At 64.4% G+C, this 115,343-nt stretch carries 98 protein-coding genes (1 of these 98 running past the window's edge); 47 read left to right on the forward strand and 51 right to left on the reverse strand.

The window, feature by feature from the left end:
• Positions 1-204 precede the first annotated feature (204 nt).
• The 6 genes from AC07SZ_RS31885 to AC07SZ_RS31910 all read left to right on the forward strand — a co-directional run bounded on the left by AC07SZ_RS31885 (position 205) and on the right by AC07SZ_RS31910 (position 5,985).
• Complete coding sequence (locus AC07SZ_RS31885; RefSeq protein WP_172372599.1) at positions 205-1,371, forward strand: CaiB/BaiF CoA transferase family protein; 1,167 nt, start codon at positions 205-207, stop codon at positions 1,369-1,371.
• Positions 1,368-2,702 carry an MmgE/PrpD family protein gene (locus AC07SZ_RS31890; protein ID WP_056570774.1) on the forward strand — a complete coding sequence of 445 codons (1,335 nt, stop codon included), beginning with the start codon at positions 1,368-1,370 and terminating at the stop codon, positions 2,700-2,702. The genes AC07SZ_RS31885 and AC07SZ_RS31890 overlap by 4 nt, the downstream gene beginning before the upstream one ends.
• The gene (locus tag AC07SZ_RS31895; RefSeq protein ID WP_056570776.1) at positions 2,702-3,859 is read left to right on the forward strand and encodes an acyl-CoA dehydrogenase family protein; all 1,158 of its coding nucleotides are present in this window, start codon (positions 2,702-2,704) and stop codon (positions 3,857-3,859) included. Before AC07SZ_RS31890 ends, AC07SZ_RS31895 begins: the two co-directional genes overlap by 1 nt.
• 11 nt (positions 3,860-3,870) lie before the next feature.
• Positions 3,871-4,734: an HTD2 family dehydratase gene (locus AC07SZ_RS31900; protein WP_494917452.1), complete on the forward strand. Its 864-nt coding sequence runs from the start codon at positions 3,871-3,873 to the stop codon at positions 4,732-4,734.
• 32 nt (positions 4,735-4,766) lie between these two features.
• Positions 4,767-5,555 (forward strand): HpcH/HpaI aldolase/citrate lyase family protein, encoded by a 789-nt coding sequence (locus AC07SZ_RS31905; RefSeq protein WP_494917551.1) that lies wholly within the window; start codon positions 4,767-4,769, stop codon positions 5,553-5,555.
• Between the two features lie 145 nt (positions 5,556-5,700).
• Positions 5,701-5,985 carry a hypothetical protein gene (locus AC07SZ_RS31910; RefSeq protein WP_494917453.1) on the forward strand — a complete coding sequence of 95 codons (285 nt, stop codon included), beginning with the start codon at positions 5,701-5,703 and terminating at the stop codon, positions 5,983-5,985.
• 107 nt (positions 5,986-6,092) lie between these two features.
• On the opposite strand, the gene AC07SZ_RS31915 is transcribed toward AC07SZ_RS31910, so the two are convergent.
• Positions 6,093-6,986: a LysR family transcriptional regulator gene (locus AC07SZ_RS31915; RefSeq protein ID WP_162258919.1), complete on the reverse strand. Its 894-nt coding sequence runs from the start codon at positions 6,984-6,986 to the stop codon at positions 6,093-6,095.
• Between the two features lie 128 nt (positions 6,987-7,114).
• Between AC07SZ_RS31915 and AC07SZ_RS31920 the strand changes: the two genes are divergently transcribed.
• The 4 genes from AC07SZ_RS31920 to AC07SZ_RS31935 are packed head-to-tail and all read left to right on the forward strand — an operon-like array spanning position 7,115 to position 12,179.
• Positions 7,115-8,356, forward strand: coding sequence for an FAD-dependent oxidoreductase (locus AC07SZ_RS31920; protein WP_056570783.1), 1,242 nt, complete (start codon positions 7,115-7,117; stop codon positions 8,354-8,356).
• Between the two features lie 11 nt (positions 8,357-8,367).
• Positions 8,368-8,619, forward strand: a complete 252-nt coding sequence (locus AC07SZ_RS31925; RefSeq protein WP_056570785.1) for a sarcosine oxidase subunit delta — start codon at positions 8,368-8,370, stop codon at positions 8,617-8,619.
• A 1-nt stretch (position 8,620) separates the two neighbouring features.
• Complete coding sequence (locus AC07SZ_RS31930) at positions 8,621-11,512, forward strand: 2Fe-2S iron-sulfur cluster-binding protein (protein WP_494917454.1); 2,892 nt, start codon at positions 8,621-8,623, stop codon at positions 11,510-11,512.
• Between the two features lies 1 nt (position 11,513).
• Entirely contained in the window at positions 11,514-12,179 is a 666-nt protein-coding gene (locus AC07SZ_RS31935; RefSeq protein ID WP_494917455.1) for a hypothetical protein, read from the forward strand.
• Positions 12,180-12,228: 49 nt separating this feature from the next.
• Here AC07SZ_RS31935 and AC07SZ_RS31940 read toward each other — a convergent pair whose 3' ends face one another.
• Positions 12,229-13,443, reverse strand: coding sequence for a pyridoxal phosphate-dependent aminotransferase (locus AC07SZ_RS31940; RefSeq protein ID WP_494917456.1), 1,215 nt, complete (start codon positions 13,441-13,443; stop codon positions 12,229-12,231).
• 275 nt (positions 13,444-13,718) lie between these two features.
• On the opposite strand from AC07SZ_RS31940, the gene AC07SZ_RS31945 reads away from it, so the two are divergent.
• The 7 genes from AC07SZ_RS31945 to AC07SZ_RS31975 all read left to right on the forward strand — a co-directional run bounded on the left by AC07SZ_RS31945 (position 13,719) and on the right by AC07SZ_RS31975 (position 21,939).
• Positions 13,719-15,728 carry a CocE/NonD family hydrolase gene (locus tag AC07SZ_RS31945; RefSeq protein ID WP_494917457.1) on the forward strand — a complete coding sequence of 670 codons (2,010 nt, stop codon included), beginning with the start codon at positions 13,719-13,721 and terminating at the stop codon, positions 15,726-15,728.
• A gap of 15 nt (positions 15,729-15,743) precedes the next feature.
• A complete protein-coding gene (locus AC07SZ_RS31950; protein ID WP_056570795.1) occupies positions 15,744-16,694 on the forward strand; it encodes an ABC transporter permease in 951 nt (316 codons plus the stop codon).
• Positions 16,678-17,565, forward strand: coding sequence for an ABC transporter permease (locus tag AC07SZ_RS31955; protein ID WP_494917458.1), 888 nt, complete (start codon positions 16,678-16,680; stop codon positions 17,563-17,565). The genes AC07SZ_RS31950 and AC07SZ_RS31955 overlap by 17 nt, the downstream gene beginning before the upstream one ends.
• Entirely contained in the window at positions 17,562-18,527 is a 966-nt protein-coding gene (locus AC07SZ_RS31960) for an ABC transporter ATP-binding protein (protein ID WP_056570797.1), read from the forward strand. Before AC07SZ_RS31955 ends, AC07SZ_RS31960 begins: the two co-directional genes overlap by 4 nt.
• Positions 18,524-19,552, forward strand: a complete 1,029-nt coding sequence (locus tag AC07SZ_RS31965) for an oligopeptide/dipeptide ABC transporter ATP-binding protein (RefSeq protein WP_494917459.1) — start codon at positions 18,524-18,526, stop codon at positions 19,550-19,552. The genes AC07SZ_RS31960 and AC07SZ_RS31965 overlap by 4 nt, the downstream gene beginning before the upstream one ends.
• 16 nt (positions 19,553-19,568) lie before the next feature.
• Positions 19,569-21,116 (forward strand): ABC transporter substrate-binding protein, encoded by a 1,548-nt coding sequence (locus tag AC07SZ_RS31970; RefSeq protein ID WP_494917461.1) that lies wholly within the window; start codon positions 19,569-19,571, stop codon positions 21,114-21,116.
• Between the two features lie 142 nt (positions 21,117-21,258).
• The gene (locus tag AC07SZ_RS31975) at positions 21,259-21,939 is read left to right on the forward strand and encodes a TetR/AcrR family transcriptional regulator (protein WP_172372610.1); all 681 of its coding nucleotides are present in this window, start codon (positions 21,259-21,261) and stop codon (positions 21,937-21,939) included.
• On the opposite strand, the gene AC07SZ_RS31980 is transcribed toward AC07SZ_RS31975, so the two are convergent.
• Positions 21,936-23,474, reverse strand: coding sequence for a trimethylamine methyltransferase family protein (locus AC07SZ_RS31980; RefSeq protein WP_056570801.1), 1,539 nt, complete (start codon positions 23,472-23,474; stop codon positions 21,936-21,938). The genes AC07SZ_RS31975 and AC07SZ_RS31980 overlap by 4 nt on opposite strands.
• Positions 23,475-23,542: 68 nt before the next feature.
• Positions 23,543-25,645 (reverse strand): oxidoreductase, encoded by a 2,103-nt coding sequence (locus AC07SZ_RS31985; protein ID WP_494917464.1) that lies wholly within the window; start codon positions 25,643-25,645, stop codon positions 23,543-23,545.
• 317 nt (positions 25,646-25,962) lie between these two features.
• Between AC07SZ_RS31985 and AC07SZ_RS31990 the strand changes: the two genes are divergently transcribed.
• The 4 genes from AC07SZ_RS31990 (at position 25,963) to AC07SZ_RS32005 (ending at position 30,078) form a co-directional block, all read left to right on the forward strand.
• Entirely contained in the window at positions 25,963-26,265 is a 303-nt protein-coding gene (locus AC07SZ_RS31990; protein WP_196772379.1) for a YciI family protein, read from the forward strand.
• Positions 26,266-26,280: 15 nt separating this feature from the next.
• Positions 26,281-27,342 (forward strand): maleylacetate reductase, encoded by a 1,062-nt coding sequence (locus tag AC07SZ_RS31995; RefSeq protein ID WP_494917467.1) that lies wholly within the window; start codon positions 26,281-26,283, stop codon positions 27,340-27,342.
• 30 nt (positions 27,343-27,372) lie between these two features.
• Positions 27,373-28,290 (forward strand): intradiol ring-cleavage dioxygenase, encoded by a 918-nt coding sequence (locus AC07SZ_RS32000; RefSeq protein WP_494917469.1) that lies wholly within the window; start codon positions 27,373-27,375, stop codon positions 28,288-28,290.
• 90 nt (positions 28,291-28,380) lie between these two features.
• A complete protein-coding gene (locus AC07SZ_RS32005; RefSeq protein ID WP_494917471.1) occupies positions 28,381-30,078 on the forward strand; it encodes an extracellular solute-binding protein in 1,698 nt (565 codons plus the stop codon).
• A 3-nt stretch (positions 30,079-30,081) separates the two neighbouring features.
• On the opposite strand, the gene AC07SZ_RS32010 is transcribed toward AC07SZ_RS32005, so the two are convergent.
• The 11 genes from AC07SZ_RS32010 to AC07SZ_RS32060 all read right to left on the reverse strand — a co-directional run bounded on the left by AC07SZ_RS32010 (position 30,082) and on the right by AC07SZ_RS32060 (position 41,445).
• On the reverse strand, positions 30,082-30,888 hold the full coding sequence (locus AC07SZ_RS32010; RefSeq protein ID WP_494917473.1) for an SDR family NAD(P)-dependent oxidoreductase: 807 nt from the start codon (positions 30,886-30,888) through the stop codon (positions 30,082-30,084).
• Positions 30,889-30,899: 11 nt separating this feature from the next.
• A complete protein-coding gene (locus tag AC07SZ_RS32015; RefSeq protein WP_494917475.1) occupies positions 30,900-31,757 on the reverse strand; it encodes a sugar phosphate isomerase/epimerase family protein in 858 nt (285 codons plus the stop codon).
• 11 nt (positions 31,758-31,768) lie between these two features.
• Entirely contained in the window at positions 31,769-32,566 is a 798-nt protein-coding gene (locus tag AC07SZ_RS32020; RefSeq protein ID WP_172372624.1) for an SDR family NAD(P)-dependent oxidoreductase, read from the reverse strand.
• Between the two features lie 66 nt (positions 32,567-32,632).
• A complete protein-coding gene (locus AC07SZ_RS32025; protein ID WP_494917477.1) occupies positions 32,633-33,610 on the reverse strand; it encodes a sugar ABC transporter substrate-binding protein in 978 nt (325 codons plus the stop codon).
• 204 nt (positions 33,611-33,814) lie between these two features.
• Positions 33,815-34,771, reverse strand: coding sequence for an ABC transporter permease (locus AC07SZ_RS32030; protein ID WP_494917479.1), 957 nt, complete (start codon positions 34,769-34,771; stop codon positions 33,815-33,817).
• Between the two features lie 29 nt (positions 34,772-34,800).
• On the reverse strand, positions 34,801-35,805 hold the full coding sequence (locus AC07SZ_RS32035) for an ABC transporter permease (RefSeq protein WP_494917480.1): 1,005 nt from the start codon (positions 35,803-35,805) through the stop codon (positions 34,801-34,803).
• The gene (locus AC07SZ_RS32040; protein ID WP_494917481.1) at positions 35,802-37,313 is read right to left on the reverse strand and encodes a sugar ABC transporter ATP-binding protein; all 1,512 of its coding nucleotides are present in this window, start codon (positions 37,311-37,313) and stop codon (positions 35,802-35,804) included. Before AC07SZ_RS32040 ends, AC07SZ_RS32035 begins: the two co-directional genes overlap by 4 nt.
• Positions 37,314-37,496: 183 nt before the next feature.
• Entirely contained in the window at positions 37,497-38,636 is a 1,140-nt protein-coding gene (locus tag AC07SZ_RS32045) for an alpha-hydroxy acid oxidase (RefSeq protein WP_494917482.1), read from the reverse strand.
• 1 nt (position 38,637) lies between these two features.
• Positions 38,638-39,483 (reverse strand): Rossmann-like and DUF2520 domain-containing protein, encoded by an 846-nt coding sequence (locus AC07SZ_RS32050; protein ID WP_494917483.1) that lies wholly within the window; start codon positions 39,481-39,483, stop codon positions 38,638-38,640.
• A gap of 93 nt (positions 39,484-39,576) precedes the next feature.
• The gene (locus tag AC07SZ_RS32055; protein WP_494917484.1) at positions 39,577-40,674 is read right to left on the reverse strand and encodes an isocitrate/isopropylmalate dehydrogenase family protein; all 1,098 of its coding nucleotides are present in this window, start codon (positions 40,672-40,674) and stop codon (positions 39,577-39,579) included.
• A 27-nt stretch (positions 40,675-40,701) separates the two neighbouring features.
• Complete coding sequence (locus AC07SZ_RS32060) at positions 40,702-41,445, reverse strand: glucose 1-dehydrogenase (RefSeq protein WP_056570816.1); 744 nt, start codon at positions 41,443-41,445, stop codon at positions 40,702-40,704.
• Between the two features lie 142 nt (positions 41,446-41,587).
• Here AC07SZ_RS32060 and AC07SZ_RS32065 point away from each other — a divergent pair, with 142 nt between their 5' ends.
• Positions 41,588-43,084 carry an aldehyde dehydrogenase family protein gene (locus AC07SZ_RS32065; RefSeq protein ID WP_056570817.1) on the forward strand — a complete coding sequence of 499 codons (1,497 nt, stop codon included), beginning with the start codon at positions 41,588-41,590 and terminating at the stop codon, positions 43,082-43,084.
• Between the two features lie 171 nt (positions 43,085-43,255).
• Here AC07SZ_RS32065 and AC07SZ_RS32070 read toward each other — a convergent pair whose 3' ends face one another.
• The 6 genes from AC07SZ_RS32070 to AC07SZ_RS32095 all read right to left on the reverse strand — a co-directional run bounded on the left by AC07SZ_RS32070 (position 43,256) and on the right by AC07SZ_RS32095 (position 51,054).
• Entirely contained in the window at positions 43,256-44,152 is an 897-nt protein-coding gene (locus tag AC07SZ_RS32070; RefSeq protein ID WP_056570818.1) for a LysR family transcriptional regulator, read from the reverse strand.
• A gap of 123 nt (positions 44,153-44,275) precedes the next feature.
• Complete coding sequence (locus tag AC07SZ_RS32075) at positions 44,276-45,772, reverse strand: sugar ABC transporter ATP-binding protein (RefSeq protein WP_056570819.1); 1,497 nt, start codon at positions 45,770-45,772, stop codon at positions 44,276-44,278.
• A 3-nt stretch (positions 45,773-45,775) separates the two neighbouring features.
• Entirely contained in the window at positions 45,776-46,870 is a 1,095-nt protein-coding gene (locus tag AC07SZ_RS32080) for an NHL repeat-containing protein (protein WP_494917485.1), read from the reverse strand.
• Positions 46,867-48,984, reverse strand: a complete 2,118-nt coding sequence (locus tag AC07SZ_RS32085; protein ID WP_494917486.1) for an ABC transporter permease — start codon at positions 48,982-48,984, stop codon at positions 46,867-46,869. The genes AC07SZ_RS32080 and AC07SZ_RS32085 overlap by 4 nt, the downstream gene beginning before the upstream one ends.
• A 12-nt stretch (positions 48,985-48,996) precedes the next feature.
• Positions 48,997-50,013 (reverse strand): sugar ABC transporter substrate-binding protein, encoded by a 1,017-nt coding sequence (locus tag AC07SZ_RS32090; RefSeq protein ID WP_056570822.1) that lies wholly within the window; start codon positions 50,011-50,013, stop codon positions 48,997-48,999.
• A gap of 36 nt (positions 50,014-50,049) precedes the next feature.
• Positions 50,050-51,054 carry an ABC transporter permease gene (locus tag AC07SZ_RS32095; protein WP_056572036.1) on the reverse strand — a complete coding sequence of 335 codons (1,005 nt, stop codon included), beginning with the start codon at positions 51,052-51,054 and terminating at the stop codon, positions 50,050-50,052.
• Positions 51,055-51,317: 263 nt separating this feature from the next.
• Between AC07SZ_RS32095 and AC07SZ_RS32100 the strand changes: the two genes are divergently transcribed.
• Entirely contained in the window at positions 51,318-51,617 is a 300-nt protein-coding gene (locus AC07SZ_RS32100) for a hypothetical protein (protein WP_494917487.1), read from the forward strand.
• A gap of 188 nt (positions 51,618-51,805) precedes the next feature.
• Here the strand turns inward: AC07SZ_RS32100 and AC07SZ_RS32105 are convergent, their stop codons facing one another.
• The gene (locus AC07SZ_RS32105; protein ID WP_056570823.1) at positions 51,806-52,306 is read right to left on the reverse strand and encodes a peptide deformylase; all 501 of its coding nucleotides are present in this window, start codon (positions 52,304-52,306) and stop codon (positions 51,806-51,808) included.
• Between the two features lie 190 nt (positions 52,307-52,496).
• On the opposite strand from AC07SZ_RS32105, the gene AC07SZ_RS32110 reads away from it, so the two are divergent.
• The 3 genes from AC07SZ_RS32110 to AC07SZ_RS32120 all read left to right on the forward strand — a co-directional run bounded on the left by AC07SZ_RS32110 (position 52,497) and on the right by AC07SZ_RS32120 (position 54,721).
• Positions 52,497-53,519, forward strand: a complete 1,023-nt coding sequence (locus tag AC07SZ_RS32110; protein WP_056570824.1) for an LLM class flavin-dependent oxidoreductase — start codon at positions 52,497-52,499, stop codon at positions 53,517-53,519.
• 53 nt (positions 53,520-53,572) lie between these two features.
• Entirely contained in the window at positions 53,573-54,220 is a 648-nt protein-coding gene (locus tag AC07SZ_RS32115; protein WP_056570825.1) for a ThuA domain-containing protein, read from the forward strand.
• A 90-nt stretch (positions 54,221-54,310) separates the two neighbouring features.
• Positions 54,311-54,721 carry a hypothetical protein gene (locus tag AC07SZ_RS32120; protein ID WP_494917488.1) on the forward strand — a complete coding sequence of 137 codons (411 nt, stop codon included), beginning with the start codon at positions 54,311-54,313 and terminating at the stop codon, positions 54,719-54,721.
• Positions 54,722-54,731: 10 nt separating this feature from the next.
• Here the strand turns inward: AC07SZ_RS32120 and AC07SZ_RS32125 are convergent, their stop codons facing one another.
• Entirely contained in the window at positions 54,732-56,750 is a 2,019-nt protein-coding gene (locus tag AC07SZ_RS32125) for an amidase (protein WP_494917489.1), read from the reverse strand.
• A 277-nt stretch (positions 56,751-57,027) separates the two neighbouring features.
• On the opposite strand from AC07SZ_RS32125, the gene AC07SZ_RS32130 reads away from it, so the two are divergent.
• Positions 57,028-57,282, forward strand: coding sequence for a hypothetical protein (locus tag AC07SZ_RS32130; protein WP_056570826.1), 255 nt, complete (start codon positions 57,028-57,030; stop codon positions 57,280-57,282).
• A 77-nt stretch (positions 57,283-57,359) separates the two neighbouring features.
• Complete coding sequence (locus tag AC07SZ_RS32135) at positions 57,360-57,560, forward strand: hypothetical protein (protein ID WP_056570827.1); 201 nt, start codon at positions 57,360-57,362, stop codon at positions 57,558-57,560.
• Positions 57,561-57,594: 34 nt separating this feature from the next.
• On the opposite strand, the gene AC07SZ_RS32140 is transcribed toward AC07SZ_RS32135, so the two are convergent.
• Positions 57,595-58,809 carry an alpha-D-ribose 1-methylphosphonate 5-triphosphate diphosphatase gene (locus AC07SZ_RS32140; RefSeq protein WP_494917490.1) on the reverse strand — a complete coding sequence of 405 codons (1,215 nt, stop codon included), beginning with the start codon at positions 58,807-58,809 and terminating at the stop codon, positions 57,595-57,597.
• Positions 58,810-59,229: 420 nt separating this feature from the next.
• Here AC07SZ_RS32140 and AC07SZ_RS32145 point away from each other — a divergent pair, with 420 nt between their 5' ends.
• Together AC07SZ_RS32145 and AC07SZ_RS32150 are read left to right on the forward strand one after the other, a co-directional pair.
• Positions 59,230-59,988, forward strand: coding sequence for an SDR family NAD(P)-dependent oxidoreductase (locus tag AC07SZ_RS32145; RefSeq protein WP_056572041.1), 759 nt, complete (start codon positions 59,230-59,232; stop codon positions 59,986-59,988).
• On the forward strand, positions 59,985-60,917 hold the full coding sequence (locus tag AC07SZ_RS32150; RefSeq protein WP_494917491.1) for a sigma-70 family RNA polymerase sigma factor: 933 nt from the start codon (positions 59,985-59,987) through the stop codon (positions 60,915-60,917). Before AC07SZ_RS32145 ends, AC07SZ_RS32150 begins: the two co-directional genes overlap by 4 nt.
• A 105-nt stretch (positions 60,918-61,022) precedes the next feature.
• On the opposite strand, the gene AC07SZ_RS32155 is transcribed toward AC07SZ_RS32150, so the two are convergent.
• Positions 61,023-62,057 (reverse strand): class I SAM-dependent methyltransferase, encoded by a 1,035-nt coding sequence (locus tag AC07SZ_RS32155; protein ID WP_056570830.1) that lies wholly within the window; start codon positions 62,055-62,057, stop codon positions 61,023-61,025.
• 282 nt (positions 62,058-62,339) lie between these two features.
• Here AC07SZ_RS32155 and AC07SZ_RS32160 point away from each other — a divergent pair, with 282 nt between their 5' ends.
• Positions 62,340-64,340 carry a putative bifunctional diguanylate cyclase/phosphodiesterase gene (locus AC07SZ_RS32160; RefSeq protein WP_081294845.1) on the forward strand — a complete coding sequence of 667 codons (2,001 nt, stop codon included), beginning with the start codon at positions 62,340-62,342 and terminating at the stop codon, positions 64,338-64,340.
• Between the two features lie 57 nt (positions 64,341-64,397).
• On the opposite strand, the gene AC07SZ_RS32165 is transcribed toward AC07SZ_RS32160, so the two are convergent.
• The 3 genes from AC07SZ_RS32165 to AC07SZ_RS32175 form a co-directional block, all read right to left on the reverse strand.
• On the reverse strand, positions 64,398-65,546 hold the full coding sequence (locus tag AC07SZ_RS32165; protein WP_056570835.1) for an amidohydrolase: 1,149 nt from the start codon (positions 65,544-65,546) through the stop codon (positions 64,398-64,400).
• 48 nt (positions 65,547-65,594) lie between these two features.
• Positions 65,595-66,050 carry a hypothetical protein gene (locus AC07SZ_RS32170; RefSeq protein WP_494917492.1) on the reverse strand — a complete coding sequence of 152 codons (456 nt, stop codon included), beginning with the start codon at positions 66,048-66,050 and terminating at the stop codon, positions 65,595-65,597.
• 138 nt (positions 66,051-66,188) lie between these two features.
• Positions 66,189-66,632, reverse strand: a complete 444-nt coding sequence (locus tag AC07SZ_RS32175; RefSeq protein ID WP_202326514.1) for an SRPBCC family protein — start codon at positions 66,630-66,632, stop codon at positions 66,189-66,191.
• A 251-nt stretch (positions 66,633-66,883) separates the two neighbouring features.
• Here AC07SZ_RS32175 and AC07SZ_RS32180 point away from each other — a divergent pair, with 251 nt between their 5' ends.
• From AC07SZ_RS32180 to AC07SZ_RS32195, 4 genes are read left to right on the forward strand one after another with little or no spacing between them, the layout of a single operon-like run.
• On the forward strand, positions 66,884-67,744 hold the full coding sequence (locus AC07SZ_RS32180; RefSeq protein WP_494917493.1) for an FAD binding domain-containing protein: 861 nt from the start codon (positions 66,884-66,886) through the stop codon (positions 67,742-67,744).
• Complete coding sequence (locus tag AC07SZ_RS32185; protein WP_056570844.1) at positions 67,744-68,220, forward strand: (2Fe-2S)-binding protein; 477 nt, start codon at positions 67,744-67,746, stop codon at positions 68,218-68,220. The genes AC07SZ_RS32180 and AC07SZ_RS32185 overlap by 1 nt, the downstream gene beginning before the upstream one ends.
• 2 nt (positions 68,221-68,222) lie before the next feature.
• Positions 68,223-70,484, forward strand: a complete 2,262-nt coding sequence (locus tag AC07SZ_RS32190) for a xanthine dehydrogenase family protein molybdopterin-binding subunit (RefSeq protein WP_494917494.1) — start codon at positions 68,223-68,225, stop codon at positions 70,482-70,484.
• Between the two features lie 20 nt (positions 70,485-70,504).
• Positions 70,505-70,750, forward strand: coding sequence for a MoaD/ThiS family protein (locus tag AC07SZ_RS32195; protein ID WP_494917495.1), 246 nt, complete (start codon positions 70,505-70,507; stop codon positions 70,748-70,750).
• Between the two features lie 55 nt (positions 70,751-70,805).
• On the opposite strand, the gene AC07SZ_RS32200 is transcribed toward AC07SZ_RS32195, so the two are convergent.
• The 6 genes from AC07SZ_RS32200 to AC07SZ_RS32225 form a co-directional block, all read right to left on the reverse strand.
• The gene (locus tag AC07SZ_RS32200; protein WP_494917496.1) at positions 70,806-71,744 is read right to left on the reverse strand and encodes a hypothetical protein; all 939 of its coding nucleotides are present in this window, start codon (positions 71,742-71,744) and stop codon (positions 70,806-70,808) included.
• A gap of 14 nt (positions 71,745-71,758) precedes the next feature.
• Positions 71,759-73,627 carry an ORC-CDC6 family AAA ATPase gene (locus tag AC07SZ_RS32205; RefSeq protein WP_494917497.1) on the reverse strand — a complete coding sequence of 623 codons (1,869 nt, stop codon included), beginning with the start codon at positions 73,625-73,627 and terminating at the stop codon, positions 71,759-71,761.
• Positions 73,628-74,866 carry a metallophosphoesterase family protein gene (locus tag AC07SZ_RS32210; protein WP_494917498.1) on the reverse strand — a complete coding sequence of 413 codons (1,239 nt, stop codon included), beginning with the start codon at positions 74,864-74,866 and terminating at the stop codon, positions 73,628-73,630.
• A complete protein-coding gene (locus AC07SZ_RS32215; protein ID WP_494917499.1) occupies positions 74,847-75,671 on the reverse strand; it encodes a DNA adenine methylase in 825 nt (274 codons plus the stop codon). Before AC07SZ_RS32215 ends, AC07SZ_RS32210 begins: the two co-directional genes overlap by 20 nt.
• 461 nt (positions 75,672-76,132) lie before the next feature.
• Positions 76,133-77,104 (reverse strand): ornithine cyclodeaminase family protein, encoded by a 972-nt coding sequence (locus tag AC07SZ_RS32220; protein ID WP_494917500.1) that lies wholly within the window; start codon positions 77,102-77,104, stop codon positions 76,133-76,135.
• Between the two features lie 84 nt (positions 77,105-77,188).
• Positions 77,189-79,060: a putative bifunctional diguanylate cyclase/phosphodiesterase gene (locus AC07SZ_RS32225; RefSeq protein WP_494917501.1), complete on the reverse strand. Its 1,872-nt coding sequence runs from the start codon at positions 79,058-79,060 to the stop codon at positions 77,189-77,191.
• Positions 79,061-79,423: 363 nt separating this feature from the next.
• On the opposite strand from AC07SZ_RS32225, the gene AC07SZ_RS32230 reads away from it, so the two are divergent.
• Positions 79,424-80,116 (forward strand): N5-glutamine methyltransferase family protein, encoded by a 693-nt coding sequence (locus AC07SZ_RS32230; RefSeq protein WP_494917502.1) that lies wholly within the window; start codon positions 79,424-79,426, stop codon positions 80,114-80,116.
• A gap of 300 nt (positions 80,117-80,416) precedes the next feature.
• Here AC07SZ_RS32230 and AC07SZ_RS32235 read toward each other — a convergent pair whose 3' ends face one another.
• The 5 genes from AC07SZ_RS32235 to AC07SZ_RS32255 all read right to left on the reverse strand — a co-directional run bounded on the left by AC07SZ_RS32235 (position 80,417) and on the right by AC07SZ_RS32255 (position 88,155).
• Positions 80,417-80,683: an acyl carrier protein gene (locus tag AC07SZ_RS32235; RefSeq protein ID WP_172372672.1), complete on the reverse strand. Its 267-nt coding sequence runs from the start codon at positions 80,681-80,683 to the stop codon at positions 80,417-80,419.
• A 161-nt stretch (positions 80,684-80,844) separates the two neighbouring features.
• Positions 80,845-82,401 carry a class I adenylate-forming enzyme family protein gene (locus tag AC07SZ_RS32240; RefSeq protein WP_494917503.1) on the reverse strand — a complete coding sequence of 519 codons (1,557 nt, stop codon included), beginning with the start codon at positions 82,399-82,401 and terminating at the stop codon, positions 80,845-80,847.
• Positions 82,391-84,418: an asparagine synthase (glutamine-hydrolyzing) gene (gene asnB / locus AC07SZ_RS32245; RefSeq protein WP_494917504.1), complete on the reverse strand. Its 2,028-nt coding sequence runs from the start codon at positions 84,416-84,418 to the stop codon at positions 82,391-82,393. Before asnB ends, AC07SZ_RS32240 begins: the two co-directional genes overlap by 11 nt.
• A 6-nt stretch (positions 84,419-84,424) precedes the next feature.
• Positions 84,425-85,408 (reverse strand): NAD(+) synthase, encoded by a 984-nt coding sequence (gene nadE, locus AC07SZ_RS32250; protein ID WP_494917505.1) that lies wholly within the window; start codon positions 85,406-85,408, stop codon positions 84,425-84,427.
• Positions 85,405-88,155: an AMP-binding protein gene (locus AC07SZ_RS32255; protein ID WP_494917506.1), complete on the reverse strand. Its 2,751-nt coding sequence runs from the start codon at positions 88,153-88,155 to the stop codon at positions 85,405-85,407. The genes nadE and AC07SZ_RS32255 overlap by 4 nt, the downstream gene beginning before the upstream one ends.
• A gap of 350 nt (positions 88,156-88,505) precedes the next feature.
• On the opposite strand from AC07SZ_RS32255, the gene AC07SZ_RS32260 reads away from it, so the two are divergent.
• On the forward strand, positions 88,506-89,237 hold the full coding sequence (locus AC07SZ_RS32260) for an AAA family ATPase (protein WP_172372682.1): 732 nt from the start codon (positions 88,506-88,508) through the stop codon (positions 89,235-89,237).
• Between the two features lie 318 nt (positions 89,238-89,555).
• Entirely contained in the window at positions 89,556-89,969 is a 414-nt protein-coding gene (locus AC07SZ_RS32265) for a DOPA 4,5-dioxygenase family protein (protein ID WP_056572047.1), read from the forward strand.
• 248 nt (positions 89,970-90,217) lie between these two features.
• On the opposite strand, the gene AC07SZ_RS32270 is transcribed toward AC07SZ_RS32265, so the two are convergent.
• Positions 90,218-92,029, reverse strand: coding sequence for a dipeptide ABC transporter ATP-binding protein (locus tag AC07SZ_RS32270; RefSeq protein WP_494917507.1), 1,812 nt, complete (start codon positions 92,027-92,029; stop codon positions 90,218-90,220).
• Positions 92,030-92,245: 216 nt separating this feature from the next.
• On the opposite strand from AC07SZ_RS32270, the gene AC07SZ_RS32275 reads away from it, so the two are divergent.
• From AC07SZ_RS32275 to AC07SZ_RS32295, 5 genes are read left to right on the forward strand one after another with little or no spacing between them, the layout of a single operon-like run.
• Positions 92,246-93,598, forward strand: a complete 1,353-nt coding sequence (locus tag AC07SZ_RS32275; protein WP_172372686.1) for an LLM class flavin-dependent oxidoreductase — start codon at positions 92,246-92,248, stop codon at positions 93,596-93,598.
• An 11-nt stretch (positions 93,599-93,609) separates the two neighbouring features.
• Positions 93,610-94,383, forward strand: coding sequence for a DUF427 domain-containing protein (locus AC07SZ_RS32280; protein WP_494917508.1), 774 nt, complete (start codon positions 93,610-93,612; stop codon positions 94,381-94,383).
• A 53-nt stretch (positions 94,384-94,436) separates the two neighbouring features.
• Complete coding sequence (locus AC07SZ_RS32285) at positions 94,437-96,092, forward strand: ABC transporter substrate-binding protein (protein WP_494917509.1); 1,656 nt, start codon at positions 94,437-94,439, stop codon at positions 96,090-96,092.
• A gap of 20 nt (positions 96,093-96,112) precedes the next feature.
• Positions 96,113-97,066 (forward strand): ABC transporter permease, encoded by a 954-nt coding sequence (locus AC07SZ_RS32290; RefSeq protein WP_494917552.1) that lies wholly within the window; start codon positions 96,113-96,115, stop codon positions 97,064-97,066.
• The gene (locus AC07SZ_RS32295; protein ID WP_494917510.1) at positions 97,063-97,944 is read left to right on the forward strand and encodes an ABC transporter permease; all 882 of its coding nucleotides are present in this window, start codon (positions 97,063-97,065) and stop codon (positions 97,942-97,944) included. The genes AC07SZ_RS32290 and AC07SZ_RS32295 overlap by 4 nt, the downstream gene beginning before the upstream one ends.
• A gap of 10 nt (positions 97,945-97,954) precedes the next feature.
• Here AC07SZ_RS32295 and AC07SZ_RS32300 read toward each other — a convergent pair whose 3' ends face one another.
• Positions 97,955-98,323 carry a response regulator transcription factor gene (locus tag AC07SZ_RS32300; protein ID WP_494917511.1) on the reverse strand — a complete coding sequence of 123 codons (369 nt, stop codon included), beginning with the start codon at positions 98,321-98,323 and terminating at the stop codon, positions 97,955-97,957.
• A gap of 16 nt (positions 98,324-98,339) precedes the next feature.
• Entirely contained in the window at positions 98,340-100,607 is a 2,268-nt protein-coding gene (locus AC07SZ_RS32305) for a PAS domain S-box protein (protein WP_056570881.1), read from the reverse strand.
• A 400-nt stretch (positions 100,608-101,007) separates the two neighbouring features.
• On the opposite strand from AC07SZ_RS32305, the gene AC07SZ_RS32310 reads away from it, so the two are divergent.
• The gene (locus tag AC07SZ_RS32310) at positions 101,008-101,151 is read left to right on the forward strand and encodes a hypothetical protein (RefSeq protein ID WP_081294848.1); all 144 of its coding nucleotides are present in this window, start codon (positions 101,008-101,010) and stop codon (positions 101,149-101,151) included.
• A 24-nt stretch (positions 101,152-101,175) separates the two neighbouring features.
• Here AC07SZ_RS32310 and AC07SZ_RS32315 read toward each other — a convergent pair whose 3' ends face one another.
• Positions 101,176-103,509, reverse strand: coding sequence for a cation:proton antiporter domain-containing protein (locus tag AC07SZ_RS32315; protein WP_494917512.1), 2,334 nt, complete (start codon positions 103,507-103,509; stop codon positions 101,176-101,178).
• Between the two features lie 107 nt (positions 103,510-103,616).
• The gene (locus AC07SZ_RS32320) at positions 103,617-104,309 is read right to left on the reverse strand and encodes a DUF2270 domain-containing protein (RefSeq protein ID WP_494917513.1); all 693 of its coding nucleotides are present in this window, start codon (positions 104,307-104,309) and stop codon (positions 103,617-103,619) included.
• Between the two features lie 641 nt (positions 104,310-104,950).
• On the opposite strand from AC07SZ_RS32320, the gene AC07SZ_RS32325 reads away from it, so the two are divergent.
• Positions 104,951-107,578, forward strand: a complete 2,628-nt coding sequence (locus tag AC07SZ_RS32325; protein WP_494917514.1) for a T6SS phospholipase effector Tle1-like catalytic domain-containing protein — start codon at positions 104,951-104,953, stop codon at positions 107,576-107,578.
• A gap of 12 nt (positions 107,579-107,590) precedes the next feature.
• Here AC07SZ_RS32325 and AC07SZ_RS32330 read toward each other — a convergent pair whose 3' ends face one another.
• A complete protein-coding gene (locus tag AC07SZ_RS32330; RefSeq protein WP_494917515.1) occupies positions 107,591-108,814 on the reverse strand; it encodes an MFS transporter in 1,224 nt (407 codons plus the stop codon).
• A 98-nt stretch (positions 108,815-108,912) separates the two neighbouring features.
• On the opposite strand from AC07SZ_RS32330, the gene AC07SZ_RS32335 reads away from it, so the two are divergent.
• On the forward strand, positions 108,913-109,821 hold the full coding sequence (locus AC07SZ_RS32335) for a LysR family transcriptional regulator (protein WP_065005256.1): 909 nt from the start codon (positions 108,913-108,915) through the stop codon (positions 109,819-109,821).
• Between the two features lie 83 nt (positions 109,822-109,904).
• Here AC07SZ_RS32335 and AC07SZ_RS32340 read toward each other — a convergent pair whose 3' ends face one another.
• The 6 genes from AC07SZ_RS32340 to AC07SZ_RS32365 form a co-directional block, all read right to left on the reverse strand.
• Entirely contained in the window at positions 109,905-110,849 is a 945-nt protein-coding gene (locus AC07SZ_RS32340) for a threonine ammonia-lyase (RefSeq protein ID WP_494917516.1), read from the reverse strand.
• Positions 110,846-111,862 (reverse strand): succinylglutamate desuccinylase/aspartoacylase family protein, encoded by a 1,017-nt coding sequence (locus AC07SZ_RS32345; RefSeq protein WP_065005258.1) that lies wholly within the window; start codon positions 111,860-111,862, stop codon positions 110,846-110,848. Before AC07SZ_RS32345 ends, AC07SZ_RS32340 begins: the two co-directional genes overlap by 4 nt.
• A 78-nt stretch (positions 111,863-111,940) precedes the next feature.
• The gene (locus tag AC07SZ_RS32350; protein ID WP_056570895.1) at positions 111,941-112,729 is read right to left on the reverse strand and encodes a transporter substrate-binding domain-containing protein; all 789 of its coding nucleotides are present in this window, start codon (positions 112,727-112,729) and stop codon (positions 111,941-111,943) included.
• Positions 112,730-112,764: 35 nt separating this feature from the next.
• Positions 112,765-113,496 carry an amino acid ABC transporter ATP-binding protein gene (locus tag AC07SZ_RS32355; protein WP_056570897.1) on the reverse strand — a complete coding sequence of 244 codons (732 nt, stop codon included), beginning with the start codon at positions 113,494-113,496 and terminating at the stop codon, positions 112,765-112,767.
• A complete protein-coding gene (locus AC07SZ_RS32360; protein ID WP_065005261.1) occupies positions 113,483-114,133 on the reverse strand; it encodes an amino acid ABC transporter permease in 651 nt (216 codons plus the stop codon). Before AC07SZ_RS32360 ends, AC07SZ_RS32355 begins: the two co-directional genes overlap by 14 nt.
• A complete protein-coding gene (locus AC07SZ_RS32365; protein WP_140774189.1) occupies positions 114,130-114,801 on the reverse strand; it encodes an amino acid ABC transporter permease in 672 nt (223 codons plus the stop codon). The genes AC07SZ_RS32360 and AC07SZ_RS32365 overlap by 4 nt, the downstream gene beginning before the upstream one ends.
• Before the next feature lie 122 nt (positions 114,802-114,923).
• Here AC07SZ_RS32365 and AC07SZ_RS32370 point away from each other — a divergent pair, with 122 nt between their 5' ends.
• On the forward strand, positions 114,924-115,343 hold the 5' portion of the coding sequence (locus tag AC07SZ_RS32370; protein WP_172349324.1) for an IclR family transcriptional regulator. It continues 342 nt past the right edge of the window; 420 of the gene's 762 nt are visible here — the first part of the coding sequence; the start codon lies at positions 114,924-114,926; its stop codon lies beyond the right edge, outside the window.

Here is a 115,343-nt window from a genome sequence, read left to right on the forward strand (position 1 = left end):
GTGTGAAACGGTTTTCCGTCCGGAGTTGCGTTAAAACAATGAGTTAGAGCAGTTTGCCGTTTCCGTGAAACGGTGAATTACTCTAGCCTGTTCGGGCGGGCGCACGCTGTACCGTTTCGCTATACCTCCCATTACAAAACGCTATTTGACGCAGTGGCCCCTTCCGGTGCGATGGTGTCGGAAAAGCAGGACAGGGAGCATGCCATGCCCGGCGCGCTGGAGGGAACGACCGTCATTTCGCTGGAGCAAGCCGTGGCCGCGCCCCTGGCGACGTCGCGGTTGGCTGACGCGGGCGCACGCGTCATCAAGCTCGAACGCCCCGAGGGTGACTTCGCGCGAGGCTATGACGACTACGTTGACGGCCTCTCCAGCTATTTCATCTGGAACAACCGCGGCAAGCAATCCTGCACCGTCGACCTGAAGCGGCCCGACGATCTCGCACTGGTCGAGTCCATGCTCGCTTCCGCCGATGTGTTCGTGCAGAACCTTGCGCCTGCCGCGACCGACAGGCTGGGCATCGGCAGCGCTGATCTCAGGAGGCGGTTTCCCAGGTTGATCGTCTGTGACATTGGCGGCTATGCGCCCGGAACACCCGACCATGATCGCAAAGCCTACGATCTGCTGATCCAGGCTGAAGCGGGTTTGGCGGGCGTGACGGGATCCGCTTCGTCGGGCCCGACCCGCGTCGGCATATCGATATCCGACATCGCCACGGGGCAGGGGGCCTACGCCGCGATCCTCGAAGCGCTGATCGTGCGCGCTCGAACCGGGGAAGGGGCTCACCTGCAGGTTTCGCTGTTCGACACGCTCGCCGAATACATGAACGTGCCCTATCTGGCGCGGCGCTACGGCGGCAAGGAGCCGCGACGGCTCGGCCTCGCCCACCCCTCGATCGCGCCCTATGGGCTGTTCAGGGTGAGCGACGGCGAAATCCTGATCGCCGTCCAGAATGAGCGCGAATGGGCCGTGTTCTGCGACAGTGTCCTGCGCCAGTCGTCGATCGCAACGGACCCAAGGTTCGAACGCAACGTCCTGCGCATCAAGAACCGCGAGCCGCTGGACGCATGCGTGCAGGCGCTGCTGGCGAGCTATACCATGGCTACACTATGCGAACTGCTGGACCGGGTGCGCATTGCATATGGGCGTGTCTCAACCATGGCGGATCTGGCGGTGCACCGCAGCGCGACCAAAGTCCCGGTCGAGACATCGGTGGGGCCGGTCGAGCTCTTTGCCCCACCTGTCACGGTCAACGGCCGGCGGCCGGTGCTTGGCAGGGTGCCAACGCTTGGCGAACACGACCTGGCCTTGCGGCGGGAGTTCGGCACTGCCGGCAGGGTGGATGCCAAACGGATAGGAAATACAGCGCCATGAGCTTGACCCGTAACCTGACCCGCCTGATCCGCGAAAAGCCGGTAACCGAACGCGACCTCGAATGGGCGTCGCTGTTCGTCCTTGATACGCTTGCCTGTGCCCTTGGCGCGCTGCCGACCGAGCCGGCCCGCATGCTCAGGACGGTCGCGCCGCCGACACAAGCGGACACCGCCCGCAAGGCGTTTTATCTGGGTGGTCTGTCCCATATCCTGGAGATGGACGATCTGCATCGGGATTCGGTGACCCATCCGGGCAGCGTCGTCATTCCCGCGGCCTGGGCGGTGGCTCATGACCTCGATCTTGGCGGCGAAGCTTTTCTCAAGGCAGTTCTCGCGGGATATGAGGCCTGTTGCCGAATAGGCATGTCCGTCGGCAAGAAGCATTACCGGGTCTGGCACAACACCTCGACCTGCGGTCCCTTTGGCGCCGCGTTTGCCGCGGCTGAACTTATTGGCCTCGACGATACCAAGACCGTGTGGGCGCTTGGCAATGCCGGCACGCAGTCGTCAGGGCTCTGGGAATTCCTGGCCGAAGGCGCCATGAGCAAGCATCTCCACACCGCCAGAGCCGCGGAATCAGGCCTTCTCGCCTCACTCCTGGCGAAGGAGGGATTCACCGGCGCGGAGAATATCCTCGAAGGTGAAAAGGGGTTTTACGCCGGCCTCTGTCCGGACCCGATCCCGGAGGCCGTGACAAGCGGCCCGGGGCGCCCGTGGCAGCTGATCAACACCTCGATCAAGCCTTGGCCTTGCTGCCGGCATACCCACCCCGCGATCGACGGCGCAATCGCCCTGCATCACGAGATCGCCGGCGAGGCCATCGCACGGGTTCAAGTCGGAACGTATCGTGCCGCCCTCGACGTGTGCGACCGCCCGAGCCCGGAAGATCCATACAGCGCCAAATTCTCGCTGCAGCACACGGTCGCGATAGCCTTGGCGGACGGCCGCGTCGACCAGGCCAGCTTTAATGCGGATGCACGGCAACGGATGGTCGGCGAACGCGGCAAGGTCAAGGTCGAACTCGCGCCCGGGATTGAAGCGGCTTATCCCAGGTCATGGGGAGCCGAGATCGTGGTGGAGACCGCTTCCGGGAGGCGCCTTTCGGCCACGCGCCACGACGCCAAGGGCGATCCCGACAATCCGGTGACGAGCGCCGAACTGTCTCGGAAGGCCCGCGCGCAGCTTGTCGAAGGCGGCTGCTCGGAAGGCCGTGCCGACGACCTGATCAGGGCCATCCTTGGCCTGCCCGATAACCGTCCCGTGCGCTCGCTGGGATTGGTTGAAATAGCTGGCGATGCGCGTGCCCCAGTCCGTGCCGCACGGAGCGCCTGATGTTCAAGGACTTTGACAACGAAGACATCCGCGAAGCCGTGCGTCGGCTCTGCGAGCAATTTCCGGGCGAATACTGGCGCAAGCTCGACGCGGACCGCGCCTACCCGGTGGATTTCGTCAACGCGCTGACGGAGGCTGGTTATCTCGCGACCTTGATCCCCGAGGAATATGGCGGGTCCGGCTTGACGCTGTCGGCCGCGGCCGCGGTGCTCGAGGAGATCCAGCGAGCCGGGTGCAACGGCGCCGCATGCCATGCGCAGATGTACGTCATGGGCACAGTCCTGCGGCATGGCAATGCGTCTCAAAAGGAGCGTTATCTTCCAAAGATCGCCTCCGGCGAATTGAGGCTGCAGGCGTTCGGCGTCACCGAGCCGACCAGCGGCACGGACACGACTTCGATCCGGACCTTCGCCCGCAAGGAGGGCGATCATTACGTCGTCAACGGCCAGAAGATCTGGACAAGCCGGGCGGAATATTCCGACCTCATGCTCCTGCTCGCGCGGACCACTCCCAAGGACCAGGTGGCCAAACGGACCGACGGTCTTTCAGTGTTCATCCTGGACATGCGGGACGCGCTTCAAGAGGGGCTGTCGATCCGGCCGATCCGCACGATGATGAACCACTCCACGACCGAGGTCTTTTTCGACAATGTCAAAGTCCCCGCCGAAAACCTGGTCGGAGAAGAGGGCAAGGGTTTCCGTTACATTCTGTCTGGGATGAATGCCGAGCGGATCCTGATCGCCGCCGAGTGCGTTGGCGACGCCAAGTGGCTGATCAACAAGGCTTCCACTTACGCCTGCGACCGCAACATCTTCGGCCGGGCCATCGGCGCCAACCAGGGCATCCAGTTTCCCATCGCCAAGGCCTATGCCAACATGCGCGCGGCCGAACTCATGGTCCGCGAGGCGACGCGGCTCTACGAAGCCGGCCTCGACTGTGGTGCCGAGGCCAACATGGCCAAGATGCTCGCCGCCGATGCTTCGAATGAAGCCGCCAACGCATGTGTCCAGACCCATGGCGGCTTCGGCTTCGCCGAAGAGTATGATGTCGAGCGCAAGTTCCGCGAAACCCGGCTTTACCAGGTCGCGCCGATCTCGACGAACCTTATCCTGTCCTACCTTTCCGAGCACGTGCTCGGAATGCCACGTTCCTATTGACGAGCGGTCGGGTGGACGCGACCGAACAGAAGCCATTCGCGGAATGGATTGGCCGGCAGAGCGAGAGCTTCGATGTCGTTTCGGAACGCCTCGTGCGGAGTTTCAAGGCAGTTTTCGAACCCAATCTCGCACCTTCGGCCGCAGGCCAGGCGCCGCTTGGCATCCACTGGTGCCTGTCGCCGGCGATAGCCGGCATGGACCAGCTGGGTGCCGATGGCCATCCGGCCAAGAACCTGTCGCTGCCGCCCGTCCCGCAGCCGCGCCGCATGTGGGCGGGCGGTGAACTCCGGGTGCTTGATGCTTTCCAAGTTGGTGATGAGGTTCGCCGGGTCTCCACCATCCGCGACATCGTCCGCAAGCAAGGCCGGTCTGGTGAGCTGTGGTTTGTCGCTGTGGGCCACGACTATCACTCAGATCGTGGCCTGGTTCTGAGTGAACGGCAGGATATCGTTTACCGGGAGGCGGCCATGCCGGGGGACGGTGCTCGTTCCAACAATGCACCCGTGGCGCCGACGATGATCCAGCCCGCTGGAAAGGTATGGTCTCTCGTTCCGTCGCCCACGCTGCTCTTTCGCTATTCGGCCATCACTTTCAACGGTCACCGCATCCATTATGACCTGCCTTACGCGACGAAGGCGGAGGGATATGAAGGGCTGGTGGTCCACGGCCCCCTCCAGGCGACGCTGCTCCTGAATCTCGCGGCGTCCCAAGGCGCGGATTTACCCTTGACGTTTCGCTACCGGGGCGTTGCCCCGGCAATCGCGGACCGTGAACTGACCTTCAGGGCCGGCATGGATGGGCAGCGGTTCTGGGCGCAAGGCGGGAATGGCGCCGTGCACATGGAAGCCGATATCGACCAGGGACCGGCCCGATGATCGCGCACAGTACGCCTGTCGCGCCCTTGTTTGTGCCGGCCGACCGTCCCGAGCGTTTTGAAAAGGCGGACCGGTCTGGAGCCGACGCGGTCATTGTCGATCTCGAGGACGCTGTTGCGCCCGCCGCCAAGGATGGCGCCCGCTCGAACCTTCACCATGCCCTGAGATTGCAGAACCCCACCTTCGTGCGGGTGAACAGTCAAGACAGCGGCTGGTACCATGCCGACCTTGCCGCCGTCAGGGCATTAGGGCTTCGACGTATCTGCCTGCCAAAGGCGGAGTCGGTGGCAACGCTCGACGCGATCGTCGAGATCCTTGGTGAGGACGTCGAGATCATGGCGTTGATCGAGACCGCCAGGGGCCTGGAGGCGGCGGCGGCCCTGGCCGCCCACCCTCATGTCGCAAGATTGGCGTTTGGCCCCGCCGACTTCGCCCTGGACCTGGGTGCGGCAGCTTCCGACGCGATCAAAGCGCATGCCTTGATGCGGCTGGCCGTGGCAAGCAGAGCCGCCGGGAAGGCCCTGCCGTTGGACGGCCCGTCCTTCGAAGTCGCGGATACCACCAGGTTGGCCTGCGAATGCCGGCAAGCCTTGAATCATGGGGCCGGCGGGAAGCTTTGCATACACCCCGCCCAAACATCGGATGTCATCGCGGCCTTTCGGCCGAGCGCCGAGCAACTGGGCTGGGCGCAGCGTGTCGTCGACGCGGCCCAGGATGGCGCGGCGCGCCTTGTCGACGGCAAAATGATCGACGCTCCCATTATCGCCCAGGCCCGGGCGCTGCTCCTGCGGGGCCGTTCGCAATCCGGTGACGCTGTCTAAACACGGCCGTATCCGCGACATTTCTCGGCAAGATCAAAGACAAGGATCCACGGCCCGATACGCTGCCGCTGGCCCAGGGCGTCTCATTCGAAATCGATCGAGACCGCCGGGGGGTATTCGGCGATTTCGCCATAGTCGCACGACGTTGCGATGCGGAAATGTTGGGCGGGACCGAACCGGTGCTGGAACTGCCCGAGGCGAAATAGTCGCCTGGCCCAGGGATCCGGCCGATGCCGCCGCGCTGCCGGACGGCCTGACCGGGCTGAACCCGAATCTGGCCTCGAGCCTGCCGGCCGCGATCCGCGATGTGGTGCTCGCCGACTATTCGAGTGGATTCAACGTGATGTTCCTCTGGGTGGCGGCGCTCTACTTCGTCGCCATGGCCCTGACGCTTCCGCTCGAGGACATCCAGATCCCGAAGCGGGGTTGAGTCCGAGCATGCCGAACTGAACCTGGCAGGTGGTTCGCGGCGCGCGGTGGATATCGATCGGTTCGATCAGAATTGCGCGCGTCTGTTTTCGGGCGCCGGCGCTGTATCTAGATCTCGCCGTGGAGCGGGATCTCCCCTGACAGCCATTGCACGAACAGCGTCGCCGATCGCGAGAGGCGGCGGTGCTGATTGGGAACCACGTGCAAGGCAACCGGCAGGATTTCCCCCGCGCCGAATGGCGCCACCAGCCGCCCCGAGGCCAGATAGGCCGCCGCATAGGTCGACATGACCGCGGTGATGCCGCCCGCGCATGCCGCAACCTCCAATGCCGCCGCCGCATTGTCGGCCTTGATCGGCGCCTTGTGCGGCGCGATGACGATGTTCTCCTTCTTCGCCCAGAGATCCAGCAGCTGCATCCTGCCTTGCACGTGGATGAGCCGGGCGGCGTTGAACCAATCGGCACTGGGCCTCGCTTCAGCCCGGCGGCCGGTCTCGGGGTCGCAGAGAAGCACCAGCCGCTCTCGCCCCAGCCGCACGGCGCCCGATGCCGGCTGCAGCGGATCGAGCGCAAGAATGCTCAGATCCGCCAGCTCCACGTTGGGGTCGGTCCAGATCGTGCTGTTCAGCCGGACCTCGATCCTCGGATGGGCGGCGGAAAAGCCAACCAGATGCCGTGCGAGCCACAGCGTGACGAAGCTGAGCGGGGCCGAAACCGTCACGCTGGTCTGCGCCTGCGCGCCGAGCAATCCCTCGGTCGCCGCTTCGGCCCGATCCAGCGCCTCGGCTATTCCCGGCAGATAGGCGGTGCCGACCTCGGTCAGTTCCAAGCCGTTGCTGCGCCGATGGAAGAGCGGCCTGGCGAAGAACTGCTCCAGCGCCCGGACCCGTTGGCTGATTGCGCCCTGGGTGCAATTCAATTCCTCGGCGGCCTTGGTGAAGCTCAGATGCCGGGCCGCCGCTTCGAAGGCCTCGAGATAGGTTAGATGCGGGAGATTGCGCATGCCGAGACCTCCTTTCGGTTCTTGATCCATTACGAAAACGAGGTCACTGGGTAAAGAACGATTTCTTGCACCAGGCCGATCCGGCGGGTTCTCTAAGGCCAATCCCAGCCGCCGAGCCGCAGGACACCATGCCTTTCTCTCTGCTGAAATACGGCCTGCGCGCCAGGCACGTGTCCTTTCGCGACATCCCTCCGACACCCGACCTGAAACGATCCTACGATGTGGTGATCATCGGCGGAGGTGGTCACGGCCTCGCGGCGGCTTACTACCTGTCCAATCTGCATGGCATCCGCAACGTCGCCGTGCTGGAAAAGGGCTATCTCGCCGGTGGCAATACGGCGCGCAACACCACCACGATCCGCTCGAACTACATGACCGAGGAATCGGTCCGCTTCTACAAGGAAGGTGTCGAACTGTTCGAGACGATGTCGCGGGATCTAGGCTTCAACGTCATGTTTTCGCAGCGCGGGCAACTGACGCTCGCGCATTCCGAGGCGACGCTGCGCAGCTTCCATCTGCGTGCCGAAATGGGCAAGCACATGGGCACAAGGATCGAAGTGGTCGATGTCCGGACGGTGAAGGAGCTTTGCCCGCATCTCAACCTCGATCTCGGCGGTCAGCACGAGGTGATGGGCGGGCTCTGGCATGCCGACGGCGGCACGGCCCGCCATGACGCCGTGGCATGGGGCTATGCCAGGCATGCCGGCGCGCGCGGCGTGGAGATCCACCAGCGCACCGAGGTGACCGGCATCGAGCACGCGGGCGACCGGGTCACCCACATCAGGACGAACCGTGGAACGATCGCCGCGGGCCAGGTGCTGCAGGCCGTCGGCGGGCTCAACGGCCAGGTCGCCGCCATGGCGGGCATCCGGCTGCCGATACGCTGCTTCCCGCTGCAGGCGATGGTGACGCAGCCGCTGAAGCCATTCCTGGACATCCTCGTCTCGTCGGCCAATCTGCACACCTATCTGGTGCAGTCCTCGCGTGGCGAGGTCGTCATCGGTGGCGGCTCCGATCCCTACCAGCTGGCCTCGACGCGCTCGACGCTGGACCAGAAGGAACATCTCGCCGAAGGCGCGCTGCACCTCTTCCCCTTCCTGCACAAGGTCAAGCTCTTGCGGCAGTGGGCCGGGATCACCGACATGACGCCCGACTACAGCCCGATCATGGGCGCCTCGCCATTGCGGAACTATTGGCTCGACTGCGGCTGGGGCACCTGGGGCTTCAAGGCGACGCCCGTGGCCGGCAAACGCATGGCCGAGACCATCGCCACCGGGCGCGTGCCCGATATCCTCAAACCATTCGACCTCAGCCGGTTCGACAGCTTCGCGCTGCTGAACGAAATGGGCGCCACGGCCGCCAGCCACTGACGAGTATTCCGATGAAGCTCTTGACCTGCCCGGTGAACGGCCCGCGCAACATCACCGAATTTCAGTATCTCGGACCGGTCCGCGAGGCCAGCGCCGACCAGCCCGAGCAACTGATCGAAGCCCTGTTCCATGCCGAGAACCCGCTCGGCGTGATGCGGGAGTGGTGGCGGCACACCCCGTCCAACACCGTGCTGATCGCGGAACGCCACACCGTCAGCGACCAGATCCTCGCCACCTATCTTCCCAATCGAAAGCCTGCCTGACATGACCGAACGGCTGCCGCTTCCCTGGGGATCGCGCCTCGACCGCACCCAAAAAATCCGTTTCGCCTTCGACGGCCGACCGCTCGAAGGTTTCGCCGGCGACTGCATTGCCTCCGCCATGGCCGGCAGCGGCCGCTGGATCCTGTCGCGCTCCTTCAAGTATCACCGTACGCGCGGCATCCTCACCATGGCCGGGCAGGACGCCAATACGCTGGTGCAACTGCCTGACGAGCCGAATGTGCGGGCTGATCTGCGTCCGATCGCCGAAGGGCTGGAGGTCACTGCCCAGAACGTCTACGGCACCGCCGAACGCGACTGTGGCGCGGTGCTCGACAGGTTGGGCCGCTTCATGCCCGTCGGGTTCTATTACCGCGGCTTCTTTGGCCCCGGCGCGAAAAGCTGGCTCAAATTCTGGGAGCCGATGATCCGCAGATCGGCCGGACTCGGCAAGGTCGACCTCACCGCCGGTCATGGCCATTACATCAGGGAAAACCTGCACACCGATGTGCTGGTCGTCGGCGCTGGCCCGGCAGGGCTTTCGGCGGCCGTCAAGGCAGCCGAAGCGGGTGCGCGGGTGCTGCTGGTCGACTTGAACCCGGAAATCGGCGGCGCCTTGACCTATGCGCGCTTCGGCCTCGATACGGCGGAGGCCGATGCGACCTTGCGGGCGCTGCGCGACGCTGCCGAGAAGCTCGGCAATCTGCGGGTGCTGACCGGCGCCACCTGCAATGGCTGGTTCGCCGACAACTGGCTTCCGGTGCTGCAGGGCGAGACGCTCTATCGCGTTCGCGCCAAGCAGGTCGTGGTGGCCGCGGGATCGCATGAACAACCCCTGGTGTTTCGCAACAACGACCTGCCGGGCATCCTCCTGTCGTCCGCGGCGCAGCGGCTGATGCGCCACTACGCGGTTCGCCCTGGCCGGCGCGCCGTGGTCTTTGCTGGCAACGGGGACGGATATCTCGCCGCTCACGACCTTCTCGATGCAGGCGTGTCCCTGGCCGCTGTTCTCGACCCGGCCGATGCGTCCGACAGCACCCTCGCGCGACACCTCGTCGAGCGCGGTGTCCGGATCATCCAGAATGTCACCGTCACGGAAGCGCTGGGGACCGCAGGCAATCGCCATGTAAGAGCCATCCGCTTCAGCACGCCCGAACATGGCGCGGAACTGCTGGAGTGCGATCACCTGGTGGTGGCGGCGGGCTACACGCCGTCCTACCAGCTGCCGCTGCATGCCGGCGCGAAGCTCGGATTTGACGAGACCAGCCGGCAATTCGTGCTGAGCAATCTGCCGGAGGCGTTTCATGTCGCCGGCTCGGCGGCAGGCTGTTTCGAGCTGAACTCGGTGCTGCGCAGCGGCGAGATCGCGGGCGCGGCGGCGGCGCGGGGGGCGGGGCATGATGCCGACCTGCCGGCGATCATCCCGGATGCCAGCGCGGCGGCGATGAACCATTTTCAATCGCTGTCCGCGCACGCCAAGGGGCGTGACTTCGTGGACTTCGACGAGGACCTGCAGGTCAAGGATATCAGGAACGCCGTCAGCGACGGCTATAGCGAGCTTGAACTGGTGAAGCGCTATTCCACCGTCGGCATGGGGCCGTCGCAGGGCCGGCATTCGGCTTTGATGACGGCCAGGATCGTCGCGGCAGAGACGGGCCGCACGGTGGGCGAGGTGGGCATCACCACGTCGCGGCCGCCATTCGGCCCGGAAAAATTGGGACTTCTGGCCGGCCCTAACCATGTGCCCTACAGGCATACGGCGATCCACGCCGAACATGTCGCAAGCGGCGCGAAGCTGACACCCGCCGGTGCGTGGTGGCGACCGCTGCACTACGGTGGAGATGGCGATGTCCGCAAGACGATCTCCGACGAGGTCAGGCTGGTGCGTGACAAGGTCGGCATGCTTGACGTTTCGACCCTGGGCAAGCTGGCGATACGAGGGCCGGATGCCAGTGCTTTCCTCGACCGCATCTATACGATGGCGCATGCCAGGCAGCCGGTGGGGCGCGTGCGCTATTGCCTGATGCTGAACGACATGGGATCGGTCATCGACGACGGGGTGGCTTACCGCCTGTCCGAGACCGAATTCTACGTGACCGCCACCACCGGCGCCGTCGCCCGCGTCTTCACCGACATGCTGTTCGCGAACACGCAATGGGGCATGCGGGTCGATATCCAGAACGTCACCGCCGCCTTCGCGGCGATCAATGTCACCGGCCCTTCGGCACGCAAGGTTCTCGAGGCGCTCGGCGGGGACATCGATCTCTCCCCGGAGGGCTTCCCGTATCTCAATGGCCGCGGCGGCGTGATCGGTGGATGCCCGGTCCGGGTCATGCGCATCGGCTTCACCGGCGAACTGAGCTATGAGCTTCATGTGCCGCAATCCTTCGGCGCGGCGCTCTGGCGAAAGCTGCTGGAGGCGGGCGCCCCCCACGGGCTGCAACCCTATGGGCTGGAAGCCTCGCGAATCCTGCGTCTGGAAAAGGGGCACATCATCATCGGCCAGGATACCGACGCGCTCTCGACTCCCGATGAACTGGGCATCGGTTGGGCGCTGTCGAAGACCAAGACGCGCTATGTCGGCAAGACCGCCATCGAGGCGCGCGCCAGGCTGGGCCTGAAGCGCAAGCTTTGCGGCTTCGAACTGCTCGAGGGGCACGGCGTCCGGCTGGCGGAATCCTGCCTTGTGCTGCGCGACGGACGTCCTGTGGGTTTCGTCACCTCGACCTGCTTCTCGCCGACGCTGGGCAAATGGATCGGACTGGCCTACGCCGACCCGCGTGACGCGGCGCCGGGATCCAGCCTGCGCATACGCGGCCTGTGCGGCAAGGAACTGCAGGCCAAGGTGGTGCCGACGCCGTTCCATGACCCCGAAAACCAGCGGCAGGAGATGTAGGATGCCCCCGAGCAGCCATTCCGCATCGGTCGGTCAGGGTATTGATTCCAGTCTGCGCCACCACGCCCTGGCGCGGCGCCTCGCACGCAGGGATGGACCGCCCGGAGCGCAGGAGAACGTCGTGCTCGATTGCACGCTGATCGAGCGGTTCGGGCTGCGCGGTTCCGGCGCGATGGACTGGCTCGGTGAAGCAGGTCTATCGACGCCGGAAACGGTGAATACCGCCATTGTATTGCCTTGCGGCACGTCGGTGCTGCGACTTGGCCAGCAGGAGGTGCTGCTGGCGGCGCCTCCCGGCGGCAGCGGTGCGCGGTTGCGCGACCTGCGCAAGGCCTGGCACGACAGTGCACTCCCCTCCAAGGGATATGACGCCTATCGCGACGAAGGCTGGGCGTGGTTCGTGATATCGGGTCCGGCGGCGCCCGCGCTGATGCGGCGGATCTCGATGGCCGATCTGAGGCCGGAAAGCCTCAAGGCCGGCGAGATCTCCCAGACCCGCGCCTTGCATCTGGACGCGGTCGTTGCCCGCTTCGACCGTTTCGGCGCGATATCCTATGACATTTTCTTCGACATCGCCTCGGCGGCGTTTGCACTGGATGTCCTGGCCGAGACGGCCGCGGGAACGAATGCCGGCTTTCAACTGGCGGCTCTCCACCCCGCGGGATAGTTCGGTCCTCGCCGGATTCCCGCTCGGGTCTGATCCGGACTGTTGCCGCTCACGCGCGATAGCGGTCGACGAGGGTCACCAGACGCTCGCAGGCCGCAACGGCGGCGGCGTGGTCCTGCGAAAAGTTCAGGCGGACGCTGTTTTCGGAAAACGGACTGAATTCCGTTCCGGGTGTCACGATGACGCCCGCCTGCAGGCGCAGGATGCGGACAAAATCGCCACCCGCCACGGCCAGGCGGGGCAGAGCCGGAAAGATGTAGCTGCCAGCCTCGGTCGTGCGGACCTGGATTCCGGAAGTGGCGCGGAAAACCTTCAACAAATCATCGCGGATCGCCTGGTGCTCGCGGATGCGCTGGTCCATCCAGCCAGCCGGTTCGTCGAACCAGCTGCGCAAAACGGCCTGGCTGTAGCCGCCAGCGCGCAAGGAGACGATGGCTTGCAGCTTCTCCATCCGGGCAATGATTTCTCGCGATCCGAAGGCCACCCCCAGCCGATAACCGCTGAGCGATTCCGTCTTCGATGGCCCCATGATGGTCACGACGTTTTCCGCGTCCAGCTTCTGCGCGCGCAAGTGAGTGTAGTCCACGCCGGCATACAGCAGGCGCGAGTAAAGCTGGTCGACGATGACGGTCGCGCCGTATTGGCTTGCCAGCGCGGCGATCGCCTCGATCTCCGCTCGGGAGTAGACCACGCCGGCCGGATTGTTTGGGTTCGAGAACAGGAAGATTTTTGCGCCCGACCTGAATGCGTCTTCCAACTGGCTGAGATCGAGGCCCGAACGGCCTTCCGCCGTTGCGTAGTCCATCCGGACGGGCATCATTTCGCCCTCGCAGAATTCCACCAGTTTGCGGTTGGCGAAATAATCGGGCTGGACGATCGCCACCTTGTCGCCCCGCGACACGGTGGAGGCGACGGCCAGGAACAGCGCGCCCTGCGTGCCGGGGGTGATGATCAGGCCGTCGCGCGCATCGACAGGGGCTCCGGTGAAGCCTGCCAGCCGCGTGGCCAGTTCTTCGCGGATGCCGAGATCGCCGCGATATTCCGTGTAGGCCTGCCTGCCGCCGGCTTCGACGCCGGCCGAGAAGACTTCGAACGAGCCGGGTGTCGGGGTGAACGCGTCCACGTCGCCATGCGAAAAATCCACCGGCCGGCCGGTGATCGCGTCGCCGAGCAATACGGCGTCGATCCCGCCGGACAACTGGCGGCTCTCCTGTCCGGGCGCCGCGTCGGTGCCGAGGCCGCTGAATTTGCTCTGGATCGTCATCGGAAATTCCTGAGTGAAGGCACTGCCGCTCCCGCGATGCCATAGCGGCACATATCAAGCAACGAAATTTGGAAGATGGAACCCGCCGATTTCCGGACAGCTTTCTGACCCTCGCGGATGCGGTTCGATCGCGAAGGCATATCGGCTGTGTTTCAACATCGTGATGACAGACACCGGCCAGAAAGCGCATTCGGCATCAAAAAAGCGAAGCGGGATTGCGCCGCAAATGCTCTTGTTGTACGAACGTTCAACAAGAGCATTTGCGGGTACCTGCCGTGGTACGAACCGAGTTTCCCTTTGCCGTCGAAACCGTCGATCCGCTGTGGATCACGCTGGCCGACGGCACCCGCATTGCCGCCACGCTGTGGCGTCCGCGCACCGAAGGCAAGGTGCCGGTCGTCGTCGAGATGGTGCCTTATCGCCGCCGCGACGGCACCGTGGCGCGCGACATCGACATCCACCCCTGGCTGGCTGGGCACGGCGTCGCCTGCGCCCGCATCGATATCAGGGGCTCGGGCGATTCCGACGGCGATCTCGCCGACGAATATCTGCCACGCGAACAGGAAGACGCCTGCGAGATCATCGCCCATCTCGCCGCCCAGCCTTGGTGCAACGGCAATGTCGGCATGACCGGCATTTCCTGGGGCGGCTTCAACGCGCTGCAGGTGGCGGCGCGCCGGCCGCCGGCCCTGAAGGCGATCATCACCAACTGCGCCACCGACGACCGCTACGCCGACGACATCCACTATATGGGCGGCGCGCTGCTGACCGAGCAGGAGATGTGGTCGAACTTCATGCTGGTGAAGAAGGCCATGGCGCCCGACCCGCAGATCGTCGGCGATGCCTGGCGCGCCATGTGGGAAAGCCGGCTCGCGGCGACAAGCTCGCTGTCGGAAGTGTGGCTCGCGCATCAGCGTCGCGACGACTACTGGCGGCAGGGTTCGGTCTGCGAAGACCATTCCGCCATCGAATGCGCCGTCATGGCCGTCTGCGGCTGGGAGGACAGCTATTCGAACTTCGTGCCGCGCCTGCTCGAGCATCTGAACGGGCCGAAGCTCGGCATTGTCGGACCATGGTCGCATGCCTATCCCTGCCGTGGTGCGCCTGGACCGCTGATCGGCTACCTGCAGGAGGCGCTGCGCTGGTGGCGCCATTGGCTCTGCGGCGAAGACACCGGCATCATGGATGAGCCGCTCTACCGCGTCTGGGTGACGGGGGAGGAGCGCCCGCAACCTTTCTATCTGCCCGATCATGCCGGCAGATGGGCCGCCGAGGATCAGTGGCCGTCGCCCCGCATCGAGCGCCGCACGCTGCACCTGAATGCTGCTGGATTGGGCAATGAGCCGGCACCGGGCGCCACGCTTTCAGTCCGCTCGCCGGCGACCGCCGGGCGTGACTGCGGCCGCTGGGGCGGCTATGGCGGCTCCTGTCCGGACATGCCCATCGACCAGCGCCGCGAGGACGGCATGGCGCTGTGCTTCGACACGCCGCCGCTCGACGATGACCTGACATTGCTCGGCGCGCCGGAACTCGACCTGCTCGTTACGGTCGACCAGCCGCATGTCAATCTCGCGGCCCGGCTCTGCGACGTCTATCCCGACGGCACCTCGGCGCTGATGACTTACGGCGTGCTCAATCTCAGCCATCGCGACAGCCATGAGCATCCGACACCGTGTCCGGTCGGAAAGTCCTTCCGCGTGCGGCTGAAGCTCAATGATTTCGCCCGCACCGTACCCAAGGGCCATCGCATCCGGCTGGCGCTGGCCAACCAGCATTGGCCGATCCTGTGGCCGCAGCCGAAACTGTCGACGCTGGCGGTCGTAACGGGCGACGGCACCATCATGCTTCCGGTGCGCCCGCCGTCGGAACGCGACCGCGACGTCCGCTTCGAGCCGGCCGAAACCGCGCCGCCGGTCCCCACCACGGCGCTGGACGACGGCTTCGACCGCCGCATTGTCACCGACAATGTCGGCTCGGGCGTGCAGACCATCGCGCTGACCTCCGATCACGGGCGCCGGCGCTATGACGACCGCGCCATCACCGTCTCCTCGGCCAACAGCGACACGATGAGCATCAGCAGTGACGATCCGCTGTCGGCAAAACTTGTCACCGAATATCGCTGGGCGATTGCCAGCGGCAATGCCGATACCGAAGCGATCGCCGTGACCGAACTGACATCGGACGAAACCCATTTCAACCTGAGTTGGCGGCTCGAGGCGCGAGAACGGGGCACGCTCGTCCACAGCGCCTCGGCAAGCCGGCGCATCAGGCGCGATTTTGCCTGAAGAAGGGAGGAGGCCATGCTCGCATATGCAGTGAAGCGCATTGGTCTTGGCCTCCTGATCCTCGTTCTCGTCATGGTCGCGATGTACGCGGCCGTCTTCCTGGTGCCGGGGGATCCGGCAACCGTGGCGCTCGGTCCGCGCGCCACGCCGGAATTGAAGCGGCTGCTGATCGAGCGCATGGGGCTCGACCAGCCGGTCTGGTGGCAGATCATCGAATTCTTCCGAAACGCGCTGACCGGCAATCTCGGCTACGACGTCTGGTCGAACCGGCCCGTTTCCACGCTGGTGCTGGAAGCGTTGCCGAACACGCTGATCCTCGGCCTGACGGCGCTGGCCGTCGCGCTCCTGATCGGCGTTCCACTCGGCTGCCTGTCGGTGATGCGGCGCGGCACGGCGGCCGATGCCGTCATCGGCGTGCTCTCGGTCGGCGTCATCGCGGTGCCGTCCTTCGTCGTCGCCATCTATTCGCTGCTGGTCTTTGCCGTCACGCTACGCTGGCTGCCGGCCATCGGCGCCGGCGAGGCCGGCGACTTCATCAGCCAGGCCAAGGCGCTGGTCATGCCGGCGGCGGCGATCGCGCTCGGCTGGATCGGTTACATCGCCCGCATGGTGCGTGCCTCGATGATGGAAGTGATGGGCGAGCCGCATATCCGCACCGCGCGCTCGTTTGGTTTGCCCGAGTGGAAGATCGTCTCCAAATACGCGCTGCGCATCGCCATCATCCCGACCATCTCGCTGGTCGCCGTCGGCCTCGGCAGCATCCTGTCCAGCGCGGTCTTCGTCGAGGCGGTGTTCGCCCGGCCAGGCATCGGCAAGCTGATCACCGACGCCGTCAACACCCGCAACTATCCGGTCGTCATGGGCACCGTGCTGATCATGACCGCCATCTATGTCTCCATCACCATTGCCGCCGATCTGTTGATCGCGCGGCTCGATCCGAGGGTGCGCGATGTCTTCCGTGGCTGATGCCTCGTTGTCCGTTCCGGGCCGACAACGGTTTCCGCTGCTGCGCGCCTTGCTTGCCGATCCGTTCACCTGCGTGGCGCTGATCCTGGTCACCGGCTTTCTTGTCACCGCGATCTTCGCGCCATGGCTGGCGCCTTATTCGCCGGTCAGGATCGACGTGCTGCACAAGCTGCAGCCGCCATCGGTCGAGCATTGGTTCGGTACCGATCATCTCGGCCGCGATCTCCTGTCGCGCGTCATCCATGGCGCGCGTACCGCGCTGACCATCGCCATGGTGTCGGTGGCCATCGCCGGCGCCATCGGCCTGATGCTTGGCCTGATCGCCGGCTACGGGCCGCGCTGGCTCGACGCCATCCTGGTGCTGAGCTTCGACAGCCTGAACTCGCTGCCGATGATCATGTTCGCGCTCGCCATCATCACCGTGCTTGGCGCCGGCACCGGCACGCTGATCATCGTCATCGCGGCGACCTCTTTCCCGAGCTACGCCAGGCTGATCCGGGCGCAGACGCTGGCGCTGAAGAACAGCGACTACATCCTCGCCGAGCGCCTGATCGACGCCAGTGCGGCGCGCATCATCTTCGTCCATCTGCTGCCCAATGTCGTCGGGCCGCTGATCATCCTTCTGTCGATGGATATTCCGGTCGTCATCATGGTCGAGGCCGGCTTGAGTTTCCTTGGCCTTGGTGTGCGTCCGCCGACACCATCCTGGGGCTCGATCCTCTATGACGGCTACACCAGCATCCGCTCGGCACCCTTCATGGTCATCTTCGGCGGCCTGCCGCTGGTGCTGGCCACGCTTGGCTTCACCTTCCTCGGCGAAGGCCTGCGCGACTATCTCGATCCGCGCCTGCAATTGCGGAGGCCGGCATGACCGGCTCGCTCGCCGCCAGCGATCTCAGCGTCCGCTACGAGACGCCGCATGGCGCCGTGCACGCGTTGCGCCATGTCGACATCGAGGCGCATCCTGGGGAAGTGATCGGCATTGTCGGCGAGAGCGGCTGCGGCAAGTCCACGCTGGTCACTGCCCTGGCCAATCTCCTCCCGGCCAATGCCCGCATCGACGGCTCGATCTCCTACAATGGCGTCGATCTGGCGAAGCTCGACGCGTACCACCAGCGCCTGCTGCGCGGCGACGAGATCGCGCTGGTCAGCCAGGATCCGATGACGGCGTTCAACCCGGTGCTCACCATCGGCGACCAACTCGTCGACTTCCAGCACCACCGCAAGGACCTTGGCCGGGCACAGAAGCGGGCGCGCATCGCCGCCATGCTCGGCCGCGTCGGCATTGCGGACGCCGAACGGCGCATGCAGAGCTATCCGCATGAACTGTCCGGCGGCATGCGCCAGCGCGTCGCCATCGCCGCCGCGCTGCTGACCGATCCCGGCCTGCTCATCGCCGACGAGCCGACGACGGCGCTCGACGTCACCATGGAAGCGCAGATCATCCATCTGCTGCGGGAGCTGAGGCGCGACTATAACGGCATCATCATCGTCGTCTCGCACCATCTCGGCGTCATCGCCGAGCTCTGCGACCGCGTCTATGTCATGTATGCCGGCGAGGTGGTCGAAGGCGGCGAGGTCGACGCGATCTTCCACGACGCCAGGCATCCCTATACGCAAGCGCTGCTCGCCTGCGACCCCGCCCGCTTCCATGAGCGGCTGGACAGGCTGCCGACTATTCCGGGCTCGCTGCCCAACCTCACCCAGCCCCCGTCCGGATGCGTCTACGCACCGCGCTGCGACCGTGCCTTCGCGCCGTGCACGACCGTCGCGCCACCGCTGGCGAAACTCGCCGCCGCCCATGTCGCACGCTGCCATGCGGTGACGCCATGAGCCCGCTGCTTGCCGTCGAAGACCTCTCCGTGAGCTTCGTGCGCGGCGGCTTGCTCAACCGCCTGATCAATCCGTTCCCGCTGCCGGGCTTCAACGTCATCGACGGCGTGACGCTGTCGCTGATGCCGGGCGAGACGCTCGGGCTGGTTGGCGAATCCGGTTCCGGCAAGACGACGCTGGCCCGCACCATTCTCGGGCTCATCCGGGCAGCCGCCGGCCGCATCGTCTTCGAGGGCAGGGAGGTGGGGACGGCGGCCGATTTCCGGGCCATGCGCCGGCGCTCGGCGATGATGTTCCAGGACCCTGTCGCCTCGCTCAGCCCGCGCCTGCGCATCGGCACGCTGCTCACCGAACCGCAGATCATCCAGGGGTTGCCGATGCCGGACCGCCGCGCCGCCGCCAAGGCGCTGCTGGCGCTTGTCGGTTTGCCGGCCTCCTTTGTCGACCGCTTTCCGCATGAGCTGTCGGGCGGGCAGGCGCGCCGAGTCGGCGTTGCGCGCGCCCTGGCGATGAAGCCGCATCTGCTGCTCGCCGACGAGCCGACAGCCGGCCTGGATGTCTCGGTGCAGGGCGATGTGTTGAACCTGATCGGTGAACTCAAGCGCGAGCTCGGTTTCGCCGCCATGATCGTCACCCACAACCTGGCCATGATCCGCCATGTCAGCGACCGGTTGGCCATCATGTATCTCGGCCGGCTGGTCGAGACCGGACCGACGCAAGCCGTGTTTTCCGCGCCGCTGCATCCCTATACCGCGACGCTGATCCAGTCCGAGCCGATACCCGATCCGCGCCGGCGCAGCCACACCCCCGCCGTCACGGGCGAGATACCGAGCGTGTTCCGGCGACCTTCGGGCTGCGAGTTCCACACGCGTTGCCCGATCGCACGCGAGCGCTGCAGGGCCGAGGCGCCGGTCTACCGGCCGATGGGCGCGGATCGCATGGTGCGCTGCCATTTCCCGCTGCAGACAGGCGGGCAAGAACGGGAAGCCTTCTCACGCGCTTCCATCAACCAAAGGGGAAACTGAGATGTCAGAATGGACCATGGACAGACGTGCATTCCTGAAGGCGGCCGGCGTACTGGGCGCCGGCCTCGCGATGAAGCCGGGCTTTGCCTGGTCGGCGTCCGGCGACACGTTGCGCATCCGCATGGAAGGCGATCTGCAGTGCCTCGATCCAGCCTTCATGAATGGCGGCATCGAGGATGTCATGATGCGCGGCATCTATGTCTCGCTCAACCATTTCGGCGACATCAGGAAAGGCTCGCCCTGGTCGCTGTGGGGCGCGGAAAAGCTCGAGCAGAAAGACCCCAAGACCATTGCCTTCACCCTGATCGACGGACTGAAATGGTCTGGTGGTTTCGGCGCGGTGACAGCCGACGACGTGAAGTTCTCGTTCGAGCGTATCGCGGACAAGGCGCTGGCATCGCCCTGGGCCTATCAGTTCGAGAAGCTCGACCGTGTCGAAGTCGCCGATGCCAGGTCCGGCATCATCCACCTGAAGGAGCCTTACCAGCCGATCTTCGTTACCAGCCTGCCTTACTATGGTGGCCACATCATCAGCCGCGCCGGTACCGAGAAGGCGGGTGGCAAGTTCACCACGCAGCCGCCGGCGACATGCGGGCCCTATCTCTTCTCCGACTGGCAGCAGAAGCAGAAGGTTACGCTGACCGCCAACCCGGACTGGCCGGGCCCGAAGCCGGACTTTTCGAAGGTCGAGATCTATGTGGTGTCGGACGATCAGGCGGCACAACTCGCCTATGAGGCCGATGCCTTCGACTACACCAAGATCGCCATTTCGGCGACCAAGGCCGTCAAGGAGAAGCCGCCGGCGGACACAAACCTGATCGAGGCGCAGTCGACCCGTTATGTCTGGCTGACCATCAACATGCTTAGCCCGCGGCTCAAGGATCCGAAGGTCCGCCAGGCGGTGCAATATGGCGTCGATGTCGGCCAGATACTCACCGGCGTCTATGACGATTTGACCAAGCGCTCCACCGGTGTCGTCCAGCCCGGTACCAAGTTCGCGCGCGCCTCGAATCTGATCGCGGCGCCCGACTATGAGAAGTCCGCCGCACTCCTCAAGGAGGCTGGCGTCGGCGACCTGTCGCTGACCCTGACGGTGATGAACGATTCCATCCGCACCGCGACCGCGCAGATCATCCAGGCCAGCCTCGAACAGGCCGGCATCAAGGTCGAGATCCAGCCCTATGACGAAGCCGCCTTCTGGGGCGTCGGCGACAAGACGCAGGGCGAAGGCTACAAGAACATCGACCTGGCGCTGATGGATTTCGCCGGCGGCATCGATCCGTCGGAAAACCTGGTTTGGTTCCGCCCCGACCAGATCGGCGCCTACAACTGGTCTGGCTTCGACAGTCCCGAATTCGAGACCAGCTACCAGCAGTTGGTGGCCGAAAGCGACGAGGCCAAGCGCATCGCCTTGTCGAACCGCATGGAGGATTTGATGGAACAGTCCGGCGGCTTCGTCTTCATCTGCCACCAGCCGCTGGTCGCCATCCACAAGACGGCGTTCGACCCGGTCATCTATCCCGACGGTCACCCCAATCCGGTGCTGTTCAAGAGGAAGGCGTGAACCGAACCATGATCCCGAAAAGTGGGAACCGGTTTTCGGATAAGATCATGGTCAAACAAGGAGATAGAGCCCCATCCCGATGTCATCGGGATGGAACAGGCTCTAAGTGGACAGGAAGGGCATTATCTATTAGCTGGAGTCCATGACGGAAGCCCAACCAGAAGATGCAAAAAGGAAGCGCGGCGCGAAAAAGGCTCCGCCGCGCTTCAGCCGCGAACAGGCTGACGTGCGCCGCTCCATGCTGATCGAAGCAGCGACGCGATGCCTGTCGGTCGGCGGCATCGGCGCCTTCACCATCGATCGCATCTGCAGGCAGGCTGGTGTTTCGCGCGGCCTCATCAACCATCATTTCGAAAGCCTCGACGGGTTGCTGGTCGAGGTCTACAAATCCTCGCTCTACGCTAGCGTCAACAACCAGATCGCCGAGGCCAAGCGCCGCCGCGCCGAGACATCAGACTGGTCGCCGCAGGCCGCGCTTGCCGCCCTGGTGCACTCCAATTTCTCGCCCGAATATTTCAGCCGCGAGAACCTTCTGATCTGGCTGTCGCTGTGGGGCGAGATCGCCGTCAACCCGCGGCTCAAGGCGGCGCATCGCGAACTCTACGATGCCTATCGCGCGGAACTCGCGGAGGACATCGCCGCTGTCGCCATACCGCGCGGCCGGCAAGTCGACGCTCCGTCTCTGGCGCGCAATTTCATCGCCCTGGTGGACGGGCTCTGGCTCGAATGGTGCCTCGATGAAAGTGTGGTGACGCCGCAGGCGGCGGAGGCGGCTGGGTTCGAAATGCTCGAAGCGCAGGTGGGGCCCTTGCGGGGCGTTTAGTTCAGCGGTGAACCACCTTCGCGTTTCCGCCGCTCCATATAGTCGCGTAGCGCCTCGTCGATGCCGGGATCGATCGGCGGTTGTTCGTATTCGGCGACCATGCGCTTCCACACGACGTTGGCCCTTTCGCGCGCCGTGACCTGGCCGCGCTCGACCCAGGTGTCGTAGTTGTCCCAGTTGGACACCAGCGGCGAATAGAAGGCGCGTTCGTAGCGTTGCATGGTGTGCGCGGCGCCGAAGAAATGCCCGGCCGGGCCGACCTCGCGCACCGCTTCCAGCGCCAGCGTGTCGATGTCGACCGCGGGCGGATCGAAATAGGCCGACATCATCTGCAGCATCTCGGCATCGATGACCAGTTTCTCGAACGATGCGGTCAGCCCGCCGCCGAGCCAGCCGGCGGCATGCAGCACCAGGTTGGCGCCGCCCATCAGGCAGCCCCACAGCGACATCGCGCTCTCATAGGCGGCCTGCGCGTCGACCGAGTTGGCGGCGGTGACATTGCTGGAGCGGAACGGCACGCCGATCAGCCGGCAGAGCTGTCCGGTGATCTGCGCGGCCTGTGTGTATTCGGGCGTCCCGAAGGCCGGCGCGCCGGTCTTCATGTCGACATTGGAAGTGAAGCCGCCATACATGACCGGCACGCCCGGACGCACGATCTGGGTTAGCACGATGCCGGCCATCGCCTCGGCATGCTGCTGAGACAATGCGCCGGCCAGTGTCACCGGGCTCATCGCGCCGGCCAGCGTGAACGGCGTGATGACATTGACCTGGCCATGCTCGGCCAATGCGATCAGCCCTTCGGCCATCGGCTCGTCAAGCTGCAGCGGCGAGTTGGTGTTGATGATGCCGGTAAAGACAGGCATTTCCCGCGCGAGGTTCTCGCGCGTCGTGCCGAGCGAAATCGCCACCATTTCCAGCGCGTCGATGGCGCGACCCTGACCAAGGGTTTGCGGTTGCCAGTTCTTGTCGAGCAAGGTGATCTCGGCATAGTAGAGGTCGAGATGGCGCGTGTTCTGGTGCAGGTCGAGCGGCTCGAACGGGCCGCCGCCTTCCTGGTGCAGGACATTGAACGACTGGATGAGTTTCAGATAGTCGCACATCTCGGCATAGGTGCCGGGACGGCGGCCACGATCATTGTCCATGACATAGGCCGGACCGCCGACCGACGACAGGATGCAGTGCCGCCCGCCGACCTTGACGTTCCTGGCGGGATTGCGGGCGCGCAGCTCGAACGATGATGGCGCCATGGCGACGCGCTCCATGACCATGGCGCGGTCGAAGCGCACCCGCATGGCGCCTTCGTCTACATCGCAGCCGGCGGCGCGATAGAACTGCCGCGCCCGCGGCTGCAGCACGCGCATGCCGATCTCTTCCAGGATGGTCAGGCCCATTTCGTGGATCGTCTGGACCTGATCGGCCGACAGGATCTCGATCGGCGCGTAGGGCCGCGTCAGCTGCTTCCACGGACGCTGCTCGATGCCGCCGACCTCGCGCTGCGGACGGCCGGGCCTGCGACGTGCGGCGGTGCGTTCCATGCGTCCTCACTCCTTGTTTGACGCAATTCCGGGCGGAAAACCGCTTCACACTTTTCCTGGAATTGCTGCTATTCGGCTGCCGTGCGCATATCGAAATCCGCCACCGCATCGACGATCGGCGTGTCGCGGCGGTAGGGCTGCCAGCGGACCTTTGCGCCGATCTCTCGAGCCAGCTTGTGACCGCTGTGAACGGCGTGGGCGATGGCGCCCGGCGCCAGCGTGTCGCCGATACGATCGACGCTGCGAATGCCGACGGCCGCAAGCGCGTCCGCCCGTTCCGTCAGCGCCTCGAACAATTCGTTGCGCGGCAAGCGCAGCCCGACGATCAGCACCGAGCGGCAGGCAATACGGCTCTCCTCGCCGGTGAACAGATGCGCCAGCGTCGCGGTCTCGCCATCGAAGGATTTCAACAGATGCAACGTCGTCACCGGCACGTTGCGGTACGCCAGCGCACGATGCACCAGCGGCAGCTCGTTGGTCATGATCGTCCAGGCGGACGCCTGGCCGGCCGGTGTGACATAGCTGACCGGAACGCCCTGTGCGGCCAGATGCTCGGTCAGCACGCCGCCCATGTAGTAATTGTCGAAATCGAAGACCAGCGTCGGCCCCCGCGGGAGCCGGCCGGCGGCAATGTCATCGGGCGTGAACACTTCCGCGTGGTCGAGCCGGCCGACCGGTATCTCCAGCGAGGAATAGAGCATGTTGGTCCAGCGTGCGCCGGTCGCGAGCACGACCCGGTCCGGCGCGAGGTCGATCATCTCGTCCACGCCCAAGACACTTTCGGGATAGAGCGAGACATTGCTCATCTCGCCGAGCCGCCCGAGCCGGTAATCGACGACGCGGTTCCAGGCCGACAGGCCGGGCAGGGTCTTCTCGAAGGTCAGCCGGCCGCCGAAGCCGCGGCTGGCGTCGGCGAGCGTCACCTCATGGCCACGCCGGCCAAGCGTCAGCGCGCATTCGAGCCCGGCCGGTCCGCCGCCGACAATCAGGATGCGCTCCGGTGTGTCGGCACGCTCGACGCGTTCGGGGTGCCAGCCGCGCCGCCATTCCTCGCCGGCGGTCGGGTTCTGCGTGCAGCGCACCGGCACGCCGTCATGCCAGCTGGAAATGCAGATGTTGCAGCCGATGCATTCGCGGATTTCGGCCTCGCGGCCCTCGCGGATCTTGGCCGGCAGGAAGGGGTCGGCGATCGAGGGCCTCGCGCCGCCGATGAAGTCGAGCACACCGCGCCTGATCTGCGACACCATGGTGTCGGGCGAGGTGAAGCGCCCGACGCCGACAACGGGCTTCTTCGTCAGCGACTTGACGAAATCGATCACCGGCTCATGGCTGCCTTCGCCGGTGAAACGCGATGCGGAACAGTCGGTCGGGCTGGAATCCATCTTGACGTCGAACAGGTCGGGCAGGTCGGCCAAAAGTTCGATCAGCTCATGCGCCTCGGAGGGCTGGTTGCGGCCGGGCCTGCCGCGCAGTTCCTCGAGGCTGACGCGCAGAGCGACGCCGCAGTCCTTGCCCACGGCATCCCTGGTGACCTCGATCATCTCGCGCACGAAGCGTACGCGGTTCTCGATCGGTCCGCCGTACTCGTCGGTGCGATGGTTGTACTCCGGCAGCAGGAATTCGTAGCCGAGATAGCCCATGCCGGCATAGACATAGACCACGTCGAAGCCGGCGGTGCGCGCCTTGCGCGCCGCCTCGGCCTGGCACCGCAGCACCTCTTTCATGTCGGCCTTGTCCATGGTCTTCGGCCGCAGATTGCCCATGAAGCCGACATGGGTGGCCATCCAGGGAATTCCCGATGGCGACAGCGGCGGCAGCCGGCTCGTTCTGTTCATGACGGACGCGCCGCCATGCCAGAGTTCCACGCCGGCAAGCGAGCCATGGCGGTGCACGGCTTCCGTCATCAGCGCATGGGCGCGGATATCATTGTCGTCCCACAAGGTGGCGAAAGGCAGCGGCGTGTCGTCCGAGCTCGGATCGATCGAACAGGCTCCGGTGCAGATCACGCCCCATCCGCCCTCGGCCTTGGCTTCGCGAAAGGCCGCACGCACCCTTGGAAGGGCGTTGGTCATGCCGCTGGCATGCGGCACCTGGTAGAAGCGGTTCGGCGCGGTGACCGGCCCGATCCGCATCGGCTCGAACAGGATCTCGTAGCGGGGATTGCAGGTCATCGGAGCTCGGCGAATATGCTTGTTGAACGATCGTACAACAAGCATATTCGCCGGCATTGCAGAACGCAATGGCCCAAAGCGATGGCGCTGGGGATCGGTTCGAGGGCAGGGCCCATGCGACGGTGTTGGGACGGGTGGGTTCACAACAGCATCGCATTTGTCCAAATTGGACAGATCTTGAAGCCGGTCAGCCCTGTTTCGGGCTAACGTCTGTCGGCCCGTCTTTGGTCGCCAGCCTCGAAGGTCACTCGACCGTTTTTGGGTCGTTTCGTTACAATCGCTGGCAACGGCCTGCCGGGCCTTTTGGGAGGAATGTCGTGACACTGTTTGCCGTCCACTGCCTGGACCATGCCGATGCCTTGCCGAGGCGCCTGGCCAATTATGACGCGCACAAGGCGCATCTTGCCCAGGGGCGTGTGAAGACCGTCATCTCGGGTCCGCTGGTGGCAGAGGACGGGGAGACGATGATCGGCTCGCTCTTTGTGTTTTCCGCCGAAAAGATCGAGGATGTCAGGGCATTCAATGCCGCCGATCCCTTCAACGCGGCCAATGTCTGGCGGTCGGTCAGCATCAACCCGTTCCTGATGCGCGTCGACAACCGGAGCCTGGAATTGCTCTAAGCTCGAGGCGAATTCATGGACACCTTCGTCTATAACGGCCAGCCGGCCCGCGTCATTTTCGGATCCGGCACCATACAGCAGCTGCCGGCGGAACTGGACCGGCTGGGTTTGAAGCGGGTCGCCGTGCTGGCAACGCCGCCGCAGGAGCCGGAAGCGCGGCGGCTCGTCGAACAGCTCGGCGGCCGCGCCGCCGGCGTCTACGCGCGGGCGACGATGCATACGCCGGTGGAGGTCACCGAGGATGCGCTGCGTGTCATTGGGGACCTCAAGGCCGACGGGCTCGTCGCCGTGGGCGGTGGCTCGACCACGGGCCTTGCCAAGGCCATCGCACTGCGGACCGACCTGCCGCAGATCGTGGTGCCGACCACCTATGCCGGCTCGGAAATGACGCCCATCCTCGGTGAGACCAGGGACGGAGTGAAGGTCACCCAGTCGAGCCCCAAGGTGCTGCCCGAGGTCGTGATCTACGATATCGACCTCACTCTGTCGCTGCCCGCGGCCATGTCCGGCACCAGCGGGCTCAACGCGATCGCGCATGCGGTCGAAGCGCTTTATGCACGCGAGCGCAACCCGGTCATCAGCCTGATGGCGACAGAGGCGATCGGCGCGCTTGCCGCGGCCTTGCCGACGATCGCCGTCGACCCCGACAACCGGGAAGCGCGTTCAAAGGCGCTTTACGGCGCCTGGCTTTGCGGCATCTGCCTGGGCTCGGTCGGCATGGCGCTGCACCACAAGCTTTGCCATACGCTCGGCGGCAGTTTCGACCTGCCGCATGCCGAGACGCATGCGATCGTGCTTCCGCACGCGCTTGCCTACAATGCCCCGGCAGTGCCCGACGTGATGCAGAGGCTGCGCGACGTGCTCGGCACGGACGACCCGGCCATGGCGCTCTACGATCTTGCCGGCAGGGTCGGCGCCCGGCGAGCGCTCGCGGATATCGGCATGCCTGAAAATGGCATCGAGCTTGCGACGGACAGGGCGCTGTCCAACCCCTACTGGAACCCGCGCCCCCTTGAGCGCGAGGCGCTGAAGGGGCTGATCGCCCGGGCTTATGCAGGCGAACGGCCGCGCTCCTGAGGCGTGGCGACATCTGGAGGAGGATCGATCTTGGGCAAAGCACAGGCCAGCCATGCGCGGCCGCCGAAATATCCGTATTTCGAGGAGGAGACCTCGGTCGACGTCGTCAACGCGCGCATGGGACCGGACGTCGATCCGCGCCTGCGCGAGGTGATGAGCGTGCTGGTCAAGCACCTGCACGCCGCCATCAAGGAGATCGAGCCGACCCATGAGGAATGGCTCAAGGGCATCACCTTCCTGACCGAAGTCGGCCAGATGTGTTCGGAGTGGCGGCAGGAATTCATTCTCCTGTCCGACACGCTTGGCGTCTCGATGCTGGTCGACGCCATCAATCACCGGCGTCCGAATGGCGCGACCGAGAACACGATTCTCGGACCGTTCTACGTGCCCGAGGCGCCGCGCTACGAGCACGGCGCGAACATCTGCCTGGACGGCAAGGGCGAGCCGCTGGTGGTGCGCGGACGCGTGGTGGATACCGAGGGCAAACCGGTCGCCGGCGCGCTGATCGACGTCTGGCAGACAAATGACGACGGCTTCTACGACGTCCAGCAGAAGGGGCTGCAGCCGGACTGGAACCTACGCGGCGTGTTCACCAGCGGAGAGAACGGCGACTATTGGTACCGGGCCGTCAAGCCGCGCTACTATCCGATCCCGGACGACGGACCCGTGGGCAAGATGCTTGCCGCGCTGGGGCGCCATCCGAACCGGGCCGCGCATATCCATTTCATCATCAGCGCGCCGGGCTATGATCCGGTCATCACCCATATCTTCACGCCCGATTGCCAGTATCTCGCCGAGGACGCGGTCTTCGGCGTGAAGGATTCGCTGATCGCGGATTTCAAGGAGATCACCGACCTGACAAGCGCGGCGGAGCTTGGCTTCACGTCTCCCTACTGGGCGGTGAACTGGGATTTCGTGCTGGCGCGCAAATCGGCGGGCACGGCCTGAGACCCGACATCCTCCGACACCGCTATAGTTTCGTCCATTTTGGACTAAATCATAGCGCCGCCCTTTTTGGCGCGACCCAGAGGAGGGTTCATGAACGACCACGAATTCCTGCGCGTCTACGATTTCGTCGACCGGCTGAGGACGCCGTTCCTCGGTGTCGCCGATGTCGAGGACGAGGCGTCGTGGCGCATGGTCCATTACATCATGCGATCGGAGCTCGAAGGCTATCCGGTGACGATGAGCAAGCTCGCGCTCGTCTCCGGCCTCAGCCATGGAACGGCGATCCGGCGCATCCAGGACATGATCGGCAAGGGGCTTGTCGAGCGCAGGCCGTCGCCGGACAAGCCGAGGAGCTTCACGCTGCATCCGACGGAGGAGCTGACGACGCTCGCGGTCAACTATGCGGCGGAAACCAAGGCTCTGATCGCGGAGATCCTGGGCGGGCGCGGCACGGAGGAACACGAAACCAACTACTATTTCGGCGCGCCGCGACGCGGCAATCCGGTCATTCCGCCGATCAACCTGCTGAAAAGCCGGATCACCGAGGGCGTCGAGCTGCAGTTCCTGCTCAACGACGACAATTATTTCGCGGCGATGCGCAACATGTGGTCGGATTTCCGCAACAACCTCGCCAGCGCCAGGAGCTTCAAGCTCGTCCACCAGAACGACCTTTACCGCGAAGGTCTGGCCAACGGCCAGCGCTCGGTGTCGGCCTATGATATCATCGCCATCGACATGCCCTGGCTCGGCGAGTTCGCGGGCAGGGGCCTGGTCATGCCGATCGGCGACATGATCCGCGAATCCGGCATCAATCCAATGGATTTCCACCCGTCGATCTGGTCGACGACGACCTGGCAGAGGGTGGAATATGGGGTTCCGATCTATTGCACCATCGAGGTGCTCGCCTGCCGCAGCGACCTTTTCGACGGTGCCGGGCTCGCCCTGCCCAGGACTTTCGAGGAGGTGATCTCGGCCGGCCGGGCCTTCCACAATCCGTCCGCGGAGCGCTACGGCATTGCCTGGAACGCGGCGCGCATGCCGCTCGCGTCAAGCTTCATGTTCTTTCTCGGCTGCTGCGGCCAGACAGTGCTGTCGATCCGGCGAACGCCGACCGGCTACTCGACGGAAAATCTGGACCGCCAGCACATGCGGCCGCAGATCGACAGCGAGGCCGCACTCACCGTGCTTGACTACATGCACCGGCTGCTCGAGATCGCGCAGCCGGGCGCGCTCGATGCGCATTGGGACGATTCCTGCGCGGTGTTCCTGAAGGGCCAGAGCGCCATGGGTTATGTCTGGACCATGCGGGCGGCGCAGTTCGAGGCGGAGGTGCGCTCGGCCGTGAAGCGCCGGGTCTCCTATGTGCCGCAGCCCAGCGGGCCTGGCGGCACCAACACGTCGCCGATCGGCGGCTTCCTGCTCTGCATCCCTTCCAACATCGATCCGAAAAGACTGCGGCTGGCAACGGAGGCGCTTGCCTGGATGGCCTCACGCGAAGCGATGAAAGAGCATGTGAAGAACGGTTTTCCGGTTGCGCCGCGCTTTTCGGTGAGCGCGGATCCCGAAGCCACTGGCCGTTCGCAGCTGGTGCGCTTCGTCGGCAACCTCGGCAACCGCAACCTGCTCAGGAACTGGCAGCGGCCGCCGGTTCCCTTCTACACCGACATGGAGCGCATCATCGGCGAGGAAATCCATGACGCATTGTCCGGCGGAAAATCCGACCGGGCGGCTCTGAAGGACGCGCAGAACCGCCTCGACCGGATCATCGACAGCACGATCGGCGTGTGACCATCAAGCTATGGCGCGGATCGAGCCGCCATCCACGCCCCAGACAGAGGACGTGACGAAGGACGCGAGGTCGGAGGCGAGGAAGACGATCACGTTGGCGACTTCCTCGGGCTTGCCGAGCCGGCCGAGCGGAAGCTGGCGCAACGACATTTCGTGTTCGACCGCCTTCTGCGGCTCCATGTTGTGGAACTTGCCCATGGTCTCGGCAAACCCGCCCGGCTGCGTCCAGAAAGGCGTCCAGACCGGGCCCGGCGCCACGGCGTTGATGCGGATGTTGTTTGCCCCATCGCTGCGGGCCAACCCCTTGGTCAGCGCGAGCACCGCCGCCTTGGAGGCGGAATAGTCGATCGGCACGCCTTCGGGCTGCCGGGCAAGATCGGAAGCATTGTTGACGATCGCACCCTTGCCCTGCTTGCGCATCACCGGCAGCACGATGCGCGTGGTGCGCACATAGCTCATGAAATTGAGCGAGAAGGTCTTGTCCCACTCGGCATCGGTCAGCTGGTCGAAGGTTCGGACCGCGCCCGAGCCGACATTGTTGACCAGCACGTCGAGGCCGCCACCCAGATGGGCGATCGCCGCGCCGACCTTGTCCTCGATATCAGTGGCGGAGGAGAGATCGGCCTTGAAGGCCGTCGCCTGTCCGCCGGCCGCCGTCACGGCCTCCACTGTTTCGCCGAGGCCCGCGGCATCGATGTCGAGCAGCGCCAGGCGGCTCCCCTCGCGTCCGAAGGCGATCGCGGTTTCCCGGCCGATGCCCTTGGCGGCGCCGGTGATCAGCACCGTCTTGCCCTTGAGATTGGTATCCATCCTATCCTCCCTTATGTCCCGGCGAACTGCGCCATGGTGGTTTCGAAAGAGCGCCGCGCCGCTTCCTCGAGCGGCAGGACGCGGTGTTTCCTGGAGATCACTTCGACCGAGTAGAAACCGTCGAAGCCGGTACGCTGGATCGCGTCGATGAAGGCCGGCGGATCGAGCACGCCTTCGCCGCAAAGCCGCCGCTGATAGATCGTGTCTTCCCAGAGCGTGCCGACGATATCGGCATCGGCGTCGTCCAGTTCGACGGAGACGACATAGTGTCGGGGCACCTTGGCCACCGCCTCATAGGGGATGCCGCCGCGGCTGATATGCCAGATGTCCAGCAGCAGGCCGCCGTTGCGCTGGGCCGCGCCCTCGACAATGGCGCGTGCGGTTTCCAGTGTGCCGACATTGGAAAACGGCATCACCTCCAGGGCGATGCTGGTTCCGTAGCGCGCCGCATCCTGGCAGATCTCGGCGAAGCTGTCGGTCACATGCGCCAGGTCGATGGTCGTGGCGTCGAATTCCGGTGCGATCTTGACGTCGCGCGCGCCAAGCGCCTCGGCCGCCTCGAACAACTCTCTGCGCACCTTGTCGGAGGCAAGCTTCAGCTCGCCGCCGGAGAACCAGTGGGTGATGAATTCAAGCTCGACATGCGGCATGCCGTTGGCATCGAGAATGCGCCGCATTTCCTTGAGGCCGATCCGTTCGCGCGTGGCCTGGAGGTCGGCGTGGATGAGACCGACACCCTTGTAGCCGGCATTGGCGGCCGCCTCGACGCGTTGGGCAAAGGGGAAGGGGCTGATCTCGTTGGGCGCGAAGGGATAGACATCGCCCGCGATCGTCCAGTAGGCGGCAACGAGTTCCGTGCTCTTCATCATGGTTCGCCCCTTCAGACCGATGCGCCTTCGGACCCGGTCCGGAAGTCGAAGCTGGTCGTCAGGCCGCCATCGGCGACGATTTCGGCGCCGTTGAGCGCGGTCGAGGCGTCACAGAGCAGGAAAAGCGCCGCGCGGGCGACTTCGCCAGGATCGAGGATCCGGCCCGAAGGCTGGCGATTGGCGCGCGTGGCAAGGAAGCGGTCCGGGTCGGCGGCCGACTTCATATGCCGTTCGAACAGGCCGGCCAGCATGGGGCCGGGGCTCAGCACATTGGCGCGAATGCCCTGGCGGGCGTGGTCCATGGCCACGGTTCGCGTCAGCTGGCGAACAGCCCCCTTGGAGGCGGCGTAGATCGCGAGCTGCTGCTCGGCGAAGGTCGCGTCAATGCTGGCAACGGCGACGATCGGGCCGCCGCCGCGCGCGATCATCAGCGGCAGCAGTGCGCGGAAGGCAAGCGCCGTGCCGATGAAGTTGACGGACATGGTCTTTTCCATCGCCGCCTTGTCGAACTCCAGCACGGTGCCGACGTTCAGCATGGCGGCCGAGGTGACCAGTCCGAGCGTTCCCGGATCGATGGCGGTCACGGAGCGGGCGATGTCGCTCCAGGTCTCCTCGAGCGACACGTCGCCCCGGACATGCGTATAGAGCTCGCTGGAGAGTTCGGAAGGCGCCGGCGCGAGATCGACGCCGACGGTGCGCACACCGCTCGCGACCAGAAGATGGGCGATCTTGGTGCCCAGACCGGAAGCCGTGCCTGAAACCACGACGAGTTCAGGCAGAACATTGGTAAACAGTGGCTCCTCGGCCATGGGGTACTCCTCGGTTCCTAAGTCAGATTGGAAGGCGCGGCGGGAGGCCCGCCGCGCCCGAATGGATCAGCGCCCGATGGCGGCGTCGCAGTCGGAAATATTGGCCTTGGTGATGATCTCGTGCGGCAGGAAGATCTCCTTCTCGACCTTCTTGCCGTCGAGGAGATCGATCACCGCCTTGGCCGCGTATTTGCCGTCATCGATCGGCGATTGCAGCACGGTCGCGTATTGCGTGCCGTCCTTGATCTGGTTGACGCCTTCGATCGAGCAGTTGGACCCGACGAGCACGAGGCTGGCCGGATCGATGCCGGCGCGCTTGGCGGCCACGATCACGCCCGACATCATGTTGTCGGCCTGGGCGTAGACGCCCTTCACCTCGGGACCGACCTGGGTGAAGAGCGCGGCGGCCGCGTCGGTGGCCTTCGTCTGGTCCCAATTGCCGTTCTGCTTGCCGGCGACGACGATGCCCTTGGCCTTCTCGGCCAGCACCTCCTCGAGGCCCTTGGAGCGCGCGATCTGCGGCGGCGTTCCCGGCACGCCCTCGACGATGAAAATCTTGCCTTCCGTGCCGAACGTCTTCTCGGCGAAACCCTTGATCATGGCCTCGCCGGCGGACTGGCCGTTGCCGATATCGGAAGGGCCGGTGAAGACGTTCCAATAGTCCGCGTACTTGTCGTCGGGCTTCGAGTTGGTGACGACCAACGGAATGCCGGCCTGTTTGATCTTGCGCAGCGAGGGCACGATGGCGCTCGCGTCCGCCGGCCACAGCACGATCGCGGCCGGGTTCTGGGCAAGCGCCTGGTCGACCTGCGATGCCTGCTCGGCGGCATCGAAGTTGGTGATCTTCACGTCGAGATCGATGCCGGCGGCGCTGGCGACTTCCTTGAAGGCGCGCTGGTGGAGGGCGCAGTATTCGCATTCCTCGCTCACCGTCAGCAGGATCACTTTCGATCCCTTGGCACCGGCGAATGCCATGCCGGGCATTGCCAGTCCCGTGAACACGCTGGCCATCAGCGCGAGTTTGGTCAGTTTTGCGGTATTCATGTCGTCTTTCCTCCCGTTTCAGGTTGCACGTCGCCCATCCCCGCCGCCCAACACGGCGCAGGCAGAACTGGGTTTCGTCGGTTACTTCCGCTAGAGCATGATGCCGAAAAGTGTGAAGCGGTTTTCGGACGACATCATGCTCTATCTCTTTGATTTAGAGGCGGATTCAGATTTCAGATCGGCATGATCTGAAATCATCCGACTCTAGGCGGAATGCCTGGCCCGCGATGCCGCGAACCGTTCACTCATCCATGCCCCCAACTGTCCGTCGAGCAGCACGATTCCCATCAGCACGAGCCCGTTCGCGAACAGGATTCCCGTCGCGCCCATGCCCATCAAACTCAGTCCGTTGTTCATCACCGTCAGGATCAGCGAGCCGATCAGCACATGCAGCGGCGAGCCGGCTCCGCCCGACAGGGCCACGCCGCCGACGATGGCCGCCGACACCGCCTGCAGCATGAGAGTGTTCCCGGTGGTCGCGGCCGCGCTGGCGAGGCTCATCGAGAGAAGGCTGCCTGCGAGGGCGGCGCAAAGGGCCGAGACGATGAAGACGATATAAAGCGACAGCCCGACCTTCGCCCCGCTCGCCGCCGCCACCAGCCGCTTGCTGCCGATGACGCGGATGTCGCGGCCCATCAGCGTGTGGCGCATGAACAGTCCGGCCAGGAGGAAGGCAGCCAGCGTGATCGCGCCGCGCCAGGAGAGGACCGTCAGGATCGGGTTGTCGAGGGCAAAGCCCAGGTCGAAATTGTCGGTGCTGATCACCTTGCCGCCGGCAAGCCAGAAGGCAAACCCCGAAAGCGCCATCATCGAGCCGACGGTGACCACCAGCGAGGATACGTTGAAGCGGTTGACGACGAAGGCGTTGGCCGCGCCGATCACCACCGCGAAGGCCAATGCGACACCCATGCCATGGACGAGATTGCTTCCGCCCGCCACCAGCGTCAGCAGGCCGCCGACCGCGACCATGGAGCCGACGCTGAGGTCGAATTCACCGGCGATCATGGTGAGCGACAGGCCGAGCGCCACCAGGCCGAGCAGCGCGAATGACTGCGTCAGCGCGTAGATGTTGCGGCCGCTGATGAAGGCCGGGTTCCACAGCGCGAAGGCGACGACCAGGGCGATCAGGAGCGCGATGCGCAGCAAGGTGGCCGTGGACATGGGCTGTGACTTCCTTGGGGAGGCCATGGTCATTTCCTCCCGCCGAGCGCCAGCGCGCCGAGAATGACCGAGGCGATCACGACCAGGCCTTTCACGATCAGCTGGATTTCCAGCGACAGGCCCTTGAGCAGCAGGATGTTGGTGATGATGGCCAGGAAAACCGCGCCGATGGCCGCGTCGAGGATGCGGCCCTGGCCGCCCTTGATCGCCACCCCGCCGACGAGCACGGCGGCGATGGCGTCGAAATCCAGCCCGGCACCGAGCTTGAGGTTGCCCTGCGCGGCCTGCGAGCCGTAGAGCGCACCGGCAAAGGCCGCGGCCGCAGCCGCCAGCACATAGGCGATCACCAGGGTTCGCCCGACGCGCAGGCCAGTGAAATGCGCGGCCTTCGGATTGAGCCCGATCAGGCGCAATTCGCGGCCGAAGCGGGTCCGCTCGACGATGAAGCTGAAGACGAGCGCCGCAAGCAGGAACAGCACGATCTGGTTGGGGATGCCGGCCATGCGGCCGATGCCGAGCCAGCTCGCATCGCCTTGCCCGACAATGGTCAGGCCACCCGAATAGAAGGAGCCGGCGCCGGTGATGATCGAAGCCATCGCAATGGTGCTGATGATCGGATTTGTCTTGAAGACACCCACGGCAATGCCCTGGGCAAGTCCGAACAAGGCACCGACCAACACCACCACGACGATGCTCGGGAGGAGACCAAGATGAAGAAAGGAGGCAAACACGATCGTCGAAACAGCCGTCGTCGCGCCCATCGAAAGCATGAAGAGGTTGCCCGAGAGGGTGATGAACGCCATGCCGACGGCAGCGATGCCGACCGCCGATGTCGAATACATGATCGCCGAAATGTTGGCGCTCGATGCAAAGCCGGGCACCGCGGCACTGGCCCAGATGGCCAGAAGGATGGTGCCGATCCAGACGGCCGTCGATTGCACACGCTCGGGGCTCAGCAACGCCGCGCCCACCGACTTCATCTCGAGAGCGGCCAAGCCGGAACCTCCGCTTCCTGTCCTTGTTTCGATGCTCATGCCGCCCTCGCCATGCCTGGTCCGCGCAGGACGTCACCCAGGATCGAGTCCATGGCGGTTTCCTCGACCGGCAGATCGTTGACGATCTCGCCGCGAAAAACGGTGATCACGCGCTGCGACAGTTCGCGGATTTCCTCGAGGTCGGTCGAGAAGAACAGGACGACCAGCCCCTGGCGCGCGAGCGCCTGGAGCTCGCGGTAGATCTCGGTCCGCGCCCCCACATCGACGCCGCGCGTCGGCTCGTTGAGAACCAGCACTTTCGGCTCCAGCGCGACGGACTTGGCAATGGCGACCTTCTGCTGGTTGCCGCCCGAAAGCGTCGACGCCGCCGACGGCAGCCGCCGGCCGTCGATCTGGAAACGGCGCGCAAGGTCCAGCGCCCGCTTGCGGGCCTCGCCGAGGGAAAGCACGCCGGCGCGGTTCAGGCGGTCGAGTATGGCGGATGTGAGGTTGACCTCGATCGGCGCGCCGAGGAACAGGCTCTTGCCGCCGCGATCTTCCGGGACATAGGCAATGCCGCGGGCCATCGCCGACGACAGCGAGGTGACGTCGATGGCGGTGCCATTCAGGAACACTGTGCCTTCGTGGCGGCTTTCCAACCCTGCCAGCGTCTCGATCAGCGCATTGGCGCCTGATCCAAGCTGGCCGATGACGCCGACGACTTCGCCGGCGCGGAAATCCAGCGTCACCGGCCGGTATTTTCCGGCCACCGAGAGCGCCTTGAGTTCAAGAACCTTGGCGGCCTGCTGGAGATCGGCACGGTCACGCACCGAATGGGCGGATTTTATCTCCCGGCCGATCATCTCGGCGACCAATTCCTCGTTGGTCCACTGCGCCGTCGGTTTGGTCAGAACCCGCTGGCCGTTGCGGAACACGGTGACGCGGTCGGTGAGCGCGAAGATCTCGGGCAGGCGATGGCTGATATAGATGACGGCGGTGCCGTTTTCGCGCAGCCAGCGGACCGTCTTGAAGACGCGCTGGATCTCGGCGTCGGAAAGGCTCGCGGTCGGCTCGTCCAGGATCAGGATGCGGGCGCCGCGCATGACGGCGCGGCAGATTTCGAGCAGCTGCTGTTCGGCGATCGCCAGGCGGCCGGCCTCGATATCGAGCGGCACCTCCGCCAGGCCGAGCTGGTCGAGGGTCTGGCGCGCGCGGGCGGCGTAGCGCTTGCGGATATAGAGCTGGCCGACATCGGGATCGCCCAGAAGAACGTTGTCCAGAACGGACAGATGCGGAATGATCGACAGTTCCTGGTAGACGACCGAGACCTGCCTGACGCTGGTCAGTTGCCCCGGCTTGAGCAGATTGCCATCAACGCGGATCTCTCCTTCGTCCGGGCTCATCAGCCCGGCGATCATCCGCACCAGCGTGCTCTTGCCGGCACCGTTCTCGCCGCACAGCGCATGGATCTCACCGACTTCGAGATCGAAGTCGACGCCTTTCAGAGCCTGGACTCCTCCGAAGGATTTCCGCAGGCCTCTGACCGTCAGAACGGCTGGCGTCTCCATGATTTCCTCCCACAACCGTTTGAAAGGCGTGAGGGCTACGCTACAGAATGACGGTGGGTGCGATGGCGGCAATTTTGTCCAGATTGGACTAACGGATTTGCAGTGCCGTCGATGTGCCGCGGGGCCTGGTCCAAGACGGCGGCGATCACGCCCACCAGTCCTGCCTGCCGACGCTAGGCCGTCTCACGCGATCAGGTCGGGACCGATCTGGCTGAACGCCGGCATGCCCGCGAGCTTCAGGCCGTTGGCGATGTCGTCCAGCAGGATGTCGAGCACCCTGGCCACGCCGGCTTCGCCGGCCGCCGCTCCAAACAGGGCGGCTCGGCCGATCGCCGCGGCGGCAGCGCCGCGCGCCCTGGCCTTGATCACGTCCATTCCGGTGCGGATTCCGGAATCGATCAGGATCGGAACCTCGGCGGCCACCGCCTGGCGGATGGCGGGCAGCGCATCGATGCTTGATATGGCGCTGTCGAGCTGGCGGCCGCCATGGTTGGAGACCCAGATGCCGTCGGCGCCGGCCGCCACCAGGCCTGCGGCATCGGCGGGGTGCAGGACGCCCTTTACCAGCAGCCGGCCCTTCCACCAGTCGCGGATCCGGCGGAAATCATCCCAGTCGAAACCGGCGTGGAGATTGCCGCCGACACGCGCGGCGATGGTCAACCCGGCGCTGGTGTCGCCAAGATAGCCGCGAACGTTCTCGAACTGGGGCAGCCCGCCGCGCAGCAGGCGCAGCGACCAGCCGGGATGGAGCATGCCTTCCCAGAGATGGCGAGGCGAGGGGCGCAGCGGGATCGATATGCCGTTCCTGATATCCTTTTCGCGTTTTCCCCCGGCCTGCAGGTCGACGGTCACCACCAGCGTCGAATAGCCGAATTCTTCCGCCCGCCGCACAAGCTCGCGGTTGAAGTCGAATTCCCTGAGCACATAGAGCTGAAACCAGAGCGGCCCCTGCACGGCCCTGGCCATGCGTTCGATGCTGGTCGTCGACATGGTGGACAGCGTGTAGGGAATGCCGCGCGCGGTCGCCGCCCTGGCGATGGCGATGTCGGCCCGCGGCCAGACCAGCGCGCATGAGCCCATCGGGCTGATCACCAGTGGTGTGGTGAAGGTTTGCGACCATAGCGATGTGGTCAGGTCCGGCCGCGATACGTCGGTCAACACGCGCGGCAGCAGCCGGATACGCTCGAAATCGGCGCGGTTGGCGCGAAGCGTCAATTCCTGTCCTGCCCCGCCATCGACGAATTCGAAGATCGACTTCGGCAGGCGGCGGCGGGCAAGGGTGCGGAAATCGTCGACTGAAACCCTGCGCGCGAGAGCGCCCATCTCAAACCCCGCCTGTTTCGAGCGTCGTGCCCGTCCGCTTGAGGCGGCCGGCAAGGAGGCTGAGCTCGGCATAGGCCTTGCCGGCGTCCGGATGCCAAGAGCGCACCGCCGCCTCCTGTTGCGCGACGATCGCGAGATCGCCGCGCGCCGCCGGTCCGGTCAGCGCCGCGGCCGGCCCCAGCCTTCCGACATTCTCGGCCGTGGCGGCAAGCAGGCGCGCGTTCAGTTGCCCGATGATTTCCTCTGGAACGCCGGCGCGCGCCCAGGCTTCCCGCGCCACCGCCTGCAGCACCACGGTGAAATTGTTCGAGAACACGGCGGCCGCGTGGTAGATCGCCTTGTATTGCGAGCTGAGCGGAAACGGCTGGCCGCCAATGTCGCGTATAAGCGCATCGACAACCGTAACAGCCTCGGCATCGCCTTCGACGCCGCAAAGTGTTCCTTCGAACTGTCCGACAGCCCTTGCCGGATCGGCGAATGTCAGCACGGGATGGACGCTTGCCAGATGCCAGCCGAGGGCCCGCAAGGGCTGCATCTCGGCCGCCGGCAGGAAGCCGCTGCAATGCACGGCGATGGAGGGCCGGTCCGGGGCCAGTTCCGCAAGCCGGGCCGCCACGTCCGCGATCCGTGTGTCCGACACGGTGAGCAACCAGAGATCGGCCGGTCGCATGTCGGCAAGCGCGGAAACGGCGGTCCCCGCGCCGATGAATTGAACCGCCCGGGAGGCAGCCTCCACGCCGCGGCCTGCAATGTCCTGAACCTCGTGCCCGCCGGCCAGGACGATCCGGCGCATGAGGGTCTGGCCCACCTTGCCGGGCCCAATCAGATTGATCTTCAGCTTCGTCATTTCAGCCTCATTCGACATTGGCCGAAGGCTATAGGATCGGCTTTGGCAAAGCAGGCGCAAACTTGTCCCGGCCAGCGGCTTTGGCGTGAGACCTCACGCCGCGGCCGCGAGCCGGTCGCAGACTGAATGGGTTATCTGGCGGGTGGACGCGCTGCCTTTCAGGTCGGCGCTGAGCAGGCCGCCGGCAAGGCAGGCTTCCGTCACGCTTCGAATGCGCCCGGCTGCCTGGTTGAGCTTCGCGTCGCCATGCTTGTGGCCGAGCCAGTCCAGCATGGAGGCGGCCGACAGGATGGTGCCATAGGGATTGGCGATGCCTTTGCCGGCAATGTCGGGCGCCGAGCCGTGTGCTGCCTGGAAGAAGCCGTTGGCGTCGCCGATCTCGGCCGAGGGCGCCATGCCCATGCCGCCGACGGTGGCGGCGGCAAGGTCGGACAGGATGTCGCCGAACATGTTCTCGCTGACGATGACATTGAAGTGGCCTGGCTTCAGCACGAGGTGCATGGCCATGGCGTCGACCAGCGCATATTCGGTCGCGATGTCGGGATAGTCCTTGGCCACCTCGTCGAAGACCGAGCGGAAAAAGGCGTAGCTGCGCAGCACGTTGGCCTTGTCGCAGCAAGTCACCCGGCGCACGCCGTCGCGCGGCGCCCCGCTTGACTGGCGCGCCAGTTCGAAGGCCTTGCGGACGATACGCTCGATGCCGGTGCGGGTCTGCACCAGCGTATCGACCGCGACCTCGCCGCGCAGCAGCCCGCCCGAGCCGCGCGCGGCGTAGAGCCCTTCGCTGTTCTCGCGCAGGATGATGTAGTCGATGTCGCCGGCCTTGACGCCGCGCAAGGGGCTCTCAACACCCTCGAAGAGCCTGATGGGGCGGATGTTGGCGTAGAGGTCGAGCTCGAAGCGCAGCTTGAGCGTGAAATCCAGCCCCGCTTCGGTGCCGTCGGGATGGACGACGCCAGGCAGGCCGCCCGCGCCATGCAGGATGGCGTCCGCCGCCCGGCAGGCCTGAAAGGTCGGTTCGGGAAAGCTCTGGCCGGTCTTCAGGAAATGCTCGGCGCCGGCCGGATATTCGCTGAAGCGCAGCGGGCTGTCGGGCCCGAGCGCGGCCTTCACCACCTCGATCGTGGCGGCGCAGACTTCCGGGCCGATGCCGTCGCCATGCACCACGGCGATCTCGTAGATATCCTTCATCGCCAAAACCTCACGGGCAACAGTTTCTCAGATGCACTTGCCGCCATCGACGTTGAGGTCGACGCCGGTGATCATGCTGGCCTCGTCCGAGCACAGGAAGGCGGCGGCGTTGCCCATGTCCTGGGGCGTCGACAGCCGGCCTATCGGGATGGTGGCGACGACGCGGGCGCGATTCTCCTCGCCGGAGCCGATGAAGGTCGACAGCAGCGGCGTGTCGCCGGCGACCGGGTTGATGGCGTTGACGCGGATGCCGAAGGGGGCGAGTTCCACCGCCATGGCCCGGGTCGCGGCGATCGCCCAGCCCTTGGAGGCGTTGTACCAGGTGAGGTTCGGGCGCGGCGAGACGCCGCCTGTGGAGGCGACGTTGAGGATCGCGCCCGACTTGATGGATTTGAAATGCGGCACCACGGCGCGCGAGCCATTGTAGATCGAGCGCATGTTGACGTTGGCGATCCTGTCGAACAGGCCCTCGTCCATCGTCTCCAGCGGCAAGGGCGGCTGGGCGACGCCGGCATTGTTGACCAGAATGTCGAGGCCGCCAAAGGCCGACCGGGCGAGATCGGCGGCCGCCTCGAAGCTTTCCAGTGTCGAGACGTCACCGGTGATCGGCCGCACCTTTTCGCCGATCTCGCTGGCGACCCTGGCCGCTGCCGCCTCATCACGGTCCATCAGCACGACCAGGGCGCCCTCGGCGACGAATTTCCTGACGATGCCTTCGCCAAATCCCGAACCGCCACCGGTGATGATGGCGACCTTGCCAGCAAGTCTCATATCTGTTCCTCCGTTGCCGGCACCATCGGGGAAGTCGCCGTGATTGCACAGTCCGATTATCTGAACGCCCTTTTAGCTTTCCTTGTTTGAGGTCCCCGGCAGCGGGAGTAATAGTCGCCACGGAATTCGTGAGGAGGACGCGATGACGCTGAATTTCGACCCGAGGGCGAAGGCCACGACGCTCTACCATGGCGAATTCCGGCCGATGTTCATCGGCGGCAAGTGGGTCGCGGCGCAGTCCGGCCAGGAAATGCAGGCGCTCAACCCGGCAACGGGCGAGGTGCTGGCGACGGTGCCGCGCGGCGGCGCGGCCGACATCGATGCCGCGGTCAAGGCGGCACGCGCGGCGTTCGAAGGACCTTGGTCAAAATTCTCGCCCTACGAGCGGCAGTGCGTGCTGCTGCGCATCGCCGATCTGTTCGAGACGCATTGGGAAGAGCTCAGCGTTTCCGACACGCTCGACATGGGCCTGCCGATCACGCGCACGCTGGCCAACCGGCGCCGCGTCATCGGCATGCTGCGCTTCTATGCCGGCATGGCGACAGCGCTGCATGGCGAATCCATCGACAATTCGATCCCAGGCGAGATCGTCTCCTTCACAAGGCGCGAACCGGTCGGCGTCGTCGGCGCGATCATTCCCTGGAACGCGCCGACGGCCGCCTCGATCTGGAAGATCGCGCCGGCGCTCGCCACCGGCTGCACCATCGTGCTGAAGCCCTCCGAGGATGCGTCGCTGACGCCGCTTTTGATCGCCAGGCTGATGCAGGAAGCCGGCGTGCCCGACGGCGTCGTCAACATCGTCACCGGCACCGGGGCCGAGGCCGGCGCGCGGCTGGCCGAACACCCAGACGTCAACAAGATCGTCTTCACCGGCTCGACGCTGACCGGCCAAGCCATCGCGCGGGCAGGGGTCACCAATCTCAAGCGCGTGTCGCTGGAACTCGGCGGCAAGTCGCCGATCATCGTCTGCCGCGACGCCGACATCGACAAGGCCGTTCCGGTCGCGGCGATGGCGGTGTTCGTGCATTCCGGCCAGATCTGCATCGCCGGCTCACGGCTGTTCGTGGCGCGCGAGATCCACGACGAGTTCGTGCGCCGGGTGGCCGAGTTCGCCAGTAAATTGCGCATAGGCCACGGCATCGAGGCGGAGACCGAAATCGGGCCGCTGATCAATGCCAGGCAGGCCGGCAAGGTGGAGGGCTACATCAAGGCCGGCAGCGCCGAGGGCGCGGAACTGGTCGCCGGCGGCTCGCGGCTGACGGGCGAGCTCTACGATGGCGGCAATTTCATCGCGCCGACGGTCTTCGGCGCGGTGTCGGACAAGATGACCATCGCGCGCGAGGAGATTTTCGGACCGGTCATTTCCGCGATGCCCTTCGACACGCTCGACGAAGCGGTCACGCGCGCCAATGCCACGCCGTATGGGCTGGCCGCCGGCATCTTCACCACCCATCTCGGCACCGCGCACAAGCTGGCGCGGCGCATCAAGGCCGGCTCGGTCTGGGTCAACATGTACCACGCCATCGATCCCGCCGTGCCGTTCGGCGGCATGAAGATGTCCGGCTACGGCCGCGAGGGCGGCATCGAGCACCTGCACGAGTATCTGGAGACGAAGGCAGTCTGGATCCAGACCGACTGACGGGGTGTGCCGGTATTCAGGTGAGGCCGGCCTGCAAATGGCTGATGCCTGCGCTTCCGGTGCTCACGTACGAAAAGTACGCTCCGCTCCGGTTCTCGGCATCAGCCATTTTCGACTCGGCCTGACCTGAATCTCGACACACCCCTGGCGTGCGCGCTGGGTGGGCGGTGCTCAGTGCGCCAGTTCGCGCAGGTTGGTGCGGATGAGGTTCATCAGCTGTTCGGAAAAGGAGTGGTGCACGTAGCCCCGCGCCGTGATGATGCCGACGGAGCGGTGGGCGTCGCGGTGGTCGATCGGCACGACGCGCATGCGCTCGTCATTGCGCGAGATGGCGATGCCGGGCACGACGCAGACACCCAACCCTGAGGAGGCGAGCGCCACCGCGGTCTGCGCGCTCTCGACCTCGTATTGCGGCTTGAGCTCGATGCCTTCGGCCGCCGTCAGCCGGTCGACGAGGCCGCGCACCGCCGTCTTGCGGTTGAGCAGGATCAGGGGATAGCGCAGCAGGTCGGAGAGCAGCAGCTTCTTCTCGCCGCCGTATATTTCCGTGGGAATGCAGGCCATCAGCGGATCGTCTAGGATGGATTCGAACTGGAAGTCGGTCAGGTTCGGCAATTCGGGGCCGATGTAGAACTCGACCTCCTGCTGCTGCAAAAGGCCAAGGGCCGCCTGCGGCGGGGTCTCGATGACCTCGACGACCGAGCGCGGATAGCGCAGCTTGAAGGTGGCCAATATGTCGCCCAGCCGGCTCGCGGCAAGCGTCGGGGCACAGGCGATCTGCACCTTGCCCTTGCGCCGCGCGGCGATCTCGGTCAGCCGGTCGAGGCTGGTCTGCACCTGCGACATCGCATTGGCGATCTCCTCGAACAGGACCTGGCCCTCCGGCGTCAGGCTGGCGCGCTGCGCGGTGCGGATGAAGAGCGAGATGCCGATCTGCTCCTCGAGGTCACGGATCTGCATGGAGACCGCCGATGGCGAGCGGTTGCTCTCTTCGGCGGCACGACGGAAGCTGCCGTTTTCGGCGGCAAGCAGGAACGTCTGCAGAAGTTTGAGGTTGATGCTGGACATGTCCGCTCGGGCAGGTGATCTGACCTCCTGACCTATTCAGACGCGGAACCGATTGCAAGGCAATAGGCCTGGCCAGGCATTGGTCCTGGCTTAGCCAGCGAACCTTTCTCTTCTTGGCGGCGCTCAGTGCACGGCGGCAAACATGACGCGTTCCTCGGTCGCTTCCGACAGCATCATCTCCTCGACCACGCGGCCGCGCTTGACGACCAGGATGCGGTCGGAAACGGCAAGGATTTCAGGCAGATAGGAAGAGATGACGACGACGGCCATGCCCTGGTCGGCGAGATCGCTGATGAGCTGGTGGATCTCGACGATGGCGCCGACGTCGACGCCGCGCGTCGGCTCGTCGAAGATCACCAGTTTCGGCTTCTGGATCAGCGACTTGGCGATCACGACCTTTTGCTGATTGCCGCCGGAAAGTTCGATCATCCGGGCGCGGTCGCTGGTCTGCCGCAGGCTGAGCCGCTCGCCCCATTCGCGGGCAAGCTGCCTGGCGCGCGCCAGCGACACCATCGAGACCGGGTTGGCGCCTTCGGTGAGTTCGCCGATCTGCAGGTTCTCGCCGGCCGTCATGGTCTCGAAGAAGCCGTCGAGCTTGCGGTCCTCTGTGACATAGACGATGCCGTCGCGTACCGCCGGCCTCGGTACGCGGTAGCGCACCGACTTGCCAAGCAGGCGGATTTCGCCGCCGTGGAAGATGTTGCGCTTCAACAGGCCGGCAACGACCTTGGCCATTTCCGTGCGGCCGGCGCCGACGAGGCCGAACATGCCGGTAACCTGGCCCGAAAAGACCGAGAAGGACGAGTTACGCACCAGGCCGGCACAGGACAGGTTCTCCACCGAAAGTACCTTGTCGCCATAGGGCCGCGCCGCGCGCTTGACCTCGCCATGCAGCGTTTCGGTCAGGGTGCGGCCGACCATCGCCTGCACGATGGTGGCGCGAGTGAAGCCCTTGGCGTCTCCGGAAGCGACGATCTCGCCGTCGCGCATGACGGTGATGCGGTCGGCGACATCAAGCGCCTCTTCCAGCGCGTGGCTGATGAAGATGATGGCGATGCCTTCCTTGACCAGGCGCTGCAGCAGGTTGAAGAAGTGGCTCTTCTCCTCAGGCGTCAGCGTCGCGGTCGGTTCGTCGAAGATGATGACGCGAGCCTTGTGGTGGACGGCGCGCGCGATCTCCACCATCTGCTTGTGCGCCGCGCCCAGCGTGCTGACCTGCGCGGTCGGGTCGACCTGAAAGCCCATGCCGGCGAGGAATTGTCGGGCCTGGATGTAGAGGCCGCGCAGCCGGTTGAACATCTTCTCCTCGCCGAGATAGAGGTTCTGCGCAACTGTCATGGCCGGCACCAGATTGGTCTCCTGGAACACCATGGCGATGCCGGCGCGCAACGCTTCGGCGGGCGTGGCGAAGGACACGTCCTTGCCGTCGAAGGTCATCTTGCCCTCGGTCAGCTTGAACACGCCCGCCATGACCTTGGTCAGCGTCGACTTGCCGGCGCCGTTTTCACCGAGCAGCGCGTGGATCTCGCCCTTGCGCAGGTCGAAATTGACGTTCTTGAAGGCGGGGATGCGCGAGAAGGCCTTGGTGGCGTCCCTGAGCTCGATGATGTTATCCGACATCGCTTAACCCCGCTTGCCGCCGGCGGCGCCTGCCACGCGCACCACCCTCGAGCCGCCGCGCGAGGCGACCAGCAGGTCGTCACCCGCCTCGCAGGCGCTCACGGTGCCGTGCACCGTGCCGTCGGCGCGCGAATGGAAACTCGACAGCGGCTTCATGTTCTGGTCGCAGTGCACCACCAGCCCGTAGGATCGGGTGACCGCGTAAGGCTTCAGCACATTCATCTGCTTGAGCTGGCTGCCCTGCATCGGTTCACGGTAGTCGCGCCATGAGTTCAGCGACGGCGCCATCCAATAGGCTTCCGGGACCTCGGCCAGCATTCGCTTGCGGTAGGCCTCCTCGCGCAGGATGAACTCCACCAGCTGGTTGCGGACGGAATAGAAGGTCAGCCAGTAGCCGGCATTGAAGGCAGGCGCGATGCGCGCGGGATAGGCCGGAAGGTGTTCCAGCACCGGCATGGTCGCCTTGGTGGCAAGGTCGATGGCCAGCACGCGATGGCGCCAGGCTTCGGTGACGTAGATGCGGTTCGAGCCGGTGGTGGCGATGCCGGCCGGCCAGGCGAGGTCGTCACGGATCAGCTCCAGCCGGCCGCTCTTGAGGTCAAGACGCCAGAGCGAACCGGAAGCGTTCTTCTGCATCAGGTCGCGGCGCCAGCCGGCCGCGGGTACCGAGGCCGAGCCATTGGCGATCAGCAGGCTATTGCTGTCGAGGAAGGTGAGGGCGGTGATGCAGGAGAGCCGCCGCGCTTCGTCGCCTGTTGCTTCGCGCCCGTCATGCAGGCCACCCCGGATGACGACACCCTTGCCGTCGATCGCCAGCGCGGTCATGCCTCGGGCATGGGCGAGCGCCGTGATCTCACCGGGAAATTCCCGCAGCACCTCCGCATGGCCGTCGACGCCAAAACGCACCAGCGAGGCGGCACTGCTCGCCAGCACGCCCTTGTCGGTGCGCACGAGATTGTCGGCCTCGGCGAGGCTGGCGAAAGTCTCGGCTTCCTCGAGGCCCTGGTTGGGCAGCAAGGGGCCGTCAAGCGTCGGCACCGTCACCGCCCAGTCGCCACGGCCGAGAAAACGGTCGAAAAGCTGGCTCACGGCGCTCATGCTTTTTTGCCCCAGTAGGAATCCGAGCTGAACCAGTTGGGATCGACGCCCTTGAGCGGCAGCGTGCCCATGCGGTTGTTGAAGATGCCGCAGAGATAGAGCACGCCCTTGTGCTCGCGCATCGAGGTGATCATCGGATGCTTCTCGCCGGCGCGGTCCCAGAGGCTTTCGAGAATCTGGCCCTTTTCGTCGAAACGCAGCACGCAGCCGGTGTTGAGGTTGGGCATCAGCCAGGCATCTTCCGAGACGCGCCGCGCCATGCGGCGGCGGAAGCCCGGCATTTCCAGCGACAGGTCGAGCGCCGGCGTGCGCATCCCCATCAGGGCCAGCCAGTAGGTGCCGTCCGAAGCCCTGTTGATGTTGTCGGGATAGCCGGGCAGGCCCTCGATGACACGCTCGACCTTGCCCTTCTTCGGGCCGTCGAAATAGTAGCGGCTGATGCGGCAGGCCCAGCTTTCGGCGAACAGCACGGACTGGCCGTCGAAGGCCGTGCAGATGCCGTTAGGGAAGACCAGGTTCGACAGCAGCGTGCGGGTCGAGCCGGATTTCGGATCGTGGACGATGATGCGCCCGTTGCCGCGGCTTTCCAGGGCATCGGCGTACCAGTCATGCATCTCGAAACGCACGGTGGCTTCCGAGAAGACGATGCGGCCGTCCGGGAGAATGTCGCAGTCGTCGGCGAGCTTCATGGTCGAGTCGTCGACGACCGATGTCAGCGAGCGGTTGGTCTCGGCCGTCAGCAGCTTCACATCGCCATTCGGAGCGACCCGGTAGAGGCCCATGCCGGCGACGCAGATGACCAGATTGTCGTCGCGGTCGAAGGCCATGCCGAGCGGCGAACCGCCGATATGGGCGAACACTTCCCTCTCGGTGTAATGCGGCGGCTTGAAGCGCAGTATGTCGCCCTGGCGGGTGCCGGTGTAGAGCCGGTCCTGGCGGTCGAAGATGACATCCTCCGCGCCGTCGAGGACGCCAAGGCCGATGACGCCGACATCCTTCAGCCTGTCGTTCACCGCTATCGGCGTGCCCGGCGCGGTCGAGATCGGTTCGCGCATCTTGGCGAAGGTCGGCGAGATGTAGACGCTGCGCAGGATCTTGTGGCGGTTCTTCACCCAGCGCACGTCGAGCAGGACCGAGAAAAGCAGCACGAGACCGAGGATCAGGTAATTGACCGGGCCGGACACAGCCAGGGCGAGCAGGCTGTTCGACAGGACGAGCACGAAGATCGTTCCCATCAGCGCCTTGGCTACCGAGCCGCGCCCGCCGCCAAGCGAGATGCCGCCGAGCACCGTCGCGGTCAGCACCTGCAGTTCGAGCCCGGTGCCGATATCGGAAGCGGCACTGCCGATGCGGGCCGAGAAGAAGAAGCCGGAGAGCGCGACCAGCACCGAGCACAGCACGTAGGCGCTGAACAGGGTGAAGCGCACATTGATGCCGGCATTGTAGGCGGAACGGCGCGCGCCGCCGACCGCGAACAGCCGCCAGCCATAGCGGGCGCGCGAAAGCACAAGATGGATCACCAGCGCGATGACCACGAAGACGACGAAGGAGGTCGGCACGCCCCAGATCGTGCCGAAGCCGAGAAAATCGTAGATCGGGGAATCCGGCCCGCTGGTGACGATCGGCGTCGAGACCCGCGGGAAGATGACGTCGAAGGTCGAGCGGTAGATGATGAGCGTCACCAGCGTGGTCAGGAAGGCCCGCATGCGCAGGAAGCCGACCAGGAAGCCGTTGATGGCGCCGCAGACGATGCCAAGCCCGAGGCAGGCCAGCAGGCCGGTGCCGAAACTCCATTGCCCGACATTCATGCCGTAGAGCGTCACCAGCACGGCCAGCGCGAAGGTCGAACCGACCGACAGGTCGATGCCGCCCGAGACCATGACGATGGTCATGCCGAGCACGACCAGGCCGAGCTCGGCGGTCTGGCCGCTGAGATTGGTCAGCGTCGCGACGCTCCAGAAGCCCGGCACGATCGAGCCGAAGATCGCGCACAGAATGACCAGCGCAGTGAAGGGGATGACGCTGTCGATCCACTTCTTGGTCAGGATCTCCCCGACCACGTGGTCGGGGAGCAGGCGGTAGCGCCAGCGCACGAGGCTTTCGGCCATGCTCATCAGGACAGTCCGTTACTTGAGCTCGTCCAGCTTCCAGCAGTTCCTGCCGGTGGCATTGGTCTTGTCGACACGGGTGATCGGACCGAAGAAGATGGTCTTCTCGCTGCCCGCCTGCCGCTCGGGATGCTGCAGCAATTCCGAAATCTGCTGCGCGGCGATCTCCGCCTGGATGGGCGAGTTGAAGTTGAAGATCACATCGAGCAGGCCGTTCTTGATGCTCTCGCAGCCGGTGGCGCTGCCCGCGCCATTGGTGACGATGGTCACCTGGTCCTGCTTGCCGGCGGCCGCGACAGCGGCACCGGCGCCGACTTCGGCGTTGTCCCAGATGCCCATGATGCCGCACAGGTCCGGATGCTGCTGCAGGACCGTCTCGGTGATCTGGCGGGCCTTTTCGCTCATGTAGTCGGCCGGCTGGTCGGAGACGAGCTGCAGTTCGGGATTGGCCTTCAGCACCTCATCGATGCCGGTGCGCATGTAGATGTTGGCCGCACCCGTCTGCACGCCGGCAAGCCAGACCACCTTGTGCGAGACGGCATTCGGCCCGGTGCAGTGCTTGGCCAGTTCGCCCATTTCGAGGCGGCCCATCTCGATCCAGTCATTGCCGACATAGGAGTCGGTCTGCGTCGCCGACTGCATGTTGACCTGCAGCACCTTGATGCCGGCGGCCTGCGCCTGCTTCAGCAGGCGGGCATAGGTCTGCACGTCGGGGTTCTGCACGATGATCAGGTCCGGCTTCTCGGCGATGGCGCCCTGCATGGCGCGGATGCCGGCATTGGTGTCGCCGTTGGGGTCACGCACTTCGATGCTGAAGCCATAGCGGGCGGCATGGCGCTGCCACACCACCACCCAGGACTGGTTGAGGTCCATGCCTTGCGAGATCGGCACGAAGATCACCTTCTTGCCCTTGAGCGATTCCAGGTAGGGCGCACGCCCGACCTGGTCGGTTTCCTGCGCGGTGGTGACGTTCGCGGCGCTGAGCAGTGTCAGCGCCGTCAGGCCCGCGAACAGGCAGTTCTTGAACAACTTCATGGTTTCCTCCCTGATTGATGTTTCGGCTTGATGTTTTCAGATGTCGCCGCTTTGCGAGGTCTGCTCGTCGCGCGGATTGATGATGGCGTCGATCGCCAGCGCACCCAGCAGGATCACGCTCTTGATCAGGTTCTGGCTGGTGTAGCTGAAGTTCAGGATGGTCATGCCATTGGTCAGGATGCCGACCAGGATGGTGCCGACGATGACGTTGCGCACACCGCCCTGGCCGCCGGAGAGGCCGATGCCGCCCAGCACCACGACCAAGAGCACGTCGTAGATCAGGCTGGAATTGTAGAGGCGCGTGTCGATGCCGGTGACAAGCCCCAGCATGATGATGCCGGCGGTAAAGGCGATGAGCGCGCTCAACACATATTGCGTCACGATGATCGGGCGCGTCGGGAGGCCGGTGGTGCGGGCCGCGTTCGGATTGTCGCCGGTGGCGTACACCAGCCGTCCAAAGCGGGTCTTGCGCAGGAAGAAGCCCATCAGCGCCGCCACCGCCGCGAAGATGACCACGACCATCGGGATGCCGAGGATGGTGCCGCTGCCGATGAATTTCAGCCAGGCGATGTTTGATGGCGCATAGAGCACGTCGGAGGCAAAGACGATGCGGCCCGAGCCATAGACCGAGGAGGCGATGGCCAGCGTGGCGAAGATCGGCGGGATTTCGGCAATCGCCACCATGATGCCGGTGAACAGGCCGATGGCCGCCGCAAGAAGGGCGCCGCAGACCACGGCCAGCGTGAAGTCCACGCCCCAGGTGGAAATCCAGATGCTGAAGGCGACGCCGACCACCATCACCGCCACCATGGTGAGATCAATGCCGCGGCCGACGACGATGAAGCCCATGCCGACCGCCAGCGTGCCGAGGATCGAGACGTTCTTGAGGATGGCAATGATGTTGCCCTGGGTCAGGAAATTGTTGAGCGTCGCGGAGAAGACGAGGAAGAGGATGACCGAGATCGCGACGACGACGAGCTCCTGGGACATCTTGATGCCCATGCGCGCGCCGTCGGATTTGCCCGAACCAGCCAATTTCATTCCTCCCTCGCTGCCAGCCTCAAGCGGCAGCTTGCCCGCGCGGCGTTGCCGCTCCGGCGTTTCCTCCACAGCCCTGAGCCGGCTGCCTCCCTGAAGACCATTGCGGCTCGGGGCGGAAGGGGCAATTTCGATTTTCTGATGCGCTGTGCAGTTCGCTCCGGCGGACGGCAAATCGCGGGACAAGTAAACCGCTGCCTGGGAACCTTTGTTCGGCTGGTGATTTTGCCTATATAGGAATGCAAATGGCCAGAAGGGTGTTGCCGATGACGACGAAACGCTTTGCGATCTGCGCTCTTGCCCTGGCGATGGCCTGTGGCGTGTCCGCGCCGGCATTTGCCGGAGCCAAACATCGCCACCACCACACCCAGAGCCGATACTACAGCCAGGCCGGGTCCGAACGCTACGTTCCCGCCGATGACGATCTCATCGGCTTCCTGTTCGGTGGCCCGCGTTATTACGACCGGCAGCTGTTCACGACCGCCGCCGGCGCCTGCTCCTACGACAGGGTGAGCCCGGACGCGAACGCGACGAACAAGATCAACGACCATCACTGCGGGAAATGAAGGCCGGAGAGGTTCAGGCTGCTCCCCATCCCGCAAAGCGGTCGGGGCGCAGCCATTCCTGGCCTGGATTGCCGTCGCCGGAAAGCACGGCATCGACCAGCCAGCGCGCCGTGGTTTCCGGCTGCCTTGCAATCAGCGCCGCACGATGTTGCCGGCCAGTGCCGGTTCCCCGCGGTTAGTCGTGGCGTCTACGACGCTCGCATCAGTTTGCCGTATCGCTTGACCAGCCGGTCGCGCTTCAGGCGTGTCAGCCTTTGCGTCCAGAAGAGCCCGTCCAGCTGATCGATCTCATGCTGGTGGCAAACCGCCAGCAGGCCATCGGCGTCCTCGAACCGCTCGTTGCCATCCAGATCCTGATAGCGGACCCGTATGCGGGCGTGGCGCTCGACGTCCTCCGTGACGCCGGGCATCGAAACACTGCCTTCCGCCTGACGGATCATTTCGGTCGAGGCCTGGATGATCGACGGATTTACATAGATCCCCGGTTTTGCGGCGGAAGGAAGCTGGATCACGACCAGGCGTCTCAGAATGCCGACATGCGGGCCGGTGATGCCGATCCCGGGCGCCGCGTGCATGGTGTCAACGAGGTCGCTGGCCAATCCGTGCAGGTCGCTGTCGAACAGCTGTACAGGTTCCGCCACGGCGCGGAGGAGGGGATTGGGGAACCTTATGATCTGCCGAACCGCCATGGACCACTTCACAAATCGCCAATCATTGCCTTTCAGCGGGACCGCAGGCGATCGACGGCCCCTCGGCATGAGACACGACGCGGCCGGTCAACCCCTGTGTACGGCGTCCTTTGGTGTTGCTCAAGGCGACGGTGTGTAACCCCGCTGTTTTGGCATTGAAGCACGCGCTGCTCGCATATACTTCAGGGCCATGAAAAAAATCGGTTTCCTGTCATTCGGGCACTGGACGCCCTCGTCGCAATCGCAGGTGCGCTCGGCTTCCGACGCGCTGCTGCAATCCATCGATCTCGCCGTCGCCGCCGAGCAGCTCGGCGCGGACGGCGCCTATTTCCGCGTGCATCATTTTGCCCGCCAGCTCGCCTCGCCGTTCCCGCTGCTGGCGGCTGTCGGCGCCAAGACCAGCCGCATCGAGATCGGCACCGCCGTCATCGACATGCGTTACGAGAACCCGCTCTACATGGCCGAGGACGCGGGTGCCGCCGACATCATCGCCGGAGGCCGCCTGCAGCTCGGCATCAGCCGTGGCTCGCCCGAACAGGTGATCGATGGCTGGCGCTATTTCGGCTACCAGCCGCAGGAAGGCAAAAGCGACGCCGACATGGCGCGGCATCACGCCGAGGTCTTTCTCGACACGCTGCGCGGCGAAGGCTTTGCACAACCCAATCCACGGCCGATGTTCCCCAACCCGCCCGGCCTGCTTCGGCTCGAGCCGCATTCGGAAGGCCTGCGCGAGCGCATCTGGTGGGGCGCCGCCACCAACGCTACCTCGGAATGGGCGGCCAAGCTCGGCATGAACCTGCAGAGCTCGACGCTCAAATTCGACGAAAGCGGCAAGCCGTTCCACATCCAGCAGGCCGAACAGATCCGGATCTATCGCGAAGCCTGGAAGGCGGCCGGGCACGAGCGCGAGCCGCGCGTCTCGGTCAGCCGCAGCATCTTCGCGCTGGTCGATGATCGCGACCGCGCCTATTTCGGGCGTGGCAACGAAAGCCGCGACCAGATCGGCTTCATCGAGGAGAACACCAGGGCGATCTTCGGCCGCAGCTATGCCGCCGAGCCGGATGTGTTGATCAAGGAATTGGCGCAGGACGAAGCGATCGCCGAGGCCGACACGCTGTTGCTCACCGTGCCCAACCAGCTCGGCGTCGACTACAACGCCCATGTCATCGAGGCGATCCTGACCCATGTCGCGCCGGCACTGGGCTGGCGCTGACGGCCACGCCGTGTAACCATCCCCGAGGCGCGCGGTTCAGGGAGGTTCACGGCATGGCGAAGAAGGCCCTGATTGCCTGGGGCGGCTGGGAAGGCCACACGCCCGAGCGCAGCGCAGAGGTTGTGCGCAAACTGCTTGAGCGCAACGGATTTGATGTCACGCTGGGCGAGGGCACGGCGATGTTCGCCGATCCGCAATTGCCTTCCTTCGATCTGATCGTGCCCGTCATCACCATGTCGACGATCGAGAAGGCCGAGCTTCAGAACCTGACGCAGGCTGTTCGCGGCGGAAGTGGGCTCGGCGGCTTCCACGGCACGATGGGCGACAGCTTTCGCAACGAGCCCGACTACCAGTTCATGACCGGCGGCCAGTGGGTCGCGCATCCCGGCAACATCATCGACTATCAGGTGGTCATTACCCGGCCGGACGATCCGATCACCAGGGGGATCGGCGACTTCGCCTACCGGTCGGAGCAGTATTACATGCATGTCGACCCGAGCAACGAGGTGCTCGCGACGACGATTTTCAGCGATGCGCATTTCCCGGGCATTGGCGGGGTCGTCATGCCGGTGGTGTGGAAGCGGCGGTATGGCGCGGGGAAGGTTTTCTACAGTTCGCTTGGGCACACGGCGGATGAGTTCGCGGTGCCGGAGATGGCGTTGATCGTGGAACGCGGTTTGCTCTGGGCGGCGCGAGGTTGATCTCTGGCCGCTGCGGTACCCGCATCCCTGCCATGCTGGAAAAGCGGCCATCACCGCACTACCATCCGCTGAATAGCAAAGGGGGATGGAATGGATCATCAGCGGACTGTATTCTTGATCGGAGGCGGCACGGGCGGAGACGAGGAAGCCGTGTTTACACTGCATGTCGACGGCGCCGTCTGCAGCCTCACATGCGGCTACCGAGACAAGGTCATCAAGGCCGAAGAGGAAGACTTTTTCGAGGCTCTGTTCCAGATCCGTCAGGCACTCGAAGCCGACGGTTTGCTGCCCTTCTGTTACGGGGCAAGTGCCAATGTCTATCCCGAGAATACCGTGATGGAGAAAAGTCGCGGATTGATAGCCTGCAAGGTGAAGATGGGGCGGTTTCCCCAGGAGACCGACTTGGTCGACATCTTTGATGATGGCGTCGACGTGATTCCGGTTTTCGTTCATATGCAACAGGAATTTTGGGAAGAATGGCTGGCTTCGCTGCCTTCCTAGTCCCCGGCGCTCATCCAATCCCGCCGGTGACAAGATAGGCACCGGCGGCGCGCCCATCCTGGAGCCGTACCACCGCCGTCACGATCGAGCCATAAGAGCCGCGCCAGACGCTGTGGAACTGCTTGTGCTCGGCGATGGGAACCAGCGCCCGCCCGCTGAAGCGCCCGCCGCTGCGGTGCATGGCGACGGGCTCTCCGTTGACGTGCACCTTGATGCTGGCGTTCTCCGCCTCGACCGGCAGGTCGAGCGTGATCGCGATCTCGTCCCGATCGCCCGAAGTCCGCGTCTCGGCGGCAAGCGCGATTGCCAGCGGTGGCGCCTTGCCGCCGCCGGCTTGAGCGGGCCGGCCTGAAAACACATCATCGGCCAGTTCCGGCGTGCGTGGCGGGCTCGTGCGGCGCTGCGTGGCGCGTTCATAGTCGCCGGCCATGCGCAGCAGCCTTTCGTCGTCATAGGCCTTGCCGGCGAAGGTGAGGCCGACGGGCATGCCGATATCGGCCATGGTGCCCATCGGCACGGTGACGGTCGGGATGCCGAAGTGACGCCAGACCAGATTGCCGTTGGCGACCCAGGTGCCGTTGCGCCAGGCGAGCGCGGCCGACGCCTCGTTGATGTCGGCGTCGGCGGGGCCGACATCGGCCACGGCGGGCAGCACGACGGCGTCGATGCCCTGTGTGTCCAGCCAGTCCTCGAAATCGACGCGCCTCGTTGTTTCCAGCCCCTTCAGCCCATCCGCAATAGTCGGAATGTCCCTGAACGGCGTGACGCCGGATTTCGCGCGCTCGACATATTCAGCGACATCGAAGCCGCCTTCATAACGGTCGGGCAGCGTGCCGGGCGGCGGCGGAAAGATACTGGGGCCGTCGACCGAGGCGAGATCGAGCAGCGCCGGGTCGGCATTGGCGCGCAGGAAATCGTCCCAGCCCCAGATGCAGAGGTCCCAGATTTCGCGGTCGGCGAAATCCGGCGGCACCAGCCCGCGCTCTACCATGGTGCGCGCGCCGGGGCGGTCGCGTTCATAATTGGAGACGACGGGAAAATCGACCTCCACCACCTCGGCGCCCAGCCTTCCAAGGTCGGCCGCTGCCCGCTCCCACAGCGCAAGCACCGAGGCCCGGGTTTCGATCGGCCGGTCTGCCTCGCTGTCGCGGCCGATATACATGCGGGGCACGCCGAGCCGTTTGCCCTTCAGTGAACCCGCGAGCGTCAATTCGGTGTAGCGTGGCGGCCGCGCCTCCGAACTCGTGGGCAGCGCGACCCAGGGCTGCGCGCGCCAGAAGTCGCCTCGCGTCTCAGGATCGTCGGCGACGATGACATCGAGCAGTTCGAGCATGTCGGGCACGCTGCGCGTGTGCGGCACCACGACATCCATGGTCGGCACCAGTGGCCAGTTGCCGCGCACGGAAATCACGCCGCGCGAGGGCGTGTAGGCGACCAGCGCGTTGTTGGTGGCCGGCGCGCGCCCGGACGACCAGGTTTCCTCGCCAAGCCCGAAGGCGCAGAAACTGGCCGATGTCGCCGTGCCGGAGCCATTGGACGAGCCCGAGGCAAAGGCCGCGGTCAGGTAATCGGCATTGTAGGGGCTTTCGGCGCGGCCATAGACACCGCGCTGCATGCCGCCATTGGCCATTGGCGGCATGTTGGTGAGACCGACCAGCACCGCGCCGCCGGCGCGCAACCGGGCAATGGTGAAGGCGTCCTCATTGGCGACGAGATGCTCGAAGGCCGGCGAGCCGGCGGCGACCGTCAGGCCCTTGACCTTGTAGCTGTCCTTGGCGGTGTAGGGGATGCCGTCGAGCGGCCCGAGCAAGGCGCCGTCGAGGCGTCGCCGGTCGGAAGCGGCGGCCTCCTCGAACATATCAGGATTGAGTACTGGAACGGCGTTGAGGCTGATGCCGTGACGGTCGAAATGCGCGATGCGCCTGAGATACGCCCCGACCAATTCGACGCTGGTGACGAGGCCCTCGTCGAGCGCATGGCGCAATTGTTCGATGGTGGCTTCGACGATGTGAAGGCTGGCATCGGTCATCTTCTGGTCCCTGGGCGTTTCCAGGCCATGGATGAGCGAGGCCGCCGGCTTCGGCAAGGGCCAACAAGCAGTCTTTGTCGGAACGTGTTGTTCCTGCGGCCGCCAGCCGTGTTCAGATGGCGGTTGCCACGCGATTTTTGTGCGTCCCCCGCGTGACGTAGGCCCGGCAGGCGAGGCTGCTGGCATATACGTTCCATTAGGATAAGAAAAGCATCACCCGTTGCAACCTCCGGCGAGCGGTTGCGTTAACGGCCCCCGGGGGGACGCGAGGTTTGCATTGGACCGTTTTGAGATCCTGAACGAGCCGACAGGCACGTATTCGATTTTCGACCGATTCACGGAATTGCCGGCGACGGTGGGAGGCAGGACATTCATCGGGCTCTACCGGCACGAAGTGCCGCTGGCCCTGCTCGCCGCCATGGATGCTTTCCGGCCTGGAGCCGGGTCAATGCCGCCGTCACTCACGATGCTGGGCTGCTGGCGCCAACGAAATGGCTTGAAAGATCGTCAACTGGACGGCTTGCAAGCGTAAGTTGAAGCTCGCAGAAGTTGCGCCAAAAGCATATCATTGAAGAAAACACCGCCATTATCCCAGCATGAGGGGGAATCATGTCTGACCAGAATGCCCTTATCCGCGCGGCCATTGGACGACTGCTTTCGGAGAAAACCGGAGTCGCGGTCATTTCCATGAAAGAGAGCATCGCCGAGCTCCTGGCCATGACCGGTGCCGCGCTGACCGTCGAAACCCTGCAGGACCTGCTGCTGGAAATGGCGGAGGTGCGCGGCATGGCGGTCACGCTCGACGTCTAGGCAAGCCACCGCCTCACACTTTCGTGGAGCAGCTTCAGCGCAATTCGAACCCAGCCGGTACCCGTTCAGCCGCGTGGCCAGCGCGTTGCCGCGCCGGTGCCAGCGTGCCGTCGCCGTAGATCATGCGGCCGGCGCGGAAGGTGGCACGGACGCGTGGGACCGGATGGCGGTCGGCCACCACGAGATCGGCCAGGAGGCCGGGCTCTATGGCGCCGCGATCGGTGAGCCCCAGGGCCCCGGCAGGATTTGCGCTTGTCAGCGCCGCCGCGGTCACCAGCCCTTCGCCACGCAGTTCCGCCAGGCCGAGCACGGCCGGCAGGATCGAGGCCGGGTGGTAGTCGCTGGCCAGCATGTCGAGCAGCCCGGCCTCGTAGGCCTGTCGCGCGGAAAGATTGCCGGAATAGGATTCCCCGCGCAACGCGTTGGGTGCGCCCATGGCGGTGTGCATGCCAAGCCCGCGGGCTTCGCGCGCTGCCTCGAGTGTCACCGGGAATTCGCTGAGCGCGGCGCCCAGGCCATGGACGAGCTCCACCTTCTCCAATGTGTCGTCGTCATGCGAGGCCAGCACGACGCCATGGGCCCGCGCGCGGGCCGACAGGTCCTGCAGCGCGTTCAGCACATCGCCCTGGCCCTTGCGGCCGGCCATGCGCTTGCCGACGACCTCGGAGGCCGCGGCAACGGACATGCCGCGCTCGTTGGCGATGCGGGCGATGTAGAGTTCGACGTCGCGATATTGTCCCTGTCCGGGTGTGTGGTCCATCAGCGAGATCAGGTGCAGCCGGCCCGCATCCATCAGCTTCTGCAGCATGGCGATCGCGGGGGTGAAGGTCACCTCGAAGCGGGCATGGATGCGGTGGTCGACCAGCAGGTCGTCCTTCAGTTCGGCGATGGTCTCGATGATCGCCGACGTATGATCTTCCGAGCGCAGCACGCCGCTGGTGACACTGGCGCCGATGAAGGAGAGCGCGGCATAGGCCGTGGTGACGCCACATGAGGCAAGCTTCTTGTCGAGCTCGGCGATGCCGATCCGCATCGGCACGTGGACGCCGGTGCGCGGCTCGACTTCCTTCTCCACCATGTCGCCATGCATGTCGATGAAGCCCGGCAGCAGTAGGCGCCCGCCGCCCTCAATGTCGGCATGCTCGACCGGCGCGTCGCGGATTTCGGCAATCCGGCCGTCTTCGATCCTGACGGCGCCGTTCGGGACGACACGGTCGCGCAGGACGATCTCGAATTCACTCAGCCACATCTGATGTCTCTTGAAGGAAGCGGTTTTCAAGGTGGGTTTCGCGGTCGGCATGGCCGGCGACATCATCGGGGAGATGCGTCTCGAGGACCTTGCCGGGCCCGGATCGATAGCACGAGGGACGATCAATCAGGCGAAAATTGTATGGCCATCGCAGGTCCTGTAGCTTGGCGTGAACGAGTTGCGGGGGCGCTGACCCGGACGGACAGGTCGGTGGCTTATGTTCCACGAATCAACCGTCGCGCGTCACCATAGCGCCGTCCGCTATCGTCCTTGTGACACCGGGATCGTATGAAACGCGCGGCATGTGCCGCGGCCCTTGCCGCCAAATCGGTCGTTGCCGCCAAGTTTCTTCCGGCCGCGCTGACTCTTTTCCGAAAGCTCGAACGTCTTGGCTACAGTGAAGCAATGGAGCAGGGTCAAATGAGCCTCAAGGACAAGAAAATCGTGGTCACCGGTGGTAGCCGGGGACTGGGCCTCGGGCTGGTAGAAGCACTGGTCGAGCAGGGCGCCGAGGTGACGGTCGTCGCGCGCGGCGCCGAGGCGCTGGAGGCGGTCGGTGCGCGGCTTGGGGTCGCAACGATCCGCGCCGACGTCACGGACGAGGACGCCGCCTATCGCATCCTCGGCGAGGTTCGCCCCGACATAGTGGTGCTGAACGCTGGTGCCGCCCCCCGGATGGGCCGGCTGGATCAGTTGAAGTGGGAGGATTTCTCGGTCGCCTGGGAAACCGACGTCAAGGCCGGACTCTACTGGCTGCAAGCGGCGCTGAACCTGCCGCTCAAGCCCGGCAGCCGGGTGCTGGTGGGATCGAGTGGCGCCGCCGTTGGCGGATCGCAGATGTCGGGTGGCTATGGCGGCTCCAAGCGCATGCTGTGGTTCATGGCCAAATATGCCAATGGCGTGGCGCAGGAGAAGAAGCTCGGCATCCGCTTCCAGGCGATCGTGCCGCGGCAAATGATCCTCGGCACGGGAATCGGGGATGCGGCAGCCGGCGCCTATGCCGGCTCCATGGGCATCACGCCAGAACAATTCGTCACCCGTTTCGGCGCGCCGATGCCGCCCCGGGCGTTCGGCGACAGGGTGGTTTCCGTGCTGGAAGACCCGCAATATGCCGAGGGCGTCGTCTTCGGCCTCAACGGCGACGCGGGCGTAACGGTCATGGAGGATACAGCGGCTTGAGCGAGCGGGAGCCTGCCGTGGATCGCGACCGACAGGAAGGGCTGCTTGCCCTTGCGACCGCGCTGCGGCCGGAACTGCATCGCTATTGCGCGCGCCTGATGGGGTCGGTCATCGATGGCGAGGACGTGGTGCAGGACACGTTCGCGCGAGCCTTCGTCGCCCTGGACGAGCTGTGCGAGGTGTCGCAGCTCAGGCCCTGGCTGTTCCGGATCGCCCACAACCGCGCGCTGGACGTGCTGCGCAGCCGCGCGATCCGCGCCTCGGAACCCATCGAGGCCGCGCTTGAAGTTGCCGATGACAGCAAGGTCGATCCGGTGGAGATGCTGATGCGCAGGGAGGCGATAGAGACCGCCGTGTCGCGCTTCGCGGAGCTTCCGCTGCTTCAGCGCAGCGTCGTCATCCTCAAGGATGTGCTGGGCGAGCCGCTGGCCGAGATTGCCGGCTTGCTCGGCATTTCGGTCGATGCGGTAAAGGCGCATCTGGCGCGCGGCCGCGCCCGGCTTCGGCAGATCAATGCCCAGGCCAAGCCGCTTCCCGACGCGCGCATCGCGTCGGCCGCCGTGGCGCGCTATGTGACGCTGTTCAACCAGCGCGACTGGGATGGCTTGCGCGCGCTGCTTGCCGACGATGTGAGGCTTCAGCAGTCCATGCACCCGCCACGCTCGGGTGCCGCCGATGTCGGCATGTTCTTCACCATCTATGCCAAGAGCGATGGCTTGTGGCTCAAGCCGGCATGGGTCGAGGGCCGCGAGGTGATCGCCGTGTTCGAGCACCGGACCGCCCCGAAACCTATCCACTTCATGTGGCTGGAATGGCGGCAAGGGCGGATCAGCTTCATCCGCGACTATCGCTACGTCGGCTATGTTACCGACGATGCCGAACTGGTGCTGCCAGGCGACGCCGGATCCTTCGGCCGCGGCACCGGATAATGATGAGCGGCGACCTGGCGCCGATCTCGCTTGGCGACGTCCTGACCACCGGCAGCGATGCACGAGCATCACCGCCGGCCTGATGGCAAGGTTTGGCGGAGGTCGTTACCCGCGCTTTTCAATCACGGCGTATAGCACGTTGCGGTTCTCGCCGAAGTACACCCGCGCCTCGACGGTGTTGCGGTCGACGCTGGCATTGACGATGTTCCACATGTCGACTTCCGAGCGCAGCAGCAGCACCCAATCCATGAACGTTTCCCGGTAGCCGGCGTCGGGCGTGCCCTCGGCGTAGTTGGCGAACAGGAATGTGCCGTTCGGTTTCAGCATCTGCAGGCAGGTCTTGGTGAGCTTCACGGCGACGTTGTGCTGCAGGTAGTCGTAGAGGCCGGAGGCGTAGATCAGATCGAACTTGCCGAGCTTGTGGCCCCTGGTGAGCACCGTCCGCACAGAGCCGTCGATGGCCTCGACCGCGGTGCCCTGGAAGTCGCGCGCTATCAGTCCGACGCTCTGCGGATCCTGGTCGAGCGCCACCCAACGCTTGAGCCGGCCCTCGGCGAGCGCGACGGAGCGATTGGCTTCGCGCAAATGGCCGGCGGCGATCGCCAGCACCTCGGTCTCGGGTCCGTTCCTGGCCGCCGCCTCATCGACATAACGGGTCAGGAGATCGCGCCGTTCCCGCGCCGCGACGCATGACGGAACGTTCTGGGTATGGCTGTAGAGCGCCTTGCCGACCTCCGAGGCGTTGGCCACGCTCTCGGCCACGTGCGGGTCGCAATAGATGTAGTCGAGCAGTTCCGCGTCGCCGGAATACCCCCTGGGCTTGGTGAAGGACCAGTGCGTCAGCGGATCCTGGAGAAAGTAGTTCAGGATCGGGTGGTTCTGCGCCACCGGTATCAGGGCTTGCCAGACATCGGGATGAACCTTGGCACGCAGCGCATTGAGCAGCGACAGCAAGCGGCGCACGATCTCGGCGGGAAATTTCTGCTGCTCGATCTGTTGCTGTGTCGCGTGGAGGATGAGCGCCAGTTCCGCGCGGGCGGTTTCGAACGCTTCGCCATGATGCTCAAGCGTGCCTTTTGGCAGACCGCTGGCGATCATCTCTGCGGTAATCAGGCTTTGGCCATCGAACACGGTTTGCACACCAGGACTCCTTGGTTAACAGTCAGTTAACTTATTACTTAGAATGCTCCATTTGCCAACGGAGGGTCGACCGCATTTTATTGTTATGATTAATTTCCCGCTAACCATCTCAATTTATTAGCGATCTTGCAGATAAGATTCTGGGTTCGAGTTAACGCAAACTTGTCTGGCGCCACTGCATTTTACCGCGTGGCAATCGTGTCGCGTCCCAGGGAGTCGTCCTGCGTGGGGGCAGAAGCTGGAAAAGAGTTCGCATTGCAAAGTCCCCTTCGGGAGGGCTTTGTGAACGAGCGCGCGTCATCCAGATTGGCTGATACGGTGGATGTGGAACCGTATGATCCGCGCCAAGAGCTGGGGGCCGACGAACTCCGCATCCTTTACCGCAGGGAAGCCCAGGCGAAGCGAAGGGCGGAAGCCAGGCCGGGCCTGTGGATCGCGGTCGTCATCTATTTGCTGTTTTCTGCATCTGATCTGCTGCTGATACCTGACGTGGCGGCCTACACGATCACCGCGCGCTTCGCGGTGGGCCTGACCGCACTGCTGGTCCTGGAAGCACAGCTTCGCCGGGGAGCCGCGACGGAATGGCTTGACGTGACTTGCGCCTCGGCCATCATCTTTGGCTATATCGGTTGGCTGTTACCGGCATCCATGGGCGCAAACAAGGAAAGCGTCGCTTATTACATGGTCTTCGGCACCATTTTCATGATGAGTGCCAATCTATTTTTTACGTTCAGGTTTAAAGTTTCGATTATAACGTCAACAATTATATTGTGCGTCTTGTATTTGGCAAATTACTTTGTTCCCGCGTCGCTGACGTACAAGATGGTATTTGGCACTTTCTACGTTTCGTGCTTCACGTTCACCTCCTATGTGAACTGGAAGCTGAACGAGGAGCGCTACAACGTCTTCCTGAACGCTCTCGAGGCCAAGATCCAGCACAAGGAGGCCACCGAACGCGGCAAGGCCCTGCTGAGGCTGTCGCGGACGGATCCGCTGACAGGCCTGGAGAACCGGCGCGCTATCGATGAGAAGCTGCGCGATTACTGGAGCGACTGGCAAAAGCTTGGCAGCAAGTTCGCGGCCATCCTCATCGACGTCGACTTCTTCAAGAAATTCAACGACTGCTACGGCCACCAGGAAGGCGACCGCTGCCTGATCCATGTCGCCAATGCGCTGAGCGATCTGATCAAGAACTACGATGGCTCGATCGGGCGCTATGGCGGTGAGGAATTCATCGTGCTCGCCCGCATGGACAAGAAGAGCCAGGTGGCGGAGCTGGCGGAAGCCATCTGCCGCACGGTGGAGAACCTGGCGCTTACCCACGAACTCAGACGCGACGGGATCTCGATCGTCACGGCGAGCGTGGGGGCCGCCTTCACCAGGACGCAGGCCGGCGCCAAGCTGGAGAAGATCATCCATGAGGCCGATCGCGCGCTCTATCTGGCAAAGGCCAGCGGCCGCAATTGTGCCCGGCTGTTCGACCCGACCGATCCACAAAGCAGCGACGAGAGCGAAAACCTCGCGGCCTTGCTGAAGATCGCGATCGGGCAGGGCCTCGTTTCGCTCGTCTATCAACCGATCCAGGATGTCGTGTCGGGCCGGGTCGAAGCCGCGGAGGCGCTGATGCGTCTCAAGATGCTGGACGGCACATTGGTTCCGCCGAGCCTGTTCATTCCCGTCGCGGAGAGAACCGGCGCGATCCTGGAACTGGGGCGTTGGGCGATAAGGACGGTCTGCACCGAACTCCTGGCGGACGACCACATCCGTCTCGTCAGCGTCAACGTCTCTCCGATCCAGCTCAAGACGCCCGGCTTCGCGGCGTCCGTCGCGACCATTCTCGGCGAGACGGGCGTGACCGGCAACAGGCTGGCCTTCGAAATCACCGAAGGGCTCGAGATGGAGATGCACTCGGACATCCTGCGCTGCATCAGCGACCTGAAGCTGCTTGGCATCAAGATCTGGCTCGATGATTTCGGAACCGGCTTCGCCGGCCTCTCATGGCTGCGTCTGATCGATTTCGATACAGTGAAGATCGACCGCTCGTTTCTTCACGACTGCGGCACGCCGAAGGGCATGGCCATGCTCCAGGACATCATTGCCCTGGTCCGCAATCGCGGCCACCAGATCCTGGTCGAAGGGGTGGAAACCGACGAGCAGATCGCCCTCATGCGCGAGTTCGGCATCGACAAGATCCAGGGCTTTCGCGTCGGCCGACCCGTTCCCGCCGCGAATTTCCAGGCAAAGAAGGCCATCCACAAACGCCCGTTCCTCAGGTCCGCCTGACAGGCGCGGGCAGACGCGGTTCGCGAGGCCGCGACCGGCTCGCGGCGACGCGCGGACTCACCCCAGCAGATTGCGTGCGGTGCGCATGAAGATCCTCGACCCGATCGGGATCAGGTCGTCGGGAAAGTCGTAGTCCGGATTGTGGAGCGCCGGGTGGCGCTCGCCGGCGCCCAGGAAGAACATCGCCGACCTAGCGCCGTGGCCGAACAGGCCGAAATCTTCCGAGGCGCGCATCGGCAGGGCTTCCTCACCATGCACGACGCCTTCTTCCTGAAGCGCGCGTTGCAGGTGTTCCACCGCATCCGGCGCGTTGACGCTGGCGACGAAGATCTCGTGATAATCCCAGCGGGCGGAAAGGCGGTGCCTGCCCGCGATCTCCCCGACCAGCGCCTCGGCGGCGGCGCACAGATCCGCCATGCGTTCGTCGCGGCGGGTGCGCAGCGTTGCCCAGACCTCTCCATGCGCGGGCGCGATGCCGAACACGGCTTCGCCCATTTCGGCATGGGTGACGGTGACCATGGAGAAATCGTCATCGGCGAAGGTGGCGCGGCCGAGCGCGGGCAAAGCCGGCATCAGCTCCGAGATCGCCTGCATGGGCGAAATACCGGTCTCCGGCATGGAGGAATGCGCGGTCTTGCCCTCCAGCACGATGCGCATGCCGCGCGAGGCGCAATTGACCACGCCGGGCTTGAGCCGCACCTCGCCGAACGGCACGCCGGGGAGGTTGTGCAGCGAGAAGGCGAAATCAGGCGCGATCTCGCCGTAGCGGGGGTCGGCGACGACGCCGGCCGCGCCATTGCCGGTTTCCTCCGCCGGCTGGAACATCAGCACGACGCGGCCGCTGGCCGGCCGTTCGCGGCCGAGCTGACGGCCAAGGGCGGCCAGGATCGCGGTGTGCCCGTCATGGCCGCACATATGCGACTTGCCCGGCACCTGCGAGGCATGCGGCACGCCCGAGAGCTCCTCGATCGGCAGCGCGTCGAGTTCGGAGCGGAACAGCACGGTCGGGCCGGCCTTGCCGCTGTCATAGACCGCCGCCACGCCGTGCCCGCCCAATCCGGTCAGCACCTTGTCCGGGCCGGTATCGGCAAGGAAGGAGACGACTTCCTGCGCCGTCTTCTCCTCTTCATTGGAGATTTCCGGCTGCCGGTGCAGCTTGCGCCGCCACTCGGTGATCTCGACGATATCCCGGTTGGTGAGGGTCACGCGTTTCCTCCGCCATTTGTTGCGATCGGCGCAGTGTCGCAAACGCCGCTAGCGTACGCGATTGGGGCAGAGCGCTTTGAACTGGTCCAGCGTGACATCGTATGACGAGGCGCCGGAGCCATCGAGCACCACATTGTCATCGATCGACGTGATGCGGTAGTCCGTCGTCACGTCCGTGCCCTTGTTGCGGCCCTGGAACAGCATGTTGGCGCCATAGAAGGTGGTGAATTTGCCGGTCTTGCAGTTGGCGGTGATCTCGAAGTGCAGGGGCGACTTCATTTCCGCGTCAATGCATTCCTTGGAGAAATCGTGGCCATATTCGCGGCAGTAGACGCCCGCTTTGCGCCTGTCGTGCTTGGCCAGGATGCTGGCATGCGTGGAGCCGATGCCTGATTTTTTGACGATGGTCAGTTCCATCCCCACCTTGTTGCCATAGTAGATCGTGCTCGCTTGCGCCGCGGTCGCCAGGATCAAGGCGGGCAACACAACCAACAGATGTCGCATGGAACTCCTCCCTTTGGCCGGGAAAGGATTCACGCCCACGATCGTGCGGTCAAGGCCCTCGACGCACAACCGCCGCCGACGGGCATGCCGTCGGCGGCGGCGGGCACTTTCTTGAATGGTCTTATTGCTTGAATGGCCTTATTGATTGATCTCGGGCTCGACCAGCTTTGCCAGGTTCCGCAGCGATTCCTGCCAGCCGAGATAGCAGGCCTCGACCGGGATGACGTCGGGAATGCCGGCCTGGGTGATGTCGATCTCGGTGCCGACCGACACTTTTTTCAAGGTGATGGTCACCTGGATCTCGCCGGGCAAATTGGGGTCGTCGAACCGGTCGGTGTAGCGCAGGCGCTCGCCGGGAACGAGTTCGAGATATTCGCCGCCGAAGGCATGGCTGCCGCCCGTCGTGAAGTTGCGGAAGGACATCTTGAACGTGCCGCCGACCTTGGCCTCGAGATGATCGACCGTGCAGGTGAAGCCGTTCGGCGGCAGCCACTTGGCCAGCGCGTCGGCTTCGACGAAGGCGCGATAGACCTTCTCCGGGCTGGTGGTGAGAACGCGGTGCAAACGTACGGTTCCGGGCATATCGTGTCCTTTCATGATGCGTGTTCGATGTCCCAAGGACGAACGGGGCTTGACCGATCCGACACAGGCTCTCAGATTTTTCGAGAACCGGCGGCAATGCGGCCTTGCAGGCCTGGCCTACGGCAATTCCGGTTGATTTGGGACTCGATTTTGCGGCGGCTGGACCAATCGTCGCAAATGACGAACCGGATAGCCATTATGAGGAGAGTGTTTATAACGGTCGCTGAAATCGCCATATCCAAGGGGAGACGATGCGCTACATACGTCCGCTTTCAATCGAAGATGCCGTCGGCCAACTGGCCGGAGCGTCTGGCATATCAGCCATCCTGGCCGGAGGCAGCGACCTTCTGGTGAGGATGAAGGGGGGCTTTGTCGAGCCCGACCTGATCGTCGACATCAAGTCGATCGCGTCCTTAAGCGAAATCCGGGAAACGGCTGACGGCTTCAGCATCGGGGCGGCCGTTCCCTGCGCCGTGCTGGGCGAGAACACCGCCTTGAAGAAGGCGTGGCCCGGCGTGGTCGAGGCGGCCAAGCTGATCGGCTCCAAGCAGGTGCAGGGACGCTGCACCATCACGGGCAATCTGTGCAACGCCTCGCCGGCGGCGGACAGCGTGCCGGCGCTGGTGGCGGCGGGTGCAAGGGCCGTGGTTGCCGGGCCTTCTGGCAAGCGCACCATCCCCGTCGAGGCCGTGCCGGTCGGGCCGGGCAAGACCTCGCTCGCCAAGGGCGAGATCATCGAGGCGATCCTGCTCGACAAGCGCACGCCGCGCTCGGGCGACGCCTATCTGAGGTTCATACCGCGCACCGAGATGGACATTGCCGTGGTCAGCGCCGGGGTGAACCTGACGCTCGACGAACACGGCGTCATCACCGCCGCGCGCGTGGCGCTGGGGGCCGCGGCACCGACCGTGCTGCTGGTCGAGGAGGCCGCCGAGGCGCTTATCGGCAGGAAGCTGGACGATGCGGCCCTTGAGCGGCTGGCAAAAGTCTGCGCCGGCGCCTGCCGCCCCATCGACGACAAGCGCGGTACCATCGAATTCAGACGGAAAGTCGCGGGTGTGCTGGCCAAACGTGCCGCCACGACCGCCTACGCACGTGCAGGAGGCAAATGATGGCTGGCATAGCAGTCTCGACGACAATCAACGGCGACACTATCGAGTATCTCTGCCAGCCTGACGAGACGCTGCTCGACGTGCTGCGCGACCGGCTCGGCCTGACCGGCGCCAAGGAAGGCTGCGGCACCGGCGACTGCGGCGCCTGCTCGATCATCCTCGACAACCGGCTGGTCTGCTCGTGCCTGGTGCTTGGTGCCGAGGCCGAGGGCCGGCGCATCGAGACCGTCGAAGGCATGGCGCATGGCGACCAGCTGCACACGCTGCAGCAGAAGTTCCTCGAGCATGCCGCCCTGCAATGCGGCATCTGCACGCCGGGCTTCCTGATCGCGGCCAAGGACCTTCTGGCGAAGAACCCCGACCCGAGCGAGGAGGAAATCCGCTTCGGCCTGGCCGGGAACCTCTGCCGCTGCACCGGCTATGACAAGATCGTGCGCGCCGTCCAGGACGCGGCACATGTGATGAAGGGAGCCTGAAGATGAATTTCGATCCGCGTTTTTCCGGGCGTAAATTCGCATCCGTCGGCACGCGCCCCATCCGTCCCGACGGCGTCGACAAGGTGACGGGACGCGCCCGCTACGGCGCCGACTTCAACATGGCCGGCCAGCTGGTCGGCCGCGTGCTGCGCAGCCCGCACGCGCATGCGATCATCAGGAAGATCGACACGTCGAAGGCGGAAAAGCTGAACGGCGTGAAGGCGGTGATCACGGCGAAGGACCTGCCGGACCTGACCGACGGCGATGCCGCCATGTACGACATCCTCGACAATTGCATGGCGCGCACCAAGGCGCTCTATGACGGCCATGCGGTGGCCGCGGTCGCCGCCGTCGACGCCCGCACGGCCAGGCAGGCGCTGAAGCTGATCGAGGTCGACTACGAGATCCTGCCGCATGTCACCGATGTCGACGAGGCGATGCAGCACCACGCCCCGCTGATCAACGACACGATCTTCACCGAGGGGCTGGAGGAAAAGCCGGTAAAACCCTCCAACGTCACCAAGCGCAGCCAGTTCGGCCATGGCGATGTCCACCAGGGTTTCGGCCACGCCGATTTCATCGTCGAGCGCTCCTTCAAGACCGAGCAGACGCACCAGGGCTATATCGAGCCGCATGCCTGCGTGGCGAGCGTCTCGTCCGACGGCACCGCCGACCTCTGGGTCTGTACGCAGGGCCATTTCGTCTACCGCCAGCATTGCGCCCAGCTGCTCGGCATGGAAGCCTCGAAGCTGCGCGTCACCTCGTCCGAGATTGGCGGCGGCTTTGGCGGCAAGACCCATGTCTGGGCCGAGCCGGTGGCGCTTGCCTTGTCACGCAAGGCCGGACGGCCGGTGAAGCTGGTGATGACCCGCGACGAGGTGTTTCGCGCCTCGGGTCCGACCAGCGCCACTTCGATCGACGTCAAGATCGGCGCCCGCAAGGACGGCACAATCACTGCCGCCGAAGCGACGCTGCGCTATTCCTGCGGCCCCTATGCCGGCGCCTGGGCCGAAATCGGCGCCATGACGGCGTTCGCCTGCTACAAGCTCGATAACGTCAAGACGGTCGGCTACGAAGTGCTGGTCAACCGGCCGAAGACCGCGGCCTATCGCGCGCCGTCGGCACCGATGGCGGCCTTCGCGGTGGAAAGCGCCGTCGACGAGCTCGCCAAGGAGATCGGCATGGACCCGGTCGACTTCCGCATCAAGAACGCCGCGCAGGAAGGCACGCGCTCGTCCTACGGCCCGGTCTACGGACCGATCGGCATCGGCCCGACGCTGGAAGCGGTGAAGAACCATCCGCACATGAAGGCGCCGCTCAAGAAGAACCAGGGCAGGGGCATGGCCTGCGGCTTCTGGTTCAACTTCGGCGGCCAGACCTGCGTGGACCTCAACATCGGCATGGACGGCTCGGTATCGCTGGCCGTCGGCACGGTGGACGTGGGCGGTTCCCGCGCGTCGCTGTCGCTGGTGGCGGCGGAAGAGCTCGGCATCGATTACAGCCAGCTCAAGGCTATCGTGGCGGACACGTCGAGCCTCGGCTACAACGACATGACCGACGGCAGCCGCGGCACCTTCTCCTCCTCCATGGCGACGATCTCGGCCGCCCGCAACGCGATCAAGATCCTGCGCGAGCGCGCCGCGCAGATGTGGGACATTTCCGTCGACGACGTGATCTGGGAACAGGGCCACGCGGTCGCCAAGGGCGAGAAGCACGGCAATCTCGGCAAGCTGTCGCTGAAGGAGATCGCGGCGCAGTCCGGCAAGACCGGCGGGCCGATCGCCGGCCACAGCGAGCTCGTCGCCGACGGCGCCGGCGTCTCCTTCGCCACCCATATTTGCGACATCGAGGTCGACCCCGAGACGGGCTCGACCAGGGTGATCCGCTACACGGTGGTGCAGGATGCCGGCAAGGCGGTGCACCCGACCTATGTCGAGGGCCAGTACCAGGGCGGTGCGGCGCAAGGCATCGGCTGGGCGCTCAACGAGGAGTATATTTACGGCAAGGACGGAAGGCTGCAGAACGCCGGCTTCCTCGACTACCGCATCCCGGTCTGCTCCGACCTGCCGATGATCGACACGCAGATCCTGGAAATCCCCAACCCCAACCACCCCTATGGCGTGCGCGGCGTCGGCGAAACCTCGATCGTGCCGCCGCTGGCGGCGATCGCCAACGCGGTGTCGAACGCGGCCGGCGTGCGCATGACCCACATCCCGATGTCGCCGCCGCGCATCCTGGCGGCGATCGAGGCGGAACGGGGCTAGGGCGGGGAGAGCTCAGGCAAATGGTCGAAGTCACCCTTTGGGGTGCGCTGAGCCAGCTTGCCGGCGGCAAGAGCAAGGTCGAGGTCGAAGCCAAGGACATCAGGGAGCTGTTCAGGAAACTGGCTGAACAGTATCCCGGGTTTGAACCGTGGATCGATCGCGGCATTGCGGTGGCGATCGATGGGGTGATTTATCGCGATACGTGGTCGAAGAAGCTGCCGGAGGGGGCGGAGATTTTTCTGCTGCCGAGATTGGCTGGGGGGTGAGGGGGCGGGTACGCCGCATAAATCGGGTTCACTCTGCGACCTTCAGTTGAGAGCACTAAGCACTTGCAAACTGAGCTTCGCGCGCCGCTTTCGCGGCCTCTGTCGCTTCCAAGTCAATGTTCGCAAAAACTATTTTACTCTGAGGAAGAGAATCTAGTGAATCAATTCGATTTTGCTGGACTCTCCAGATGGCCATCTTTCCTAAATACTTGAATCCAAGTAGCGCTGACAATAGAGAAAATATCTTCGGGCCTAATGGCGCTAAAACAATATTATAATCCGTCAGAAGGCCATAAGTAATAGACTCCAACAATTCAAAAGAGCCCTTTGGATCACTAAGCAAGTACCTTACGTCGCGGGTCGCAAATCCAGAGAAATCAAAGTCGAAGTTCGCTTTTTTCACCGCTGTATCAAAGCGAGAGTCAATCCCCGATCCCCAAAAGCAGTATGATAATCTTGGTTCTAGTTGACTAATAATTCCCATGGCCACGCCAGGCTCAAAACCAAGGCCAATCATAAGACACAATGGCTTCGTAGCATCGGCATCATAGGACGAAAAATGTCCGCTGATCGGGCCAATTTGTTCAATCTGCGGGAAATTTCTGCTTGGGGTGGCAAATTTTGCGGGACAATAAATTATTTTTAAACTATCGCCAACGCGGCAATGGTTCATTAACGTAAGAATTACATCAAATAGCATAAATCTATTTACAGAAGATATGTCAAAGGCGATTGAAATAGGCCTCCTCGCCCTATCTATAAGTTTTGGCAATACTGACTTGCAAAATTTTTCATACCCATCGTAGATGATGTATTTCCTAGTTTCCGCGTAAGATAAATTCTTTTTATAGCTGTGTATGTCTATCTTTGGTAATTTCAGCGCTATCGTTTTCTTGGCTCTAATTTTCGACGATGCAAATGTAGATCTCGATTCGAATCCTAATCCGAATATGAATAAGTCAAATTCTTCAGAAAGATCATCAATTTCTGTCATTCCCCCTTGCGATATCATGACATCTTTCCAAATAGATCGAGGAGAGTACTCTGATTTTGAGGTGCTCCCTTCCTCTCAAGGATGGTCGAAAGGTTGACAGTTCGCCCAACTATCAGCGGAAGCCGGAAACGGGGCGCGAATATATGGGACAGCCTTACACGTAGCCCCGATATCTCACCCACCCGATAGGGCCTCTCGTGAGGCTCGGCCCTCGTCACGAACGCACCAATATTTATACCGCGCCCGACAAGTTCTTGAATAGGGGCTTCAACACCCTCGTCTACACGAAACGACAGCACTGGGTCTGGGTTAAAATGCGCCCCAAGCACTGAGGCTCGGAAAAACATGCCAATGCGATCGACCAAGTCCACCAGAGAGCGGAGCTCGCGAGTTCCGGATGAACTCGGGATGGTAGACAGCAGGGCAAAGAATGCTGCCATCATCCGCTCAATAGCAACTTTCTGATGAGAGCGTTTAACGGCGGTATTCGATCCATCGGCGCAATATTCCTTTATCATGGGCTCCATCAAGCCAATCATCCAACGAGGATTTCCCTCGCAAAGGGCGAACAGCGAATCAGCGCCGGTGTAGATGTCGGAAACGGTGTCCTTGGAACGAAACCTACGGGTTCGATTCTGAGACACTCGCTCCTGGGAGAATAAGAATTCCTCCCTAATTAAGACGGGCCAAAGGATCTTCCTAACGTCGGCGGCGCGTCGAAATTCGCTTCCTCCCGACAAATCCTGGACCGAGATGCCACGTTGATCGGCGTACTCGCGAAAGCTGTTGTCTTTCTCGTACAGGGAACCAAATTTCCGACCATGCTGCCCGGTCAGCTTGTACTTCCCTTCGCCGTCTGTAAGGTCGTCATCCAGGAAAGACTTACCGAAGACGTCGGTTGGAGACGTAGGCGTACCTGAAGCCGATGCTAACGAGCTAAATAATGCTTCGCTAAACTCTCTCGTCCTCAACGTCGAATATGAGCTCAAAAAAACAAGCTGAAAGTCGTTTCGTTCTGTCGGAACGGTGGGATCGGCAGCTCCAAGCGCCGCAGTTACATATGGCGCAGCGGAAAACTTTATAAATAGCCGCTGATCGATAGAGCGAGGCGCTCGTAATATCGTAGATGCGACCGAGTCAGCAGCGATTTCAAGCTCGTCAAAACACAAAGCTAAGCGAATTTTTTTTCCAGTGATGTCTTCCAAAAAATAAGCAAAGTCGCTTGCGTCATCAAGGAAGTTTCGAACTAGAAATTCGTTTCTGTCAATGACGTCCTTTGCCCCTAAGTTTGTCAAAGATGCCTCGACACTCAGTCTTTGAAGTCGCTTAATGCGGCCGGTAATAGCGCGGCGAAGCCCTACTCGAGTAGATATCTCTAATTCGATTCCCCATGCCTTAGCTATTTGCCTAACCTGAGTAACCTCGTCTTCTTGCGACGAGCCGGCGTAATATTTTGACAGAAGATTGTCATCTCTGACTGCCTCGGCAGCCGCATCCGTCCACGTATCGACCATGGAGACTAATGCGCTGTGACGAAACAAGGAGATCGACAATATCCTCTCGATCGACGGATCCATTTTATCTGCCGAGAACGAGCGATAATCCGCGCTCCATGTCAAACTAGCTGGGATGTAGACAGCAAGAAAATTGATTCCACTGATTAATTCGTCACGCTGCTCTCCTCTCCATCTGAGAAGAGCAGGAAGAGTTAGCATCTTAAGAAGTGTCGTTTTGCCACTACCTCTTGGCCCAAGCACCGCAGTGTGGCTGGAAGTGGCTACGGCACTCAGATGTGGGGACTGAACAAACTTGGCCCCGACCGTTTCCGGGTCCGAGAACCGAGCGTTGAAGGATTGAAAAATCGTCTCAGCCGACCCATTCATTCAGGAGACCTCTAAGCCCGACGGTTGGCCTTCGTCATCGAATTGCAATTTGGCCCCTTTTGCCTTGAGCATCTTGAACAGCCCTGTTTGATCGTCTGGCGTAAGATGGGCCAGCCGTGGTTCGAACGCTAGCACCTGAGCCCATCGCGAAAAGCCGCCACTCGCCCTTCTCCCAAAGGTGATTAGTCTGTCCCGTAGTTCCGCCATATCTGCGCGATAGCCAAATCCACATTTGTGCGGGAGGCCTGCGTCGCCCTGTGCCCTAGACCAACCAACTTCCGGCGACCATGTCCAAGTTTTCACTAATCCCATCAGATTGACACTGCCACTGGCTAGAGGGGCTGGGTCTAAGTCGATGTGATGTATTTGATTTCTTGGATGTCCGCCCCGCACGCGGTAGGTTTTCGCCGCCACGCTGCCGGCCGACAAGACAACTGGCGCGAATGGTGTGGCGTCCGAGTAGGACAGATGTGGAACATGCTCGTGTCCATGCAAAACAAGCCACGACTTCTCAGTGTCCTTAAATAACTCGAGCAAGCGGTCCCCGCCCTTTGCCACACTGCCTCCGTCCTCGATCCACGGATGTTTTTTCACGTGATGATGCAACAGAGCCACGTTGGTGGCGCTCTCACTGCTCTCTACCGCCATGCGTATCGCGTCGAGCGTTTGAGGGCTGATGCGACCGTGGAGATGCTCATCGGGCGCCTTATTCACGTCTGAGGAATAGCCATGGAAAGCCGAGCTGTTAATAATAACAAGTGTAGCATCGAACTTCTTGAAGGGGACAACCACAAAATTTCGAGACCAATAGCGGTCGGCATAGACGCGGTCGCCGAGTTGGAAACAGAGCTCGTCAATTGGAAATAGCGGATCCAGTAACTGAAGCGCCGTTTTGGGATCGAAATCTTTTTCAGCGCGCCGGGAATCTATGTCGTGGTTGCCGGCCGTTCCGATGAGCAGCGACGCTCCCAGCTTAGATTTGATGTCCTTAAGGTCATCCCACGCTGACTTTTGGGCCGAGGCATTGGCTTTATCGCCAAGGTCGCCAGGCGAAACGACCCAATCAACCTCCAACCCTTCGCGGCGGATCAGGTCGGAAAGATCAACGAGGGGATTCAGTGCCTTGGAGCGATATCGGCTGTCAGTACTGTAATATGACGGCGAGGAGCTCGCAAGCGGATCGGACGCATGCGCATGCAGGTCGCTGATAACTAAAATTCTAAGTCGAGCGACGGTCATAATTGTAAATTAGCAGTTCTTGCACGGTTATTCGCTTTGATGAATTGCCAGCTACGGTGCGCAATACAGGCATTCGCACACTCCGCCACCCTCGCTCCAAACTCCGCGAGAGTGAACTTAGAGGATACGAGAGAAGAAACCGGGCACCAATATCCTCAAGATGCTCAAGAACGGAACTTAGGCGATCAATGTCAGCCAACGTGAACGGCTTTTGGTTGTATTCGTTAAACATCCTGTCTTCCGAGTAGTAAGGAGGGTCTATAAAAACAAAATCGCCCTTGCGAACCTTAGTTTTACAGAACTCCTCGAAATCCAAATTTTCAACGGATGCGCTCGCTATCAGGCGAACTGAATCCATGAATTGGTCTTTGCTAAGATATGGTGAAACTTTATAATTTGAAAACGGTACGTTAAATTCACCGCTCTTATTTATTCTAAATATCCCGTTGAAACAATTTCTGTTTAGGTAATAAAACAAAACCGACTTTTCCATCGACGGCATTGACGAATTGTAAGTCTTCCTTATCTCGTAGTAAGCTTCTTTCGTTCTCGGTATGCTTGAGAAATTTTCGTAAAAATTGCTGCTATTTTTGCAAACGTCGCGATAAAATGCTACAAGATCACTGTTAAGGTCGTTGAGGCGCGCCTCGCGTTCTCCCAGGCAGAAAGCAAAGGCAGCCGAGCCCGCAAACGGCTCTGCGTAGTTTTCGTAGTGGCGCGGAAATATGCGAGATATGGCCGAAAATTGCCGTTTCTTGCTGCCCGCCCATCGTAATAATGGCAAGCAATTAGCTCGGCCATCCATGTGCGTTCTTTCCCCTTAGCTGATCTTTTTAACGCAATCTGCAAAGCGACCAGCGACCCTGACGGCACATAGCACCTTTGTTCAAGTTCTTGCAATCGGAGGATGTTTGCCTCGGCCATCGATTCACAACGTTCTTCCAAGAGCTATCAACATATCGCAACGACCTATTAGCCTGTTAACCTGTTTGGGTTGCGAGTGGTGGCCGCAATCGTTCCCCCACAATCCCCGCCCCAAATTTCTTCTCCTACACGATGCCTGTGCAGCGGCGATCGGCGACAGACATCCGCTATTTCAGCCGGCCGGCACGAGATCCGGGTGGGTACCGACGTCTAGGAACTGCTTATCGACATGTCTTAGGCTGGCACCACTGCGTCGACCACGGAGCCAGCGAAGCGCGAGTCCCGGTTGCGAACTTCGGTCGGACGCAACCCACACCGAAACCCGTTCCCGCCGACCTCGCCCTAAGCCCCAACCACCCCCGCCGCCTGCGCCCGCACATACGCCAGCGCCGCCACCGCCAGATCCCCCACGGCCATCCCCCGGAATACGAACGCCGTGGTCTCGCCCGGGCTCTGCCGCCCCACAAAGTCGCCGCATACCAGGCCCGTCAAATCGCCGGCGACCAGTGCTGGGTCGACCATGGGTTTGGGCATCTGCTTCTCCTGCTCCAGATCGTCGACGACGATGCGGTCGAAGCGGCGCATGGTTGCGGGCAGCCAGGGCAGGGCCAGGTCGGTGATGGCGGTGAAGCTGCCCGGTTTCAGCCAGTTGGCGTCGAGGAACGGTTCGGGTTCGGGCACCAGGGTCACCGTCGTCACCACAATGTTGGCGCCTTCCACGGCTTCCCTTGCCGTGTCGCAGGGGATTGCGTCCAGGCCGCGCGAGCGTGCCATTTCGCAGAGCGCGTCGCGGTTGCTTTTGCCTCGACCGAAGGCGCGGATTTCGCGCAGGGGAAAGAGGTCGGCGAAGGCCTCTAAATGGCCGCGCGCTTGCACGCCGCAGCCGATGAAGGCGACGGATGACGCATCGTGCCTTGCCATGCGCCGGGCGGCGACGGCGCTGAGGCCCGCCGTGCGCTTGGCCGTCACCCAATTGCCGTCGACCAGGGCCAGCGGCAGGCCGGTCTCGGCGTCGAGCAGCGTGATCAGCGAATTGATCGTGGCCAGTCCGCGCGCGGCGTTGCGGGGGTTCACCACCAGTGACTTGGTGGCCAGCACCGGCGGAACCGAGGCGACGCCGAGCGTGGCCATGAAGTAGCGGTCGTCGCCCGGCCACACGGCGGCCTTGGGCGCGCACCAGACTTCGCCGCGCCTCTGGCCTGATATCTGGCGTTCGATCTCGTCGACGACATCGGGCGTGGAGATCGCCAGGCGATCGAGAACCGCCGACGACAGATAGGGCAGCGTTTCGGCGGCCGGGGATTGATTGCTCATCTTGTCATGTTCCCTAGGAGATCGTCAGATTACACGATGCGCGCGGGGCCGAAAGCCTCGCGCCGCGAACGGCGTGACGGCAGGTCAGGCCGCGCTGCCGCTCTGGCGCCTCGCGGCGGGGTCGAAGAGCCCTTCCGCCGCGAGCGTGCGGCTCGGATGGGCCGCCTCGTAGGCGAGCGCCTCGGGCGCGGGCAGCGCCGGCGAGAAGAGAAAGCCTTGCGCGACCATGCAGTCGAGCGAGCGCAGGATCAGGCGGTCGGCGTCCGTCTCCACCCCCTCGGCCATCACCTCTATGCCCAGCGCGCGCCCGAGATCGATGACCGTCTTGACCAGCGCCTGGTCCTCCACCGACTTGGCCAGGTCGCGCACGAAATGCTTGTCGATCTTGATCTTGCGGATGCGGCTGTCCTTCAGCGCGACCAGGGTCGAAAAGCCGGTGCCGAAATCGTCGAGCACGATCGATATGCCGGCGTCGGCGAGGCGGCCGATCTTCTCGTCGACCCGATCGCGGTCGACCGGCGCTTCCTCGGTGATCTCGATCTCCAGCATCGCCGCGGGCAGGTGCCTCACCTTCAGCATGTCCAGGATCATGTCGTCGACATTGCCCGCCTCGAGCTCGCGCGGCGACAGGTTCATCGCGACCCGGACATCGCCGCGGCCGCTGCCGGCCAGCGCCTCGATCATGGCGCAGCAATTGCGGAACACCGTTTCCGTCAGCAGCGGCAGCAGGCCGGTCTCGCGCGCGGCGGTGACGATCTCGGGCGGCGAGATCGCCCCATGGAGCGGGTGCCGCCAGCGCAGCAGCGCCTCGAAGCCGACCACCGCGCTGGTGTCCAGGCGCACCAGCGGCTGGAACCATGAGCACAGCGCGCCGGCCTCGATGGCGCCGCGCAGGTCGCGCTCGATGCAGTGCTTGCGCTCCAGCGCCTGGTCGAGCCCGGCATCGAAGACGCAGTATTCGTTCCTGCCCTTGCGCTTGGCCGCATAGAGCGCGAAATCGGCCCGCAGCAGCATTTCCGTCAAGCGTGGATTGTCCGAAACGTAGATGCCGACCGAGGCGCCGACGCGCACCGAGTTCAACGCCGGATCCGGTTGCGCGATCGCCGCGATGAGCGCGCCGGCCAGCGCGCCGGCCGGACGCGCGGATCTCGCGGCGGAAAACAGCAGCACGAACTCGTCGCCGCCGATGCGCGCGATCGTGGCGCCTTGCGGCGCATGGTCTTCGATCCTGCGCGCGACCTTGACCAGCAGGTCGTCGCCGATGTTGTGGCCATAGGTGTCGTTGACGGATTTGAAGCCGTCGAGGTCGACCAGCATGGTCACAAACGGGCCGTCGGAAGGCCCGAGCTGGCGGATCGCCTGCTCGAGCCCGTACCGGTTGAGCAAATTCGTCAGCGGATCGCGCCTGGAATTGCGGTCCATCTCGGCGGCGAATTCCCGCGCCTCGTATTTGAGGCGGCTCGTCTCGCGGAAGCTGGCCTGCCCGATCAGCGCGCTCCTGACCATGCCGCCGAGGAACAGCACGATGGTGAAAGCCAGGACGTAATTCTCGATACCGCCCCTGGCCAGCACGCATCCGGCGGCGACCAGAAGCGGCAGCGTCATGAAATTGATCGCCGCCGGCGCATAGGAGGCCGAGTAGGTGACGGAGCCGGCCGACAGGCCCGCGAGCACGATCAGATAGAGCGGCGCCTGCGCGGTGGTGTATCCGTCCGCCAGCACGGCCAGGAAAGCCCAGGCAATGCCGGACGCCAGCGCCAATGCGCCGTAAAGGGAAAGCCGGGCGCTGACCGGCCTCGGGCCGTTGCCGGAAATGTCGGGCTGGGCGGCGGCAAGCGCCAGGCGCGCGCTGTTGATGATGCTGACCGCGGCGAACCACAGCACCGCGCCAACACCGCCATGCGAAAGCATCTGCACGGCCAGGATCAGCGCCGACAGCACCGTGGCGATCGGCATGGAAATGAAGATCCCTTTCCGCAGATCAGCGAACTGATCGCGGAGGATCCCGGTTGCCACGGCTTCGCTCTGCCCCTGGCGGGAGGGGCCAGCAAACAAGCGCTCGAAATGCCCTGCCATGGCACGGTGATTAGGGCAGTGGAATGAAAATCCTGTTAAGGATTTCAGCGGTTTACGGCGTATCTCTCAATAGAGGCGGGCGGCGGGCCGTGGCGGAGGACCGCGGGAAGCGTCCGTGATCCCGCGTCTGGCTGGCCCCGGTTTCGAGGCAAAGGCCGGACAAATTCATGGCTTCGGCGCAGGTTTGACTGGCGCGCGGATGGCGAACATCTATACTGGGAACATCAGCCGCGTGGGGTCGCCATGAGCAAGGAGTTCAGTGTCGCCGACGCCTATGGCACGGGCCGCGCCATCTTCATGGGACTGGAGCTGCTCGTCGCGCCCGGTGCGCTGGTGCCGCGGCCGGAGACGGAGCTGCTCGGCACGACGGCTCTTGGTGTCTTGCACCGGATGAACCTGCCAACGCCGCGCATCATCGACATGTGCTGCGGCGCCGGCAACCTCGCCTGTGCCATCGCCCACCGCGTGCCCGCCGCACGCGTCTGGGCGAGCGACCTCACCGATGGATGCGTCGAGGCGACACGACGCAACGCCGCCCATCACGGCCTGGCCGACCGCGTCTCGGTGCACCAGGGCGATCTGTTCGGCGCCCTCGCGGGCCAGGGACTTGAAGGGACGATCGACGTGATCGTCTGCAATCCGCCCTACATTTCGGAAAAGCGGCTCGAGGGCGACCGCGCGCATCTGGTCGAGCTCGAACCGCGTGAAGCCTTCGCGGCCGGCCCTTACGGCCTCAGCATCCATATGCGGGTGGTGAAGGACGCGCCGCGATATTTGCGGCCCGGCGGCGTCCTGCTCTTCGAAGTCGGCCTTGGCCAGGACCGGCAGGTGATGGCCCTGCTGGAGCGCAGCAAGGCATACGAGAACATCCGCGCCGTCTCCAACGAAGCGGGCGAGGGCCGGGTGGTCCTGGGTCAAGCCAGGGCGCAGGCATGAGCGTGCGGAACGCCTGAGCAATTCCAGGAAAAGTGTGAGCGGTTTTCCGTCCGGAATTGCGTGAAAACAAAGCAATTCCAGGAAAAGTGTGAAGCGGTTTTCCGTCCGGAATTGCGTGAAACAAAAGCAATTCCAGGAAAAGTGTGAAGCGGTTTTCCGTCCGGAATTGTGTGAAAACAAAGACATGGAGCGCTTCGCGTTGAAACGGATTCATGCGATGCGCTTCAAGTCCTTGTTTTCATGCATGCCGTTGTCCCAAAACCGAGGTCGCTTCCGGGCGGCATGCGTCAAGCCCGGCAATCAGTTCATCTTGCGCAGGATGTATTGCTCGATGCCCTGAATGGAATCGAGGTTTTCAGGCAAGAGCTCGCTGTCCTCGACGATGATGCCGAAGGTCTCCTCGATGAAGCCGATAATCTCGAGCACGCCCGTCGAGTCGACGATGCCCTGATCGAGCAGGGACGTGTCGTTCACCAATGCCTTCGCGTCGCTCACGTAGAAATTCGAAATCAGGAAACTGCGAATTTGCTCGCTGTAGATTCCGGTGCGTTCCTTGGTAGTCAACATGAATTCGCCCTCCGTTGCGGCCTCGTAAATCTAGCGACTTCGTCCCCCAAAGCGCATCGCGCTGAAACGGATTCATGCGACGCTCCTTCCAGGTCCTTGTTTTCATGCATGTCGTTCTCCCAGGACCGGGGTCACTTTCGAGCGACATGAAACAACCCGCCTCATGACAGGGCCGTCTTCTTCAGTTTGCCGGTGTCGGTCATCGGCAGGCTGGCCACGACGACGATGGACTTCGGCACCATGAAGTTTTCCAGCCGTTTCTGGCACTCCATCTGCAACTGCTTTTCGCCGATGGTTCGTCCATTCTCCATTACGACAAACGCCTTCACCGCCTGCCCGAGGAGTTCGTCCGGAACACCGATGACCGCCGCTTCCCGCACCCCTGGAATGTTCATGAGCACGTTCTCGACCTCCTTCGGAGCCACCTTCTCGCCCCGCGATTTGATGATCTCGTCGCCACGGCCGACGAAGTAGAGGTAACCCTCGGCGTCCATCCGGCAGTAGTCGCCGGTGTACAGGACCTGCTCGCCCGGCAGCGGGCCGGGCTTGAGCTTCCTGGCCGTCGCCTCGGGCTTGCCCCAATAGCCCTTCATCACCGTCGCGCCGCGGATGACGAGCTGGCCGACGACGCCGGGACCGACCCGCCTGTCATGTTCGTCGACAATCCACATTTCCGTGTTCGGGATCGCGATCCCGACGCTCAACGGCTTTCGCTCGAGGTCCTCTGGCGGCAGATAGGTGCAACGCTTGCATTCGGTGAGGCCGTACATCGAATAGATGCGTGCACTCGAAAACAGCTCGCGAAGCATGAGGATATGCTTGAGCGGCAAGGCGGCAGCGGTGTTGGTGACGTAGCGAATGCGTGAGAAATCCTGGTCCTTGAGCGACTTGAGCTCGGAGAGCGCCGCAAAGATGGTCGGCACGCCGGGAAAGCCCGTAACCCCTTCTTGCCTGATCAGCTCAAGGACCCGCGCCGGGAAGGCGAAGGAACGCTCGAGCACCAGCCGGGCGCCGGTGCGGAACGCCATGATCATCTGGTACAGGCCGTAGTCGAAAGCCAGGGGCAGGACGTTGAGGATCACCTCGTCCTCGCCAAGCTCGAGGTAGGAGGCGATGGACGTGCAGGCGGTCATCATATTCCTGTGCGTCAGCATCACGCCCTTGGGTTCGCCGGTCGAGCCGGAGGTGTAGATGATAGCGGCGAGATCGACATCGATGCAGCGCCGCGCCGGCGGTGCGCCGCCATCGATGGCGACCGCGGTGTCCCAGCGCACGGCATGCGGCAATCGGGAGAGCTCGACGTCGTCGATCGTCCCGGAAACGATCATGCGCAGAAGCGAGGGACAGCCGCGCGCCGGCTCGCGGAAGACCGCCTGCAGATGCCCATCCGTGATCAGCGCCGTCGGCTTGCAGTCGTTGAGCAGGTAATCGAGCTTGTCGCTCTTGGTGAGCGGGTTGACGATGCACACCACCGCGTTCGCCTTGAGCACCGCCCAGAAGCTCACCACCGTCTCGACGGTGTTGTCGGCGAAGATCATCACGCGATCGCCGCGCACGACCCCCGACGCGGCCAGATCCCGGGCGATCGCATTGGCGCGGGTTTCAAGCTCGCCATAGGTGACACGTTGCTTGTTGCACACCAGCGCAACCTTGCCGCCGAGCCGGCCGGCGGAATGGGCGAGGTAGTCATGCAGCAGTGGTACGGCATCATGCAACATGCAAGCGTTCTTCCCGATGTTCGCGGTCGACGTCGACGCTGAGCGCATAGTCGCGAGTGGCACTGGGGCAGTTCGCGACAAACTGCCGATGAAGGAGTTGGGTCGACAGCACGCCGACCAGCGCCATATTGTCGGCATTGGACAGATCGCCGTCGCCGGTCCTGGCCTGGCACTTGCCGAGCAGGCGCGTGACCGCCTTCGGATCGAAGATATTGGCCTCGCGCAACGCCGTCTCCGAAAGCGCCTCGCGAACGTATTCCGGTGCGTCGCCGGCGACGAAGCAAAGCGCGTTGGGCGCGCGGAACGGCTGCTTCTTGCGGGTGACGATCTCGGAGGGCACGATCGGTTCCGCCACGCGTTTGAGCACGTGCTTCTCGTCGAGGACGCGCAGCTTGTAGGCAGCCGGAAGCGAATTCGCGAGCCTCACGAGTTCATCGTCCAGGAAGGGGAAACGCCCCTCGACAGAGTGGGCCATCAGCATCCTGTCGCCTTGCGAGGAGAGCAGATAGCCCGACATCAGCGTCTGGACCTCGAGATACTGGTCCTGCGCAAGGGGGCTCCAGCGCGGGAACTCCGCGGGCAGGCGGGCGAGCAACTCGGACACGGCGTCGCGGCGCTCGGTTTCAGCGCGCATGTCGGCGGAAAACAAGCGCTTGATCGCGCTGGTGGTGTGCCAGCGTGTGTCATGGGCAAAGCCGGGCGCGTCATGGGCCTGGATGTTGCGTCCGAAGAACTGGCGCGCCATCGCCTGCTGTTGCACAGGCGAGCGGGTGAGGTAGGGGTAAAGGCGTTCCAGGAGCCGCGAGCGTCGTGTCGATGCCGGCTGGCGGCCCCAGAACCGGCGGACCTTGCCTTCGCGGAACAGGTCGTAGCCGGCGAACATCTCGTCAGCCCCTTCGCCGGTCAGCACGACCTTGATGCCACGCTCGCGCACCAGCCGCGAGAGCAGGAACAGCGGCGCCGGGGCGGTCCGCAGGATCGGGCGCTCGGTGTGGTGGATCACCTCCGGAAAGATCGCGGCGATATCGCCGCGCGAAACCACCACCTCATGGTGCTCGCTGCCGGTTGCCTCGGCAACCAGGCGCTGGAAGCGGGTCTCGTCATATTCGGCGTCGGCGAAACGCAGCGAGAAGGTCTGGAAGCGTTCGCCGGCGAAGCGCCTTCCCAGCGCGGCCACGAGCGAGCTGTCCAGTCCACCGGAGAGGTAGCACCCGACGGGCACGTCGGCGCGTACCATCCTGAGCGCCGTCGCGGCCTCGAGGGCGCCACGCACGCGGTCCACCGCCTCATCGCACGACCCGGTGAACTCGCCCTGCCGCGCTCCGGAAATCTCGGGGTAGGAAGGTCGCCAAAAGGCCCGCTCGCGAACGGTGCCATCCTGGTAGGTGCGGACATGCCCCGGCTCGAGTTCATTGATCCCCTGGAATACCCCTTGCGGCGGAACGACCGTCCAGAGCGTGAAAGTCTGGTCGATGCCGGCCGGATCAAAGGCGCGAGATATGGTTCGATCGGCCGCGAAGATGGCCTTCACCTCGCTGGCGAAATAAAGCCGGCCCGCGTGCTCGCAGAAATGCAGCGGGCAAATGCCGAACCGATCGCGCGACAATACGAGACGCCCCGCCATCGAGTCCCAGATTGCGATTGCCCATTGGCCGTTCATCCGCTCGAAGGCTGCTTCGCCCCACGCACGATAGGCATGGAGCGCGACCTCGGTGTCGCTGCGGGTCCGGAAGCGGTGGCCGAGCGCGATGAGCTTTTCCCGCAGCTCGACGTAGTTGAAGATCTCGCCGTTGAACACGATCCAGGTCGTGTCGCCGGTGTCCGCGAGCGGCTGCTGGCCGCTGGAAAGATCGACGACGGAAAGCCGCGCATGCGCCAGCCCCGCGCGTCTGTCCCGGTAAAGGCCGTGCTCGTCGGGGCCGCGATGCGCCAGCGCGCCCACCATCCGCATCAGCGCCTCACGCGAAGGAGAAGCCGCCGCGGCGTTCAGCGCCACTATTCCAGCGATGCCGCACATCCCCGGTCAATCCTCGTCAATTCCGGCGGACAGCAAGGGCCGCGCGTGAAGATAGTGGGCGGCCCGCCGCTTCGCGTCGATGTCCTTGAAGACTTTCTGAAGCTGGGGCTCGGTGAGGCCCGCCCCCGCCGCGACCTCATCGGCGGCGATGCCGTGGTTCAGGCCATAGAGGCATAGATCCATCAGGTGATAGGGCAGCGCGAAATAGAATTCCTCCTGGCTTTGCGCCATGGAGAATGTGTCGGTGGTGGGTGGCCGCCGCTGGATTTCCTCGTCCACCCCGAGATAGTCCGCGAGTTGATAAACCTGGGTCTTGTAAAGGTGGACGATCGGCATCACGTCGGCGGTTCCGTCGCCCTGCTTGACGAAAAAGCCCTGGTCGTACTCGAGGCGGTTCGGTGTCCCAGCGACCGCGTATTTGAGCCGGTCGGCGTGGTAGTATTCCGTCATCTTGCGCAGGCGCTGCTTGTAGTTGGTCGCCGCGACGATCTGCAGGTAGGCGGCAGGCGACAGGCGCACCGTGTCGACCTTGCCCTCTGGATCCTGGACCGTGAGCCGGGTGATGTTGAGGCCGTTGCTCTCCAGAACCGATGCGAGCACCAGCTTGCATTTCCAGCCCTCCCCATAGTCGGGAACGACGGTCTGGATCGCCTCGATCTGCCGGCGGTAGGCGCCGGTGGCCTCGAGTGCCGGTGCTATGTCTTCCACGACGTTTTCAATGCCAAGCTGTGCCGCGACCCGGCGGCCAAGTCTGAGCGAATCGCCGGAGGAATCCCGCTCCGGCATGAACAGTCCCAAGACCCTGTCCTTGCCAAACGCGCGCGTGCACAAGGTGGCGACGACGGAGCTGTCGATACCGCCGGAAAGGCCGACAACCACGCCGCGACGATGGAGCGTGCCGAGGACCTGCGTGCGCAAGGTTTCAACGATGCGATCGACCTCCGCGGGAGCATCGAGCAGCAGCGCGTCCTTGCCGAAGTGCGAGATCACGTCGATGACAAATCCTCCCTTTTGCGAGACTCGGCCGGGGAGTAGGTCTGCACAACGGCCCTCTCGATGAGGGGACGGTTGGTGGCAAGATGGGGCTCCACGACAAGGTCGATGTGGTTGCCGCTGATCGGAACCACGTCCAGCCGGGCCAAGGCGCTATCCCAGCCCAAGGCCTGGGGCATTCCTTCCCGGCGGCATCGAAACAAGGTGCCGCCGATCGGCAGGGCCGGTTTCGGTGCGTCCAGCCACTGGAAGAAAGACCGCGCCCGCAAGACCTCCTGCAGTTCCAGTTTGGTTCTGAAGCTCGTCGGGTTGAATTCTCCCTTGGCAGAGCGGTCGAGGAACCTGGCGAGATACGCCTCGCAGCCAACTGCAACGGTGATTTTCGCAAGGGCCCGGCAAGCCATCCGGTGGGCGGATATGCGATTTGTCCGAATGCGATGGAATGTGCGGGTCAGCGTCGCCCAGGGGTCGCTCGGTTCGTTCAGAAGGCTCGTGTCGAGGATGCCCAGAAACCTGACCGGTCGACCGGCGGCCAGCAGCCGTGCGGCAACCTCGAACGCAACCGCGCCGCCAAGCGAATGGCCGAGAAGTCGCACGGGGCCGGCAGGCTGGGCGCGGCCTATCTGTTCGATTGCGGCGGCGGCCATGGCGGAGAGAGAGTTATGCCCGTCCAATATCGCGGCGAGGCCAGGGTACCTGATGGGGTTGACCCTGGCGACCTTGCCCATGGCGGCCGCGAAGGCGGCCAGGCTCGGGCCATAGCCGACGGATCCCGGAAACAGGAAAAGAACCGGGGGGTGTTGCTTCTTCTCGCGCCGGTCGCCTGCCTGTGCGGACGCGACCGCCTCAACCATCTCGTTGAAGCTCATTCCGACGGTGAAGGCCTCAAGGCCCAGTTCCTGGCCGATGGCGTTCTCGATCGCCATGACGCAATGCAGCAGCTGCAGCGAATCCCCTCCCGCATCGTCCCAGTTTACCGCTGAAACGCCCGTGTTGAGAACCTGCATCCAGGCGTGCTGCACGATTTGCCTGGTGTTCAGTTCACTTCCGGCGGGCGGCGGCCGGGCAGCGGGCGGTTGAGCGGCTGGCGCCGTCTTTCTGTCCGAACGGTCCATTTGGCTGAGGCTTGCCAGGTCGACCTTCCCGCCCGGCAGGCGCGGGATGGCGGCGATGGTGTGCAACCGCGAGGGGCGCAGTGGCGCCGGCAACGTCGTTCTGACGAGTTGGCGAAGCTCCTCCGCGAAAGCAGCCCCGGCCGGGTGCCTGGGAACCGCGAACGCGACGAGTTCTTTCTCCGGCGTCACGATTGCCACCGCATCCGCGACCGACGGCGCGCCCCGCAGGACCCGCTCGAGCTCGGCGGGTTCGACGCGCCGGCCATTGATCTTGATCTGGCGCCCCTTGCGGCCGACGACCCACAGCAACCCATCATCGTCCAGCCGAACGAGGTCGCCCGTCGCAAAAATCCGAACACCGGGATTGTCCGGGTCCGGTCGTGCGGGAACGACGACACCGTTCTCCCAGTAGCCAAGCAGAACATAGGGGCTCCTGATCAGGAGCTCCCCGTGCTCTCCTGTCCCGACACTGCGCTCCGCTTCGTCGACAATGGCGAATGCCATCCCGGGAAGCAGCCTGCCAACAGGGACCGACGTGTCCTGCTCCGGCCAGTCCGCCGGCAAGAACCATTGCGAACCGGTGGTCTCGGTCGACGAGTAGCCGATCTGGATCAGGCACTGGTCCGAGACGGCCTTGCGCAGCAACGCGATATCGGTCCACGACACCTTCTCCCCGCCGATCCTGGCCACTCTGAGTGAGTGGAAAGCGTCGGCGGGGGCCTCGGTCAGGAGCGCCCGAAGCAGCGCCGGCACAAGATAGGCGACCGTTACGCCTTCGGCTTGCACGCGGGCGCGCACCGCGCGCAGGCCGACCGCCTCCACCTCGACAAGATGCAACGCGGCGCCCGTCAGCAGCGCGGCAAGAATCTCCCGGCAACCGGCAATCGTGGCTGGCCCGGTCAGCGGCAGGAAGACGTCATCCGCGTTTATATGGCACGCGTCGACATATTGCAGGACCCGCCAGAGCAGGCTGCGTTGGCTGTTGACGATCCCCTTGGGACGTCCGGTGCTACCCGAGGTGTAAAGCACCATTGCGGGCGCATCGACGGAAACGGGCGGCGGTTGTTGTGATGCCCGTTGAGCGTCCGGCGCGACGCCGGCGGCAATGTCGACCCACAGCACGTGCCGCGCCAGATCGATGGGACGGCCATTTCCGGCGCCTATGATGGCGCCGAGCCGCGCGGCATTCACGATCTCGATGATCCGGGAGCCCGGATCCCTGATGTTGAGCGGGACCGAAGGCCGTCCGGCCGCCATGCTCGCCAGCATTGCCACCGGGTACCAGACCGAGTTGGCCTGAAGGATTCCGACCGCCTGTCCCTCGGGGACGACGGCGGCGAGACGGCGTGACAGTGTCTCGACAGCCCGCAAAAGCTCGGAGTAAGTCAGGCGGTCGGCGCCGTCGCTGATCGCGAGCTTGTCCGGATATTGCCTTGCGACGTCTGCAAGGTGATCGAAGATGGGAATGTCCGCAAAATCGGCGCCCATCCGCTGATAGGGGCGCCAGACAGGCCCACCCTCGTCGAGAGCATATTCGGGCACGGTTGACCATCCGCGGAGTGTCGTTGTTCGACACTCCGCCTGTAGATCCTGATCCACCGCTTCCGATTGCAAATACGCTGGAGACATTCAGAGCCCCACCAAGCTGAATGTCGACCATCGCTCGCCACCGGAATCTTTTCATCAATCATTCGGATGATGTCTCGATCTTGACCGGGCAGCTTTTTCCCGATCCATCCTCGCCGGAACTACTCTAATTCCCCTCCGGAAAACGGCCGGGTCCGCCTCAATTTCCCCGGCCGCGAGACGCTTGCCCAGGGCCAATGCCGCGTGTCTCCGGCGGTGGGAACCTCTGAGCCTTCCCAAGAGTCCACGGGGCTGAAGGGTCATTCAAATGAATGTTGGTGGGGGGTGTAATCCGGCTAAGCTTTGGGTCGCAGGTGGGTGTGTGCCTGCTTGGAGACGTTGGGCATTTCGGCATGATTATCGAGTTGTTTGGGCCGCCTGGTGCAGGCAAGACCACACTTCTTCGCGGCCTCTGCCAAGGGATGGCGAAGCAAGGCATCAACGTCAAGACAGTGAACGGCTATCGCCTGATCGAATACGGCTCGGCCCAGGATGACGGCCCGGAGGTACGTCATGGCATTGGCCGTATTGGCAAAAAGATCGCCACCTCCGCCCCTGTCTTGCTATCGACCTTGCCAAAGGACGGGGTAGCGGCGCGGCTTCTGGCATCAATCCCCCTGCGGAGCCGCACATGGTCGTGGCGCATGAAGGTCGACATCGCCCAGCTATGCGAGTCCTGGCGCAAGGCGCAGGAATCGGAAGGTTACTTCATTTTCGAGGAAGGCCTGATCCAGGCTTTGTGCGCGCTGGTTCTGCTGGCGCGCAGTCCAAGCATCGACGCGGTTCGTGACACGCTGGCGTTCCTGCCGCGGCCGGATGTCCTTATCCAAATCGATGCGCCGCAGGAAACCTTGCGCCGCCGTCTTATGGACCGCCATGCCGCGCAACCGCTCATCGAGGTCCTCCTGTTCGAACTCGGCGTGGAGAGGGGTCTGAAGCAAGCCAATATATCGCGGGAGGTCGGCGAATGCCTGCGCCAGGGCGGATGGCCCCTGATTAAAGTCAACGGCGCCGACTCTCACGATTTCGACAAGATCATCAAGCGAATCCTGGGAGAGCATGTCAATGAGACCGCCGTGGCGTAAGCGGGGCGACAGGAGCCAAATCACTGCATAGCCGGACGGACTCCCGACGTCGGCCCGAGCGCGCTCGCCCTCAAACAACAAAAACGTTTGCGCGCAATGTCGCGCGATGGCGGCAAGGCCGTCCCGATCTCTCGTCCGCTGGTGAGCTTCGCATCGGCCGTGGTGCCGAGAACCTCGGGGCGGTCGGATGACCTTGCTTAAAACCTCGTTCTTGGGCTGAATGCCTGGACATTCGCCACGTTGCCGAAACAAGTGAAACGGGTCCGCCTCCGCGCTTCGGCCTGCCGGGCGCGACAAGCATCGAAGGAGAGCACTGTGATCAACGAAGCCAGTCCAAGGCCTCTCGCGGAAATCGCCAGCTATCACGCCCACATCTACTATGACGGAGAGACCGAGCGGCAACATGCCGAATGGCTGCGTCTTCGCATCGGCGAGCGGTTCCGGGTGCGCCTGGGCAATTGGCACGACGGGAAAGTCGGCCCGCATGACCAGGCCATGTACCAGGTCTCCTTCGCCAACGAGATTTTCGGCACGCTCGTGCCTTGGCTGATGCTGAATCATGGCGGCTTGAGCATCCTCATCCACCCGAATACGGAGAACCCCAAGCGCGACCATCTGGTCGATCCGGTCTGGATCGGCCGGCCGCTGGGGGTGCATGGCGACGTGCTTCCGGAAGACCACGAGGCGGAAGAGCCGCTGGAGCCGAACACCGAGCCATCGCTGCCGGCGTAGGCCGGCGTCGGTTCCGTTGGGTGCGCCTCTATCCCCGCCGCGCCATGGGGGGGCATCATTTGTCCGCCAGGAACCAAACGTCCACCGGCCACGAAGCGAGCGAGGCCGGTTGGCTTGATCTTCATTTCGATGATCCCGACTTCTGCTACCGCGAGTTCTTCGTCATGGCGGTCTGCCGGATCTGGCGCTCAGCATGAAGCTGCTCGAGTCGCCGGTGCACCCGCTTCATCTCGGCGGGTAGGCCAACCTCAGCCGGCGCGCTTCCAACAGGCGATGTAGTGGCCTGCTTCAACCTCCCGGGCAACAGGTTCGGCCTCAAGGCAGCCGGCATCGGCCAGCGGGCAGCGGCCGGCGAAGGCGCAGCCGCCGGGGCCGGCTTCGATGGCGGCCTGCGCTTCGGCCATGGTCGTCGCTAGCCCATCGTTCGAGGACGCCGCCAGCAGCACTTGCGTGTAGGGATGGTTGGGGCCGGCGAAGATCTGGTCGGAGGAACCGGTCTCGACCAGGCGGCCGCGATAGAGCACGCCGATGCGGTCGGCCATGTAGCGCACGACCCTGAGATCATGGCTGATGAAGAGGTAGGCGGTGTCCTTGCTCTTCTGCAGGTCGTTGAGCAGGTTGAGCACGGTCGCCTGCACCGAGACATCGAGGGCCGAGGTCGGCTCGTCCAGCACCACCAGCCTCGGCAGGCCGGCGAAGGCGCGCGCGATGGCCGTGCGCTGGCGCTGGCCGCCCGACAGCGTGCCGGGCTTTTGTTCCGCCGTGGTGGGGGCGAGGCGTACCGAGGCCAGGAGGTCGCCGACGCGCCGCGGCACCGCGCGGCGGGGCAGGCCGGCCAGCCGCCGCAACGGGCGGCCGAGGATGCGGCCAATGCGCTGGCGCGGGTTGAGCGTGCGGTCGGGCGACTGGAATACCATCTGCACATCGCGCCGCTCGCCCGGCTGGCGCCGTTCGACCAGTGGCGCCACGGTCTTGCCGAACAGTTCGACCGTGCCCGCCGTCGGCGGCTGCAGCCCGGTGACGATGCGGGCCAGCGTCGACTTGCCGGAGCCGGATTCGCCGATCAGCCCGAAGGTCTCGCCACTGGCGATGTCGAGATCGATGCCGTGCAGCACCGGCTGGCCGCCGAAGGATTGTCTTATGCCGCGGCAAGACACCGCGATTTCGCGCTGCGGCGCGGGCAGGGCGCTTTCCGCCTGCTCGCCGGGCGGCACGTTCGAACTCAGGTCCACGGCGCTGGCATCCTCGGCCAGCCTGCCGTCGCGCTTGGTGCGGTTGAGCGTCGGAATGGCGGCGACCAGCGCCCTTGTGTAGGCATGGCGCGGGTTGTCGAAAACTTCCCCGGCGGCGCCGGTTTCGACGATCGAGCCCGCCTGCATCACCGAGACCCGGTCGCAGGAACGCCGGATCAGGTTGATGTCGTGGCTGATCAGAAGGATGCTGGTGCGGTGCTCGCGGCGCAGATCGTCGAGAATGGCGATGATCTCGGACTGGACGCTGGCGTCGAGCGCCGTGGTCGGCTCGTCCATCACCAGCAGCGCCGGGTCGAGCGCGATGGCAATGGCGATGTTGGCGCGCTGCTGCATGCCGCCCGACAGTTCGTGCGGATAGAGCCGCAGCACGCGTTCGGGATTGGCGACGCGGACGCGGCCGAGAAGTTGCGCGGCGCGGCCAAGCGCATCGTCACGGTGCATCGGGCGATGGCGCAGGATCGTCTCGGTGATCTGCCCGCCAATGGTCATGCTCGGGTTCAGCGCCGAGCCCGGATGCTGGTAGACGGCGGCGATGCGGTCGCCGCGCAGCCGGCGCAACTCTTTGGTCGAGAGGTCGCGGATTTCGCGATTTTCGAAGGCCAGTTGCGCGGCCTCGACCCGGGCGTGCCTGGGCAGGTAGCGCAGCACGGCCAGCGCCACCGAGCTCTTGCCGGAACCGGATTCGCCGACCAGCCCGAGCGCTTCGCCCTGGGCGATGGAGAGCGAGACGTCATCGACCGCGCGGTGGATGCGCCTGGCTCCGGCATAGGAAACGGAGAGGTGCTCGACATCAAGAACCGAAGACATGGTTGGCAAAACCGAAGGCATTGGGGACCGGAAACCACTTTCTGCGCGCGCGGCGATCAGGGGCAATCGCTTCCGCTTTCATATGGAACAATCTCTATAAAATTACTCGAATTAAGGCCGAGCGCAATCTAACTTTCGCTGACTGGAAGATTTTCGGGGCACGGCCACAGGCCGCGGCGCCGGCGGTTTTCCGCATCCGCAGGGAAGGGTATCCAGATGTCGCACATGATCCTCAGCGCGTTCTTCTTCAACCCGCAGGGCGACCATCGCATGGCGTGGCGCCACCCCCGCGCGCCGGGCCGTGAAGTGCTCGATTTCGACTATTATCGCGAGCTGGTGCAGGCGGCCGAACGGGCACGCATCGACACCATCTTCGTCGCCGATCACGTGTCGATCTGGGATTCGGTGAAGAGCGGCGTCGCGCATTACGCCAATGCCCGCCTCGAACCGCTGACGCTGCTGTCGGCGCTGGCCGGCGTGACCAAGCATATCGGCCTGATCACCACGGCGTCGAGCTCCTACAGCGAACCTTACAATGTCGCGCGCCTGTTCGCTTCGCTCGACCATATCAGCAAGGGCAGGGCGTCGTGGAACGTCGTCACCTCGGCCATGGACGAGGAGGCGCGCAATTTCGGCCGCGACGGCAACATCGAGCACGCTTTCCGCTACGAGCGGGCCGGCGAGTTCCTCGATATCGTAAAGGCGCTGTGGGACAGCTGGGAGGACGAGGCGCTCCTGATCGACAAGGAGACGGGCTATTTCGCCGACCCCGACAAGATCCATCCGATCGACCACAAGGGCAAGCACTTCAAGGTGCGCGGGCCGCTCAACGTGTCGCGCCCGCCGCAAGGCCATCCGCTGATCGTCCAGGCCGGCTCGTCCGAGGACGGCAAGAATTTCGCCACCGCCCAGGCCGATGCGCATTTCGCCATCTACAGCACCAGGGAAGACGGCATCAAATACCGCCAGGACATCAATGAGCGGCTGGCGCGCCACGGCCGGCGGCCGGAAAGCTTCAAGATCCTGCCCGGCATCCTGCCGATCGTCGCGGCTTCCGAGGCCGAAGGCCGCGACAAGCAGGAATATCTGCAGACGCTGCTTCCCGACCAGGTCGGCATCGATCTTCTGTCGAGCTGGAGCGGCATCGACCTCTCGGCCTACCCGCCGGACGGCCCGCTGCCGCCGCTGCCGGATGAAAGCACCTTCAATGGCGGACGCACCTCGCTCAACCGCGTCAAGCAATGGTCGAAACAGAATCTCAGCCTGCGCGACATCGCCCGCAAGCTCGCCAACAGCGGCTCGGTGCCGACGGTTGCCGGCACGCCGAAGCAGATCGCCGACCAGCTTGAGGACTGGTTCGTCGCGGGTGCGGCGGACGGTTTCAACCTGATGTTCCCGCTGCTGCCCGAGGACTGGGTGAATTTCGCCGGGCAAGTGGTGCCGGAACTGCAGCGCCGCGGCCTGGTCCCGACCGAGTATGCGCCGGGCACGTTGCGCGACCGCTTCGGGCTCGCCCGCCCGGCCAACCGCTTCGCCGAGCAACGCGCCAATGCGCGCGCCGTGTCCTGAGGGGAACGGCCATGACCGCATCGCCGAACCTTCAGCCCCGCGAAGCCACGGCTCCGCGTCTTGTCAACGTGCTGCACAGCCCCAAGCGCATCCGCATCAAATTCGGCGGCCGCACCATCGCCGACAGCCGCAATGTGCTGGTGCTGCGCTCCAACCATTTCCTGCCGATCTATTTCTTCCCGCCGTCCTCGGTCGATCCGTCGGTGCTGAAGCCGTCGCTGCATCGCGAGCCGCACGCGGTCGGCGGCGAGACCGCCTATTGGGACATCGACAGCGGCGGCAGGCGCGCCGCCAATGCGGCGTGGTCGTTCACAGCGCCGCCGGATGAAAATCTGGCGCCGCTCGCCGGCCGCATCGCCTTCACATGGAAGGCGGTCGACCAGTGGTTCGAGGAGGAGGAAGAGGTCTTCGTACACGCCCGCGACCCCTATGCGCGCATCGACGTGCTGCACAGTTCGAGCCATGTCCAGGTCTGGTTCGACGGCGACATCATCGCCGACAGCCACCGTCCGGTGCTGCTGTTCGAAACCCATCTGCCGACGCGTTTCTACCTTCCCCCGGAGGATGTCCGGCTGGACCGGCTGACGGCGTCCAGCTCGACGACGCGATGTCCCTACAAGGGCATCGCCTCCTATTGGTCGGGTCTCTTGAAGGACGGGTCGGTTCGCCCCGACATCGCCTGGAGCTACCGCGACCCGATCGATGAGATGCCGAAAATCAAAGGGCTGATCGCCTTCTATCCGCAAGCGGTCGACCGCATCCATCTCGACGGTCAGCCGGCCTGACGGCGGCTTTCCCACCCATCCATGCTCATCATCCAGTTCAAGAAAGAGAAAAAATGACGAAACGGTCCGACATCGATCTTCTGCGCGGCCAGTCCCCCCGCAATCCGTCCCGCGACATCTGGAATGTCGCTGTCGATGAATATTCGCAGGGGTTTCTCAAGCGCCGCGACCTCCTGAAATACGCGGCACTGCTCGGTCTCACCGGCTTTGCCGCCTCGCAAGGGCTGTTCACGCCGGGGGCTGCCCGCGCGGCCGGGGCCGGCGGCGGCACGGTGCGCGTCGGGCTCGGCCAGCCGACCAAGGCGATCGACCCGGTTACGGTGACCGATCCGGCCAGCATCGGCGTGATCAGCCAGGTCGGCGAATATCTGATCCTCGACGACCCCAAGGACGGCCTGCAGCCGAAACTTGCCTTGTCATGGGAGGCCGACGAGACGGCCAAGCGCTGGACCTTCAAGCTGAGACCCGGGGTGAAATTCCACGATGGCCGCGCGGTGACGGCCAAGGATGTGGTCGCGACATTCGAGCGGCTTGTCGATCCGAGCACCGGCTCCGGGGCGCTGTCGGCCTATAAGGGCATCCTGTCGAAGGGCGGCGCCAAGCTGGTCGACGACGAGACGGTCGCCTTCGATCTCGACCAGCCCAACAGCAATTTTCCGTTCTATGTCTCGTCGGACGTGTTCAACGCCGTCATCCTGCCGGCGGATTATGCCGGCGATTTCGAAAAGAATTTCATCGGTACTGGCCCGTTCAAGTTCGAATCCTTCCGTCCCAAGCAGGGCGCCAGCTTTGTGCGCAATGCCGACTACTGGGGTGACAAGGCGCTGCCGGACCGGGTCGAGATCAAGTTCTTCGACGACGAGCAGGCGCAGGTGCTGGCGTTGCAGGCGGGCCAGCTCGACGTCATCCCCTCCACCACGCGGCTGGAGCTGGCGATCGAAGGCAATCCCAACTTCAAGCTGCTCAGCGTGCAGGCAAGCTCGCATGACGAAGTGCATCTGCGGACCGACCAGGCGCCGTTCACCGACAAGCGCGTGCGCCGCGCGCTGGCGCTCACCATCGACCGCGAGGCCGTGGTCAAGGGCTTGCTGAAGGGCCGCGCCATCGTCGGCAACGACACTCCGTTCGCGCCGATCTTCCCCTCGGCCGATCCGTCCGTGCCGCAGCGCAAGCAGGACATCGAGGAGGCCAAGCGGCTGCTTGGCGAGGCCGGCGTGCCCAACGGCTTCGAGGTGACGCTCACCACCGAGCGCGCCTACGACATTCCCGACTATGCGGTGCTGATCCAGAATTTCGCCAAGAAGGCCGGCATCGACATCAAGCTCAACGTGCTGCCGCAGGATGCCTATTACGGCTCGGCGACATTCGGCAGCTCGCCATGGCTGGATTCCAATCTCGGCATCACCGATTTCGGCCATCGCGGCACGCCCGACATCTTCCTCAACGCGACGCTGAAGAGTTCGGGCGCCTGGAACGCGGCGCATTTCAACAGCCCGGACTACGATGCCCTGCTGGTCGACTACGGCAAGGCGCGCGACCTGCAGGCGCAGCGCGTGGCGGCCGGCAAGATCCAGACCCTGCTGCTCGACGAGACGCCGCTGATCATCGGCTATTTCTCGCAATACAGCCGCATCGTCTCCTCGAAGGTCGAAGGCGTGCGCTTCACCGCGATCTCGCACCTGCTGCTCGACAAGGTGTCGTTCGTTTGAACGGCACCGTTTCGATGGCGATCGTCCGGCCGCTGGCGGCACGCGCGGGCTCGCTGCTGTTGACGCTGTGGCTGGTCAGCGCGCTGGTCTTCCTCGCCGGGCAGGTGCTGCCCGGCGATGTCGGCCGCGTCATGCTCGGACCGTTCGCCGATGCGCAGGCGGTCGCCGAACTCAATCGCAAGCTCGGCACCGACCAGCCGATCCTTGCCCAATACTGGCACTGGTTCAGCCGGGCTATTTCAGGGGATTTCGGCGACTCGCTGTCGATGCGCGCACCGGTGGCGCCGTTCGTTGTGTCGAGCATCAAGAATTCCGCCGCACTGGCCGGCGTCGTGCTTTTGTTCCTGGTGCCGATCGGCATCGGCGCCGGCGTCGTCGCGGGCCTGCGCTCGGGGAGCCTTGCCGACCGTCTGATCGTGCTGACCGGCGTTTCGCTCTCGATCGTGCCGGACTTCGTCTCCGGCCTGCTGTTGCTGATGGTCTTCGGCCTGTGGCTGGCCTGGTTTCCGATCACAGGTGCGGCGCCGGACGGGGCCGGATTCTGGACGTCCAGCTACCATCTCATCCTGCCGGCGCTGCCGCTGGTGCTGAACCTCATCGGCTATGTCGCGCGCATGACCAGGGCAGGGGTGATGGAGGCCCGCGCGGCGGACTATACGCGCACCGCGATCCTCAAGGGCCTGAGCCCGTCGCAAGTGCTGTTCAAGCATGTGCTGCGCAACGCGCTGGTGCCGACGGTGGCCGTCATCGCCACGCAGAGCGGCTTCCTGCTCGGCGGGCTGGTGGTGATCGAGGCGCTGTTCGGCATACAGGGGCTCGGCAACCTCGTGCTGAGCGCGGCCAAGGCGCGCGACTTCCCGATGCTCGAGGCCGGCGTGCTGGTGATGGCGACGATTTTCGTGTCGACGGCGGCGATCGGCGATCTCCTGCAGGCGCTGCTCGATCCGCGCCAGCGCCGCCGGAACGCGCCATGACCGATCTCGCGCAGTCTCCCGTGCGCAGCGACATCAGGCTTTCCTGGATCGGCCGGCTGCGTGGCCTTGTGCCTGACGTGGCGCCTTCGACCCTGATCGGCTCGGTGGTGCTTCTGTTCTGGGTCGCCTGCGCGCTGTTCGGTGCGCGGTTCGTGCCGTTCGACCCCTATGCCGAGGATTTCCTCTCGATGATGACGCCGCCCGACGCGGTGCATTGGTTCGGCACCGACCAGCTTGGGCGCGACGTGTTTTCACGCATCATCGTCGGCTCGCGCGACATCCTGCTGGTGGCGCCGCTGGCGACACTGGCGGGCGTCACGGCGGGCAGCATCATCGGGCTGGTGCTCGGCACCTTTGGCGGCCTGATCGATGCCGTTGGCGCGCGGCTGCTCGACGCCGTCATGTCACTGCCCTTCATCGTGCTGGTGACGATGGCGCTGGTGGCGATCGGCCCGTCCAACCTCACCGTCATCCTGGTGATCGGCCTTGCCTATGCGCCGCTGGTGGCGCGCACGGTGCGCACCGCAGCGCGCGAACAGCGCGAGCGCGACTATGTCAGCGCCGCGCGGCTCGCCGGCGAAGGACGGCTGGCCATCATGTTCCTCGAAATCCTGCCCAATGTGCGGGAAACCATCCTCATCGAGCTGATCACCCGGCTCGGCTATGCTTTCTTCTCGATCGCGACGCTGAGCTTCCTCGGCCTCGGCATCCAGCCGCCATCGGCCGACTGGGGGCTGGCGATCGCCGACGGCTACGGCTTCCTCACCGGCGGCAAATGGTGGGTGGTGGTGTTCAATTCAGCCGCCATCATCTCGCTGGTGATGGCCACCAACCTCATCGCGCAAGGCATCGGCGCCTTCGAGAACAACGACAAGTAAGTCGTGGAGCCTAGCCGAGCAGGCCCTGGATGGTGGCCGCAACCGCCGCGGCCGCATAGGGCTTGGGTAGAAAGACGCCACCGCTCGGCATCGCGTCCCGCGCCGGCTGTTGCTTGCCGGAGGTGACGATGATCTTGACCGGGGGCCAGCGGTCTCGCACGGCGGCGGACAGGCGCAGCCCGTCCATGGAGCCGGGCATGTCGATGTCGGTGAACAGGATGCGGATGTCCTGATGGACTTCCAGCAGGCTGATCGCCTGGTCCGCATTGCTGGCTTCGAGCACGTCATACCCCGCCTCGCGCAGTTCGTCGGCGATGGCGAACAGCAGAAAGGCTTCGTCTTCGACGACGAGGACGGTGACGGGGCTCTGAGTGGTCATGGCATGCCCTATGTAGTCAGTACGGTGCTGTCGGCAACTGGGGTGCCGGTGCGTTCAACACACATTCGACGCCGTCGGGGTGGTAGTCGATCCGCACGGTTCCGCCGAAATCGGTGCCGAAGACCCGCTCGATCAGGAAACGGCCGAAGCCGCGCCGGCTGGGCGGCGTCACCGGCGGGCCGCCGCTCTCGCGCCAGCGCCAGATCAGCCTGATGTCGCTGGGCTTGTCTTGGGATGGCTGCAGCGACCATTCGATCGCCACCTTGCCGTCCGGTGTCGACAGCGCGCCATATTTCAGCGCGTTGGTGGCGAGCTCGTTGACGGCGAGCGCCAGCGTCAGGGCCATCTTGGGATTGATCGGCAGCGCCGGGCCGGAGATCGACATCTGTTCGAGCGGGAAGGTGGCGACGGTGTTGTCGACCACCTCGCGGATCGAGGCGCTGGTCCAGCGGGTCTTGTTCAGGATGTCATGGGCATTGGCCAGCGCGCGCAGCCGTTCGTTGAAGGTGGCGCTTGCCGTGGCGATGTCGGTGTTGCGCAGCGTCTGCGAGGCGATGGCCGCGACCATTGCCAGGATGTTCTTGATGCGATGTTCGAGCTCGTGGGTCAGGAGCTCCTGCCGCGCCTGCGCCTCGCGCCGGTCGGTGACATCCTGCATGACGCCGAACATCTTGACCGGCTTGCCCGTCTCGTCGTGGACGAAATCGATATGGCGCGACAGCCAGCGCAGCTCGCCGGTGTCGGGCCGCCTGATGCGGTATTCCACGGCGGGCACGGCGGTGCCCTTCTCGCGCGTTTCCGGGTTGGAGCGGACGTCCTTGTCGGCGGGAATGACGATGTTTTCCAGCACGGAGATGTGCACACTGTCGCGCGGCGAAAGCCCCCAGAGACCCCAGAAGCCCTCGGAGCCGACCACGGTTCCGCTGGCGATGTCGAGTTCGAGGGCCGCGATACCGGCTGCGTTCTGCGACAGCTGCAGGCGGCGCTCGCTCTGCAGCAGGGCCTGGGCCGCCTGCTTCTGGTCGTCGATATCGGTGTTGGTGCCGATCCAGCGCAGGATGGCGCCGTCGGTATCGCGGATCGGAACGGCGCGCGCGATGAACCAGCGATAGATGCCGTCATGGCGGCGCAGCCGGAACTCGGTCTCGTAGAATGTGCCGGCGGCCACCGTCTGTTGCCACTTGTCCGAGGCCGCGGCGATGTCGTCGGGGTGCAGGATATCGGCCCAGCCATGACCGTCAAGCTCGCCCGGCCTGGCGCCGGAATAATCATAGACACGGGGGTTGAACCAGTCGAGCAACCCCTCCGGCGTGGCTGTCCAGACGTGGTTGGGCATCGCCTCGGCGAAGGTGCGGAACTGCGTCTCGCTCTGGCGGAGCGCCTGTTCGGCAATCAGCCGGTCGGTGACGTCGACACCTTGCACGAAGATGCCGAACACCTCGCCCGCGGGGTTGCGCACCGGCTGGTAGACAAGGTCGATGAAGCGGTCTTCGATCGCCGCGCCCGGCGTGCGCTGCAACTCCGCCTTCAAGGCGTAGCCGATGAATGCCTCGCCGCTGGTGAAGACCTGGTCGAGCAGCTCGAAAAAGCCCTGGCCCTCCACCTCCGGCAAGGCTTGGCGGATCGGCAGGCCGATGATGTCGCGGTGGCCGACGAGCTGCATGTAGGCGGCATTGGTCAGTTCGACGACATGCTGCGGACCGGACAGCATGGCCATGAAGCCCGGCGCCTGTTCGAACATCTGGCGCTGGCGGTCGCGCTCGCCGGCGCGCCAGCGCTCGGCGGCGACCTTGGCGGTCGTCTCGATGACGATGGCGATGACGCCGGCCGGCTCGCCGCTTTCGTCGAGCACCGGTGAGTAGTCGAGATCGAGCCAGACCTGCTCGGGCTTGCCGGTACGGTTCAGGGTCAGCACCTGTTCGCGATAGGCAAGCGTGCCGCCTTTGCCCAGGCACACCTTCATGATGTTGTCGTTGAAGTCGGCCACCTCGGGCCAGCCTTCCCGCACTTTCGAGCCGAGCAATTGCGGATGGCGGCCGCCGGCGAACTCCGAATAGCCGTCATTGTAGATCATGACGCCGTCCTCGCCCCACAGCATGACGATCGGCACCCTGGAGCGCAGGATCAGCGAGATCGCCGTCTTCAGGCTCTGCGGCCAGCCCCCGATCGGTCCGATCGACGTCGAGGCCCAGTCGAACGCGGCGATCAGGCGGCCAAGCTCTCCGCCGCCCGACAGGAAAGCGAGGTGAGGATTGCCTACGGTCGCTGTGCTGGTTTGCGGCATGAAGTCCCGGATCGGTCGGCGTTGTTCGAGGGGTCGATTGTGCTGGCTAACGTGCCGGATTCTGTCGATCGTTCGCTCTATCCCGGGCCGCGCGACATCGCGGCACGGGCGACCGTGGCCATGACAGATAGTATTCTGGCGAGACGTGAACCGGCATTTCCTCCCCCGATCGCCACAACCCCGGGACAGGCCCTTAGGTTCCCGGTGCCTGTCGATTTTCCTTCGACAGGGTTGTCGGATCGAGGAGGGAAAGCCGGCTATTTGATCTAATTTCTTTGCAAGCCGTTAATTCGGCCATGCTGTTAATAAGTTCATTCTAATGCATGTCCACCGAAACCTCGTGACGGTTTCGGGATAACGATATGCGCGAAACTGATTGGTTTGGCGCGCGGGGTACGCAATGACCAAGAATCTCGGCAATGCACGCTATATGCCGCCCAAGGACACGAAAGCGTCCTTCATCAGCAAGGCCGCGCCGGCGCTGTTCCCGCTCGTCGTGGCGGCGCTGGGCTACATGATCGGGCGGCAGTTCTTCGGCATATAGGTTCCAGCACACCGGGCGAGGGTATCAGGCGCCTATTTCGGCCGCCGTCTGTTCGGCGCTGGCGTCAGCCCGCCTGACGCGTTCGCTGGCCAGAAGCACGACCGGGCAGGCGACCGCGGCCAGTACCGCTGTCGCCGTGTCGCCGAAGAATAGCTCCTCGCCCGGCCGTTGGGTGACGCCCATCACCACCATGGCGGCCCCCTTGGCCACTTCCCTGGCGATCGATCTGTCCGCCGTGGCCCGGGTGCGGATCGCGGTGTCGACGGCAACGCCGTAGCGGTCCGCGAGATCGGCGACGTCCTTGAGCACGGCTTCCTCCCGGCGGTGCGAAACCGAGCCGGGCCGGTTGCCCTGCCTGGCTTGCGAGACATAGAGCACCTTGACGCGGGCCTGGTGCGGCCGCGCCAGCGCCAGCGCGAAATCGGCGGCGCGGCGCGCGACCTCGGTGCCGTTGACGGGGACCAGTATCGTCGTTCCGGCGCGCAGCACGGGCATCTTTCCATTGGCCTTGGCGCCGTTCAGCACGAGGCAGAGCGGGCCGTCGAAGCCACTGCTGATGTCCTTCAGCGCGCCGCTGAAGGTACCTTCGTCGCTCACAGTGTTCTCCAGCCCAACCAGCAGAAGCCCATAGCCCTTGCGCGCTTCCGCCGCGATTGTCTCGGCGCTGGCTTCAAGCTCGGTACGGGCTGTGAGATGAACCTTGTCGACAGGCGTGTCCTCGGCCTTGCTGACGGCCTTTGCACTCCTGGCGGCACCTTTCTTGACTTCCCTGGACGCGCGCTCCGGACCATGGTCGCTGACCTGCCGGGCGAGCTTGCCATCCTGGAGATGGAGCAGTGTGGTCGGCATGCCGCTGCCGCCGCCGACCAGGCCTGCGAGGTAAGCTGTGAACTTGCCGGCCGGGCTGTCGTCGACCAGCAGCAGCAGCCGCTCCAGCCTGGAGACGAAGCCGCGCTCGTCGAGCAGTTCGCGCTCGACGCGCTGCTTCTCGGCATCGTCGACGGGCAGGCGGCCGAGCGCCCAGCGCAACATGGGCGGCATGGCGAGCGTGGTGATGACGGCCATGGTGACGATCATTGTGAACAGATTGTGGGACAGGATGTTCATCGACAGGCCGATGCTTGCGATGATCACCTCGGTCGAGCCGCGCGCGTTCATGGCGCTGCCGACGGCGGTGGCTTCCTTCAGCGACATGCCGGCCAGCCGGCCGCCGAGGAAGGCGCCGCCGAACTTGCCGACGCTGGCGATCGCCACCAGCGCAAGCGTCAGCAACGCAAGCGTCGGGTCGGTAAGCACGGTGAGGTCGGCCGAGAGGCCGGCCATGCCGAAGAACACGGGCATGAACAGAGCCGTGATGAGGCCGCGCAACTGGCCCTCGATGTGATCGGACAGGATCGGCGATTCCCCGACCAATATGCCGGCGACGAAGGCGCCGAGCACGGTATGGACGCCGATCAGGTTGGTGATCAGCGCCATCACCCCCATGATGATCAGGATGACCGTGATGACGGCGTATTCGCTGCGGAAGGAGTCGTTGCTCCAGCGGATCAGCGTGAACACCAGGCGACGGCCGATGGTGAAGGAAAACACCATGAACAGCGCCACCTCGGCCACCGTGGTGAAGAGCGGCAGTACCTGCAGGCTGCCATTGGTGGCGATGCCGAAGGTGACGGCGACGATCAGCCAGCCGATCGTGTCCTCGATAATGGCCGAGGAGATGATGACCTGGCCGAGATTGCGGCGCATGAAGTTCATCTCGCGCACCACCATGGCGACGATCTTGACCGAGGAGATCGACAGCGCCGTGCCGATGAACAGGCCGGCGACGACGCGCTGCGTTGGGTCCGGCAAGAGCGAGTCCGGCAGGAACCGCGCCAGCGCGAAGCCGCAGGCGAAGGGTACGACGACGCCCGTGATCGAGATCGAGAAGCAGGCTGCGCCCACCCGGCGCACCAGGCGCAGGTCCGTCTCCATGCCGGTCAGCAGCAGAAGGAGAAGGATGCCGAGCTGGGAGACGGCATCGATCATGCTCTTTTGCGCCGGGTCGTTGGAGAAGATATGGTGCTGGGCGTCGGGCCATATCCAGCCGAACAGCGATGGCCCGAGCAGGATGCCGCCGATCAACTGCCCCATGATCGCCGGCTGGCCATGGCGCTGGAAGATTTCGCCCAGGCCCCGGCCGACCAGCAGGAGAAGAACGATCTCGGCGACGAACACGCCTTCGGCCGAGCCGCCCATGCCCGAGGCATGTCCGGCCGGTTGCGCGGCCAATGCCTGGCTTGCCGGCGCCAGCACGACAAGGGCGGGCAGAAGGGCGGCCACGATGCCGTGTGACCTTGTAGCCGGTTGACGGTTCATGGGTTCCCTCGAGATGCGCCGCGGCGGACTGGCCATCACAACGCGCGATCGGTGTTTGCGTTGCAGCCGCGTGGCCTGTTGCAGCCGCGTGGCCTCAGGCATCGAACTCAGACATGGACATCGCCGAAGGAGAGTTCGCCGTCGTCGCCCGCCGCGAAAAGGACGATGGCGAGCAGTCCCACATAGAACGCGGCCACGATCGCGACGATGGCGACGCCTGGAATGGGACCAACGGCGGCGCTGTCGACCGCCTCGCGCAGCGAGCCGACAAAACCGGTCCTGACGCCGACGGACTGAAGGCTGGGTGTCGATATTTTCAGCACCCAGGCCAGCAGCAGGATGAGGAACAGGTAGATGTAATTCCGGCGCAGGCGGCGCGCCAGGGCGGCACGCTGCGACAGCAGGAACTTCGGCGCACGCAGACCTTCACCGACAATGAGCAGCCAATCCGAGGCGAAGTCGGGCTGCGGAGAGAATATCTGCGCGAAATAATGGCGTTCGAACTGGCGCACGCGTGCCCGGTAGAAGTCGAAGAAGCGGTAACGGCGCGCCTCGATCCACAACAGCAGCAGGATCAGGAGCATGGCAAACAGCAGCACGCCATGATGGGCGCTGGCCGTCGACAGCGACACCGACAGCATGGCCGCCACGACGGTGATCGCCCAGTTCGTCGTCCTGTCCAGACGATCGCGCCATCCGGCCATGCGCGCGATCTCGGCACGGTGGAAATGCGACAGCGTGTTCACCCGCTCCGTCGATGAAAGGGCGGGGCCAGCAGGCTTTGCCGACGCGTCGTTCATGGCATCCTCCGGCAAGAACTAAAACAGTTTGCCGGCAATATCGTTCCGGGCGTGCGCGGCCAGCGCCCAGATCGCCGATCGGCGCGATAGGGGAGCGATTCTGTCCCGGCGACAGCGCCGTGACGGGAATCGCGAGCCGGCGACCGTTCCCATGACGGCCAGTTCGCCCCCGGGGCCATGGAGAACGCCTTCAAGGCAAGCTTCTCGACGCGGTTCTGAAGACGGAAAGACATTCCCCCCGCGGTGGGGGGCGCCGTTTGCTTTGGGAGAATCCGGAAATTCGTGCCGAGAGGCCGTCCGGAAAGAACAGTCAGGTTCTATTCCAGTGGATTTTCCACTCGCGGAAGTCAAAGCGACGATTTTACTGCCTCAACTTGCACGCCGCCCCTGCTTGTTGGATAGTGACGCCAACGAACTGGGGGTTCGAGTGAAAATCAGGTGGGTCGCCAGGAGGCTTCTGGCCCTGGCTGCCTCATTCACAGATCCGGCGCGCAGGCGCGGCATGTCCATTGCCGCAGAACAGGCATCCGTGTTGCGCCGGCTGGGTAATCGGCGGCGCGGCCGATTGATGGCTTGAAGCCGGCAGCGCCGGCGATCGAACAGGAGTGGCAAAGCAGTGTAACGTCTTGGAGGGGCAGGAGATGGGCAGGAACATCGTCGTCTTCGCCGACGGCACCGGCAACAGCGCCGCCAAGGCGTTCAAGACCAATGTCTGGCGCCTCTACCAGGCGCTGGACCTCACCGGGGGTGATCAGATCGCCGTGTTCAGCGACGGCGTCGGGACCTCGCAGTTCAAGCCGTTCGAGATCATCGGCCTGGCGCTTGGCTTCGGCGTCAAGCGCCGCGTTCTGGCGCTCTACAAGTTCCTCTGCCTCAACTATGAGCCGGGCGACAGGATCTTCGCCTTCGGCTTCAGCCGCGGCGCCTTCACCATTCGCGTGCTGGTCGGGATGATCGCCCGCGAAGGGCTGGTCAACTTCAAGTCGGAAGAGGAACTCGACCGCAACGCGCTCGCCACCTATCGGGCATACCGCCCCCAGGCCTTCGGTTCCTCGCTGCCCTGGGTCGTGTTCGCCCGCTTCGTGCGCGACAGGGCGGTCGACCTTTGGAACGAGATCACGGGGAGCCGCCCCTACAGCGCGGTCAAACCCGGGAATGACGAAGACCGTTCCGCCACCAGGATCCGCGTCGCCTTCATTGGTGTGTGGGACACCGTCTCCGCCTATGGCCTGCCGGTCGACGAGCTGACCAAGGCGGTGGACAAATGGGTCTGGCCGATGACATTCGCCAACAGGGACCTTCTCGGTGCCGTCGATTGTGCCCGGCAGGCCTTCAGCATCGACGATGAGCGGCGCACATTCTTTCCGATTCCCTGGAATGAGCGCGCGGCGGCAATGGCCGATCCGCGCCTGCTGCAGGTCTGGTTCGCCGGCTGCCATGCCAATGTCGGCGGCGGCTACCCGGACGACAGGCTTGCCCACATACCGCTGTGCTGGATGATCGGCGAAGCCGCGGAGCAGGGGCTGCAATTCAAGAAGGACCTGGTCGCCGACTATTGGGACTACGCGTCCGAGGCCGGGCGCATCTACGATTCGCGATCCGGCGTCAGCGTCTTTTACCGCTACCATCCGCGCGACGCCCAGGATCTGATGGAGCGTGACGGCCAGCGCATCAATCATGGCGTAAAGCCGCTGGTCGATGCGAGCGTCATAATCCGGATGGCCAAGGGATGCGACGACTACGCGCCGATCGCGCTGCCCGAACATATCGACGTGCTGTCGCCGCTCGGCGCGCGGATACCTTTTACCGGCCTGCCGGACAATCGCTTGACGCCGATGAGCGAGGCCGCCCCGATCGACAAATTGCCGCTCCCGGCCGGACGCAGGCGCGATCTGGCCGACATGGAAAACAACTTCCGCGAAGCGCTGGGCAAGCTTCAGGAGAACGACAATGGCGAGGCGCCGGCGCCCGGCGAAAAGAACGCCGCCGGCCCCGATCATTCGAAGGGCCGCCTGGAACGCGCGCAGCTGATGCGCGACACCGTGTGGTGGCGCCGTGGGCTGTATTATGCGCTGTTGTCGATCGGGGTGCTGTTCCTGGCGTTTCCGCTGTTTGCCGGCTACGTCACGCTCGATGTCGGCGGTGAGCTCGGAAAGTCCGCCTCCGGCCTCATCGGGCCGATCTTTGGCCTGGTCAGCGGCTTGCTGCCTGGTTTTGCCGCGCCATGGATCGATGCGGTGGTCAATCATCCGCCGGCGGCCGCAATCCTGGCCGCGCTGCTTGGCATTCTCCTTTGGGTCAACGGCGTGTTGCGCACGCGTATCAACGACCGTGCGCGGGCCGCCTGGAATGTCAACGCCGGGCGCAGCGCGACAATGCTGCAATCGAGCAGGAATGATGCGCATCGCCGCACGTCGCTGCTGGGAGCGGTCAGCCTCGGCATCGGCGCCTTGGCCGTGTGGCTTGGCGGAAATTACTACACCGGCTGGGTCTTCGCCGCAGGCGCGCTCGGGTCGTTCGCGACCTATCTCCTGCTGACCCGCAGGGGACCGCGCCACGGGGTCGCGCCGACCCCGGTTTCGCTCCGCTTCGCCCGCGCCGTGCGGACGAACCTGCTCGCCCAGTGGGTCTACGACAAGCTGAGGGAGTTCGTGCTGCCGGCGGTATTCCTTATCCTGTCGATCGGCCTCATCCTGTTTGCCGTCAACAAGGCCACATTCGAGGTCGCCGATTCGATGGGCGCCTTCTGCGCCAAACCCGGGCTTGGCGATCCGCCGGAAGGCGAAAGGCTGACGGGCACACCCTATCTCCTCCACACCGCCGACATGTGCGGCGACACCGGCAACTGGCTACAGCAAGGGGTTCGCTACGAGGTGGAGATTTCCATCATCGCAGGGGACCCATGGATCGACGGAGACGGGGACAAGGTCAAAGCGTGTGCCGATACACGCGGCGTCGCCAGCGGCGGTGTCGCGCATTATCTGGGAACGCTGATGAAACGCTGGTGGGCGGAGCCCTATTTCAAGCCCATCGCCCGCGTCGGCCGCTTCGGCAATGACGAGTATGTCCTCAACGCCGTCGAGCCGGTGATCCCCGGCCAATGCGCGAACATGAAGCTGACCGCCGAGATCAAGCCCAAGGCATCGGGTGAGCTCTATGTCTATGTCAACGATGCCGTGTTCGGCCTGCCTTGGGTCTCCGACTTCTTCTACCGTCACAACCACGGATCGGCCGAGGTGAAGGTCAGCAAGGTGAACGTGTTTCCCTGAGCCGGCTGGCCGTCACCGCGGCCCGCCGATCCAGTCGACCAGCAGGGCGGCAAGGCCGAAGGTCGCGCCGATGGCACAGACACAGGGCCATCCGCCCCAGCTCCAGGCCATGCCGGCCAGCAAGGAGCCGACGGCGCCGCCAAGGAAGAAGATGCCGACGAACAGGCCGTTCAGGCGCCCGCGCGCCCTGGGCTGCAACAGGTTGATGGCGCGGCGGCCGAGCGTCTGGTCGCCGGTGACGCCGATGTCGAGCAGCACGGCGCTGGTGCCCATCAGCATAAGCGGTTGCCAAGACGCTCCGGACTGGGAGGAGCCGGCCCAGGCGGCGAGCGCCATCGCGCCGATCAGCACGAGATGGCAGAAAATGGTTGCGGATCGCGTCCAGCCTTGGTCGCCGGCGCGGCCGAACAGCGGCGTGACCACGGCACCGCCGGCGCCCACCAATGCGAACAGCGCGATGCCGCGCTGGCCAAGGGCGAAGGGCGGCTCCGCGAGGCGCAAGGCCACCGCGGTCCAGAACAGGCTGAACGCCGCCATCACCAGGGCCGCCGTCAGTGCGCGGCGCCGCAGCATCGGCTCGTCGCGCAGCAGGTCGAACAGTGAGGCGATCAGCGCGCCGTAGGAGGACTTCGCCTCCGGGCGCCGGCGCGGCAAGGTGAAGGCGAGCACGCAGGCGAGCAGGACGAGTGCCGCGGCGCTGAGGCCGTAGAAGGCTCGCCAGCCCCAGGCGCCGGCGACAAGGCTGGCCAGCGGCCGCGCGAGCAGGATGCCTATCATCAACCCGCTCATCACATCGCCGATGACGCGGCCGGCCGCGCCGGGCGGCGCCATCGAGGCGGCGATGGGCACCAGGATCTGGATCGCCGAACAGGCGGCGCCGAGGACGAACAGGACGATCAGCAGCGAGGCGATGGTGGGCGCGAAGGCGGCGATGCCGGCCGCGAGGGCAGCCGCCAGGAGCATGCGCAGGATCAAGGCGCGGTTCTCGGCGAGATCGGCCAGCGGCACCAGGAAGAACAGGCCGGCGGCATAGCCGAGCAGGGTGGCCATGGCGACGAGACCGACACTCGCGGCATTGGCGCCGAGCGACGGGCCGATCAGCCCGACCAGCGTCTGCGGCGCGAACAGGTTGGTGACGATGATGCCGGTAGAGGCGGCAAAAAGCAGCGTCTGCGGACCGGTGATGGTGCCGGCGGGCAGCCGGTCGCACAATTGGCCGTCATTGGTGTCGAGCATAAGGTCCTCAATGAAGTTGCATATTGAGCGAGGACTTTATGCCGAAGGATTATCATGCTACAATTCAATCAATTCGATAATGATTATGCGAGATACGCATGAATATCCATGATCTCGAAGCCTTTATCGCGGTGGTGGAGACCGGCTCGATCGTCGGCGCCTCGGCAAGGCTCAACCTCACCCAGCCGGGCGTCACGCGCCGCATCCAGAACCTCGAGGACGGGCTGGCGACGGCACTGCTCGACCGCCAGTCGAAGCCGCTGAAGCCGACCGCCTCGGGGCGCCAGGCCTATGAGCATGGAAGGCGCGTGCTGCGTTCGCTGGAGGATCTGAAGGCCGGCGTGTCGCCGCAAGGCGAATTGAACGGCGAGTTCCGGCTGGGGATCATGCCCTACCTGTCGGACGCGGCCCTCGCGCTGCCGCTCGACCGGCTGCGCGCGGCGTTTCCGGACCTCACCTTGCGCATCACGTCCGGCTGGTCGCCACGCCTGGTGGAGCAGGCGGTGCGCAGCGAACTCGACGCGGTCGCGGTCTGTCTTCCCGACGGCGTCAAGCCGCCGGACGAACTGGTCTGCGACGATCTCGGCCTGCAGTCGGTGCTGCTGGTCGCCGCACCTGGTCTCGGCGTGCCGAAGCCCGTTGATCTCGCCATGCTTTCGCGCTTTCCCTGGGTGATGAACGAGAATGGCTGCGGCTTCCGCGCCTTCATCCGCCACACGCTGGAGGCGGCGCGGCTGCCTTTCCAGGTCGGGGTCGAGGCGATGAGCGCGGACCTGCGCATGTCACTGGTGGCGCGCGGCCATGGCATCGGCCTCGTCACCCCGGCCGCTTTCGCCGACAGCCCGTGGCGCGACAAGGTCGAGATCATCGACTGCACCGATTTCAGGCCGCGGGTGCGTGCCTGGATGCTGCATCGCCCACCCGCCGGACGGCTGAGCCGGCCGATCACGCTGTTTCGCGACGCGTTGCTGGAGGGGCTGGAGGCGCCGGTGCCGGTGCTGTCGTAGTTTTGGCCGATCAACTGGCAGTCGGCAGGACGGAGCGGGCGCGAAGGACTGAAGCGTGTCCATTCTCGCATCGCCACTCGCCATCATCCCAGAATAGCATCCGGGCCGGCGCCGCAGACGATGGCGCAGACGCGCTCGCCTTGCTTTATCCGCACGCGGTCCTCGGCAAGCGCCGCGATGGCGGCGGCGCCGCTGAGGTCGGCGGCGAGGCCCATCTCGAACCACAGGCTTCTGGCGGCGCGCAGCATCTCGTCGTCGTCGACCAGCACGATCTCGTCGACCTTGTCGCGGACGATTTCGAAGATGCGGTCGTCGGTTTTGGCGCAGGCCATGGTCGCCACCGAGGTCGTCACTCTGTCCAGCGCGACATTGCTTCCGGCCTCGAGCGCGCGCAGCAGCACCGGCGAGCCCGTCGCCTCGATGCCGACGACGCGCACATGCGGCGCCAGCGCCTTGATCGCTGTCGCCACGCCGCTGACCAGACCGCCGCCGCCCATGGCGACAAGCACCGTGGTGACATCCGGCATCTGGTCGAGGATTTCGAGGCCGACCGTGCCTTGCCCGGCGACCACCGCCGGGTCGGCGAAGGGATGGAAATAGACGGCGCCGGTTTCGCGGACGAAGGCTTGCGCGGCCTCGTTGGACTCGTGCCAGGCCGAGCCGACGATGCGGGTGGCCGCGCCCCAGGCGCGCAGCTTCTCGATCTTGGCCGGCGAGGCGTTGGTCGGCAGGAAGATGGTTGCCGGCACACCGGCCATGAAGCCCGCGCGGGCGGTGGCTATGCCATGGTTGCCACCCGACGCGGTGACGATGCCACGTTCCAGCGCGGCAGGGTCGAGCGAGAGCAGCCTGTTGGTGGCCCCGCGCGCCTTGAACGACCCGGTGACCTGCAGCAGTTCCAGCTTCAGCGACAGGTCGACGCCGCCGGCCAGCGGCGTCTTGAGGTTGGTGGCGGCGATCATCGGCGTGCGCCTGACATTGCCTTGGATGCGCGCGGCGGCAGTGCGGATGTCTTCCAGCGCGATCACGCCAGCTCTCCTTCATAGCGCGTGGCGACGGTGACGCAGCAATTGCCGACAACGACACGGCCGGGCTGGCGGCGGCCATAGACGATGCCGTCCGAGAGGTAGCGCACGGTCTCGGGCGCGCGGCCGGGGTCGGCCAGATTGTGGATGCGGCCGGCGTCCTCGCCGGCATGCACCTCGGCGCCCAGCGCGTGGAACGGTTCGAACACGCCATTGGTGGTGGCCAGCACATAGCCGTCATGGCCGGGAATGCGCAGGATGTTTTCGGGCCTCGCGGCAGGCGGCCCACCTGTCGGCGGCAGCACGCCGAGGTGGCTCAGCACATTGCGCACGCCCTTGCGGCAGATGCCGAGCGCGTCGAGCGAGACCGTGCCGGCGCCGGCCATCTCGGTGCCGACGGTGGTCAGCCCGGCCCGCACCGATGTGGCCGTGGAGGTGCGCGGCTCGCCGAGATTGTCGATGACGACGGTGAGCGGAGCGTCGAAGGCGAGCACCGCCTCCATGTTGCGCTTGCGGTGGGCGGCGTCGGGCGCCGGCTCGATGATGGCGCTGGGCAGGATGTTGAGCGAGGAGCCGCCGGAGTGAAGATCCACATAGGCATGTCCAAGCGGCATGACGACGTCGCTGACATAGGCCGAGATCTGCTGGGTGATGGTGCCGGTCGGATCGCCCGGGAACGTGCGGTTGAGGTTCAGCCCGTCGACGGGCGAGGTACGGCGGCCGGCCAGCACGGCCGGCAGGTTGATCGCCGGCAGGAAGATGATGCGGCCACTGACCATGCCAGGGTCGAGATCGCGGATGAGTTCGCCGAGCGTGATCGGCCCCTCATACTCGTCGCCATGGTTGCCGGCCTGCAGGATGACGGTCGGCCCGTTGCCGTTCCGGATCACCGCGAGCGGAATGCGGGTCGCGCCCCAGGCATCGTCATGCGGCGAATGCGGAATGTCGACGAAGCCGATCTGCTTGCCGGAACGGTCGAAATCGATGGTGGTGCGGGCGGTGGACATGCGGGCCATGTTTCTCTTTGAAACTCTAGGGATGGAGGTGGCGAGGGAGAGGCGGCGAGGGCGGGAAGGCCCCCGCCGCCGAAGACGTCAGATCGGCGGCAGGGTCGGCAGCGTGGTGCCGATCCACTTCTGCGACAGCGCCGAAAGCGAGCCGTCGAGCATGCCGAGATGGATGTAGGTGTCGAGCCAGCGCAGCAGCTCCGGGCTGCCCTGCTGGATGCCGATGTAGCAGGGCGAGAATTGCAGGATGAATTTGGGCTTCAGCTGCACCTTGGCGTCCTTGTCCATCAAATCCTTGGCCACGACATCGGCGGTGGCCAGCAGTTGCGCCTGACCGGAGGTGAAAGCGGCCGCGGCGGTGGCGTCGTCGTCGAAGCGCACGATCTTGGCGTTGGGCGCGGCCTTGGTCAGTTCGAGGTCCTGCGTCGTGCCGCGCGCCACCGCGATGGTCTCGTCCTTGAGTTCGGCCGGGCTCTTCACCGTGATGCTGTCGGGGCCGAAGACGCCGATCGAGAGCGCCGCATAGGGCGAGGTGAAGGCGATCTGCAGCGCGCGTTCCGGCGTCGCGCCCATGGCGGCGATGACGATGTCGAGGCGGTCAGTGACCAGGTAGGGCACGCGGTTGGCGCCGGTGATCTGCTGCAGCTCGAGCTTGACGCCCAGCGCCTCGGCGATCTTCCTGGCCATGTCGACATCGAGGCCGACCGGCTCGTTCTTGGCGTCGACCGAACCGAAGGGCGGCACGTCGATCGGCACGCCGATGCGCACCGTGCCGGCGGACAGGATTTTCTGCAGGTCGGCCGCTCGCGCCGGCATTGCCGAGACGGCGCCGGCCAGGAGCACGGCTGTGACGATCCTGGTGAGATGCTTGAACATGGAACTTCCCCTTTTTCTGGTTGGACTTTCTTTTCTTAGTGAAGGACGGCGCTCAGGAAGCTCCTGAGTTCGGCCGTACGAGGCTCGAGCAAGGTCTCACGCGCTGGCCCATCCTCGTGGATGCGGCCCTCGTGCATGAAGATCACGCGATCGGCGACGTTCTTGGCAAAGTTCATCTCATGGGTGACGAGCATCATGGTCATGCCTTCGCTGGCGACGCTTTCGAGCACGCGCAGCACTTCGCCGACCAGTTCGGGGTCGAGCGCGGAGGTGATCTCGTCGAACAGCATCAGGGTCGGCTGCATGGCCAGCGAGCGCGCGATGGCGACGCGCTGCTGCTGGCCGCCGGACAATTCGTCGGGATAGGCAAGCAGCTTGTCGGCGAGGCCGACCTTGGCGACCACGGCGCGGGCGACTTCGCGGGCGGCCGGCGTGTCGAGCTTGCGCACCAGCTTCAGCGCCAGCGTGACATTGCGCTCGACATTGAGGTGCGGGAACAGATTGTAGCTCTGGAACACCATGCCGGCGCGCTGGCGCAGCAGATTGAGGTCGGCCCTGGGCGCGGTGACGTCGATGCCGTCGACGACGATGCGGCCGGCCTGCACCTTCTCCAGCCCGTTGATGCAGCGAAGCATGGTCGACTTGCCCGAGCCCGAGCGGCCGATGACGGCGACGATCTCGCCTTTTTCCACGTTGAGCGAGATGCCCTTCAGCACCTCGACGGCGCCGAAGCGCTTGCGGATATCGGCGATCTCAACGAGCGACATGAAGTCTCCTTTCCAGCATGCGGGCGAGCTGGGAGAGGGAAAAGCAGATGACGAAATAGATGGCGGCGGCGGTGAGGTAGACCGGCAGCGGGGCAAAGGTCGCGCCGCTGATGATCTGGCTGGCGCGGGTCAGTTCGACGAAGCCGATCAGCGCGGTGAGCGAGGTGTTCTTCACCAGCTGCACGAGGAAGCCGACGGTCGGCGCGACGGAGATGCGGATCGCCTGCGGCAGCACGACATGGCCGAGGCGCTGCGCGTAGGTGAGGCCGAGCGCGGCGCCCGCCTCCCATTGCCGCTGCGACACCGATTGCAGGCTGCCGCGCCAGATCTCGCCGAAGAAGGCCGAAGCGTAGATCGACAGGGAAAGTGCCGCCGCCGTCCAGGCGTCGACCGAGAGGCCGACCAGCGGCAGGCCGAAGAAGAAGACGAAGAGCTGGCCGAGCAGCGGCGTGCCCTGGATCAGGTTGATCCAGGCGATGGCCAGCCAGTTGAGCGGCTTGAACGGGATGACGCGCAGGACGGCGACGACGATGCCGAGCAGCCCGCCGCCCACCGTGGCGGTGAGCGCCAGCAGCAGCGTCCAGCGCGCGGCCTCGATCAGGTAGACGATATCGGTGCCGCCAAATTCGCGGATCATCGGCGCGGCCTCCTGACGAAGACCATCCAGTAGACGCCGGCGAAGAAGGCCCGGAAGCCCAGCGTCAGCACGAGATAGGAAACGGTGATCAGCGTGTAGGTCTCGAAGGAGCGGTAGGTGCGCGAATCGATGAAGGCGGCCTGGTGGAACAGCTCGGTGGCGCCGATGGAGGAGACGACGCTGGTGGTCAGCATGATCAGCACGAACTGGCTGGCCAGCGCCGGGTAGATGGTCTTGACCGCCTGGAACAGCACGACATGGCGGAAGGTCTGGCCGGCGGTGAGGCCGAGCGAGCGGCCGGCCTCGACCTGGCTCTGGCGCACCGATTGGAAGCCGGCGCGCAGGATTTCCGCGCCATAGGCGCCCATGTTGATCGACAGCGCGATCAGCGCGGCGGTGTTGGCGCCAAGCTTGATGCCGATCGAAGGCAGGCCGAAGAAGACGATGAACAGCTGCACCAGCAGCGGCGTGTTGCGCAGCGCCTCGACATAGACGCGGGCGCAGGCGCGCAGCGGCATCAGCGGGCTGATCGAGGCCATGGCGACGATCAAGCCGATGGCAAGGCCGCAGAGCATGGTGACGACCGAGAACTGCAAGGTCAGCAGCACGCCTTGCACGATCTCGGGGATATAGCGCAGCAGGACATCAAATTTGAAATTATAGCTCATGGATGCAGAGCGTCCCCCTATGCAACTCCAGGCAGATCGCTATTTTCCGCTCGGATTTGCTGGACACCACGCTATCGTCGCTTCATATGTGACGTCAAGCGTCATCTATGAAGCGGATGCAAATGACGGACGACAAGCTCAATTACAGCGCGCCGGCCCTCGAAAAGGGGCTGGATATCCTTGAATTGCTGGCCAATGCCGGCCAGCCCATGGGCACGCGCCAGATCGCCGAGGAACTGGGGCGTTCGAAGAACGAGATCTTCCGCATGGTCCATGTGCTGCTTGCGCGCGGCTACATCCAGCGCGACGAGGGCGGCGAGGGGCTGATGCTGTCGAACAAGCTGTTCGGGCTTGGCATGCAGACGGCGCGCGCCCGCGACCTGGTCAGCACGGCGGCCCCCATCGTCGAGCGCTTCGCCGAGGAGGTGCACCAGGCGGCGCACCTGGTTGTCGCGCATCGCGGTGAAACCGTCATCATCGCGGCCGCATCGGGCGGGGCGGACATGAATTTCTCGCTCAAGCTCGGTTATCGCCGGCCGCTG

It is taken from the genome of Mesorhizobium sp. GW821-FHT07A06, from assembly GCF_059419085.1.

Bases quoted from the DNA above. Each gene is read 5' to 3' on its own strand.
- AC07SZ_RS31915 (WP_162258919.1), bottom strand. From the start codon at position 6,986: ATGCGCAATCTCCCGCATCTAACCTATCTCGAGGCCTTCGAAGCGGCG.
- AC07SZ_RS32360 (WP_065005261.1), bottom strand. From the start codon at position 114,133: ATGATCCGCGAATTTGGCGGCACCGATATCGTCTACCTGATCGAGGCC.
- AC07SZ_RS31890 (WP_056570774.1), top strand. From the start codon at position 1,368: ATGAGCTTGACCCGTAACCTGACCCGCCTGATCCGCGAAAAGCCGGTA.
- AC07SZ_RS32040 (WP_494917481.1), bottom strand. From the start codon at position 37,313: ATGGAGACGCCAGCCGTTCTGACGGTCAGAGGCCTGCGGAAATCCTTC.
- AC07SZ_RS32015 (WP_494917475.1), bottom strand. From the start codon at position 31,757: ATGATGAAGAGCACGGAACTCGTTGCCGCCTACTGGACGATCGCGGGC.
- AC07SZ_RS32200 (WP_494917496.1), bottom strand. From the start codon at position 71,744: ATGACAGAAATTGATGATCTTTCTGAAGAATTTGACTTATTCATATTC.
- AC07SZ_RS32055 (WP_494917484.1), bottom strand. From the start codon at position 40,674: ATGAAGGATATCTACGAGATCGCCGTGGTGCATGGCGACGGCATCGGC.
- AC07SZ_RS32260 (WP_172372682.1), top strand. From the start codon at position 88,506: ATGATTATCGAGTTGTTTGGGCCGCCTGGTGCAGGCAAGACCACACTT.
- AC07SZ_RS32170 (WP_494917492.1), bottom strand. From the start codon at position 66,050: ATGCGACATCTGTTGGTTGTGTTGCCCGCCTTGATCCTGGCGACCGCG.
- AC07SZ_RS32315 (WP_494917512.1), bottom strand. From the start codon at position 103,509: ATGAACCGTCAACCGGCTACAAGGTCACACGGCATCGTGGCCGCCCTT.
- AC07SZ_RS32240 (WP_494917503.1), bottom strand. From the start codon at position 82,401: ATGTTGCATGATGCCGTACCACTGCTGCATGACTACCTCGCCCATTCC.
- AC07SZ_RS32075 (WP_056570819.1), bottom strand. From the start codon at position 45,772: ATGTCGGATAACATCATCGAGCTCAGGGACGCCACCAAGGCCTTCTCG.
- AC07SZ_RS32085 (WP_494917486.1), bottom strand. From the start codon at position 48,984: ATGAGCATGGCCGAAAGCCTCGTGCGCTGGCGCTACCGCCTGCTCCCC.
- AC07SZ_RS32275 (WP_172372686.1), top strand. From the start codon at position 92,246: ATGTCGCACATGATCCTCAGCGCGTTCTTCTTCAACCCGCAGGGCGAC.
- AC07SZ_RS32225 (WP_494917501.1), bottom strand. From the start codon at position 79,060: ATGCCGATCGCCACGGTGCTGTCGGCGCTGATCCTGGCCGTGCAGATG.
- AC07SZ_RS32355 (WP_056570897.1), bottom strand. From the start codon at position 113,496: ATGTCGCTCGTTGAGATCGCCGATATCCGCAAGCGCTTCGGCGCCGTC.
- AC07SZ_RS32010 (WP_494917473.1), bottom strand. From the start codon at position 30,888: ATGGATACCAATCTCAAGGGCAAGACGGTGCTGATCACCGGCGCCGCC.
- AC07SZ_RS32035 (WP_494917480.1), bottom strand. From the start codon at position 35,805: ATGAGCATCGAAACAAGGACAGGAAGCGGAGGTTCCGGCTTGGCCGCT.
- AC07SZ_RS31930 (WP_494917454.1), top strand. From the start codon at position 8,621: ATGACCGAACGGCTGCCGCTTCCCTGGGGATCGCGCCTCGACCGCACC.
- AC07SZ_RS31920 (WP_056570783.1), top strand. From the start codon at position 7,115: ATGCCTTTCTCTCTGCTGAAATACGGCCTGCGCGCCAGGCACGTGTCC.
- AC07SZ_RS31970 (WP_494917461.1), top strand. From the start codon at position 19,569: ATGGACAGACGTGCATTCCTGAAGGCGGCCGGCGTACTGGGCGCCGGC.
- AC07SZ_RS32300 (WP_494917511.1), bottom strand. From the start codon at position 98,323: ATGACCACTCAGAGCCCCGTCACCGTCCTCGTCGTCGAAGACGAAGCC.
- AC07SZ_RS32205 (WP_494917497.1), bottom strand. From the start codon at position 73,627: ATGAATGGGTCGGCTGAGACGATTTTTCAATCCTTCAACGCTCGGTTC.
- AC07SZ_RS31935 (WP_494917455.1), top strand. From the start codon at position 11,514: ATGCCCCCGAGCAGCCATTCCGCATCGGTCGGTCAGGGTATTGATTCC.
- AC07SZ_RS32140 (WP_494917490.1), bottom strand. From the start codon at position 58,809: ATGTGGCTGAGTGAATTCGAGATCGTCCTGCGCGACCGTGTCGTCCCG.
- AC07SZ_RS32115 (WP_056570825.1), top strand. From the start codon at position 53,573: ATGGCGAAGAAGGCCCTGATTGCCTGGGGCGGCTGGGAAGGCCACACG.
- AC07SZ_RS32325 (WP_494917514.1), top strand. From the start codon at position 104,951: ATGGGCAGGAACATCGTCGTCTTCGCCGACGGCACCGGCAACAGCGCC.
- AC07SZ_RS32185 (WP_056570844.1), top strand. From the start codon at position 67,744: ATGGCTGGCATAGCAGTCTCGACGACAATCAACGGCGACACTATCGAG.
- AC07SZ_RS32060 (WP_056570816.1), bottom strand. From the start codon at position 41,445: ATGAGACTTGCTGGCAAGGTCGCCATCATCACCGGTGGCGGTTCGGGA.
- AC07SZ_RS32350 (WP_056570895.1), bottom strand. From the start codon at position 112,729: ATGTTCAAGCATCTCACCAGGATCGTCACAGCCGTGCTCCTGGCCGGC.
- AC07SZ_RS32235 (WP_172372672.1), bottom strand. From the start codon at position 80,683: ATGTTGACTACCAAGGAACGCACCGGAATCTACAGCGAGCAAATTCGC.
- AC07SZ_RS32080 (WP_494917485.1), bottom strand. From the start codon at position 46,870: ATGAGCGCCGTGAGCCAGCTTTTCGACCGTTTTCTCGGCCGTGGCGAC.
- AC07SZ_RS32110 (WP_056570824.1), top strand. From the start codon at position 52,497: ATGAAAAAAATCGGTTTCCTGTCATTCGGGCACTGGACGCCCTCGTCG.
- AC07SZ_RS31895 (WP_056570776.1), top strand. From the start codon at position 2,702: ATGTTCAAGGACTTTGACAACGAAGACATCCGCGAAGCCGTGCGTCGG.
- AC07SZ_RS32210 (WP_494917498.1), bottom strand. From the start codon at position 74,866: ATGACCGTCGCTCGACTTAGAATTTTAGTTATCAGCGACCTGCATGCG.
- AC07SZ_RS32190 (WP_494917494.1), top strand. From the start codon at position 68,223: ATGAATTTCGATCCGCGTTTTTCCGGGCGTAAATTCGCATCCGTCGGC.
- AC07SZ_RS32005 (WP_494917471.1), top strand. From the start codon at position 28,381: ATGAACGACCACGAATTCCTGCGCGTCTACGATTTCGTCGACCGGCTG.
- AC07SZ_RS32065 (WP_056570817.1), top strand. From the start codon at position 41,588: ATGACGCTGAATTTCGACCCGAGGGCGAAGGCCACGACGCTCTACCAT.
- AC07SZ_RS31960 (WP_056570797.1), top strand. From the start codon at position 17,562: ATGACCGGCTCGCTCGCCGCCAGCGATCTCAGCGTCCGCTACGAGACG.
- AC07SZ_RS32320 (WP_494917513.1), bottom strand. From the start codon at position 104,309: ATGAACGACGCGTCGGCAAAGCCTGCTGGCCCCGCCCTTTCATCGACG.
- AC07SZ_RS32050 (WP_494917483.1), bottom strand. From the start codon at position 39,483: ATGACGAAGCTGAAGATCAATCTGATTGGGCCCGGCAAGGTGGGCCAG.
- AC07SZ_RS32335 (WP_065005256.1), top strand. From the start codon at position 108,913: ATGAATATCCATGATCTCGAAGCCTTTATCGCGGTGGTGGAGACCGGC.
- AC07SZ_RS32120 (WP_494917488.1), top strand. From the start codon at position 54,311: ATGGATCATCAGCGGACTGTATTCTTGATCGGAGGCGGCACGGGCGGA.
- AC07SZ_RS32090 (WP_056570822.1), bottom strand. From the start codon at position 50,013: ATGAAGTTGTTCAAGAACTGCCTGTTCGCGGGCCTGACGGCGCTGACA.
- AC07SZ_RS31975 (WP_172372610.1), top strand. From the start codon at position 21,259: ATGACGGAAGCCCAACCAGAAGATGCAAAAAGGAAGCGCGGCGCGAAA.
- AC07SZ_RS32310 (WP_081294848.1), top strand. From the start codon at position 101,008: ATGACCAAGAATCTCGGCAATGCACGCTATATGCCGCCCAAGGACACG.
- AC07SZ_RS32255 (WP_494917506.1), bottom strand. From the start codon at position 88,155: ATGTCTCCAGCGTATTTGCAATCGGAAGCGGTGGATCAGGATCTACAG.
- AC07SZ_RS31995 (WP_494917467.1), top strand. From the start codon at position 26,281: ATGGACACCTTCGTCTATAACGGCCAGCCGGCCCGCGTCATTTTCGGA.
- AC07SZ_RS32030 (WP_494917479.1), bottom strand. From the start codon at position 34,771: ATGTCCACGGCCACCTTGCTGCGCATCGCGCTCCTGATCGCCCTGGTC.
- AC07SZ_RS32175 (WP_202326514.1), bottom strand. From the start codon at position 66,632: ATGCCCGGAACCGTACGTTTGCACCGCGTTCTCACCACCAGCCCGGAG.
- AC07SZ_RS32020 (WP_172372624.1), bottom strand. From the start codon at position 32,566: ATGGCCGAGGAGCCACTGTTTACCAATGTTCTGCCTGAACTCGTCGTG.
- AC07SZ_RS32330 (WP_494917515.1), bottom strand. From the start codon at position 108,814: ATGCTCGACACCAATGACGGCCAATTGTGCGACCGGCTGCCCGCCGGC.
- AC07SZ_RS32105 (WP_056570823.1), bottom strand. From the start codon at position 52,306: ATGGCGGTTCGGCAGATCATAAGGTTCCCCAATCCCCTCCTCCGCGCC.
- asnB (WP_494917504.1), bottom strand. From the start codon at position 84,418: ATGTGCGGCATCGCTGGAATAGTGGCGCTGAACGCCGCGGCGGCTTCT.
- AC07SZ_RS32070 (WP_056570818.1), bottom strand. From the start codon at position 44,152: ATGTCCAGCATCAACCTCAAACTTCTGCAGACGTTCCTGCTTGCCGCC.
- AC07SZ_RS32285 (WP_494917509.1), top strand. From the start codon at position 94,437: ATGACGAAACGGTCCGACATCGATCTTCTGCGCGGCCAGTCCCCCCGC.
- AC07SZ_RS32045 (WP_494917482.1), bottom strand. From the start codon at position 38,636: ATGGGCGCTCTCGCGCGCAGGGTTTCAGTCGACGATTTCCGCACCCTT.
- AC07SZ_RS31940 (WP_494917456.1), bottom strand. From the start codon at position 13,443: ATGACGATCCAGAGCAAATTCAGCGGCCTCGGCACCGACGCGGCGCCC.
- AC07SZ_RS32135 (WP_056570827.1), top strand. From the start codon at position 57,360: ATGTCTGACCAGAATGCCCTTATCCGCGCGGCCATTGGACGACTGCTT.
- AC07SZ_RS32280 (WP_494917508.1), top strand. From the start codon at position 93,610: ATGACCGCATCGCCGAACCTTCAGCCCCGCGAAGCCACGGCTCCGCGT.
- AC07SZ_RS32025 (WP_494917477.1), bottom strand. From the start codon at position 33,610: ATGAATACCGCAAAACTGACCAAACTCGCGCTGATGGCCAGCGTGTTC.
- AC07SZ_RS32145 (WP_056572041.1), top strand. From the start codon at position 59,230: ATGAGCCTCAAGGACAAGAAAATCGTGGTCACCGGTGGTAGCCGGGGA.
- AC07SZ_RS32270 (WP_494917507.1), bottom strand. From the start codon at position 92,029: ATGTCTTCGGTTCTTGATGTCGAGCACCTCTCCGTTTCCTATGCCGGA.
- AC07SZ_RS32295 (WP_494917510.1), top strand. From the start codon at position 97,063: ATGACCGATCTCGCGCAGTCTCCCGTGCGCAGCGACATCAGGCTTTCC.
- AC07SZ_RS32125 (WP_494917489.1), bottom strand. From the start codon at position 56,750: ATGACCGATGCCAGCCTTCACATCGTCGAAGCCACCATCGAACAATTG.
- AC07SZ_RS32215 (WP_494917499.1), bottom strand. From the start codon at position 75,671: ATGGATGGCCGAGCTAATTGCTTGCCATTATTACGATGGGCGGGCAGC.
- AC07SZ_RS32095 (WP_056572036.1), bottom strand. From the start codon at position 51,054: ATGAAATTGGCTGGTTCGGGCAAATCCGACGGCGCGCGCATGGGCATC.
- AC07SZ_RS32180 (WP_494917493.1), top strand. From the start codon at position 66,884: ATGCGCTACATACGTCCGCTTTCAATCGAAGATGCCGTCGGCCAACTG.
- AC07SZ_RS31955 (WP_494917458.1), top strand. From the start codon at position 16,678: ATGTCTTCCGTGGCTGATGCCTCGTTGTCCGTTCCGGGCCGACAACGG.
- AC07SZ_RS31965 (WP_494917459.1), top strand. From the start codon at position 18,524: ATGAGCCCGCTGCTTGCCGTCGAAGACCTCTCCGTGAGCTTCGTGCGC.
- AC07SZ_RS32100 (WP_494917487.1), top strand. From the start codon at position 51,318: ATGACGACGAAACGCTTTGCGATCTGCGCTCTTGCCCTGGCGATGGCC.
- AC07SZ_RS31950 (WP_056570795.1), top strand. From the start codon at position 15,744: ATGCTCGCATATGCAGTGAAGCGCATTGGTCTTGGCCTCCTGATCCTC.
- AC07SZ_RS32230 (WP_494917502.1), top strand. From the start codon at position 79,424: ATGAGCAAGGAGTTCAGTGTCGCCGACGCCTATGGCACGGGCCGCGCC.
- AC07SZ_RS32195 (WP_494917495.1), top strand. From the start codon at position 70,505: ATGGTCGAAGTCACCCTTTGGGGTGCGCTGAGCCAGCTTGCCGGCGGC.
- AC07SZ_RS32345 (WP_065005258.1), bottom strand. From the start codon at position 111,862: ATGGCCCGCATGTCCACCGCCCGCACCACCATCGATTTCGACCGTTCC.
- AC07SZ_RS31925 (WP_056570785.1), top strand. From the start codon at position 8,368: ATGAAGCTCTTGACCTGCCCGGTGAACGGCCCGCGCAACATCACCGAA.
- AC07SZ_RS32220 (WP_494917500.1), bottom strand. From the start codon at position 77,104: ATGAGCAATCAATCCCCGGCCGCCGAAACGCTGCCCTATCTGTCGTCG.
- AC07SZ_RS31885 (WP_172372599.1), top strand. From the start codon at position 205: ATGCCCGGCGCGCTGGAGGGAACGACCGTCATTTCGCTGGAGCAAGCC.
- AC07SZ_RS32365 (WP_140774189.1), bottom strand. From the start codon at position 114,801: ATGAGCTATAATTTCAAATTTGATGTCCTGCTGCGCTATATCCCCGAG.
- AC07SZ_RS32305 (WP_056570881.1), bottom strand. From the start codon at position 100,607: ATGCCGCAAACCAGCACAGCGACCGTAGGCAATCCTCACCTCGCTTTC.
- AC07SZ_RS31985 (WP_494917464.1), bottom strand. From the start codon at position 25,645: ATGACCTGCAATCCCCGCTACGAGATCCTGTTCGAGCCGATGCGGATC.
- AC07SZ_RS31980 (WP_056570801.1), bottom strand. From the start codon at position 23,474: ATGGAACGCACCGCCGCACGTCGCAGGCCCGGCCGTCCGCAGCGCGAG.